This window comes from Rhodococcus sp. PvR044, from assembly GCF_040548995.1.
Classification (GTDB): domain Bacteria; phylum Actinomycetota; class Actinomycetes; order Mycobacteriales; family Mycobacteriaceae; genus Rhodococcus_G; species Rhodococcus_G oryzae.
Genome location: NZ_JBEPSX010000012.1, coordinates 57672 through 155130 on the forward strand (window position 1 = coordinate 57672; position 97459 = coordinate 155130).

At 69.8% G+C, this 97459-nt stretch carries 98 protein-coding genes, 1 tRNA gene, 1 other RNA gene, 2 pseudogenes and 2 riboswitches (1 of these 104 running past the window's edge); of the genes and pseudogenes, 50 read left to right on the plus strand and 52 right to left on the minus strand.

What is annotated here, in order from left to right; all coding sequences use genetic code 11:
• The 3 genes and pseudogenes from ABIC28_RS23000 to ABIC28_RS23010 form a co-directional block, all read left to right on the plus strand.
• Positions 1-159 (plus strand): annotated as a pseudogene (locus tag ABIC28_RS23000) (low temperature requirement protein A) (it extends 1072 nt beyond the left edge of the window).
• A 9-nt stretch (positions 160-168) separates the two neighbouring features.
• The gene (locus ABIC28_RS23005; protein WP_097212074.1) at positions 169-687 is read left to right on the plus strand and encodes a DinB family protein; all 519 of its coding nucleotides are present in this window, start codon (positions 169-171) and stop codon (positions 685-687) included.
• Positions 688-917: 230 nt separating this feature from the next.
• Positions 918-2045: an NDMA-dependent alcohol dehydrogenase gene (locus ABIC28_RS23010; protein ID WP_097212075.1), complete on the plus strand. Its 1128-nt coding sequence runs from the start codon at positions 918-920 to the stop codon at positions 2043-2045.
• 53 nt (positions 2046-2098) lie between these two features.
• On the opposite strand, the gene ABIC28_RS23015 is transcribed toward ABIC28_RS23010, so the two are convergent.
• Positions 2099-2959, minus strand: coding sequence for an alpha/beta fold hydrolase (locus ABIC28_RS23015; protein ID WP_354581052.1), 861 nt, complete (start codon positions 2957-2959; stop codon positions 2099-2101).
• 117 nt (positions 2960-3076) lie between these two features.
• Between ABIC28_RS23015 and ABIC28_RS23020 the strand changes: the two genes are divergently transcribed.
• The 3 genes from ABIC28_RS23020 (at position 3077) to ABIC28_RS23030 (ending at position 5184) form a co-directional block, all read left to right on the plus strand.
• Positions 3077-3700 (plus strand): TetR/AcrR family transcriptional regulator, encoded by a 624-nt coding sequence (locus ABIC28_RS23020; RefSeq protein ID WP_143548464.1) that lies wholly within the window; start codon positions 3077-3079, stop codon positions 3698-3700.
• 23 nt (positions 3701-3723) lie between these two features.
• The gene (locus tag ABIC28_RS23025; RefSeq protein ID WP_209926710.1) at positions 3724-4539 is read left to right on the plus strand and encodes a serine hydrolase domain-containing protein; all 816 of its coding nucleotides are present in this window, start codon (positions 3724-3726) and stop codon (positions 4537-4539) included.
• A gap of 126 nt (positions 4540-4665) precedes the next feature.
• Positions 4666-5184, plus strand: a complete 519-nt coding sequence (locus tag ABIC28_RS23030) for a DUF3145 domain-containing protein (protein WP_097212204.1) — start codon at positions 4666-4668, stop codon at positions 5182-5184.
• Here ABIC28_RS23030 and ABIC28_RS23035 read toward each other — a convergent pair.
• Positions 5181-5546 carry a winged helix-turn-helix transcriptional regulator gene (locus ABIC28_RS23035; RefSeq protein ID WP_097212079.1) on the minus strand — a complete coding sequence of 122 codons (366 nt, stop codon included), beginning with the start codon at positions 5544-5546 and terminating at the stop codon, positions 5181-5183. The two genes, ABIC28_RS23030 and ABIC28_RS23035, sit on opposite strands and share 4 nt — an antisense overlap.
• 100 nt (positions 5547-5646) lie before the next feature.
• Between ABIC28_RS23035 and ABIC28_RS23040 the strand changes: the two genes are divergently transcribed.
• From ABIC28_RS23040 to ABIC28_RS23050, 3 genes are all read left to right on the plus strand, one after another.
• The gene (locus ABIC28_RS23040; RefSeq protein ID WP_354581055.1) at positions 5647-6297 is read left to right on the plus strand and encodes an NAD(P)-dependent oxidoreductase; all 651 of its coding nucleotides are present in this window, start codon (positions 5647-5649) and stop codon (positions 6295-6297) included.
• Positions 6298-6453: 156 nt separating this feature from the next.
• A complete protein-coding gene (locus tag ABIC28_RS23045; protein WP_209926706.1) occupies positions 6454-7308 on the plus strand; it encodes a DUF559 domain-containing protein in 855 nt (284 codons plus the stop codon).
• Positions 7309-7584: 276 nt separating this feature from the next.
• Positions 7585-7785: a cold-shock protein gene (locus ABIC28_RS23050; protein ID WP_027500001.1), complete on the plus strand. Its 201-nt coding sequence runs from the start codon at positions 7585-7587 to the stop codon at positions 7783-7785.
• A gap of 65 nt (positions 7786-7850) precedes the next feature.
• On the opposite strand, the gene ABIC28_RS23055 is transcribed toward ABIC28_RS23050, so the two are convergent.
• The 6 genes from ABIC28_RS23055 to aceE form a co-directional block, all read right to left on the minus strand.
• A complete protein-coding gene (locus ABIC28_RS23055) occupies positions 7851-9284 on the minus strand; it encodes an acyl-CoA carboxylase subunit beta (protein ID WP_354581058.1) in 1434 nt (477 codons plus the stop codon).
• Positions 9285-9376: 92 nt separating this feature from the next.
• The gene (locus ABIC28_RS23060) at positions 9377-10627 is read right to left on the minus strand and encodes a KasA/KasB family beta-ketoacyl-ACP synthase (protein WP_097212082.1); all 1251 of its coding nucleotides are present in this window, start codon (positions 10625-10627) and stop codon (positions 9377-9379) included.
• Positions 10624-10929, minus strand: coding sequence for a meromycolate extension acyl carrier protein AcpM (acpM, locus tag ABIC28_RS23065; RefSeq protein WP_077041999.1), 306 nt, complete (start codon positions 10927-10929; stop codon positions 10624-10626). The genes ABIC28_RS23060 and acpM overlap by 4 nt, the downstream gene beginning before the upstream one ends.
• A 119-nt stretch (positions 10930-11048) precedes the next feature.
• Positions 11049-11966: an ACP S-malonyltransferase gene (locus ABIC28_RS23070; protein WP_077041998.1), complete on the minus strand. Its 918-nt coding sequence runs from the start codon at positions 11964-11966 to the stop codon at positions 11049-11051.
• A gap of 127 nt (positions 11967-12093) precedes the next feature.
• Complete coding sequence (locus ABIC28_RS23075) at positions 12094-13410, minus strand: PucR family transcriptional regulator (RefSeq protein ID WP_097212083.1); 1317 nt, start codon at positions 13408-13410, stop codon at positions 12094-12096.
• 111 nt (positions 13411-13521) lie between these two features.
• Complete coding sequence (aceE, locus tag ABIC28_RS23080) at positions 13522-16386, minus strand: pyruvate dehydrogenase (acetyl-transferring), homodimeric type (RefSeq protein WP_179800566.1); 2865 nt, start codon at positions 16384-16386, stop codon at positions 13522-13524.
• 238 nt (positions 16387-16624) lie between these two features.
• On the opposite strand from aceE, the gene ABIC28_RS23085 reads away from it, so the two are divergent.
• The 3 genes from ABIC28_RS23085 (at position 16625) to ABIC28_RS23095 (ending at position 17639) form a co-directional block, all read left to right on the plus strand.
• Complete coding sequence (locus ABIC28_RS23085) at positions 16625-17047, plus strand: DUF3052 domain-containing protein (protein WP_097212206.1); 423 nt, start codon at positions 16625-16627, stop codon at positions 17045-17047.
• A gap of 25 nt (positions 17048-17072) precedes the next feature.
• Positions 17073-17537, plus strand: coding sequence for a peroxiredoxin (locus tag ABIC28_RS23090; protein ID WP_097212084.1), 465 nt, complete (start codon positions 17073-17075; stop codon positions 17535-17537).
• A gap of 30 nt (positions 17538-17567) precedes the next feature.
• Positions 17568-17639: transfer RNA gene (locus ABIC28_RS23095), tRNA-Val, on the plus strand.
• Positions 17640-17754: 115 nt separating this feature from the next.
• On the opposite strand, the gene ABIC28_RS23100 is transcribed toward ABIC28_RS23095, so the two are convergent.
• On the minus strand, positions 17755-18168 hold the full coding sequence (locus ABIC28_RS23100; protein ID WP_209926700.1) for a hypothetical protein: 414 nt from the start codon (positions 18166-18168) through the stop codon (positions 17755-17757).
• Positions 18169-18270: 102 nt separating this feature from the next.
• Positions 18271-19089 (minus strand): transglycosylase domain-containing protein, encoded by an 819-nt coding sequence (locus ABIC28_RS23105; protein WP_099459052.1) that lies wholly within the window; start codon positions 19087-19089, stop codon positions 18271-18273.
• 735 nt (positions 19090-19824) lie between these two features.
• Between ABIC28_RS23105 and ABIC28_RS23110 the strand changes: the two genes are divergently transcribed.
• Positions 19825-20274 (plus strand): DUF5994 family protein, encoded by a 450-nt coding sequence (locus tag ABIC28_RS23110; protein WP_373560256.1) that lies wholly within the window; start codon positions 19825-19827, stop codon positions 20272-20274.
• Positions 20271-20729: a DUF5994 family protein gene (locus tag ABIC28_RS23115; RefSeq protein ID WP_245220970.1), complete on the plus strand. Its 459-nt coding sequence runs from the start codon at positions 20271-20273 to the stop codon at positions 20727-20729. Before ABIC28_RS23110 ends, ABIC28_RS23115 begins: the two co-directional genes overlap by 4 nt.
• A 16-nt stretch (positions 20730-20745) precedes the next feature.
• Here ABIC28_RS23115 and ABIC28_RS23120 read toward each other — a convergent pair whose 3' ends face one another.
• Positions 20746-21003: a type II toxin-antitoxin system Phd/YefM family antitoxin gene (locus ABIC28_RS23120; RefSeq protein WP_245221494.1), complete on the minus strand. Its 258-nt coding sequence runs from the start codon at positions 21001-21003 to the stop codon at positions 20746-20748.
• Positions 21004-21158: 155 nt separating this feature from the next.
• Between ABIC28_RS23120 and ABIC28_RS23125 the strand changes: the two genes are divergently transcribed.
• The gene (locus ABIC28_RS23125; protein ID WP_209926696.1) at positions 21159-21629 is read left to right on the plus strand and encodes an acyltransferase; all 471 of its coding nucleotides are present in this window, start codon (positions 21159-21161) and stop codon (positions 21627-21629) included.
• A gap of 93 nt (positions 21630-21722) precedes the next feature.
• On the opposite strand, the gene ABIC28_RS23130 is transcribed toward ABIC28_RS23125, so the two are convergent.
• Positions 21723-22427: an excalibur calcium-binding domain-containing protein gene (locus ABIC28_RS23130; protein WP_354581064.1), complete on the minus strand. Its 705-nt coding sequence runs from the start codon at positions 22425-22427 to the stop codon at positions 21723-21725.
• Positions 22428-22535: 108 nt separating this feature from the next.
• On the opposite strand from ABIC28_RS23130, the gene ABIC28_RS23135 reads away from it, so the two are divergent.
• A complete protein-coding gene (locus tag ABIC28_RS23135) occupies positions 22536-22700 on the plus strand; it encodes a hypothetical protein (protein WP_189636474.1) in 165 nt (54 codons plus the stop codon).
• Between the two features lie 4 nt (positions 22701-22704).
• On the opposite strand, the gene ABIC28_RS23140 is transcribed toward ABIC28_RS23135, so the two are convergent.
• The 4 genes from ABIC28_RS23140 to ABIC28_RS23155 all read right to left on the minus strand — a co-directional run bounded on the left by ABIC28_RS23140 (position 22705) and on the right by ABIC28_RS23155 (position 25760).
• Entirely contained in the window at positions 22705-23280 is a 576-nt protein-coding gene (locus ABIC28_RS23140; protein WP_354581066.1) for a thermonuclease family protein, read from the minus strand.
• 10 nt (positions 23281-23290) lie between these two features.
• Positions 23291-24598, minus strand: a complete 1308-nt coding sequence (locus tag ABIC28_RS23145) for an FtsX-like permease family protein (RefSeq protein ID WP_269589264.1) — start codon at positions 24596-24598, stop codon at positions 23291-23293.
• On the minus strand, positions 24595-25287 hold the full coding sequence (locus ABIC28_RS23150; protein ID WP_269589265.1) for an ABC transporter ATP-binding protein: 693 nt from the start codon (positions 25285-25287) through the stop codon (positions 24595-24597). The genes ABIC28_RS23145 and ABIC28_RS23150 overlap by 4 nt, the downstream gene beginning before the upstream one ends.
• A gap of 116 nt (positions 25288-25403) precedes the next feature.
• On the minus strand, positions 25404-25760 hold the full coding sequence (locus ABIC28_RS23155; RefSeq protein WP_097212093.1) for a DUF5655 domain-containing protein: 357 nt from the start codon (positions 25758-25760) through the stop codon (positions 25404-25406).
• 46 nt (positions 25761-25806) lie between these two features.
• Here ABIC28_RS23155 and ABIC28_RS23160 point away from each other — a divergent pair, with 46 nt between their 5' ends.
• Entirely contained in the window at positions 25807-26802 is a 996-nt protein-coding gene (locus ABIC28_RS23160; RefSeq protein WP_209926687.1) for a cobalamin biosynthesis protein, read from the plus strand.
• Here ABIC28_RS23160 and ABIC28_RS23165 read toward each other — a convergent pair.
• The 3 genes from ABIC28_RS23165 to ABIC28_RS23175 are packed head-to-tail and all read right to left on the minus strand — an operon-like array spanning position 26728 to position 28827.
• A complete protein-coding gene (locus ABIC28_RS23165) occupies positions 26728-27642 on the minus strand; it encodes an SURF1 family cytochrome oxidase biogenesis protein (protein WP_097212209.1) in 915 nt (304 codons plus the stop codon). The genes ABIC28_RS23160 and ABIC28_RS23165 overlap by 75 nt on opposite strands.
• 50 nt (positions 27643-27692) lie before the next feature.
• Entirely contained in the window at positions 27693-28169 is a 477-nt protein-coding gene (locus ABIC28_RS23170) for a low molecular weight protein-tyrosine-phosphatase (protein ID WP_354581070.1), read from the minus strand.
• Complete coding sequence (locus tag ABIC28_RS23175) at positions 28156-28827, minus strand: HAD hydrolase-like protein (protein ID WP_209926682.1); 672 nt, start codon at positions 28825-28827, stop codon at positions 28156-28158. Before ABIC28_RS23175 ends, ABIC28_RS23170 begins: the two co-directional genes overlap by 14 nt.
• Before the next feature lie 55 nt (positions 28828-28882).
• On the opposite strand from ABIC28_RS23175, the gene cobC reads away from it, so the two are divergent.
• Together cobC and ABIC28_RS23185 are read left to right on the plus strand one after the other, a co-directional pair.
• Positions 28883-29917 (plus strand): Rv2231c family histidinol phosphate aminotransferase CobC, encoded by a 1035-nt coding sequence (gene cobC, locus ABIC28_RS23180; RefSeq protein WP_354581073.1) that lies wholly within the window; start codon positions 28883-28885, stop codon positions 29915-29917.
• The gene (locus ABIC28_RS23185; protein WP_209926677.1) at positions 29914-31047 is read left to right on the plus strand and encodes a Nif3-like dinuclear metal center hexameric protein; all 1134 of its coding nucleotides are present in this window, start codon (positions 29914-29916) and stop codon (positions 31045-31047) included. The genes cobC and ABIC28_RS23185 overlap by 4 nt, the downstream gene beginning before the upstream one ends.
• A gap of 44 nt (positions 31048-31091) precedes the next feature.
• On the opposite strand, the gene ABIC28_RS23190 is transcribed toward ABIC28_RS23185, so the two are convergent.
• On the minus strand, positions 31092-32318 hold the full coding sequence (locus tag ABIC28_RS23190) for an FAD-dependent monooxygenase (RefSeq protein WP_354581075.1): 1227 nt from the start codon (positions 32316-32318) through the stop codon (positions 31092-31094).
• A 126-nt stretch (positions 32319-32444) separates the two neighbouring features.
• Here ABIC28_RS23190 and ABIC28_RS23195 point away from each other — a divergent pair, with 126 nt between their 5' ends.
• The 4 genes from ABIC28_RS23195 to ABIC28_RS23210 all read left to right on the plus strand — a co-directional run bounded on the left by ABIC28_RS23195 (position 32445) and on the right by ABIC28_RS23210 (position 36793).
• Positions 32445-33149: a TetR/AcrR family transcriptional regulator gene (locus ABIC28_RS23195; protein ID WP_354581077.1), complete on the plus strand. Its 705-nt coding sequence runs from the start codon at positions 32445-32447 to the stop codon at positions 33147-33149.
• A gap of 89 nt (positions 33150-33238) precedes the next feature.
• Positions 33239-33976 carry a zinc ribbon domain-containing protein gene (locus ABIC28_RS23200; RefSeq protein ID WP_097212099.1) on the plus strand — a complete coding sequence of 246 codons (738 nt, stop codon included), beginning with the start codon at positions 33239-33241 and terminating at the stop codon, positions 33974-33976.
• 20 nt (positions 33977-33996) lie between these two features.
• Positions 33997-35106 (plus strand): bifunctional RNase H/acid phosphatase, encoded by a 1110-nt coding sequence (locus ABIC28_RS23205; RefSeq protein ID WP_354581125.1) that lies wholly within the window; start codon positions 33997-33999, stop codon positions 35104-35106.
• Between the two features lie 292 nt (positions 35107-35398).
• The gene (locus ABIC28_RS23210; RefSeq protein WP_097212100.1) at positions 35399-36793 is read left to right on the plus strand and encodes a dicarboxylate/amino acid:cation symporter; all 1395 of its coding nucleotides are present in this window, start codon (positions 35399-35401) and stop codon (positions 36791-36793) included.
• Between the two features lie 85 nt (positions 36794-36878).
• On the opposite strand, the gene ABIC28_RS23215 is transcribed toward ABIC28_RS23210, so the two are convergent.
• Complete coding sequence (locus ABIC28_RS23215; RefSeq protein ID WP_209926669.1) at positions 36879-37349, minus strand: MarR family winged helix-turn-helix transcriptional regulator; 471 nt, start codon at positions 37347-37349, stop codon at positions 36879-36881.
• 97 nt (positions 37350-37446) lie between these two features.
• Here ABIC28_RS23215 and ABIC28_RS23220 point away from each other — a divergent pair, with 97 nt between their 5' ends.
• Positions 37447-38271: an SDR family oxidoreductase gene (locus ABIC28_RS23220; protein ID WP_097212101.1), complete on the plus strand. Its 825-nt coding sequence runs from the start codon at positions 37447-37449 to the stop codon at positions 38269-38271.
• Between the two features lie 19 nt (positions 38272-38290).
• Here the strand turns inward: ABIC28_RS23220 and ABIC28_RS23225 are convergent, their stop codons facing one another.
• Both ABIC28_RS23225 and ABIC28_RS23230 read right to left on the minus strand, forming a co-directional pair.
• A complete protein-coding gene (locus ABIC28_RS23225; RefSeq protein WP_097212102.1) occupies positions 38291-39523 on the minus strand; it encodes an SLC13 family permease in 1233 nt (410 codons plus the stop codon).
• Positions 39524-39546: 23 nt separating this feature from the next.
• A complete protein-coding gene (locus ABIC28_RS23230) occupies positions 39547-40071 on the minus strand; it encodes a DUF1697 domain-containing protein (RefSeq protein ID WP_097212103.1) in 525 nt (174 codons plus the stop codon).
• Positions 40072-40157: 86 nt separating this feature from the next.
• Here ABIC28_RS23230 and rnpB point away from each other — a divergent pair.
• The 4 genes from rnpB (at position 40158) to ABIC28_RS23250 (ending at position 43338) form a co-directional block, all read left to right on the plus strand.
• Positions 40158-40573: RNase P RNA component class A (gene rnpB, locus ABIC28_RS23235), an RNA gene on the plus strand.
• A 46-nt stretch (positions 40574-40619) separates the two neighbouring features.
• Positions 40620-41393: a potassium channel family protein gene (locus tag ABIC28_RS23240; protein WP_097212104.1), complete on the plus strand. Its 774-nt coding sequence runs from the start codon at positions 40620-40622 to the stop codon at positions 41391-41393.
• A 297-nt stretch (positions 41394-41690) separates the two neighbouring features.
• Positions 41691-41879 carry a hypothetical protein gene (locus tag ABIC28_RS23245; RefSeq protein ID WP_077041980.1) on the plus strand — a complete coding sequence of 63 codons (189 nt, stop codon included), beginning with the start codon at positions 41691-41693 and terminating at the stop codon, positions 41877-41879.
• Positions 41880-41925: 46 nt separating this feature from the next.
• On the plus strand, positions 41926-43338 hold the full coding sequence (locus ABIC28_RS23250) for an RNB domain-containing ribonuclease (RefSeq protein ID WP_354581082.1): 1413 nt from the start codon (positions 41926-41928) through the stop codon (positions 43336-43338).
• Here the strand turns inward: ABIC28_RS23250 and ABIC28_RS23255 are convergent.
• From ABIC28_RS23255 to ABIC28_RS23275, 5 genes are all read right to left on the minus strand, one after another.
• Entirely contained in the window at positions 43322-44194 is an 873-nt protein-coding gene (locus tag ABIC28_RS23255; protein WP_354581084.1) for a CHAD domain-containing protein, read from the minus strand. The genes ABIC28_RS23250 and ABIC28_RS23255 overlap by 17 nt on opposite strands.
• Positions 44195-44242: 48 nt before the next feature.
• Positions 44243-45208, minus strand: coding sequence for a prolyl aminopeptidase (gene pip, locus ABIC28_RS23260; protein WP_373560257.1), 966 nt, complete (start codon positions 45206-45208; stop codon positions 44243-44245).
• Positions 45205-45645: a hypothetical protein gene (locus ABIC28_RS23265; RefSeq protein WP_097212108.1), complete on the minus strand. Its 441-nt coding sequence runs from the start codon at positions 45643-45645 to the stop codon at positions 45205-45207. The genes pip and ABIC28_RS23265 overlap by 4 nt, the downstream gene beginning before the upstream one ends.
• 134 nt (positions 45646-45779) lie before the next feature.
• Positions 45780-46628, minus strand: coding sequence for a 3-methyl-2-oxobutanoate hydroxymethyltransferase (gene panB, locus ABIC28_RS23270; protein WP_097212109.1), 849 nt, complete (start codon positions 46626-46628; stop codon positions 45780-45782).
• 172 nt (positions 46629-46800) lie between these two features.
• Entirely contained in the window at positions 46801-47673 is an 873-nt protein-coding gene (locus ABIC28_RS23275; RefSeq protein ID WP_354581087.1) for a PDDEXK-like endonuclease domain-containing protein, read from the minus strand.
• Between the two features lie 136 nt (positions 47674-47809).
• Between ABIC28_RS23275 and ABIC28_RS23280 the strand changes: the two genes are divergently transcribed.
• From ABIC28_RS23280 to ABIC28_RS23290, 3 genes are read left to right on the plus strand one after another with little or no spacing between them, the layout of a single operon-like run.
• On the plus strand, positions 47810-49384 hold the full coding sequence (locus ABIC28_RS23280) for an alpha/beta hydrolase (RefSeq protein WP_354581089.1): 1575 nt from the start codon (positions 47810-47812) through the stop codon (positions 49382-49384).
• A 55-nt stretch (positions 49385-49439) separates the two neighbouring features.
• Positions 49440-50780, plus strand: coding sequence for a type I glutamate--ammonia ligase (gene glnA, locus ABIC28_RS23285; protein WP_097212112.1), 1341 nt, complete (start codon positions 49440-49442; stop codon positions 50778-50780).
• 6 nt (positions 50781-50786) lie between these two features.
• Entirely contained in the window at positions 50787-53801 is a 3015-nt protein-coding gene (locus tag ABIC28_RS23290) for a bifunctional [glutamine synthetase] adenylyltransferase/[glutamine synthetase]-adenylyl-L-tyrosine phosphorylase (protein WP_097212113.1), read from the plus strand.
• A gap of 6 nt (positions 53802-53807) precedes the next feature.
• Here the strand turns inward: ABIC28_RS23290 and ABIC28_RS23295 are convergent, their stop codons facing one another.
• Positions 53808-54512: a serine hydrolase domain-containing protein gene (locus ABIC28_RS23295; protein ID WP_354581127.1), complete on the minus strand. Its 705-nt coding sequence runs from the start codon at positions 54510-54512 to the stop codon at positions 53808-53810.
• A pseudogene (locus ABIC28_RS23300) lies at positions 54421-54771 on the minus strand (serine hydrolase domain-containing protein); the annotation flags it as partial. The pseudogene ABIC28_RS23300 and the gene ABIC28_RS23295, both read right to left, overlap by 92 nt.
• Before the next feature lie 298 nt (positions 54772-55069).
• Positions 55070-55243, plus strand: a riboswitch (M-box (ykoK) riboswitch).
• A 292-nt stretch (positions 55244-55535) separates the two neighbouring features.
• Between ABIC28_RS23300 and ABIC28_RS23305 the strand changes: the two are divergent.
• The 3 genes from ABIC28_RS23305 to ABIC28_RS23315 all read left to right on the plus strand — a co-directional run bounded on the left by ABIC28_RS23305 (position 55536) and on the right by ABIC28_RS23315 (position 57634).
• The gene (locus ABIC28_RS23305; protein ID WP_209926659.1) at positions 55536-56297 is read left to right on the plus strand and encodes an MgtC/SapB family protein; all 762 of its coding nucleotides are present in this window, start codon (positions 55536-55538) and stop codon (positions 56295-56297) included.
• Positions 56298-56460: 163 nt separating this feature from the next.
• Positions 56461-56859, plus strand: coding sequence for a hypothetical protein (locus ABIC28_RS23310; protein ID WP_269589275.1), 399 nt, complete (start codon positions 56461-56463; stop codon positions 56857-56859).
• 244 nt (positions 56860-57103) lie between these two features.
• Positions 57104-57634, plus strand: coding sequence for a C40 family peptidase (locus tag ABIC28_RS23315; RefSeq protein WP_354581092.1), 531 nt, complete (start codon positions 57104-57106; stop codon positions 57632-57634).
• Positions 57635-57791: 157 nt separating this feature from the next.
• Here ABIC28_RS23315 and glnA (ABIC28_RS23320) read toward each other — a convergent pair whose 3' ends face one another.
• On the minus strand, positions 57792-59228 hold the full coding sequence (gene glnA / locus ABIC28_RS23320; protein WP_097212117.1) for a type I glutamate--ammonia ligase: 1437 nt from the start codon (positions 59226-59228) through the stop codon (positions 57792-57794).
• Between the two features lie 195 nt (positions 59229-59423).
• Between glnA (ABIC28_RS23320) and ABIC28_RS23325 the strand changes: the two genes are divergently transcribed.
• Complete coding sequence (locus ABIC28_RS23325) at positions 59424-59900, plus strand: RDD family protein (RefSeq protein WP_097212118.1); 477 nt, start codon at positions 59424-59426, stop codon at positions 59898-59900.
• Between the two features lie 74 nt (positions 59901-59974).
• Here the strand turns inward: ABIC28_RS23325 and ABIC28_RS23330 are convergent, their stop codons facing one another.
• The 5 genes from ABIC28_RS23330 to sucB all read right to left on the minus strand — a co-directional run bounded on the left by ABIC28_RS23330 (position 59975) and on the right by sucB (position 65407).
• Positions 59975-60715: a DUF4191 domain-containing protein gene (locus ABIC28_RS23330; protein ID WP_097212119.1), complete on the minus strand. Its 741-nt coding sequence runs from the start codon at positions 60713-60715 to the stop codon at positions 59975-59977.
• A 56-nt stretch (positions 60716-60771) separates the two neighbouring features.
• Positions 60772-61785: a lipoyl synthase gene (gene lipA / locus ABIC28_RS23335; protein WP_077041971.1), complete on the minus strand. Its 1014-nt coding sequence runs from the start codon at positions 61783-61785 to the stop codon at positions 60772-60774.
• Positions 61786-61848: 63 nt separating this feature from the next.
• Entirely contained in the window at positions 61849-62613 is a 765-nt protein-coding gene (gene lipB, locus ABIC28_RS23340) for a lipoyl(octanoyl) transferase LipB (protein WP_097212120.1), read from the minus strand.
• A 58-nt stretch (positions 62614-62671) separates the two neighbouring features.
• Positions 62672-63562 (minus strand): TIGR01777 family oxidoreductase, encoded by an 891-nt coding sequence (locus tag ABIC28_RS23345; protein WP_354581096.1) that lies wholly within the window; start codon positions 63560-63562, stop codon positions 62672-62674.
• 90 nt (positions 63563-63652) lie between these two features.
• Positions 63653-65407, minus strand: a complete 1755-nt coding sequence (gene sucB / locus ABIC28_RS23350) for a 2-oxoglutarate dehydrogenase, E2 component, dihydrolipoamide succinyltransferase (RefSeq protein WP_354581098.1) — start codon at positions 65405-65407, stop codon at positions 63653-63655.
• Between the two features lie 255 nt (positions 65408-65662).
• Here sucB and ABIC28_RS23355 point away from each other — a divergent pair, with 255 nt between their 5' ends.
• Positions 65663-66001, plus strand: coding sequence for an oxidoreductase (locus ABIC28_RS23355; protein ID WP_097212123.1), 339 nt, complete (start codon positions 65663-65665; stop codon positions 65999-66001).
• Positions 66002-66062: 61 nt separating this feature from the next.
• On the opposite strand, the gene ABIC28_RS23360 is transcribed toward ABIC28_RS23355, so the two are convergent.
• The gene (locus tag ABIC28_RS23360; protein WP_097212124.1) at positions 66063-67577 is read right to left on the minus strand and encodes a leucyl aminopeptidase; all 1515 of its coding nucleotides are present in this window, start codon (positions 67575-67577) and stop codon (positions 66063-66065) included.
• 83 nt (positions 67578-67660) lie between these two features.
• Here ABIC28_RS23360 and gcvT point away from each other — a divergent pair, with 83 nt between their 5' ends.
• Positions 67661-68761 carry a glycine cleavage system aminomethyltransferase GcvT gene (gene gcvT, locus ABIC28_RS23365; protein WP_097212125.1) on the plus strand — a complete coding sequence of 367 codons (1101 nt, stop codon included), beginning with the start codon at positions 67661-67663 and terminating at the stop codon, positions 68759-68761.
• 32 nt (positions 68762-68793) lie between these two features.
• The gene (locus ABIC28_RS23370) at positions 68794-69897 is read left to right on the plus strand and encodes a branched-chain amino acid aminotransferase (protein WP_097212126.1); all 1104 of its coding nucleotides are present in this window, start codon (positions 68794-68796) and stop codon (positions 69895-69897) included.
• A 41-nt stretch (positions 69898-69938) separates the two neighbouring features.
• On the opposite strand, the gene ABIC28_RS23375 is transcribed toward ABIC28_RS23370, so the two are convergent.
• Positions 69939-70817, minus strand: a complete 879-nt coding sequence (locus ABIC28_RS23375) for a sigma-70 family RNA polymerase sigma factor (protein ID WP_209926653.1) — start codon at positions 70815-70817, stop codon at positions 69939-69941.
• Between the two features lie 100 nt (positions 70818-70917).
• Between ABIC28_RS23375 and ABIC28_RS23380 the strand changes: the two genes are divergently transcribed.
• On the plus strand, positions 70918-71517 hold the full coding sequence (locus ABIC28_RS23380) for a peroxiredoxin-like family protein (RefSeq protein WP_354581102.1): 600 nt from the start codon (positions 70918-70920) through the stop codon (positions 71515-71517).
• 15 nt (positions 71518-71532) lie between these two features.
• Here the strand turns inward: ABIC28_RS23380 and ABIC28_RS23385 are convergent, their stop codons facing one another.
• The 4 genes from ABIC28_RS23385 to ABIC28_RS23400 are packed head-to-tail and all read right to left on the minus strand — an operon-like array spanning position 71533 to position 75018.
• The gene (locus ABIC28_RS23385; RefSeq protein ID WP_097212129.1) at positions 71533-72303 is read right to left on the minus strand and encodes an adenosylcobinamide-GDP ribazoletransferase; all 771 of its coding nucleotides are present in this window, start codon (positions 72301-72303) and stop codon (positions 71533-71535) included.
• 2 nt (positions 72304-72305) lie between these two features.
• Positions 72306-73427, minus strand: coding sequence for a nicotinate-nucleotide--dimethylbenzimidazole phosphoribosyltransferase (gene cobT / locus ABIC28_RS23390; RefSeq protein ID WP_097212130.1), 1122 nt, complete (start codon positions 73425-73427; stop codon positions 72306-72308).
• A 55-nt stretch (positions 73428-73482) separates the two neighbouring features.
• On the minus strand, positions 73483-74040 hold the full coding sequence (locus tag ABIC28_RS23395) for a bifunctional adenosylcobinamide kinase/adenosylcobinamide-phosphate guanylyltransferase (protein ID WP_257017494.1): 558 nt from the start codon (positions 74038-74040) through the stop codon (positions 73483-73485).
• A 3-nt stretch (positions 74041-74043) separates the two neighbouring features.
• Positions 74044-75018 (minus strand): GlxA family transcriptional regulator, encoded by a 975-nt coding sequence (locus ABIC28_RS23400; protein ID WP_097212215.1) that lies wholly within the window; start codon positions 75016-75018, stop codon positions 74044-74046.
• Positions 75019-75102: 84 nt separating this feature from the next.
• Between ABIC28_RS23400 and ABIC28_RS23405 the strand changes: the two genes are divergently transcribed.
• A complete protein-coding gene (locus ABIC28_RS23405) occupies positions 75103-75327 on the plus strand; it encodes a hypothetical protein (RefSeq protein ID WP_097212132.1) in 225 nt (74 codons plus the stop codon).
• Positions 75328-75337: 10 nt separating this feature from the next.
• Here ABIC28_RS23405 and ABIC28_RS23410 read toward each other — a convergent pair whose 3' ends face one another.
• On the minus strand, positions 75338-75997 hold the full coding sequence (locus ABIC28_RS23410; protein ID WP_097212133.1) for a DUF3043 domain-containing protein: 660 nt from the start codon (positions 75995-75997) through the stop codon (positions 75338-75340).
• A gap of 115 nt (positions 75998-76112) precedes the next feature.
• Between ABIC28_RS23410 and ABIC28_RS23415 the strand changes: the two genes are divergently transcribed.
• The 3 genes from ABIC28_RS23415 to ABIC28_RS23425 all read left to right on the plus strand — a co-directional run bounded on the left by ABIC28_RS23415 (position 76113) and on the right by ABIC28_RS23425 (position 78906).
• Positions 76113-77189, plus strand: coding sequence for a glycerate kinase family protein (locus ABIC28_RS23415; protein ID WP_354581107.1), 1077 nt, complete (start codon positions 76113-76115; stop codon positions 77187-77189).
• Positions 77190-77356: 167 nt separating this feature from the next.
• Entirely contained in the window at positions 77357-77725 is a 369-nt protein-coding gene (locus ABIC28_RS23420; RefSeq protein WP_027500065.1) for a HesB/IscA family protein, read from the plus strand.
• Positions 77726-77940: 215 nt separating this feature from the next.
• Positions 77941-78906, plus strand: coding sequence for a carbohydrate kinase family protein (locus tag ABIC28_RS23425; RefSeq protein ID WP_354581109.1), 966 nt, complete (start codon positions 77941-77943; stop codon positions 78904-78906).
• Between the two features lie 71 nt (positions 78907-78977).
• Here the strand turns inward: ABIC28_RS23425 and asnB are convergent, their stop codons facing one another.
• Positions 78978-80933 carry an asparagine synthase (glutamine-hydrolyzing) gene (gene asnB, locus ABIC28_RS23430; protein WP_354581111.1) on the minus strand — a complete coding sequence of 652 codons (1956 nt, stop codon included), beginning with the start codon at positions 80931-80933 and terminating at the stop codon, positions 78978-78980.
• Positions 80934-81137: 204 nt separating this feature from the next.
• On the opposite strand from asnB, the gene ctaC reads away from it, so the two are divergent.
• The 3 genes from ctaC to ABIC28_RS23445 all read left to right on the plus strand — a co-directional run bounded on the left by ctaC (position 81138) and on the right by ABIC28_RS23445 (position 85244).
• Entirely contained in the window at positions 81138-82208 is a 1071-nt protein-coding gene (gene ctaC, locus ABIC28_RS23435; protein WP_027500068.1) for an aa3-type cytochrome oxidase subunit II, read from the plus strand.
• Positions 82209-82256: 48 nt separating this feature from the next.
• The gene (locus ABIC28_RS23440; RefSeq protein WP_097212136.1) at positions 82257-82673 is read left to right on the plus strand and encodes a cytochrome c oxidase subunit 4; all 417 of its coding nucleotides are present in this window, start codon (positions 82257-82259) and stop codon (positions 82671-82673) included.
• 204 nt (positions 82674-82877) lie between these two features.
• On the plus strand, positions 82878-85244 hold the full coding sequence (locus ABIC28_RS23445) for an arylsulfatase (RefSeq protein WP_209926645.1): 2367 nt from the start codon (positions 82878-82880) through the stop codon (positions 85242-85244).
• Here the strand turns inward: ABIC28_RS23445 and ABIC28_RS23450 are convergent.
• Together ABIC28_RS23450 and ABIC28_RS23455 are read right to left on the minus strand one after the other, a co-directional pair.
• Positions 85228-85866 (minus strand): anthrone oxygenase family protein, encoded by a 639-nt coding sequence (locus ABIC28_RS23450; RefSeq protein WP_209926643.1) that lies wholly within the window; start codon positions 85864-85866, stop codon positions 85228-85230. The genes ABIC28_RS23445 and ABIC28_RS23450 overlap by 17 nt on opposite strands.
• A 5-nt stretch (positions 85867-85871) precedes the next feature.
• Complete coding sequence (locus ABIC28_RS23455; RefSeq protein WP_097212138.1) at positions 85872-86711, minus strand: Rossmann-fold NAD(P)-binding domain-containing protein; 840 nt, start codon at positions 86709-86711, stop codon at positions 85872-85874.
• Between the two features lie 120 nt (positions 86712-86831).
• Here ABIC28_RS23455 and ABIC28_RS23460 point away from each other — a divergent pair, with 120 nt between their 5' ends.
• Positions 86832-87743 carry a LysR family transcriptional regulator gene (locus ABIC28_RS23460; RefSeq protein ID WP_097212139.1) on the plus strand — a complete coding sequence of 304 codons (912 nt, stop codon included), beginning with the start codon at positions 86832-86834 and terminating at the stop codon, positions 87741-87743.
• 114 nt (positions 87744-87857) lie between these two features.
• Here ABIC28_RS23460 and qcrB read toward each other — a convergent pair whose 3' ends face one another.
• From qcrB to ctaE, 4 genes are all read right to left on the minus strand, one after another.
• A complete protein-coding gene (gene qcrB / locus ABIC28_RS23465) occupies positions 87858-89561 on the minus strand; it encodes a cytochrome bc1 complex cytochrome b subunit (protein ID WP_097212140.1) in 1704 nt (567 codons plus the stop codon).
• Positions 89558-90694 (minus strand): cytochrome bc1 complex Rieske iron-sulfur subunit, encoded by a 1137-nt coding sequence (qcrA, locus tag ABIC28_RS23470; protein WP_354581116.1) that lies wholly within the window; start codon positions 90692-90694, stop codon positions 89558-89560. The genes qcrB and qcrA overlap by 4 nt, the downstream gene beginning before the upstream one ends.
• Positions 90691-91542 carry a cytochrome bc1 complex diheme cytochrome c subunit gene (gene qcrC, locus ABIC28_RS23475; RefSeq protein WP_097212142.1) on the minus strand — a complete coding sequence of 284 codons (852 nt, stop codon included), beginning with the start codon at positions 91540-91542 and terminating at the stop codon, positions 90691-90693. The genes qcrA and qcrC overlap by 4 nt, the downstream gene beginning before the upstream one ends.
• Before the next feature lie 64 nt (positions 91543-91606).
• Complete coding sequence (ctaE, locus tag ABIC28_RS23480; protein ID WP_097212143.1) at positions 91607-92218, minus strand: aa3-type cytochrome oxidase subunit III; 612 nt, start codon at positions 92216-92218, stop codon at positions 91607-91609.
• Positions 92219-92344: 126 nt separating this feature from the next.
• Between ctaE and ABIC28_RS23485 the strand changes: the two genes are divergently transcribed.
• Entirely contained in the window at positions 92345-92827 is a 483-nt protein-coding gene (locus tag ABIC28_RS23485) for a hypothetical protein (RefSeq protein ID WP_097212144.1), read from the plus strand.
• 46 nt (positions 92828-92873) lie between these two features.
• On the plus strand, positions 92874-93908 hold the full coding sequence (gene trpD, locus ABIC28_RS23490) for an anthranilate phosphoribosyltransferase (protein ID WP_097212145.1): 1035 nt from the start codon (positions 92874-92876) through the stop codon (positions 93906-93908).
• Positions 93909-93966: 58 nt separating this feature from the next.
• On the opposite strand, the gene ABIC28_RS23495 is transcribed toward trpD, so the two are convergent.
• Both ABIC28_RS23495 and ABIC28_RS23500 read right to left on the minus strand, forming a co-directional pair.
• Complete coding sequence (locus ABIC28_RS23495) at positions 93967-94242, minus strand: Lrp/AsnC family transcriptional regulator (protein WP_077041953.1); 276 nt, start codon at positions 94240-94242, stop codon at positions 93967-93969.
• 97 nt (positions 94243-94339) lie between these two features.
• Complete coding sequence (locus ABIC28_RS23500) at positions 94340-96052, minus strand: DEDD exonuclease domain-containing protein (RefSeq protein ID WP_179800570.1); 1713 nt, start codon at positions 96050-96052, stop codon at positions 94340-94342.
• A gap of 534 nt (positions 96053-96586) precedes the next feature.
• Positions 96587-96750, plus strand: a riboswitch (cyclic di-AMP (ydaO/yuaA leader).
• A 15-nt stretch (positions 96751-96765) separates the two neighbouring features.
• Here ABIC28_RS23500 and ABIC28_RS23510 point away from each other — a divergent pair.
• Positions 96766-97332, plus strand: a complete 567-nt coding sequence (locus tag ABIC28_RS23510) for an NlpC/P60 family protein (protein WP_077041951.1) — start codon at positions 96766-96768, stop codon at positions 97330-97332.
• Positions 97333-97459 lie beyond the last annotated feature (127 nt).

The following is a 97459-nucleotide window of genomic DNA, read 5'->3' on the forward strand; positions in this document are numbered from 1 at the left end:
GTCATTGCCGCACAGGGGGTCTCGATGGCGTGGTGCCTGATCGTGGTGATGCTGGCGCCGGTGGTGACGGTCGTCGGCTACGAGTGGGTCGGACATGCGCACGAGGCGCGCGCTCTCGACATCAGTCTCGGTCGCGCGGACCAGGGGCGCGATCACTAGCCTGAACCCATGACGATCCCGCCCGACACCAAGAACTGGACCTGGGTTCTCGAGCGACCCTGCGCCGACTGCGGATTCGATGCCGGTGCGGTCGAGTACGAGGACATACCCGGCCTGGTCCGCGCGAACGCGGCGGCCTGGCCCGCGGTGCTGGCGCGGCCCGAGGTGGCCGTGCGGCCGGACGAGCAGACCTGGTCGGCATTGGAGTACTCCGCGCACGTGCGGGACGTGTTCCGGATCTTCCTGCAACGCCTGGAGCTGATGCTCGCGCAGGACGACCCGCAGTTCGCGAACTGGGATCAGGACGAGACGGCCGTCGCCGAGCGCTACGGCGAACAGGACCCGGCGACGGTCGCGGCCGAGCTCGGTGCCGCCGCGGCCGCCGTGGCGGACGCGTTCGCCACGGTCGCGCCCGCGGACCGGGGTCGACGGGGGCTGCGCAGCGACGGATCCGCGTTCACGGTGGACTCGCTCGCGCGCTATTTCGTGCACGACCCGATCCATCACCTGCACGACGTCCGCGGCTGACGGACGCACGTCCAGTTCGGGGCTCGGATCGGCGCCAGGGGCAGAGTGGGAGTCCCCGCGGTGTCGGCGCCGGAACCCCCTTTGTGCTGGTCTTTTCTAACTTCGTTAGACCATGGCACGAAATCCTTCTAGAACGTGTTCCAATTTGCCGACTTTCAGGATATCGTGTCCGCTGTGATCACCGTCACCTCGATCACATATAGCGGACGCGGACGAAAGGCCGGAACGAAATGAAGACAAAAGGCGCGCTGTTGTGGGGTCTCAACGAGCCGTGGTCGGTCGAGGAGATCGAGCTGGGTGATCCCCGCGAGGGCGAAGTCCAGATCCGCATGGAGGCGGCCGGTATGTGCCACTCCGACTATCACATCGTCACCGGTGCCACCCCGATGCCGTCGTTCCCGGCGCTGGGTGGGCACGAGGGTGCGGGTGTCGTCACCAAGGTCGGCCCGAACGTGAAGCGGCTGAAGGAGGGCGACCATGTCGTGCTGTCCTTCATTCCGGCCTGTGGCGCCTGTGACCCCTGTACGCAGGGACACCAGAACCTCTGCGACCTGGGCATGAACCTGCTGACCGGCCAGTCCATCTCGGACGGCTCGTTCCGCATCCAGGCCCGCGGCCAGAACGTCATCCCGATGTCCCTTCTCGGCACGTTCTCGCCGTACATGACCGTGCACGAGTACTCCGCGGTCAAGATCGACGAGCACATCCCGTTCGACGTCGCCGCGCTCGTCGGCTGCGGCACGACGACGGGCTGGGGCTCGGCGACCAACGTCGCGCAGGTCCGCCCCGGTGATTCCGTCGCGATCGTCGGCGTCGGCGGCGTCGGCATGGCCGCGCTGCAGGGCGCGGTGGTCTCGGGTGCACGCCACGTGATCGCCATCGATCCGGTCCCGTTCAAGCGCGAGCAGGCCCTCAAGTTCGGTGCCACGCATGCGTTCGCGAGCCTCGAGGAGGCCATCGTCCCGGTCATGGAGCTGACCTGGGGCAAGATGTGCCAGAAGGTCATCCTGACCATGGGCGAGATGGACGGCACGCTGGTGGACCCGGCGCTGACCCTGACCGCCAAGGCCGGCACCTGCGTCGTGACCTCGATGGGCAACATGTCCGACATGGACGTGAAGATGAACCTCTTCCTCTTCGCGATGCTGCAGAAGACGCTCAAGGGCAACGTCTTCGGCGGCGCCAACCCGCGTCACGAGATCCCGATGCTGCTCGACCTGTACAAGTCGGGTCAGCTCAATCTGCAGGACATGATCTCCAACACCTACAGCCTCGAGCAGATCAACGAGGGCTACCAGGACATGCTGGACGGCAAGAACCTGCGCGGCGTCATCAAGTACACCGACGCGGACCGCTAGAGCTACACCTCAACGGCGCCGGGCAGCTCAGTCGAGCTGCCCGGCGCCGCTGTCTATCCGGTCAGCCACTCGTCGATGAGACCGGCGACCCGGTCCGGCGCGTCCAGCGGGACGAATGCGCCGCAGTCGTCGAGGATCTCGAGCCGAGCGTCCGGGATGTCGCTTGCCAGCCTGCGGCCCAGGTCAAGGCCGAAGACGCGGTCGTCGGCGCCCCAGATGAGCAGCGCGCCGCCCGTGTAGGTGCGCAGCTGCTGCGCGGCGGCCAGGGTGTGTGAGGCTTCGATGCCCGCGAAGAACTTGACGGTGTCTCGGCGCAGCATGGGGTCCCGCAACGGCCGGGTCCAGCCTGCGATCACCCCGTCACCGGGCCCCCGATGGCTGAGCGGGCGGGGAATCGCGAACCGTCGTGCCGCCCGCAGCCGCATGAGCTGCCCGCCGAGGGCGAGGACCCCGGGCGCCCTGCCGAGCGCGAAGAAGGCGCGCAGCGATCGGGGCGGAAACTGCTCGTAGGCATCGCAGGCGGTGAGGACCAGCGTCCGCACCAGATCGGGATGGCGGGCGGTCAGGATCTGGCTCAGGCCGCCGCCGGTGTCGTTGCCCACCACCGTGACCCGGCTCAGCCCGAGCTGCCCGACCACCTCGGCGGCCAGGTCGGCCAGCGCGGGCGGGTTCAGATCGGCGCCGGGGTTCATCGGCCGGGTGTGCGAGCCGAGGGGGAGCGTCGGCAGCAGGCACCGGTATCCGAGCGCCGCGGCCCGATCGGCGACGCCGTCCCAGAGGTGACTGTCGACGAGCGCGCCGTGCACGAACAGCAGCGGAGTGCCCGTCGGGGCGCCGCGCTCGCGCAAATGTACCGGGCCCGCGGTGGTCTCGATCCAGCGTTCCTTTTCCAGGTTGGTGCCGCTCTGCGTCATGTCGGACTCCTGTATTGAAAATGCATTCAATAGTGACTTCGACGGTAGCCTCTGTTGAACGTCATTTCAATAGCCTTCGAGACCCTAGAGTGAGCGCGACCGAGGGGAGGGGTGCCGATGCCCGAGCAACGCACCCGGCTGACGACCGAGCAGCGTCGTGCCGAGCTGATCGAGGCGACCCTGCGTGCGCTGTCCACCCGGGAACCGGAACGGCTGTCCGTGCAGGAGATCTCGGCCGAGGCCGGGGTGTCCGTCGGGCTGCTGTACCACTACTTCGGCGGTAAGGACGCGCTCGTCTTCGCGGCGATGGAGTCCGCGGCGGACAGGATGATCGCGGACCTGACCGCGGCCACCGGCGAGGGACCCCTGCTCGGCAGGCTGATGGCCGGGCTCGGGGCCTACCTCGATCACGTGCAGCTGCACAGCGTCGGCTGGCAGGCCTTGATGCGGGCCGGCGGGAGCTCGGGCCTCGCCGAACTCGGTCGCCGAGTGGACGCGGCCTCGTTCGAGCTGATCCTCGACGCGCTCGGCATCGATGCGCCGAGCGAGGTCGCGGTCATGGTGATCGAGGGCTGCCTGGCATTCGAGAAGGCCGCGTGCCTGCGTTGGCTGGCGAGCGCGGACGTCGAGCGGGCAGTGCTCGAGCAGGTGCTGGCCGGGACGTTCCTGTCCGCACTGCAATCCGTCTCTGGTGCGGATCCCGCGGTGGCGGCCGGGCTGGCCGGGCTGGCGGAGGGCTGAGCGCGGTCTCGTAGGCTGCACGGGTGCACAGCCTCGATGCGATCGAACACTGGCCCGTCGACCATGCCGCGGTAGCCGTGATCGGCCCGGACGGCAGGATCGGCGCGGCCGGGGACCAGGACCGGGTGTTCGCGCTCGCCTCGGTGACCAAGCCGCTCGTGGCGTACGCCGCTCTGGTGGCCGTCGAGGAGGGTGCGATCGAGCTCGACCAGCCCGCGGGGCCACCCGGCGCCACCGTGCGGCACCTGCTCGCACACACCTCAGGGCTGGCGTTCGGCGAGCCGACCGTGCAGAGCGCGCCAGGGGCCAAGCGGATCTACTCCAGCGCGGGATTCGAGGTGCTGGCCGACCTCATCGCGGCGGAGACCGACATCGCATTCCCGGACTACCTGCGCGAGGCGGTGTTCGCCCCGCTCGGCATGGCGGCATCGACGCTCGACGGTCCGGCGGGGCACGGCGCCCGGTCCAGCGCGGCCGACCTGGCCCGGTTTGCCCAGGAGCTGCTGGCTCCGACCCTGATCTCGGCGGAGACGGCGGGGGAGGCCACCAGGGTCCAGTTCCCCGGCCTGGACGGCCTGTTGCCCGGCTACGGCGTCCAACGGCCCAACGACTGGGGGCTCGGCTTCGAGATCAAGTCCCACAAGGCGCCGCACTGGACGGGTGCCACGAACTCGCCGTCGACCTACGGCCATTTCGGTCAGTCCGGGACCTTCCTGTGGGTCGACCCGGACCGCTCGATCGCGTGCGTCGCGCTGGCCGACCGGGCCTTCGGCGACTGGGCCAAGGCCGCCTGGCCGCCGCTGAGCGAGGCCGTGCTGGCCGAGCTCGCGGACATTTGATCACACCAATCCCTTCTATAACTGGCGCAACAGGGGGCGCACAGGGCACACTGGTGACGCAAATCGCGCGCCAGGCACAAATGAGGTCGTTGGGGAAGACGTCCCTCGTCTGAGCCGGAGGTGCTTGTGCGCGCGTTGAATCAGTTCGCCGATGCGACGACTGGTGTGCTCTACGTGCATTCGTCGCCCGCCGCGGTGTGCCCCCACGTCGAATGGGCGCTCACCGCCACCCTCGAGAGCCCAGCCAACCTCAAGTGGACCTCACAGTCCGCCGGAGACGGGCTGCTGCGCGCGACCAGCAACTGGGTCGGGCCGGTGGGCACCGGCGCGCGACTGGTCACCGCGCTGCGGTCCTGGCCGATGCTGCGGTTCGAGATCACCGAGGATCCCAGCGACGGCGTCGACGGCGAGCGGTTCAGTCACGTCCCCGGGCTCGGACTGTGGCGCGGCGCGATGAGCGCGAACGGCGACGTGATCCTCGGGGAGATGCGGCTGCGCGCGCTGATGCAGGCGCACGGCAGCACGGGCGAACTCGCCTCCGAGCTCGACACCGCGCTCGGCACGGCCTGGGACGAGGCGCTCGAGCCGTACCGCAGTGGCGGCGAGGGTGCCGAGGTCACCTGGCTGCGCAGGCACGTCGGCTAGGGCGCGTCCCCAACCCTGTTCCTGGCGTCGAGCAGCTCGTCCAGATGCTCGCGGGACCAAGCGCAGGCCGCCGCCATCGGCTCGAAGAGCGAGCGGCCGAGCGCGGTGAGCTCGTACTCCACCCTGGGCGGGATCTCGGCGTAGGCGGTGCGGGTGACCAGGCCGTCGCGCTCCATGGCCCGCAACGACTCGGTGAGCACCTTCGGGGTGACCGTGCGCAGTGGGACCTGGAGCTCCGAGAACCGGCGCGGGCCCTCGCGCAGGCAGGTCATGATCCGCGCCGTCCATTTGTCGCCGATCCGAATCGGCGCGGGACCGGTCGAGCAGCCCTCGAACATGTCGGGCTCCAGAGGCTTCGTCACCAGGTCAGCGTAACTATCGTTGCGGTAACCGGCACCCTGCTCGCTACCTTCGCGTCGTCGGTCGGCGATCGTGCGCCGGCCCCGTTGAACGGAGCCACCCATGAGCAGGATCATCATCTTCGGAGCCGGTGGGCGTGCCGGACGCCGCGCGGTCTCCGAGGCCCTCGCCCGCGGTCACCGGGTCACCGCGGTGGTCCGCGACCCCGCACGGTGCCCGGAACTCGCCACGCTCGGCGCGGACCTGGTGACCGGGGACGCCACCGACGCCGACAGCATCGCCGCTCTCTCGGCCGGCCACGATGTGGCGATCAGCGCCGTCGCCCGGATGGATCTGCCGTCGTCGGAGTTCTATGTCGCGGCCACCGAGGCGCTGCTCGATGGCCTCGGCCGGGCTCTGGTGGGTCGGATGCTGGTCGTCGGGATCGGCACGCTGCTCGAGACCGAGCCGGGCGTCCGCGTGCTCGATGCGCCCGGCTTCCCCTCGGAGGCAAGGGAGTTCTCGCTCGGTCACGCGGCCGAGCTCGAGGTGCTGCGCGGCGCCGACACCGATGTCGACTGGCTGATGCTGGCGCCGCCGCCGGTTGTCCTCGACGAGGTCGCCGAGCGCACGGGGGAGTACCGGATCGGCGGTAGCACCGTGATTGCCGATGCAGCCGGGGCGCGGCCGTTCTCGTACGCGGACCTCGCCGTCGCGCTGATCGACGAGGTCGAGCGTCCGAAGCACAGCCGAGAACTGGTCGCGATCGGCTGACGGTGGCCCGGCGAGGGGAGGTTCTCGGGCTCTCGGCGCGACAGACCCGAGAACCACCCCCTCGGCCGCCTGTGGATGAGCGGTTCGGTCATCCACAGATCGCGGATTCCCGGCCCGGTCGGCTTGCGACACGTCGAGGGTTGGGGAGTGCACCCGATGCCGTTCCGCGGAACCCTGGCCGTACGCCGGGGCACCGTGACGGCGCATCAGCTCAGGCGGGACTTCGTGCGGCTGCACCGAGACGTCTACGTGCGCAAGGGGACTACGCCGACCGCGATCGCCCGTGCCCGCGCGGCGCAGCTGTGGGCGGGGGACCGCGGTGTGCTCGCCGGGTTCTCCGCCGCTGCCCTGCACGGCAGCAAGTGGATCGATGCGAGCGAGCCCGCCGAGCTGATCCGCGCCGGTCACGTGCGGGCGCCGAAGGGAATCGTGGTCAGGAAGGCGGAGCTGCTCGACGGTGAGACCTGTCGGATCGACGGGATGGCCGCCACCACCCCGGCGCGAACCGCGTTCGACCTCGGGCGTGGACTCGGGTTCGACCGGGCGGTCGAGGTCCTCGACGCGCTGTGCAACGCCACAGGTCTCGACCCCGCCGAGGTGTCGGCGATCGCGGAGCGGCACCCCGGCGTACGCGGCCTGGTCCGGCTACGACGGGTGCTCGACATGGTCGACGGCGGAGCGGAATCGCCGGCCGAGACCCGAACCCGGTTGTTGATCGTGCGCGACGGGCTGCCGCGCCCGGCGACCCAGATCAGGGTCCGCGACGAGTCGGGGCGGGTCATCGCGAGGTCGGATCTCGGTTGGGAGCGCTGGCGGGTCCTGGTCGAGTACGACGGCGAGCACCACTGGCTGGACGAGCGGCAGCGTTCCCGCGACATCGACAGGGCCGCCGTCCTCGAGGCGCTGGGCTGGGCGGTGGTTCGCGTGAGCGCAGAACTGCTCCGTGATCGGCCCGGCGTGGTGCTGGAGCGGGTCCGCGCGAAGTTGCGCGTGGCCGGGGCGCCGGTGTGAGCCGGCGAGGGGGAAGTTCTCGGGCTTTTCGACGTCATGGCTGCCCGAGAACCGCCCCCTCGACGAGGGAACCACCCCCTCGGGAATGGATCCGCCGCAGTCGGCGTTGAACCAGGCGGTCGTCAGTTTTGTGTGTTTGTGTTTACCGCACGCTCGCAAGAACTCAAGTTGCGTGCGCTCTGTTTGCCTTCAGGAATCTGGAGACGCCGAGTCTCGAACCGGCCCGGGGCACCACACGGTGTGGGTCCCGTCATCCCAGCCCTGTGAGGAGCAAATATGAGTCAGGGAACAGTCAAGTGGTTCAACGCGGAGAAGGGCTTCGGCTTCATCTCGCGCACCGACGGACCGGATCTCTTCGTGCACTTCTCCGAGATCCAGGGTTCCGGTTTCCGGAGCCTCGAGGAGAACCAGCAGGTCGAGTTCGAGGTGACCGAGGGCCCGAAGGGCCCGCAGGCCACCGCGGTTCACGTGCTCTGAGCCACCCGTTCAGCAAGAATGGTCCCCGACCTCAGGTCGGGGGCCCTTCTCGTCTCTGGTGCCGATCAGAGCGGGATGTTCTTGTGCTGCCCGCGGCCGGCCGGTGCGGCCGCCAGGGCGGCGGTGACCCGGCTGCGGGTCTTGGCGGGCTCGATCATCTCGTCGACGACGCCGATCGAGATGGCGCGGCTGACGCCGCCCGCGATCGCCTCGTGTTCGGCGGCGAGGCGATCGTGCAGTGCCTCACGCTCGTCCTCCGGGGCGGCGGCGAGAGCCCGCTTGTGCAGGATGCCGACGGCTGCCTTGGCGCCCATCACGGCGACCTCGGCGTCCGGCCAGGCGTAGACGGCGGTGGCGCCGAGGGCCCGCGAGTTCATCGCGATGTACGCGCCGCCGTAGATCTTCCTGGTGACCACGGTGACGCGGGGGACGGTGGCCTCTGCGAACGCGTGCAGCAGCTTGGCGCCGCGACGGACGACACCCTCCCACTCCATGCTCACCCCGGGCAGGTAGCCGGGGACGTCGACGATCACGACCAGCGGGATGCCGAACGCGTCGCAGAGCCGGACGAAACGCGCGGCCTTCTCGGCGCTCTCCGAGTTGAGGCAGCCGCCGAGGCGCAGCGGGTTGTTGGCGATCACGCCGACGGTGCGACCGCCGAGGCGTCCGAGGCCGGTGACGATGCTGCGGGCGTAGTTGCCCTGCAGCTCCTCGAGGGTCGACTCGCCCTCGACGTTGTCGAGCAGTTCGTGCACGATCGGGCGCACGTCGTAGGCGCGCTTGGCCGACGCCGGCATCAGCGCGCGCAGGTCGGTGTCGCCGTGCTCGGCTGCGGCCTGGTCGAAGGTGCCCTGGTCGCAGAACATCGACACCAGGCGGCGCGCTCGATTGAGTGCATCCAGCTCGTCGGTGGCCGCGATGTGCGCGACGCCCGACTTCTTGGTGTGGGTGTCCGGGCCGCCGAGCGATTCCATGTCGACCTGCTCGCCGGTGACCGAGCGGACCACGTCCGGGCCGGTCACGAAGACCCGTCCCTCGGGCGCCATGATCACGACGTCGGTCAGCGCGGGTCCGTATGCGGCGCCGCCGGCGGCGAAGCCGAGGACGACGGAGATCTGGGGGACCAGGCCGGACGCGCGCACCATTGCCTCGAACACGAGGCCGACCGCGTGCAGGGCCTCCACGCCCTCCGCGAGCCGCGCACCGCCGGAATGCCAGATGCCGACGATCGGGGACTTCTCGTCGATCGCGGTGTTGATCGCGTTCACGATGTGCTTGCAGCCCTCGACGCCCATCGCGCCGCCCATGACGGTCGCGTCGGAGCAGTAGGCGATCGTGCGAACTCCGTCGATCTCGCCGGCAGCGGCGAGCACACCGGACTTGTCACGATCGTGCAGCGGGACGGTGGTCCCGGCGTCGAAGAGGTTCTCGAGTCGCGCCATCGGGTCGCGGGGATCGAGCTGGGCATCGGATCGGGTGATCGGGGCCAAGATGGTCATCGCTTGTCCTCCTTGTACTGGCCGCCTGCGGGCGGTAGTCGGGGTGGGGGCCCCTGGCTGCGAGGCCCCCACCATCGAGCTAGTCCGACCGGTCAGACTCGGCCGAAGGCGAGCGCGACATTGTGCCCACCGAATCCAAATGAATTGTTGAGCGCGAAGTCGATCTGGCCGTAACGGGGTTCACCCTTCACGACATCGAGATCGATCTCTGGATCCTGGTTATCGAGATTGAGCGTGGGCGGAATGACTCCGTCACGCACAGCCAGGACCGTGAGCACGGCTTCGAGCGCACCGACGGCGCCGATGGAGTGCCCGAGAGCTGACTTCGGTGCGTACACCGCAGCGTGGCCACCGACCGCGGACTTGATGGCCAGTGCCTCGGCCGTGTCCCCGATCGGCGTCGCCGTGGCGTGCGCGTTCACGTGGGTGATGTCGGACTTCGCCAGACCCGCGGTCTGGATCGCCCGTGCCATCGCGCGGGCCGCGCCCGTGCCCTCGGGGTGCGGCGCCACGATGTGGTAGCCGTCCGAGGTGATGCCCGCGCCCATCAGGCGTGCGTGGATGGTTGCCCCGCGCGCCTTGGCGTGCTCCTCGGTCTCGAGGACCATCAGTGCCCCGGCCTCGCCGAAGACGAAGCCGTCGCGATCCTTGTCGAAGGGACGCGAGGCGGCCTTCGGATCGTCGTTGCGTGAGCTCAATGCCCGCATCATCGCGAAGCTCGCGATCGGCACGGGATCGATCTGGCCCTCGACGCCACCGGTGACGACGATGTCGGCGTCACCCATGATGAGCATCCGGTATGCGTGCGCGATCGCTTCCGAGCCCGACGAACACGCCGAGACGGGAGTGATCACGCCTGCGCGGGCGCCGAGCTCGAGCCCGACGACCGCGGCGGGACCGTTCGGCATCACCATCTGCACAGAGAACGGCGACACCTTCCGGTATCCCTGGGTCTTGATCTTGTCGACGGCGTCGATCAATGCCTCGCCGCCCCCGAGTCCGGTACCGAGGACCACGCCGAGCCGGTCCTTGTCCACCTCGGGGCTGCCCGCGTTCTGCCACACCTGGCGTCCGAGCACGAGAGCGAGTCGCTCCACGAAGCTCATCCGCCGGATCTCGACGCGGGAGAGTGCATCGTCGGGGTTCACCTTCAGGTGCCCGCCGATGCGGACGGGAAGGTCGTACTCCGCGACGAACGGATCTTCGAGGACGTCGATCCCGCTCTCGCCTGCGAGCAGGCCCTTCCACGTGGCATCCACGTCACCAGCGATCGACGTCGAGGCCGCGAGGCTGGTGACGACGACGTTGGGGAAGTTCCTGGTGGAAGTCACGGGCGAGCTCACTCCTCGTTCGCGGAGTCGAGCTTCGCCTTGACGGCGTCAGCGGCGTCGCCGCCCTCGGCCTCGAGCTTCTGGATGTAGCTGACGGCGTCGCCGACGGTGCGCAGGCTGGCGAGATCCTCGTCGGGGATCTTCACGCCGTACTTGTCCTCGGTCTGCACGGCGATCTCCACCATGGACAGCGAGTCGATGTCGAGGTCGTCGACGAAGGACTTCTCGATGGTCACCTCGGACGGCTCGATGCCGGTGACCTCCTCGATGATCTCCGCGAGTCCGGCAATGATGTCTTCCTGGGTGGTGGCCACTTCGTGGCTCCCTTCTTGTTTGGTGTTACTTGGGTCTGGCGTTGGCCGGTCGGCAGACCGGCCATTGTGGTGTGTGGTCCTGCTGCGAGGGGCCTAGGGCCGCAGGATTGCGGCGGGCCTCATCCGAGCCCGGTGAGCTCGGACAGCGCGGGGATGTCGTCCGGCGTCTTGAGCGCCAGCGTGGGGGTCCCCTTCATCTCCCGCTTGGCGATACCGACCAGGGTGCCGGCCGGGGGGAGTTCGGCGATCGCCGTGACCTGGGCCGCGCGCAGCGACGCGGTGCACAGGTCCCAGCGCACGGGCCTGGTCACCTGGGCAGCCAGCTTGGCCAGCGCGTCGGCGCCGGAGGTGACCGGCTGACCGTCGGCATTGGACAGTAGCGTGCGCGTCGGATCCGAGGGGCTGATTCGGGAGGCCGCCTCGGTGACGGCTTCCTGGGCCGGCGCCATGAACGCGGTGTGGAACGCGCCCGCCACCGGCAGGGCCCGGACGCGGGCCTTCTCCGGCGGCGCTGCCGCGAGCTCCTCCAGGGCGCTGAGCAGGCCGGCCGCCACGATCTGGCCGGCCGCATTCCGGTTCGCCGGCTCGAGGCCGAGCTCGGCCAGCCGTGCCAGGACGACCTCTTCGTCGCCGCCGAGCACCGCGGACATGCCGGTCGGCTCCAGCGCGCAGGCCTTGGCCATCTCGGAGCCGCGGAGCGCGGCGAGCGCGACGGCGTCGTCCGAGGAGATCACGCCTGCGATGGCGGCCGCGGCCAGCTCACCGACCGAGTGTCCCGCGGCGATCAGGTCCGTGGGGACGAGTCCGCGGCGCTCGAGCTCCTCGAAGGCGAGCAGCGCGGCGGCGACCACGAGCGGCTGGGTGACCGAGGTGTCGGTGATCTCGTCGGCCGTGGCGGTGGTGCCCAGGCGTTCGAGGTCGAGGCCGGAGGCCTTCGACCAGATGGAAATGCGGTCTGCAGTGCCCGGCAGCTCCAGCCAAGGGCTGAGCATGCCGGGGGTTTGGGAGCCCTGACCCGGGGCAAGCAACGAAATCACAAGATAAGGGAACACTGTCCAGCGGCATGTGGGTGATGTTTTTGACCATCAACCTTGGACAAGTGTTTTGTAGGGTTCCCACAAAATCGCATGTGGGGAACTCGCATCGGAAGTGGACGGCGGAACGTTACAAGTCGATCGCACGGTTTGTGAAGAATGTGATTGGTGTGACTGGATGCGTTGTTTCGTGACTGGCCTGAGCCAAACGACCCACCGTTGACGCGACCCTGAGCACGTACGCGTCGCGCGGGTTCATGGGGTCTCGGCCGGTGATCTCGCTGATCCTTTTAAGTCGATACCGGACAGTGTTGGGGTGCACGAACAGTTTGCGGGCACAGGTCTCAACGGCGGCGCCACAGTCGAGATAGGTCTCGAGGGTGTCGGTCAGCGCCGACCCCGCGGCGGCCAGCGGTCGCACGAGCAGATCGATGAGCGAATCGAGGGCCGCCCGGTCACCGAGCAGGGCCCGCTCGGGCAGCAGTTCACCGGCGTGGACCGGCCGCGGGGCGCCCCGCCAGCCGGCCACCGCCTCCATGCCGGCCAGGGCCTCCACCGCGCTGAAGTGCGCGGCGCTGAGGGTGCGGGTGGTCGGCCCGATCACCACCGGGCCGTCGGAGAAGTTGGTGAGGAGGTCCGTCATGAACTGATCGTCGTACGGGTCCTGCATGTCGCCGCTGACCACCATCACCAGCCGGGAGCCCTGCACGACGGCGAGCGCGGCCCGCCCGTGCTTCTGCGCGATCGAGTGAACGGTGCTGACCACCGACACGCCCTGTTCGGGCGGCGGGGTGCCGACGAGGACGGTCGCGGGCGCGGTCGCGTCCCAGTTGAGTGTCGCTGCGCGGGAAAGCATGTCGGAGCCGGTGTCGCCGCGGACCACCGCGTCCACCACGAGGGCCTCCAGGCGGGTGTCCCACGCGCCGCGGGACTCGGCGGCGCTGGCATAGACGGAGGCGGCGGCGAACCCGAGCTCGCGGCCGTAGCGCAGCACTGCCTCGGTCAGGGCGATGAGCTGTTGCTCGTTCCTGGCCAGTGCGGGCAGCCACTGCTCGAAGAACTCCATCGCCACGCGCACCATGTCGACGGTCTGACGGAGGGTCAGCCTGCGGGCCAGGTCCTGGGGGATGACCTGGAAGGCCTCCATGCTGAAACGGATGTCGCCCTCGGGGTCCTTGAGCCACTCGAGGAAGTTGACCACCGCGGTCTGCACGAGCAGCTGCACGCTCGCGCGCTGGTCGGCGTCGAGGTCGCCGACGAACGGGAGCTGGTCCTGCATCGAGGTGATCGCCTCGGTGGAGAGCCGGCCGGAGAACTGCTTGACCCGCCGCAGCAGTGCGTCGGGCAGGGGGTCGCGGGGCTGACGCTGCCTGCCGAAAACCGGCACGGCCGCCGCCTGTGTCCCGTCGTCGGCGGAGCCGTCCAGCGGGGGTTTCTGCTCGCCCATAGTCTCGAAACTTACGCCCACCGTGACCTCAGGCGCCCGGGGGCGCGAATTGCGCGCTTCCCGGGCGCCTGATTTGTCAGGTGTCTATAAACGCTCGTGCACAGATAGTCGTCAGGCGCTGCCGGGGTCCTTCAGCGACTTCGGCGCCGCCAGGACGTCGTCGATCCGGTAGTGCCGGGCGGCCGCCGCCGGGGTGTTGTGCTCGAGCTTGCCCTCCTTGGCGAGGCCGGCCAGCGCCGCGACCACGATCGACTCGGCGTCCACGTTGAAGTAGCGCCTTGCCGCGGTCCGGGTGTCGGAGAAGCCGAACCCGTCGGTGCCGAGCGTGGTGTACGCGCCGGGCACCCACTGCCGGATCTGGTCCGGGACCGCCCGCATCCAGTCCGAGGCCGCCACGAACGGGCCCTCGGCGCCTGCCAGCGCGGTGGACACGTACGGCACGGCGGCGGTGGCCTGCGGGTTCCGCAGCGCCTGTCGCTCGCACTCGACGCCGTCGCGGCGCAGCTCGCCCCACGACGTCACCGACCACACGTCCGCCGCGACGCCCCAGTCCTCGGCGAGCAGCTGCTGGGCGCGCATGCCCTCCGGCATCGCGACGCCGGAGACCAGGATCTGCGCGCGGGGTCCGGTGCCCGTGCTCTTGCTGTACAGGTAGATGCCCTTGAGCAGGCCCTCGACGTCGAGGTCCTCCGGCTCGGCGGGCTGCACGTACGGCTCGTTGTAGATGGTCAGGTAGTAGAAGATGTTCTCGCCGCCGAACCCGTCCTCGCCGGGCGTGCCGCCGTACATCCGGCGCAGGCCGTCCTTGACGATGTGCGCGATCTCGTACGAGAACGCCGGGTCGTAGGTCACCGCGGCGGGGTTCGTCGACGCCAGCAGCAGCGAGTGCCCGTCGGCGTGCTGGAGGCCCTCGCCCGTGAGCGTGGTCCGGCCCGCCGTGGCGCCGAGCACGAAACCGCGGGCCATCTGGTCGGCGGCCGCCCAGAGTCCGTCACCGGTCCGCTGGAAGCCGAACATCGAGTAGAAGATGTACAGCGGGATCATCGGCTCGCCGTGGGTGGCGTAGGAGGTGCCGACCGCGGTGAACGAGGCGGTGGAGCCGGCCTCGTTGATGCCCTCGTGCAGGATCTGGCCGATCGAGCTCTCCTTGTAGGCGAGCATCAGGTCGGCGTCGACCGAGGTGTACAGCTGGCCGTTGCGGTTGTAGATCTTCAGCGACGGGAACCACGAGTCCATGCCGAACGTGCGGGCCTCGTCGGGGATGATCGGCACGATCCGCTTGCCGATCTCCTTGTCGCGGAGCAGCTCCTTGAGGACCCGCACGAGCGCCATGGTGGTGGCGATCTCCTGCTTGCCGGAGCCCTTCCGCAGCGAGTCGTATGTCTTGTCCTCGGGCAGTGCCAGCGGCGCGACGTCCGTGCGGCGCGAGGGCAGGAACCCGCCCAGCTGCTTGCGACGGTCGAGCATGTACTGGATCTCGGGGGCGTCCGCGCCGGGGTGGTAGTACGGCGGCAGGTACGGGTCCTTCTCCAGCTCGGCGTCGGAGATCGGGATCCGCTGCAGGTCGCGGAACGCCTTGAGGTCGTCGAGGGTCAGCTTCTTCATCTGGTGGGTCGCGTTGCGGCCCTCGAAGTGCTTGCCGAGGGTGTAGCCCTTGATGGTGTGCGCCAGGATGACCGTCGGCTGGCCCTTGTGCTGCAGCGCGGCCGCGTAGGCCGCGTGGATCTTGCGGTAGTCGTGCCCGCCGCGCTTGAGGTTCCAGATGTCCTGGTCGGACAGGTCCTTGACCAGTTCCTTGGTGCGGGGGTCGCGACCGAAGAAGTGCTCGCGGACGTATCCGCCGTCGTTGGCCTTGTAGGTCTGGTAGTCGCCGTCGGGGGTGGTGTTCATCAGGTTGACCAGCGCGCCGTCCTTGTCGGCGTGCAGCAGCGCGTCCCACTCGCGGCCCCAGACGACCTTGATGACGTTCCAGCCGGCGCCGCGGAAGAACGACTCCAGCTCCTGGATGATCTTGCCGTTGCCGCGGACCGGGCCGTCGAGGCGCTGCAGGTTGCAGTTGACCACGAACGTGAGGTTGTCGAGGCCCTCGGTGGCGGCCACGTGCGCCAGGCCACGCGACTCCGGTTCGTCCATCTCGCCGTCGCCGAGGAAGGCCCAGACGTGCTGGTCGGCGGTGTCCTTGATGCCGCGATCGTGCAGGTAGTGGTTGAACCGGGCCTGATAGATGGCGTTCATCGGGCCGAGGCCCATCGACACCGTGGGGAACTCCCAGAAGTCGGGCAGCAGCCGCGGGTGCGGGTACGACGGCAGCCCGCCGCCTGCGTCCGCGTGGCTGTGCTCCTGGCGGAAGCCATCCATCTGCTCGGCCGGGATCCGGCCCTCGAGGAAGGCGCGGGCGTAGATGCCGGGGGAGGCGTGACCCTGGATGAAGATCTGGTCGCCGCCGCCGGGGTGGTCCTTGCCGCGGAAGAAGTGGTTGAACCCGACCTCGTAGAGGGCAGCGGAGGACGCGTAGGTGGAGATGTGGCCGCCCACGCCGACGCCGGGGCGCTGCGCGCGGTGCACCATGACCGCGGCGTTCCAGCGGATCCAGGCGCGGTAGCGACGCTCGACCTCCTCGTCGCCGGGGAACCACGGCTCGTTCTCGGTCGGAATGGTGTTCACGTAATCGGTGGAGGTCAGCGCGGGGATGGACACCCGATTCTCGCCCGCACGCTCGAGCAGGCGCAGCATCAGATAGCGGGCGCGCGCCGGTCCCGAGTTCTGCAACAGGCCGTCGAAGCTGTCCAACCACTCGGTTGTCTCGTCGGGATCGATGTCGGGGAGATATGAGGCCACCCCCTCACGAATCACGCGGACGCGGCCGTCGCCGCTGGGTGCGGGCTGCTGCGCTGGCGAGAATTGGTCCTGGGTGGGCTCGGACAACGTATGACTCTCCTTCATCGGGGAGGACGCTCGGTGCGGCGCCCAATCCATGCGAATCGCCTGTGTGACGGCGGTCCGCTTTACGCGTGATGGTGATCTGGCTCAATCCTGCCGTATCGCCCGGCGAGGGTCGACGGCGAGTCACAATCTGCTACGTCACAAAATCTTTGTTCGGTTTTTCGGTGGCGTCGGCTTGCGCAAGAGCCGTTCAACCTGTTCGCTTTCACTACTGATCCACACGGACCGGGTGCTGGAGGTTCAGCCCCGACAACAAAAGGAGGACACCACCGTGGTCGCCGCGGCGGACGCCCAGAACTATGCCCAGAAACTCGGCATCACCAATGACATGGTTGTTCAGGAACTGGGTTGGGACGAGGACACCGACGATGCGCTGCGCGCATCCGTGGAGGAGACCATCGGTGGGGAGCTCCTCGACGAGGATTCGGATGAGGTGATCGACGTGGTCCTGCTGTGGTGGCGGGACGGCGACGGAGACCTCGTCGACGCACTCATGGACGCGATCGGCCCCCTGGCCGACGAGGGTTTCGTGTGGGTCCTCAGCCCCAAGACCGGACAACCTGGCCATGTCGAGCCAAGCGAGATCGCCGAATCGGCACCGACGGCGGGTCTGACCCAGACCTCGGCGGCGAACCTCGGCCTGTGGAGCGGCAGTCGGCTGGTGCAGCCGAAGGCCCGCCCGGCCAAGCGCTGATCGCACTACTGCAGAAGGAACCCCCATGCCTCTCGACGTCGGTGCGATCGCTCCCGATTTCACCCTCAAGGACCAGAACAACCAGGAAGTCTCGCTCTCGGACTACCGGGGCAAGAAGAACGTCCTGATCGTGTTCTATCCGCTCGCCTTCACCGGTACCTGTCAGGGTGAACTCTGCAAGGTCCGGGACGGTCTGCCGAAGTTCGAGAACGACGACGCCGCGGTGCTCGCGGTCTCCGTCGGTCCGCCGCCCACGCACAAGATCTGGGCGGCGGAGCAGGGGTACACCTTCCCGTTGCTGTCGGACTTCTGGCCGCACGGTGCGGTGGCTCAGGCCTACGACGTGTTCAACGACAAGGCCGGGTTCGCGAACCGCGGAACCTTCGTCGTGGACAAGGAGGGCTACATCCGGTTCGCCGAGATGAACGGCCCCGGAGAGGCCCGTGACCAGGCAGCTTGGGAGAACGCGCTCGCCGCGCTAGATTCCTGAGTGCAATTCGGCGGGAAACCGTCGGATTCCGGGCGTGTAGCTCAGTGGTAGAGCTCTGGTTTTACACACCAGCGGTCGGGGGTTCGAAACCCTCCGCGCCCACCGCAGTGCTGACAGGCGAGTCGTCAATCTCGCTGTCGGACACCGAAGAAGCCCCCCGCCTCGACGAGGCGGGGGGCTTGTTCCGTCTGGTGGAGCGTGGACCGGATCCGGTCGGTCAGGATCCCAGCGGGAGGTTGTCGAAGATGAAGTCGTCCACGCCGAGCACACTGAGGAGACCGAAGTCCGTCGACCCGGCCGAGCCGAGGGGGTTCCCCTGTCGGTGCCAGGTTGTGCAGCCGACAGAGTCGAGCCGGTCGCCGGCGTCCAGGTCGACGATCCGGTACTCGGTGCTGGCACTGATGCCTTCGAGGCTCGGCTCGGTTTCGCCGGACTGGGTGAGGGCGAATTGGCAGGCGGCACCGGTGAAGCGGGAGTAGTACGACCCCGGCTCCACGTCGACGCCCGCCACATAGGGGTGGCTGGTGGTGCCGGGAATGCTCACCGGGAGCGCGCTGGCGATGCCTGCGGTGCCGATGGTGAGGCCGACGGCGGCGATGGTGGCGCCGATGATTCCTGCGGATCTACGCACTGTGGTTCTCCTCGTGGGTTTTTGGAGTGAACCAGGACACGTTAAAGGCTTCGTGATGATCCGGTCATGAAAGCCGGCAGTTCTCCTGCTTTCGGATAGCGGTCAGCCGCCGTACTGCGGACTCCACCAGGCGTCCTCGGCCGCGAGTCGATCGGCGACGCTCTGGGGCATCACGGAGCAGCTCTTCGGGGCGCCGAGCGGCGGATGGTCGCCAGCCGAGTCGGTGATGCCCACCGTCGCGACCGCGCCCTCCCAGCCGCCCATCTCGCTGATCCGCTGCGGCACCTTGTTCCTGGCATTGGCGACGGTGCTGGCCACCAGCCACGTCCCGTCGCTCTCGACGTCGACGCCACCACCCGGCGCCCGTCGGGCGTCCTCGCCGAGCGGCAGGAGGCCGGCCAATGTTGCTGCGTCCCAAGAGTTGCTGTCCCATGGCGGGCGGTTGAAGTAGTACCAGCTGGCGGAGCAGACGCCGTACAGGTTCGGCCCGAACTGGGCGTAGTTCAGGTACAGCTCGAGCTGCCGCTGATCGCCCATCAGGTTGAAGGGCCAGGACAGCACGGCCTCCACGCCCTTGCGGAAGACCCTGGTTCCGACCCACTCGCCTCGGATGAGGAACATGTTCTTCACCAGCTGCTGGGGGATGGTCGAGCCGGAGAGATCCTCACCGGACTCGAGATAAGTCTCGGTCCGATCGATGAAGTCGCTCATGTGGAACGGGCCCATGCGCGTGCCGAGCTCGGCGTCCTCGTGGGCGAGCACGGACGCGATGTAGTGCCTGCTGATGTGGTCGAGCGAGACTTCCTGGAAGACCGTGTCGCCCGGCGCGCTGTCGGTCAGCATGAACATCGTGCGCGGCGGCGTCCACACGCGGTAGATCACGGGCGTCACCACGAGCCATACGACGAATCCGATCACCATCCACTTCGTCCACCGGCGCCAGGCGGGCTTCCTGGACGGGGGTGCCGTGCCGTCGGGGAGTTCCGGCGTAGGCGGGAGCGGAGGCGTCGGAGTCGGAGGCAGCGGAGGCGGCGGCCAGATCGGAGCCTGCGGCTTCGCTCGTTGGTACTTCCAACTCGACTGGGGAGGTGGCCCGTACGGCGCAAGGTTGTCCGGCCGCGGGGTATCACGCGGGAGTGCCGGCCACGGCCGCCGCGATGTCGCGGCACTGTACCGAGGCTGGGGTCGGGGAATCGGACGGTTCCGGCCGTCGCCGAGTCGTTTGTTCATGGTGCGTGGAGGGCGTGAACGCGCCTCAGTTCCCGTCCGTGACGGTCAACCCGTGCTGGACGAAGCTTCGGTCCGCAGGCACCCTGAGGGCCGCACGCTGCTCGCCTTCGACATGGCCCTCAGCGGCGCACCGCGCGTATCTCGTGAACACACCTAAAGGTTACCGAAACAATCAGGTTGTCAATTGTGAGCTTCTGCTGGTTCCGTGCTGAGGGGCCGAGGCGAGCGCGGGCGTAGCATCGGGTGTATCGGATGCACCTCGAACGCGGCATTTTCGATCGCGTCGTCTCCGATTGGAATGAACCTGGCCGGTTCGCGGCCAAGGCAGGAGCGTCAGTCGTGACGCTGAATCATACGAGCCCGTCCCTGGGTCATCGCGATGCCCGTCAACCCCATGCGCGGCGGATACCAACGCTGCGGCTGCGGTTGAAGCCACGGCGTGCAGCCCGGGGGTTCGTCGATGGAGCGTGGTGGCCCAGGTCACCCGACTTGGCCACCGAAGTCCCCGGGCTACTGGCGGTGCTCGCCATTCGCCTCGGCCGGATCGACCGAGTGGTCTACAACATAAACGGGTGGGCGAAGGCGCCCGCATGGATCCGCAGTGGGGGACACGAAGTTCGATTGGACGGCTACCCATTTCAGCCGGTCAACACCCTGTACGTCGTCGGCGCGAACAGGAAGAGGATGGCGCTGCTGGTGGTCCCGCCCTACACAGAGCCCGACTACGCGCACGCGACCATGATGACCGCCGCCAAGCCGAACAGTGCGACCACGGCGGACGACCTGTTGATGGTCGGGGTACGCGAGGCGTCCCAGCTTGCCGCCCAGAATCGCTGGGATTCGGAAGGTGGGGCTGGGAAGGTGCGTCGACCATGATGCGCGACGGGGTCCGAAGCGTCGGGAATCACTTCGACATGGGTTCGCGACTGCACGAGACCGATGGCCTCCAGCCCTTTGAGCCGGCAACCCGCACATCGCGCATCCTCCTTCGGGCTCGAGGCGCGCCTGCCGGCCTGGTCGACGGCGCGTGGTGGCCGCGGACGACGAACCTGACGTTGGAATTGCATGACGTGATCAGCGCTGTCGCAACACATCTCGGTCGCACAGCCCGGGTTGCCTTCGCTTGGAATCCGCGCAGTGTCACGCAACGCGGCCTCGATCGACACGATGGAGTGCTCGTCTGCGGCCCAGTCGACGGTCAGCCACAGAACGTCATGTACCTGTTCGGGACCGATGGGTCACGGCTGGCGTTGCTGGTCGTCCCGCCGGACACCGAGGCGGACGGTGCCTATGCGGCGATGCGGCTTGCCGTGGGTGCATCCGAGGTGTGACGTCGTCGCCGGCCAGTCAGGCGATCTGATCGGTGCGTTCGGCGGGCGCGCCGTAGAGGTCGTCGAGGAGCCGCTCGCGGGCACCCGCGCGGCGCAGGCTCTCGAGCAGATCCGGCGACCGCAGCAGGTACGAGGTCTCGCGGAGGGCTTCGTAGTGGGACCGTGAGATCAGGACGGCGCTGCCGTTCTTTCCGCCGATCTCGATGGCGGCGGACTCATCGTTTGCCCTCCGGATCAACTTCTTCAGTCTCTTCCTCGCGGTCTTCACCTTCATTGCGGCCACAGCGCATCTCCATTCCCGACGGATCTGACTCGTGAATCCTGCCACCACGTGGTGGGGTTGAACGCATTTCTATGCCCCGGACACTCCCAAAATTCTGGATCCGCCGTTCGAAATGCCGCGTTTATCGCGCGGACTAGGGTCACGGTGTGCGTCTGATCAACATCATCCAGTCCTGGCGGCTCGTCCCCGTGTGGCTGCGCATCCTGCTGCTGCTCGCCGGTGGCGCCAAGGTGTGGGGCGCCGGGATCTACGCGGGATGCCACTTCGGCGGCAAGGACATCCGGATGGGGGTTGGCACTTTCGTGAATCGGGGGGTGTTCTTCGACGGCACCGCGCCGATCACGCTCGGCAGGCAGGTCGCGGTGGGGCACCAGGTCGCGTTCATCACCAGTACCCACGAGATGGGCCCTGAGGATGGGCGTGGTGGTCGCGTCTACGACCTGCCGATTGTCATCGGCGACGGCTGCTGGATCGGTGCGCGGGCGACGATCCTGCCCGGCGTCAACGTCGGGCCCGGCTGCATGATCGGCGCGGGCGCGGTGGTGACCAAGGACTGCGAGCCGAACGGACTGTACGCGGGGAATCCGGCGCGGCGGGTGCGGGACCTGCCCGCCTGAACGCGGATTTCCGCGCGCGGCTGTGCGTTTCGCGCGAGTCGCAACGCTGCGAGAGCGGGGCGGCGCGCACTCACGCCGCCCCACGGTCGGGCGCTACTTGTCGCAGGCGATGCCGTCCTTGTCCCGATCCAGTTTGGTGCTGTAGCCGGGGTCGCCCTTGTACATCGGGGCCGCCCCGGCCGCGATCGCGTCATCGCACGAGTCGAACTTGCCCGACGGAGAAGGCGCCTCGACGAGCGGCTGCGGCTTCGTGATCACCGGCGGCGGAGTGGGCCTCCGTTCCGACGTATCCGGAACGTAGGCGGGCGCGGGTGCGGCGCCGGGCGGACGGGTGGTGACGGGGGCGGGCGCGACGTAGGTCGTCGGCTTCGGCATCTCGACCAGCGGCGCCGGCTTCACGGGCGCGGGCACCGCCGAAGAGCGGGCGGGCGTGGTTGCGGGCGTCGACGGGCGTGCCGTCGTCGTGGGCACGGTCCTCGAGATGGTGGGGGAGGAGGCGGGTTCGCTCGTCGCCGAGCCCATGACGCCGGCGGTGACGGCGAGCACCGCCACCGCGACGGCGCCGGCCGCAAGGAGCGGGACGGTCTTCGACTTCTTTTTCGCCGCGGGCTCCGGCTCCGGTTCGGGCTCCGGCTCGGCCGGGATGACCGGGATGAGGGTGGTGGCGGTCGAATCCGGCGGCACGGGGCGCGTTGTCAACGTCCACTCGTCGCCGTTCCAGTACCGCTGGAATTCCGCGGCTCCGCTCGGCTCGGGATCGGGGTACCAGCCGGGAGGGGGTCCGCCGGGGTTCGTCATGGGTGGTGATACTCCTTTTGGGATGTGTGCCCGCAATGAGTATCAGACGGGGTGGGCGGCATCGACATTCCCCCGGCCCGTGACCGTTCGCCGACGTACGCTTGACCGATGAAGACGGGTGCAGTGCTGACGCTGGTCGGGCTCGCGGTGCTGGCCTTCGGCCTCGGGCTGGCGGCTGCCCGGCTGGAGAGCGTGGGCTGGACCATCGCGCTCGGACTGCTGTGGCTCGTCATCGCCGCGGGCGCCCTCGCCCGGATCCGTCGCAGCGGCTGACCGGTCAATTACCTTCCAGCTGGACCGAATCCGTGCGCCCTTCGCAGGGCGGCCCCCACAGTCCCGCGCCCGAGGCACGTGCCTCGCTCTCGGCCCGCGCGATCTCCTCGGTCAGCCGACCGGTGCTGCGGCCGTAGGCATACGCCTTGGCCATCCCGGCCCGGACGGCGGCTGTCCCGTAGTCGGAGCCGTCGGGCAGTGTCAGGTGGGCGAGGGTGCGGCCGTAGTCGTCGACGGCGTCCGCACGGGGATCGATCGTGACATGCACCGCGGCGCCGTCGAGCGTGGCGCGGGCGTAAGCGGTGGACTCGGGTCCCCAGCATCCGACGGTGTATCCCGCCTTCACCGTCTCGGGGGTGTCGATGCCCAGCACCCGGACCGTCAACTCCCCGTCGCCGTCACGCACGCGCACGGTGTCGCCGTCGTACGCGTACTCGACCGTCATCGTGCGCGGATCGACGGGCCCGGCGGGCTCGGTCACCGTCCACCGGTTCGGCGCCATCAGCGCCAGCCCTACCGCGAGGACGGCCCCCGCGCACAGGGCGAGAATCCACTTCCGCCGGGGCGCAGGGGCGTTCATCGGTCCGAGCCTAATCGGCGAGCACCCGGCGCATCACCGGTCGAGCCAGGAGCGCACTGGCCAGCACCAGGGCGATGCCTGCGGCCAGTGTGACTCCGAGCTGCAGCAGCGCCATCGGGCTGGTCACGATGGCGGCGCCGGTGAGGGGGAACAGGAACAGCAGGGCGCCGCCCGCGCCCGCCAGCGCCATCACCACCACCGGGGTGCGGACCTGCCGCATCCGGGCCCGGTCCATCACCTCGGGCGGCGTTCCCGCCAGCGCGAGGCTGCGGTAGAGCTGCCGGTTGTCCAGGATCGTGGACACCTGGGTGAGCGCCGAGGAGATCGCGGCGAGCGCGAACGTCGCGCCGAGGGTGAACAGAACGCCGGTCCGCAGGTCCGCGAAGAGGAACTCCTGACCCGGCTGGAGCTCCTGGCCCTCGCCGTTGCCGATCGCGGCGAGCAGCGAGGTGCCTGCCGCCACGAAACTGGCCATCGTGACGCCGCTGACGGTGCGCCACACGGACTTCGGGTTGTCGAGCACCCGGCGTGCGGCGATCAGCGAGGCGGCGTCCCTCGAGCGGGCGAGCATGATGCGGCCCAGCAGGGAGATCACGAACGGACCGATCAGGGCGACGACGCCGAAGCAGACCGCGAGCCCGATCAGGATCGCGGCGACGCCGGGCGCGCCGCCGCCGACGGCGGTCCAGCCGAACAGCACCGTGGCGGCGAGCGCCGCGATGAGTGCCTTGGGCGCGGGCCGGGGAGTGCCCTGTGCGACGCCGAGCGGGCTGACGAACACCTGCCGCATGCCGAGCATCGAGGTGAGTGCGGCCAGCGCCGTGATCCCGAGCACGACCGCGAGCAACGGCAGGGTGCCGACCCAGAGCTCGGCGACATCGAAGGTGCGGCCCTGGAACCGCAGCTGCGCGACCAGCGGCATCGCCGCGAGGTAGCCGACCACGCCGATCAGCGCGCCGACCAGGCCCTGCGCACCGGATTCGGCCGAGCACAGGGCCACGATCTGTCGCGGGGTGGCCCCGATCAGCCGCAGCGCGGCGAGCCGCTCGTCGCGGCGCCGCGCGCCGAGTCGTGCCGCGGCGAGGCCGAGGGTCACGGCGGGCACCACCATGAGGACCGAGGCCACGCCCGCGAGGGCGAGGTACGTCTGCGCCTCCGGCTCGCCTGCGCGGCCCTCGAAGGCGCCGTACCCGCCGAGCACCGTGAGCAGCAGCGCGGTGGAGGCGGCGAAGGCGGTGACCGGAAGGGCATAGGTGCTGATCGCCTTTCGGCCCTCGCCGCGCACCGTCAGCAGGGCGACGCGGGCGGTGGCGCTCATGCCGCCACCTGCTGCGCGGCGAGGGAACCGGCCTGCATCACCAGCGTGCGATCGCACCAGCGGGCCACCTCGAGGTCGTGGGTGACCACGACCAGGGCGGATCCGATCTGCTGTGCCGACTCCCGCAGCAGGCGCATCACCTCCCAGCTGGTCTGCGCGTCCAGCGCCCCGGTCGGCTCGTCGGCGAACAGGACCGTGGGTTTGGTCGCCAGTGCCCGGGCGATCGCCACCCGCTGCGACTGTCCGCCGGACATCTGGCCCGGCCTGCGGTCCTGCAGACCGTCCAGCCCGAGCGGCGCGAAAAAGGTGTTCGCGGTGGCCTTGGCGTCACGGATGGAGGCGCCGTTGAGGATCAGCGGCAGCGCGACGTTCTCGATCGCGGGCAGTTCCGGGAGCAGTTGACCTGACTGGAAGACGAAGCCGAAGGCCTCGCGCCGGAGGCGGCTGCGGTCGTTCTCGCCGAGATTCTGGATGTGCTGCCCGGCGAGCAACACCGCGCCGGTGTCCGGCTTGACGATCCCCGACATGCAGTGCAGCAGCGTCGACTTGCCCGACCCCGACGGGCCCATGATCGCGGTCGCGGTGCCGGCCTGGATCTCCAGGCTGACGTCGCGGAGCACGGGGGTCGGCCCGAAGGACTTGCCGAGTGCGTGCACGGACAGGACGGGTGGCGGGGTCGGGAGGCTCATGCCTCCACGGTCGTCGACGAGCGGGGTCCCTGGCATCGGCCCGCGGCCCGATTCTCGGCACCGTCGGGTCATTCCCAGGTATGACCCGACCCGGAGATCACCCCGACGACGCAAGGTCAGCGGGTGCCGGGACCCACGGTGTCGAAGGCCTCTGCGAGCAACTCGCCGATCACGTCGTCGATCTGGTCGGCGGCGGTGAAGAACATGCGATGGGTCCAGACCTTCTTGGTCGTCGCGAACGACTCGCGAAGCCGCGGATGCTCGACGCGTCGCAACAGGTCGATCGCCACCTCCAGCCTCGACGAGACGATGAATGCGGCGGCGAACACCCGGGAGCGGGCCCAGGCGACCTCGCTCGGGTGCACTCGCTCGTCGACGTCACCGAGCGCGAGCACCCGGTCCCGGAACAGGTACAGCAACTCCACCGCGGCGTCGTCGAGGCCCGCGGCGTACTCGTCGACGTCACCGGTCATGGGTCGACGGTAGTCGGCGGTCGGTGCGGTTGATAGAAATACCGGCGTGAACTTCAACGGCCGCGCGACGGCGAGGGCGGCCGGGATCCTGCTCGGGTACGCGGCGGATCGGGCACTGGCCGACCCCGTGCGGTGGCACCCGGTGGCCGGCTTCGGTCAGGCCGCGGCGCTCCTCGAACGGCGCACCTACTCCGATCACCGCCCGGCGGGCGCCGTGCACACCGCGGTCCTGGTCGGCGCGGTCGCGGGCGTGACCCTGGTCGCCGTGCGGTTCGGGCGCAGGCTGGGCTGGGCGGGGGAGACCGCGATCACCGCCGCCGCGACCTGGACCGCGCTCGGCGGCACCTCCCTTGTCCGCGTCGGCTCGGACATGGCCGCGCGTGTCGAGGGCGGCGACCTCGCCGGGGCCCGCGCGCTCATCCCGTCGCTGTGCGGGCGCGATCCGGACTCCCTCGACGCCGAGGGTCTGACCAGGGCGACGGTCGAATCGGTCGCCGAGAACACCTCAGACGCCACCGTCGGGCCGCTGTTCTGGGCGGCCGTCGCGGGCGCCCCTGGCGCACTCGGCTACCGGGCGATCAACACCCTCGACGCGATGATCGGCTACCGCTCGGAGCGGTACCTGAGCTTCGGCTGGGCCGCGGCCCGGCTCGACGACCTGGTGAATCTCGCGCCTGCCCGCGTGACCGGCCTGCTGGCCGTGCTCACCGCGCCTGTCGTCGGCGGTTCGCCTGCCGCCGCGGCGGCGGCGTGGCGTCGGGACGCGGCGGCGCATCCCAGCCCGAACGCCGGTGTCGCCGAGGCGTCGATGGCGGGCGCGCTCGGGGTCCGGCTGGGCGGCCGCACCGAGTATCCGCACGGCATCGAGGAGCGGCCCACGCTCGGCGACGGTCCGCCGCCCGCGACCGCGGACCTGCGGAGGGTGGTGCGACTCTCGTCCGCGGTGCAGATCGGGGCCGCGCTCGGGTCAGCGGCGCTTGCCGTAGCGATCGGCGAGCTTCGCCTCCGTCGCGGTCATCGCCGCGGGCTCCGGCTGCGGTGAACGGCTGAATCGGCGCCGCGGCAGCGTGATGTCGTCGGTGGCCGCGGTGGGTTCGGTGGCAGGCGCCGTGGCGGCGGGGGTCGCCGCGGGCTCCGGCGCGCGGGAGCGGCGGCGTTCGCGGATCTCGGCGCGCGCGAAGTAGATCAGCCCGAGCGGGGCCATGATCCCGAACGCCAGCCACTGCAGCCCGTACGACAGGTACGGGCCGGCATCGAGCTGCGGCAGCGGGATCGGCTTCAGGCCGCCCGGCTGGTCGGGGACGAGCTGGAAGTAGGCGTCGGCGGGCTCGAGGCCGAGCACCGAACCGATCTGGCCTGCGTCGATGAAGTAGACCTGCTCGTAGCCGTTCTCACGGATCGGGTCCTTGCCCGGCACGGTGCCCTCGGAGACGCGGGCCCGCGCGGTCACCGTCACCTGGTCGGTGGGGGCGGGCGCGAACGACGGCGGCACCGCGCCCTGCTCTGGGCGGGCGTACCCGCGGTTGACCAGGACGATCCGGCCGTCGGTCAGCCGCATCGGGGTGATCACCTCGTAGGCGGGTGAATCCTCGATCGAGCGCAGCCGGATCAGGACGTCGCTGCCGGGCAGATAGCTGCCGGTCACGGTCACCTGGCGCCACTCGTCGTCCCGGGCGAGCGGTCCGGACTCGGGCAGGATCGACTCCACGGTCACCGGCTCGGCGTTGCTCGACTCCTCGATGAGCTTGTTGCGGTGCTCGGTGTCGGTGTTCTTGCCGAGCTGCCACGGGGCGAGCACGGTGAAGCACATGAAGGCGAACCCGGCGACAACGGCGGCCAGCGCCAACCAGCCCGGACGCAGCAGAAACTTCAGCCTTCGCACGGTTCCACGGTACTTGCCGCGCCGACCCGCCCGGTCGACCGGTGTCCGATTCAGCGCTGCTCGCGCACCCACTGGAGCAGTCCGGGCACTGCGGCCTCGATCTGCTCGCGCACGAGCTCGAAGTCGGCGCGGTCGCCGTAGTACGGGTCCGGCACCGAGTCGCCGTCCGCGTCCGGGTCCGGGTCGAAGCTGCGCAGTAGCCGCCGCCGTTCCGCGGGCACCCCGAGATGCGCCAGCGCGCGGTCGTGCCCGGTGTCGAGCGCGACGACCAGGTCGGCGTCGAGGTGGTCCCGGTCGACCTGCGCGGCCCGGTGTCCGGTGGGGTAGCCGTGACCGCGCAGCACCGCGTTGGTGCGGTGGTCGGCCTCGTGCCCGACGTGCCAGTCGCCGGTGCCCGCGCTCGACACCCGGACCCGCGCGTCGAGGCCCGCCTCGCGCAGGTGCCCGAGCAGGATCTTCTCGGCCATCGGGGACCGGCAGATGTTGCCGGTGCAGACGAAGGTGATGTGGAGGTCAACGGGCTGCATCGAGGACCCTCCCGAGTTCGTCGACCGTGTCCACCGACCAGCGGGCGCCCTCGGCCTCCGCGGCGGAGCCGTAGCCCCAGCCGACGAACACCGTCGGGATGCCCCAGTGCGCGGCGCCGTGCACGTCGTGTTCGCGGTCGCCGACCATCACCACATCGGGGGTGCCGCCGCGCCCCGCGTCGATCGGTTCGATGCCGAGTCCGCGCAGCGCGTGCTCGATCACGTCGACCTTCGCGCGCCGCGCGGTGCCGTCGTCGGAGGCCCCGGCGATCACCTCGAAGTGCCCGGCGAGCGCGAAGTGCTCGAGGATGCGGCGCGCGAACCGTTCCGACTTCGACGTCGCGACCGCCAGCCGGGACCCGCGGCTCGCGGCGGCGGTGAGCAGGTCGCCGATGCCGTCGAACACCGCGTTCTCCGCCCAGCCGATCTCGTCGTAGCACTCGAAGTAGCTGGCCAGGGCGCGCTGGGTGGTCGCCTCGTCGAGCCCGAGCGAGCGCAGGGTGTCCACCATCGGCGGCCCGACGATGCGGTCGAGGACGTCGCCGTCGGGTTCGGGGGCACCGACCGCGGCCAGCGCGTGCCGGAAGCCGGCCACGATGCCGGGCGCCGAATCGGTGAGGGTGCCGTCGAGGTCGAAGAGTGTCACGCTGGGGCTCACGGCTCCATCCTGCCCGTTGTCCGGCACGGCGATGCGACCGCCATAAACTCCCTTCGTGGACACCCGCTCCCCGCAGTGGACCGACCTGCGGCATCACGGCGACATCGACGCCGAACCCGGACTGCTCGACTTCGCCGTCAACGTGCGCGGCGACGGGCCGCCCGACTGGCTGCGGCAACGACTGGTCGACGCGCTGGGAACGCTGGGTCGATACCCGGAGGTCGCGACGGAGGAGGCCGCGCGGGACCAGGTCGCGTCGCGGCACGGCCGCTGCCGCGACGAGGTACTGCTGCTCTCGGGCGGCGCCGAGGGGTTCGCCATGCTGCCGCGCCTCGCGCCCGCGCGGGCGGCGCTGATCCACCCCTCGTTCACCGAGCCCGAGTGGGCGCTGCGGGAGGCGGGCGTCGCGGTCGAGACGGTGATGCTCGACGAGCCGTACCGGCTCGACCCGGCCGCCGTCCCCGAGGGTGCGGACCTGGTGGTGATCGGCAACCCGACCAACCCGACGTCGGTGCTGCACCCCGCCGCGGACATCCTGGCGCTGCGCAGGCCCGGCCGGATCGTGGTCGTCGACGAGGCGTTCGCGGACGCCGTGCCCGGCGAGCCGGAGTCGCTGGCAGACATGTCCCTGCCCGACGTGCTGGTCCTGCGCAGCCTGACCAAGACGTTCGCGCTGGCGGGGCTGCGGTGCGGCTACGTGCTCGGCCCGCCGGAGTTGCTGGCCCGCCTGCAGGTCGGGCGGGCGCACTGGCCGCTGGGCAGCCTGCAGGTGGAGGCGATCCGGGCGTGCAGCGAGCCGGACGCCGTCGCGTGGGCGCGCCGCGAGGCCGACGTGATCGAAGCCGAGCGCGCGGAGATGGTGGCGATGCTGACCGAGGCGGGCGTCGCCGTGCACGGGCCTGCGCGGGGGCCGTTCCTGCTGCTGCGGGTCCCGGACGGCGAGGCGGTGCGGACGCGCCTGCGGGACAAGGGGATCGCGGTCCGCCGCTGCGACACGTTCCCCGGCCTCGGCCCCGACCACCTGCGGGTCGCGGTCCGGGAGGCCGCCCAGGCGAGGGTGTTGGTCGACGCGATGAGAGAGGTGCTGTGATGGCTGTTCGGCTGGCCGAGGTGATCGAGGCGCTGGAGCGGGCCTATCCGCCCGCGCTTGCCGCAAGCTGGGACTCCGTCGGCCTGGTGTGCGGCGACCCCGCCGATGAGGTGAACCGGGTGCTGATCGCCGTCGACGCCACCGAGTCGGTGGTCGAGGAGGCGCTGGCCTGGGGCGCGCAGCTGCTGCTGGTGCACCATCCGCTGCTGCTGCGCGGGGTGGACACCGTCGGCGCGCACACCCCGAAGGGCGCGCTGGTGCACCGGCTGATCCGGTCCGGCTGCGCGCTGTACACCGCGCACACCAACGCCGATTCCGCCGACCCCGGGGTGTCCGACGCGCTGGCGCGGGCACTGGGGCTGACGGTGACCGGCCCGCTGGACCCGGCGCCGTCAGAGCCGCTCGACAAGTGGGTGGTGATGGTCCCCACCACGGAGACCGACGCCGTGCGCAGGGCGCTGTTCGATGCCGGGGCCGGCGAGGTCGGCGACTATCGCGACTGCAGCTGGACGGTCACCGGCACCGGGCAGTTCCTGCCGGGTGCGGCCGCGAAGCCGGCGCTCGGCGAGGTCGGCCGGCTCGAGCGGGTGGCCGAGGATCGGGTGGAGGTGGTGGCCAGGCGGTCGCTGCGACGCCGGGTGCTCGGCGCGCTGCGCGGTGCCCACCCCTACGAGGAGCCTGCCTTCGACATCCTGGAGCTGGCGGACACCGGGTCGCCGCGGGGCATCGGCCGGATCGGTGAGCTGGCGGCGCCGGAGACGTTGCGCCAGTTCACCGCCCGGGTGCGGGCCGCGCTTCCCGAGACCACCTGGGGGGTGCGCGCGGCGGGGGACCCCGAGGCGCCGGTGCGGACGGTGGCGGTGTGCGGCGGATCCGGCGACTCGCTGCTCGGTGTCGCCGCGGCCCGCGGGGTAGACGCCTACGTGACGGCCGATCTGCGTCATCACCCCGCGGACGAGCACCTGCGCGCGGGCGGCCCGGCGCTGGTCGACGTCGCGCACTGGGCCAGCGAGTTCCCCTGGTGCGACCAGGCAAGGGGAGTGCTCGACGCCCGGTTCGCCGGGACCCCCGGATGGGCCAGCGCCGTGTCCGCGGTCCGCACCGACCCGTGGACGCTGGGTTCCTGCTAGCGGCCCGCCGCTGGGTTCCTGCTAGCGGTCGCCGTGATCCGGCGCTAGCTCGTCGCCGGCACCCGCTCGGGCACGCTCTCGTAGCGGCCGACGTCGATGGCGTTCGCGGCCCTGGTGGACATCCAGGCCAGCAGCCTGCTCAGCGGGCCGAAGGTCAGCACCCTGAACATCCGGTTGCGCTGGCCGAGCTTCTTCGCGGTCGGCGGGGCGAGGGTGGGGCCGGCGCCCTTGGCGACCTTCTGGCAGGCCGTCGCGTAGCCGCGGATCTGCTCCTCGTATCGCGCGAACGCGGCGCGATGGTCGCCGTCGGCGGCGGCCAGCTCGGCGGCCAGCACGTAGGCGCTGATCAGGGACATGCCCGCGCCCATCCCGCCGCAGGTGGCGCCGTAGCCGGCGTCCCCGATCAGGGCGATCCGGCCCTCGCTGTAGCGGTCCATCTCGACGACACTGATCGAGTCGAAGTAGAAGCTCGTCGCGGACTCGAGCTCGCGCATCAGGGTCGGCGTCTGCCAGCCGACGCCCGCCATGACGTCGGCGAGGATCCGCTTCTGCTGGTCGATGTCGCGGTGGTCGTAGTCGATCGGTGCCGACTCGAACAGGCACATGACCTCGCACTCGTCGCCGCCCCTGGTGCCGTACGCCATCACACCCACGCCCGGCTCGTTGTAGAGGACGCTGTCGTCGCCGAGCCCGATGCTGTTGGGCGCGTTGAAGATCGCGACGTAGTAGCCGGACTGGGTGAGGAACCGGGACTCGTCCCCGAAGGTCAGCTTGCGGACGTTCGAGTGCAGACCGTCGGCGCCGATCACCAGGTCGAAGGTGCGCGGGGCGCCGCGCTCGAAGGTGACGTGCACGCCCTCGGCGGTGTCGGTGAGTCCGGTGATCGAGTCGCCGAAGACGTACTCGGTGTGGTCTTCGGTCTTGTCGAACAGCAGCTGGGAGAGGTCGCCGCGCTGGATCTCGACGTCGCCTCCGGTGAACTCGGGCGGCAGGCTGGCCAATGTCCGGCCGTCGCCGTCGATGACGTTCAGTCGGCCCTCCGGCGTCCGGAGCTCGCGGATCTCGTCGAGGAGGCCCATTCGGGTGAGCATCTGCAGGTGCGCCGCACCGCGGAAGTCGACCGCCTGACCGCCCTCGCGCAGCCGCGGCGCGCGCTCGACGACGGTGGCGGAGAACCCGAAGCGGTGCAGCCAGAAGGCCAGCGCCGGGCCGGCCAGGCTGGCCCCGGAGATGAGGACGTTGCCGCGGCGTGCCGTTGTCGACTCGATCATGGGTGCCTCCATATAGTTTGTTGTGAATCGCATTCACTGTGAATGCCGTTCACGATTGAGTGTAGGTTATACACAGTTTTGGTTCGCGGTCAATCGCGGACCGTTGCGGCAACGGAGGAGAAGCGCATGACGTCGGCATTCGAGCTGTTGTGGCGGGACGAGGAACCCGCGCGCCGGGGGCGGCGCCCGAGCCTGAGCGTCCGCGAGGTGGTCGCGGCCGCCGTCGGTATCGCCGACGCGAATGGGCTCGAGGCGGTGTCGCTGCAGCGCGTGGCCGCCGAGTTCGGGTTCACCACCACCTCGCTGTACCGCTACGTCCCCGACAAGGCGACGCTGCTCACGCTGATGCTGGACGAGGCGATCGGCGCCCCGCCCGATCTGAGCGGCGTCGAGGGTGGGTGGCGGCCGCGGCTGGAGGCCTGGGCGCGCGAGCTGCATCGCCTGTTCGTGCGGCGCCCCTGGCTGCTCGCGTCGACCGGCGATCAGGGGGTGATGGGTCCGAATCAGCTCGGCTGGATGGACTCCGCGCTGCGGGCATTCGCCGACACGGGGCTCGAGCACCGCGATGTCCACCAACTGTTCCTGCTGCTCCTCGGGCACGTGCGCGGCGTCGCCGGTCAGGCGGCGATGCCCGACGCGGTGTCCGAGCAGTGGCGCGCCGAGTGGCTCGGTTCGGTCTCCGCGATCGTCGATCGCCGCCGGGGTGACTATCCGGCGCTGATCGAGTCCATCGACGGCGGCGGATTCGAGCCGGGGGACCGGGTCGGGCTCGAACTCGGACTGCGGTGCGTCCTCGACGGAATCGAGGCATTCGTCGGGCGGGCGCGGTGACCGCTGCGTAGCGGTACTGGCAGTGCCCCGCAGAGCGGTACGGTAGCGGGGCCAATATCCCCACTCAGCACAAGCAGGAGCCCGCCCGCGTGAACGTCGAACCCCGGATTCAGGCCAAGCTGCTCGACCTCGCCGCGGTGGATACCGAGCTGGCGAGGATCGCGCACCGCCGCCGGACGCTGCCCGAGCAGGAAGAGGTGCAGCGCCTCGAGTCCGACCGCGTGGCGCGCAAGGACGCCGCGGTCGCGGTGGAGATCGTCCTCGACGACCTGGATCGGGACATCAAGAAGCTCGAGGGCGAGGTGGACGCCGTCCGCCAGCGCGAGGAGCGCGATCGGAAGCTGCTGCAGAGCGGCACCGTCGGCGCCAAGCAGCTCACCGAGCTGGAGCACGAACTCGGCAGCCTCGAGCGCAGGCAGTCGATCCTCGAGGACGAACTGCTCGAAGTGATGGAGCGTCGCGAGGCCTCGCAGTCGGACTACGAGCACGCGGGCGCGCAGCTGAGCCAGATCGACGACGCCCTCATCGACGCCAGTCGTCGCCGCGACGACGCCGCCGCCGACCTCGACGCGGCCGAGCAGCGGTGTGTGAGCGACCGGGCCGCGCTCGAGCCGGAGTTCCCGGCCGACCTGCTGGCCATCTACGACCGTCAGCGGTCCGCCGGTGGCGCCGGGGCCGCGTTGCTGCAGGCCCGCCGGTGCGGCGCGTGCCGGATCGAGATCGACCGCGGCGAGATCTCCCGCATCGCCAAGGCCGATCCGGAGACGCTGATCCGCTGCCCCGAGTGCAACGCGATCATGGTGCGTACCAAGGAATCCGGTCTGTGACTGACCCCGGGGGTCGCTCCGTGGGTCACGTCTTCGTGGAGGCGGACGGCGGCTCGCGGGGGAACCCGGGACCGGCTGGCTACGGCGCGGTCGTCTTCGCCTCCGACCACGACCGGGTGCTGGCCGAGCGTGGCGAGTCCATCGGCATCGCGACCAACAACGTCGCCGAGTACCGCGGGCTGATCGCGGGGCTGACGGCCGCCGCGGAGCTCGGCGCCCGGTCGGTGTCGGTGCGGATGGACTCGAAGCTGGTCGTCGAGCAGATGTCCGGGCGCTGGCAGGTCAAGCATCCGGACATGAAGCCGCTCGCCCGGCAGGCGGGCGAACTGGCCGCCGGTTTCGACCGGGTGGACTACACGTGGATCCCGCGTGCCGAGAACTCGCACGCCGACAAGCTCGCGAACGAGGCCATGGACGGGCAGCCGACGAACCTGACGGCCCCCGCCCCGGCGGTGGTCGCCGCGACGACCGAGAAGCAGGAGTCCGCCCCGGTGTCACCGGGATGGACCGGCGCGCTCGGGAAGCCGACCAGGATGCTGCTGCTGCGGCACGGGCAGACCGCGCTGTCGGTCGAGCGCCGTTACTCGGGCCGTGGCAACCCGGAGCTGACCGACCTCGGCCTGTCGCAGGCCCGCGCGGCCGCGAAGCGGATCGGCGAACGCGGCGGCATCACCGCCGTCCTGTCGTCGCCGCTGGGTCGGGCGCGGCAGACGGCCGAGGCGGTGGCCGCCGAGCTGTCGCTGCCGGTCCGGGTCCACGAGGGTCTGATCGAGACGGATTTCGGTGACTGGGAGGGGCTGACCTTCGGGGAGGCGTCCGCGCGCGACCCCGAGCTGCACCGCCGGTGGATCTCCGACACCTCCGTTCGGCCGCCCGGCGGCGAGAGTTTCGACGAGGTGCGAGCGCGCATCGAGCGGGCGCGCGACGACCTCGTGGCCGAGTTCCCCGGCGCGAACCTGCTGCTCGTCTCGCACGTCACGCCCATCAAGACCCTGCTGCAGATGGCGCTCGATGTCGGGCCGTCGCTGCTCTACCGGCTGCACCTGGACCTGGCATCGCTGTCCATCGCCGAGTTCTACCCCGACGGCGGCGCCTCGGTGCGCCTCGTCAACGACACCTCGCACCTCTAGTGCGGCCGCGCCGCCCGTGAGTGATCTGTGCCCCGACCGGGGTGCAAATCACTCACCGGCGCGAAGCGCGTTTCTTAGCGGGAGTAACATGCTCCGGGTGAACTCGCTGCTGACCAGTCGACGGTATGTCGACAACTGTCTGCAGGCGAGCGCTGTCTGTATGCGCTGACCCATCCATTCCCGCCACCCGGTCGACCTCTGTCCCGGGCCCGGCGTCTGTCAGCACTCCCCGCGCACCCACGCTCGCACGAGCGTGCCTGCTGCTGCGCACCCATCACGAAAGGTCCGTCACATGTCGGCCCCCACCCTCGCCCGCACCAGGCGCCTGCCCGGCTGGGCAACCTCCTTCGGTCCCCAGATCGTCGTCGGCCTGATCGCGGGCGTCCTCATCGGTCTGCTGGCCCGCTCGATGCCCCTCGCCGACGACGGCAGTCCCAACTGGCTGACCAGCACCGTCACGACCATCGGTTCGAGCTACGTCGCGCTGCTGACCGTCGCGGTGATTCCGCTGGTCTTCACGGCGATCGTCAGCTCCATCGCCAATCTCCGCCAGGTGGCCAATGCCGCCCGCCTCGCCGTCCAGACGCTGCTGTGGTTCGCGATCACCGCGTTCATCGCGGTGCTGATCGGCATCGCGGTCGGGCTGATCACCCAGCCCGGCGCGAACACGTCCGTCAATCCCGACGACGCAGGGGTCCCGAAGGGGTCCGGCTCCTGGTGGGCGTTCCTGACCGGCCTGGTGCCGCAGAACTTCCTCGCCCTCGGCGCGAAGACGACGGTCACGGACGCCGGTGTCGCGACCACGTCCCTGAGCTTCAACGTCCTGCAGCTGCTGGTCATCGCGATCGCGGTCGGGATCGCGGCGCTCAAGGTGGGCAAGAAGGCCGAGCCGTTCCTGGAACTGAACGCCTCGCTGCTCGCGATCGTGCAGAAGGTGCTCTGGTGGATCATCCGCCTCGCCCCGATCGGCACCGCCGCGCTGATCGCGAAGGCCGTGGCCACCTACGGGTGGGACGCGATCGGTCAGCTGGGCGTGTTCACGTTGGCCGTCTACATCGGCCTGGCGATCGTGTTCTTCGTCGTGTACCCGATTATCGTTCGCGCGCACGGGCTCTCGGTCAAGCAGTTCTTCTCCGGGGTGTGGCCGGCCACTCAGCTCGGCTTCGTGTCGCGCTCCTCGATCGGGACCCTGCCGCTGACCGAGCGGGTCACCGAGCGCAACCTGGGCGTGCCGCGTGAGTACGCGTCGTTCGCGGTGCCGCTCGGCGCGACCACCAAGATGGACGGCTGCGCCGCGATCTACCCGGCCATCGCCGCGATCTTCGTGGCCCAGTTCTACGGCATCGACCTGAGCCTGACGGACTACCTGCTGATCGTCGTGGTCTCGGTGATCGGTTCGGCCGCCACCGCGGGCACCACCGGCGCCACCGTGATGCTCACGCTGACCCTGTCCACCCTGGGGCTCCCGCTCGCGGGTGTCGGGCTGTTGCTGGCCGTCGAGCCGATCGTCGACATGGGTCGGACCGCGCTCAACGTCACCGGGCAGGCGCTGGTTCCGACCATCGTCGCCAAGCGGGAGGGGATCCTCGACGAGGAGCTCTACAACGCGCCCCGCAACGGCGACCCGTTCGCCGACGAGGACCCCGAGCTGCCGCCTGCCGTGGAAAAGGCAAGCGTGACCGTCTGACCGGACCCCGGGAGCTGTCCCCGATCCGAAGCGCCCCGTCTCCCTTGTGTGGAGGCGGGGCGCTTCGTGTTCTCGGGGGACCGCGTCAGGACGCGTCCTGCCCGGTGAGGCGTTCCGCCTGTGCCCGCCCGACGGCCCCAGCGCGGTTCAGGTAGTCGGCGATGACCGCCAGCTCGTCGTCGCGGTAGGTCTCCAGGACTGCGCCGAAGGCCTTCCCCGGCACGTCCCACGCCGCGCCGATCCGCGCCCTGGCCTCGGGGGCAAGCGTGACCAGGGACTTGCGGCGGTCCTGCGGGTCGGCGTGACGTTCCACGAGTCCGGCCTTGGCCATGCGGTCGACCAGGCGGGTCGCCGATCCCGAGGTCAGCCCGGTCAGCCTGGCGATCTCGCCGGTGCTCACCGGTCCCGGCTCGACGTCGAGCAGTGCGACGCACTGCAGGTCGGTGGGATGCAGGCCGAGATGATCCGCCATCGCCTGGTTGAACCGCATGTAGTCGGCGTAGTGCCGCTGGCTGTCGACGGCGATCTTTTCCAACAATTCCGTACGGGTTGACACCGGGGACCTCCCTGCCTAAATTTATCTGCGTGACGCAGAGAATGCGTCACGCAGAATCTGTGTAGTGCACACAGAATACTCCAGTGAAGGGAACCTCATGACGATCCTCGTCACCGGCAGCCGAGGCGCCGTCGCCCAGCGCCTCATCGCCCTCCTCGACGCCAGGGGGCTGCCGTATCGCGCGGCCTCCAGCAACCCGCAGGACCCGTCCACGATCCGCTGCGACCTGACCGATCCGGCCGACTTCGCCGCCGCGCTGGACGGGGTGACCTCGGTCTTCCTCTACGCCGCGGCCGCGCAGATCGAGGCCTTCATCGCCGCGGCGACGGCGGCGGGCGTCGAGCACATCGTGCTGCTGTCCTCGTCGTCCGTTCTCGCGCCGGACGCCGCCACCGACGTCATGGCCAGGTCCCACCTCGACGTGGAGACCGCCCTGCTGGCGTCGCCGATCCGCACGACGCTGCTCCGGCCCGGCGCGTTCGCAGGCAACGCGCAGGCCTGGGCGTGGCCAATCAGGTCCGGCAGTCCGGTGAGCCTGCCGTATCCCGGCGCCCACAACGACCCGATCCACGAGGAGGACGTCGCCGAAGCCGCGCTGGCCGTGCTCACCGATCCCGGCCTCGCCGGTCGCGCGTATACCCTCTCCGGTGCCGAATCCGTCACGTTCGCCGACCAGATCGAGGTCCTCGCCCGAGTCATCGGCACGCCCATCGCCGTCAACCACGTGACCGGTGACGCCTGGAAGGCCGAGATGGCCGAGCACGTCCCCGCGGACTACGCCGATGCGCTCCTGAAGTGGTGGCGGTCCAGCGACGGCACGCCCGTCGAGCTCACGGACCACGTCCGGGTCCTCACCGGCCACGGACCTCGCAGCTTCACGACGTGGGCGCAGGACCACGCGGCCGAGTTCGCCGCAGGCTGATCCGGCCGGACCTGCCATGTCAGAGCGCCAGCCAGAGCGCGGCGACGGCGCCGACAATGGTCAGGGGTGTGCTGATCACGCCGAGCGCGGTGAAGGTGCCCAGCGTCGGCGGCTGCCCACAGCGCGTCGCGACCCGGCGCCACAACAGCGTTGCCAGGGAACCGGTGTAGGTCAGGTTCGGCCCGAGGTTCACCCCGATCAGCATCGCCAAGAGCAGCCCGGTCGGTGCGCCGGGCCCGAGGGCGCCGATCATCAGGAGGGTGGCCGGCAGGTTGTTGACCAGGTTGGCGGCGAGCGCGGCCACCGACGCCGTCAGGAGCAGGGCGGTGAACGACTCCGAATGCGGCAGTAGGTCTCCGACCCGGTCGCCGACCGCCCCGTCGGTCAGGGGGGCGACGAGGATCCCCAGCGCGAGGACGAAAACCGCAAAGTAGGGATCGGCCGCGGCGAGCATCGACCGCGGCCTGGTGCGCCCCTCCTTCAGTGCGGGCACGCCGAGCAGGACAGCCCCGGCGACCGCGATCCACGCCGGGGCCACCCCGACGAGGCCGGACAGCGCGAAGCCCAAGAGGGTAAGACCAAGGACCGTCAGGGCCCAGCGCGGCGGCGGCACGATCCGCGCCGGCGTCGGGGCCGGTTCTGGCGGCGCGGCGAGGTCGCGCGCGAAGAAGAGCCGGAACACGGCGAGCTCCACCGCGATCGCGACGACCCACGGCAGTGCCATCAGGGAGGCGAAGTGGAGGAACCCGAGGCCGGTCGCCGAGAAGGCCAGCAGGTTCGTCAGGTTCGAGACCGGCAACAACGTCGATGCCGAGTTGGCCAGGTGCGCCGCGGCATAGTTCACCGGGCGCGCCGAGATGCCCATCCTCGTCGCGGTCGCCAGGATCGCGGGCGTCAGCAGCACCACCGTGGCGTCCAGGCTCAACACAGCGGTGGTGATCGCGCAGGCGGCGAATGCCAGCCCCAGCAGCCGCTTCGGGCGACCCCGGGAACCTCGCCGCAGGACCGACGCGGTCCAGGTGAACACGCCGCTCGCGTCCGCGAGGTGGGCGAGCACGAGGATCGCGGCGAGGAACGCCACGGTCGGACCGAGCGTGCGCACCTCCGCCAGCGCCTGTGCCGGGGTGACCGCCCCGACGGCCACCACGATCACGGCGGCGGGCGCGGCGACGGCCACCTCGGGCAGTCCGTGCGGACGGAGGATCGCGGCGGCCAGCACCAGGGCGACGAGGGCGCCGACAAGCCAGACCATTCGGCGGGTGCCTCAGCCGACCGTCACAACAGCTTGCGCAGCGTGCGCAGGTTCCGGTTGGTGGTCGTCGACTTGTACTTGGCCTTGGCGCTGAGCTTTCCGAACGGGCTCTGCAGCGTCTCGCCTCGTTCGACGTGCCAGTACAGGACGCCGTCGCCGAGCGCGACCGCCTCGTCGCCGAGCGCGAGAGACTGTGCGGCGGCGAACATGTCGTCCAGCGACGCCGGGTCCGAGGACAGCAGCACGTACGGGTGCCACCCGTCCCGGTCGGCCTCGAACGGGAAGCCCTCGACGATCGCGGCCAGGCTCTGGTGGTCCACCAGGACGATCCAGGCGTCGTAGCCGAACCTCTCCCGCAGGCAGGCCTCGATATCGGACTTGATCGCCCCGCGGTCCGCGCGGTCGGAGTCGAAAAGCACATTGCCCGAGGCCAATACGGTCTTGACGTTGTCGAAACCGAGGCTCGAGATCGCGTCCTTGAGGTCCGCCATCTTGATGTTGATCCCGCCGACATTGATGCCCCGCAGCAACGCGATGTATCTGGCCATGGCTAGACCGTAGACAGTCGACGCCGGTCAAACAAGCGTTCGAGTGTCGGAGGTGTGCGCGGCAGGCAGTAGTCTGTAGCGGCGGACGAGTTGGTCGGGCGACCGCGGCTCGGGGAACCGTGCGCTCGCGCGCGCAGGCCCAGAGCCGAGGAAAGTCCGGACTCCACAGAGCAGGGCGGTTGCTAACGGCAACCCGGGGTGACCCGCGGGACAGTGCCACAGAAAACAGACCGCCGGCGCGTGAGCGTCGGTGAGGGTGAAACGGTGCGGTAAGAGCGCACCAGCACCCCAGGTGACTGGGGTGGCTAGGTAAACCCCGCCCGGAGCAAGGTCGAAGGCCGCACCTTCTCGAAGGTGCGGCTGCGCAGGTGTTCGAGGGCTGCTCGCCCGAGCCTGCGGGTGGACCGCTCGAGGTACCCGGCAACGGTGTGCCCAGATGGATGGTCGCCACCCGGCGCCTCGGCGCCGGGGACAGGATCCGGCTTACAGACCAACTCGTCCGCCCGCTTATCGAGAATGTGTAAGCCGGCAGTCGCTACTCTCTGCCGATGACATTGCTCAAGTCATCCAGGGACACCCTTCTCACGGTCGCATCGCTCGCCTTCCTGGCGGCCTATGCCCTCCCGATCCTGGTGGTGGACCTGGCGCCGGGAATCCGGCTCCTCTGCGACGTCGCGATGATCGTCACCTGGGCGGCCTTCGCGCTCGACTACGGGGACCGACTCGTGCGGGCTCGCGAGAAGTGGCCCTTCGTCCGGGCCAACCTCTTCGAACTGGTGGCGCTGCTGCTCCCGCTGTTGCGTCCGCTTCGGCTGGTGGTGGTGCTCGCAGCGCTCAGCCGCAGCATGGCCGGATCGTTCCGGGGCAGGGTCGGGGCGTACGTGGTTGGCGGCACTGCGCTGTTGGTGTTCTGCGCCGCCCTCGCGGTCCTCGACGCCGAACGAGCCAATCCCGACGCGAACATCACCGGGTTCGGGGACGCGCTCTGGTGGGGGGTGACAACGGTGACCACCGTCGGCTACGGAGACCGGTACCCGACGACGGCGGAGGGCCGACTGATCGCGTTCGGGCTGATGCTCGGCGGCGTCGCGCTGCTCGGTGTCGTCACCGCGTCGCTGGCCTCGTGGTTCGTCGAACGGGTCGCCGCGGCCCAGGAGGACGGGGCGAAGCACACCAGCGACGAGATCCACCGGCTCACCGCGCAAATCGCGGACCTCAATCGGAGGCTGGCGGAGCAGGCCGGGGCGGCGAGCGCACAAAAAGATGCCCCCGCCGAATCGGCGAGGGCATCTTTGTCGACGTCCGACCTTAGATCGGGTTGACGACCAGGGTCGTCGCCCAGTGCTCGGCGGCGTCGGCTCCGAGATGCGGGAGGAGGGCATCGTAGAGCAGGTAAGACATGGGGGCCATGCGGGTGATTCTCCATTTCATACGGGTTGAGGCGGTGCAGCGCGGAAACTCTCGAATCCTGGGATACGGGTGCGGTGGATGTGACACGCCGTACCCTGCCGCGCGTAAGAGTCTCATGCTTGCGTGCAGTCCTCAAGCGAACGGGCCGAAAAGATTTCGAGGCGGCGGTTCGGATGGTGAGGGTGCCGGGAACCGGGCACACTGAAGACATGAGCGAGGACGAAGAGCACCTCTGGTACTACTGCGTGTCGGACGGTTCGGTGCGTCAGGGCAAGGACGCCCGCGGGCTCGACCGGATGGGTCCCTATCCCGATCGCGAGACCGCCGCGCGGGCGTTGGAGATCGCCGCGGAGCGCAACAAGGCCGCCGACAAGGCCGAGGACGACTGGAACAACTGACGGTCGGCTGCGCGGACGAGCCGAGCCACTACGCTCGGCAATTGTGATGACGCGTATCTCTGCCCGCGGGATCGACTTCGGTGCCATCCGGACCGACTTCTCGCTGACCGCCGACTTCCCCCCGAGGGCCATCGCCGAGGCGGAGTCCGCGGTCGACCGATACGCGGCCGAGCGCGCGGACCGCACCGACCTGGCGCTGGTCACCATCGACCCGCCGACGTCCATGGATCTCGACCAGGCCGTGCACCTCGAGCGCACGCCCACCGGGTTCGTCCTGCACTACGCGATAGCCGACGTCGCGGCCGTCGTGGTCCCCGGCGGCGACCTGGACGCGGAGGTCCGGCGGCGCGGCCAGACCTTCTATCTGCCGGACGGGTCGTTGCCGCTGCACCCGCGGGTGATGTCCGAGGGCGCGGCCAGCCTGCTGCCCGATCTGGTGCGGCCTGCCGCGCTGTGGCGGATCGAGCTCGACGAGCGGGCGGAGCCGGTCTCGGTAGCGGTCTCCCGTGCCCTGGTGCGTTCGGTCGCGCGGTTCGACTACACAGGGGTGCAGTCGGATTCGGAGTCCGGCTCGTTGCATCCCTCGATCGCGGCGCTGCCCGAGTTCGGCAAGCTGCGGCTCGCCTCCGCGATCGACCGCGGCGCGATCGAGCTCAAGCTGCCCGAGCAGGAGGTGGTCGGCGACGGCGACGGCTGGCGGCTCGAGCTGCAGCCGCGCACCGAGGCCGACGACTGGAACGCGGAGGTGTCGCTGCTGACCGGGATGTGTGCGGCGAAGCTGATGATCGACGCAGGCATCGGACTGCTGCGCACCCTGCCCGCCCCGGCGCCCGGCGCGGTCGCGGCACTGCGCAGGGCCGCGACCGCCCTCGGCATGGACTGGCCGTCGGAGGTCCCGGTCGGTGAGTTCCTCGCGGGCCTGGAAGCGAACACGCCCGCGACGCTGGTGATGATGACCGAGGCGACCTCGCTGCTGCGCGGAGCGGGCTACGCCGCGTTCGACGGCGAGGTCCCGGAGCTGGTCACGCATTCCGGGATCGGCGCCCCGTACGCGCACGTGACGGCGCCGCTGCGGCGCCTCTCGGACCGGTTCAGCACCGAGGTGTGCCTGGCGATCTGCGCGGGAACGCCGGTGCCGCAATGGGTTCGCGACGCCCTACCCTCCCTGTCGGATCTGATGCGGGGATCGGACACGTTGGCCAACAAGGTCGATCGGGCCTGCGTGGACCTCACGGAGGCCACCCTGCTCGCCGGCCGCGAGGGCGAGGTGTTCGACGCGGTGGTGCTGCGCGGGGTGGACGGCAAGCGGGAGGCCGAGGTATTCGCGCCGCAGGCGACGGTGATCGGCAAGTGCCTCGGCGATCCGCCGGAGGGCGAGGCGGTGTCCGTGCGGCTGGTTCAGGCCGACGTCACCGCGCGGACGGTGAAGTTCGGCTACCCGGCTACAGCTTCCGGCTAGCAGACCTGATCTTGCGCAACAGCTTTCGCGACCGCGGCACGGCGCGTCGGACCTGGTCGGCCTCGATGGCGGTCAGCACGCCGTAGGTGAAGGTGTCCTCGCCCGCGCCGCGGGCCAGGTCGGCCGCGGCCAGGAGCCGGGCCCGCGCGACCACGGAGTCGTGGTGGTCGCCGAGCACGGTCTGCAGCTTCTTGGCCGCCTTACCCGCCCGCACGGGCGAGGGACGGGTGGATGCGGCCGCCTCGGCCGCGTACCGGAGCGCCTTGGCGCGCTTGCGGACCGTGTGCAGGCGCTCCGGTGTCGGTTCGCCGGTGTCCCGTGCGGTGAGTCCCGCCTTCCGCGCGGCCTTGCGTAACTTGCGACGGGCGCGGTGTAGCCCGAATCGGACCGCGTCGGTTCGGTACGGGGGCGCCGCGAGCAGGGCGTCCAGCGAGGCCAGCAGCGCCTCGTAGCGAGTGTCGTCGAGCGCGGCAACCGCCTCGATGTGCGCGTCGCGGTAGGCGAGCTCGTTCGTCGCCACCAGGCGATGGCGGACCGGCCCGCGCACCAGTTCGGGCGGCTGCGAGTCGAGGAGGTCGCGAAACTGCTCGGCCATCACCTCGGCGTCCCTGGCATTGCCGAGAACCGTACCCAGCCATCGGAGTTCGGCCCGCACGCCGTCGGTGGCGCCGTCCGGGAACAGCGACTGGTAGCTGCCGAGCACGCTCCGAAGGCGCCGCGTCGACACCCGCATCTGGTGCACCGAGTCGAATTCGTCGCGGCGCACCTCGTCGGCGCGAGTGTCCAGTTCGTCGGCGTGATCGCGTAACGCCGCCAGCACGGCAGCGGTCCCGTCCGGTGTGCGCCCCTTGCCCATACCTCAGGTTTACCCGCCCTCGTCCGTCGCTGTCGAGAGATTCGGGCGTCAGCCGCGAAAGGCGTCGGTCGCCTCGACCAAGTGGTGGGCGATCCCCGGCTCGTTCGCGGCGTGCCCTGCGTCGTCGACGATCACCAGTCGGGCCGACGGCCAGGCCCGGTGCAGGGCCCACGCGCTGGTCGCCGGGCAGACCACGTCGTACCGGCCCTGCACGATCACCGCCGGGATGGTCTCGATCGCGGCGATGTCGCGGAGCAGCTGGCCCTCCGCGAGGAATCCGTGGTTGCGGAAGTAGTGGTTCTCGATCCGCGCGAACGCCAGCGCGAAGCGCGGCTCCGCGCTCTCCTCGACCCGTGCGGGCCGGGGCAGCAGCGAACTGGTGGCACCCTCCCAGGTGGACCAGGCGACGGCGGCCGCCAGCGCGACGTCGTCGTCGGGGGAGTGCAGCAGGCGGTGGTAGGCCTCGACGAGGTCGCCGCCCCGCTCGGCCTCGGGCACCGGAGCGAGGAAGCCTTCCCACAGGTCGGGGTAGATCGCGCTCGCGCCGCCGTTGTAGTACCAGTCGATCTCGCTGCGGCGCAGCAGGAACACCCCGCGCAGCACCAGCTCGGTGACCCGATCCGGTTTGGCCTGCGCGTAGGCCAACGCCAGCGTCGAACCCCAGGAACCACCGAAGACCTGCCAGCGCTGCACCCCGAGATAGGTGCGCAGCGCCTCGATGTCGGCGATGAGGTGCTCCGTGGTGTTCACCGACAGGTCCGCCCCGTCGGCGACGTGTGGGGTCGAACGCCCACAGCCGCGCTGATCGAACAGCACGATCTGGTAGGCGTCGGGGTCGAAGAACCGGCGGTGGTCGGCGGTGGTGCCGCCGCCGGGCCCGCCGTGCAGGAACACGACGGGCTTGCCGGCGGGGTTGCCGCTGACCTCCCAGTAGATGCGCTGCCCGTCGCCGACGTCGAGGTGCCCGGCGCGGTGCGGCTCGATCTCGGGGTACAGGTCCCGCATCGGTGTCAGAACCCGATCAGTCCCGATGCCAGGTCCGGGATCCGCAACGATTCGATGGCGTCGGCGCGCACATCCGGGCACTGCGCCTGGGTGATCGCGTCGATCCGGGCCTTGTTGCCCATCAGCTCGATGACATTGATGCCGTTCTGGGCGGCCCAGGTGCCGACGACCGTGTTCAGCCCGCCCTTGCCGATGGTCGGGGTGTAAGTGCGCCAGCTCTGCAGCTGCGCCTGCATGTCCGAGCACAGCTGGGCGGCCTGCGCCTGGGTGACGCCGCCCGCGACCGGGCCACCGGGCGCCGGGGCGACCGAGGTGTTGGGCAGGGCGCCCGTGCCGCCGCTCGGTGCGGGGGCCGGTGCAGGGGCGTTCTCGGTGGCGCAGCCGCCCGCGAGTGCGACGACCGCGGCGGCTCCGGCGACGGCGGCCGCGAAACGACGATGGAACATGTAGGCACCCTGTCTTTCGGTGAAGTGTGTGACGGCGCACGGGATACCCGCGCGCCGTTGTCATCGAGTGTGCCATCGCGCGACGACAACCCGCCCCGCGAGAGGGCGGATCGTCGTCGCGCGTGAAACCGGCGTCAGAAGCTGTGTTCCTCGGCGGGGAAGGTGCCGGACCGGACCTCGGCGGCGTAGGCGGCCGCCGCGCCGCGCAGATCGTCGCCGACGGCGGCGAACTTCTTGACGAACTTGGCGGTCTTGCCGCTGGTGTACCCGGCCATGTCCTGCCAGACCAGCACCTGCGCATCGCATTCGGCGCCAGCGCCGATGCCGACGGTCGGGATCGTCAGCTTCCGGGTGACCTGCCCTGCGATCTCGGCGGGCACCATCTCCATGACCACGGAGAACGCGCCTGCCTCCTGCACGGCGATGGCGTCGGCGACGAGCTGCTCGGCGCCGTCGCCGCGGCCCTGCACGCGGAAGCCGCCGAGGCTGTTCACGGACTGCGGGGTGAACCCGATGTGCGCCATCACCGGGATGCCGGCGGCGGTGATCGCGGCGATCTGCGGGGCGACGCGCTCGCCGCCCTCGAGCTTGACCGCGTGCGCCTGGCCCTCCTTCATGAACCGGGTGGCGGTGGCCAGTGCCTGCTCGGGGGAGGACTCGTAGCTGCCGAACGGCAGGTCGGCGACGACGAGGGCGTTCGGGGCGCCGCGGACCACGCCGCGAACCAGCGGGATCAGCTCGTCGATGGTGATCGGCACCGTCGTGTCGTAGCCGTAGACGACATTCGCGGCGGAGTCGCCGACCAGGAGTACCGGGATGCCGGCCTCCTCGAAGAGCCGCGCGGTCGAGTAGTCGTAGGCGGTGAGCATCGCCCAGCGCTCGCCCTCGGCCTTCATGGTCTGCAGGTGGTGGGTGCGGATCTTGGTTCGTTTGGCGGCCGGCTGAGCGGGCGCGGAACCGTAGGGCGCAGTGTTATCGGACATCAGTGTCCCTTTCGTGCCTCGAGGCCCAGTGCGGGTCCCCGGGTTGTGGGTGATGACGTAGCTCAGTCTGCCACCGGCCGACCCCCCCGAGAACAGGCGGTGACGTGCAATTGGTCACATCGGATCCGGCAGGGATTCGCCCGGATGGCGGGCGGAACTCAGCCGGATCGCGTCAGTGACGGGCGAGGGCGGTCCGGATCTCGGCCAGCACGCCCTCCTGGTCGAGGGTGAGCCGGTGCCAGGTGAAGCGCAGCACGTGCCAGCCGGCATTGACCAGGATGTTCTGGCGCTCGGCGTCTCGATTGAACCTCGCGGGATCGCGGTGCCAGGCCCACCCGTCCACCTCGATCGCGACGCGTCTGCGCACGAACGCCACGTCGATCTCGAACCCGTGGTCCCACACATGCGCGGCCCACCCGGTGAACCCCGCCGAACGGAGGAGGCGGTGCAGGATCCGCTCCGCCTCGGAGTGGCCGCCCTCCCCGGCCGACCGGAGCAGTCGGTCCGCCTCCGAGGTGCCGGCCCGACCGCGGTTTCGCTCGTGCACAGCGATCAGGATGGGCAGCGACGTGTGCCGCTGTAGGACGCGATCGAGAAGGGTTGATCCGTTCCGGAGTTCGACCGCCGCCTCCAACGCAGTCAATGGCAGCTCGGTCGCACCGAGGCCCCGAAAGGTCCCGATGTCCTCCCACCCCAGGTCGCGGCGGCGCATCCGGATGGCAGGGTCGGGCGACGCGGGGCGCCCACGCGGGACGGTCACCCAGTGCCTGGTCGGCGGTACCTCGGTGAGGCCGTGCCACCACGCGACGCTCGGACCGTATGCGACGGCGTCGGGGCCCGACCCGTAGACCGCCGCGCGCAGCGCCGCTGCATGGGTCAACGGGTTGTCCGCGCGGAGGAACACGCCGCGACGGAGTCGACGCCACTGACCTGTCGTTACACGACGGCTCACCGCGGACTCGCTCATCCCGGTCGCACGGGCCTGGCCGAGGGTGATCACACCATCCTGGCGGGCCATGATCGCGTTCAGTCGAGTCGACGTCATGCAGTGTTCGACGCGCGCCGAGTCGATCGGTTCCGTCGAATGTCGGATCCGGCAGTGATTCGCCCGCGCAGCGGGCAAAACCCTGCCGGATCAGGGCCGGGCCGGCGGTCCGCCGGCCCGTGGCACCATCGATGGCATGCCGATATTGCGCCGAGTCCCTGTCGTACTGGCCGTGGGAGCGCTCGTCGTAGCCATGGCCGCCGGATGCGGGAGCGTGGTCGACGGGGCCGCCAAGGGCGAGGCGGCAGGCCGGACCGCGGGCGACTTCTCCCCTGGGGCGGGCGCGGTCCCGGCGGGCCTGGAGGAGTTCTACACGCAGACCCCGCAGTGGGAGTCCTGCGAGGGCTACAGCACCGACGGGATGCCGCTGGCCAGCAGCCTCGAGTGCGCCGAGATCACCGTGCCGGTGGACTACGCGGACCCGACAGGGGACACCGCGAAGATCGCGATCTCCCGGAGCCAGGCGACCGGCCCGAAGATCGGGTCCGTCCTGGTCAACCCTGGCGGGCCCGGCGCCTCCGGCCTGGCGATGGCGACCGACGGCGGGGGCACCGCGTTGGGCGACCGGTTCGACGTGATCGGGTTCGACCCGCGCGGGATCGGCGCGTCGACGCCGCAGGTCCGCTGCCTGACGCCGCCGGAGACCGACGCGCAGCGCGCGGATCCCGGCGTGGACATGAGCCCGGAGGGGATCGCCCGGACCGAGGCGAAGAACGCCGACTATGCGCGCAAGTGCGCCGAGCGGACCGGCGCCGAGTTCCTCGAGCACGTCGGCACCCGCGAGGTGGTCCGGGACATGGACGTGATCCGGTCGGTGCTCGGCGACGAGAAGCTGAGCTATCTCGGGTACTCCTACGGCACCCGGCTCGGCTCGAGCTACGCCGAGACATTCCCCGCGAACGTGCGCGCGATGGTGCTCGACGGCGCGCTTGACCCGAACCAGGACCAGGTCCAGGAGGTGGTGCTGCAGGCGGCGGGCTTCCAGAAGGCGTTCGACGCGTTCGCGGCGGACTGCGCGCAGTCGGACGACTGCCCGCTCGGCACCGACCCGGCCCGGTTCAGCGCGCGGTTCAAGGAGCTGGTCGATCCGCTGGTCGACAAGCCCGCGGACACCACAGACCCCAGGGGCCTCGGCTACCGGGACGCAATCACCGGGGTTCAGCAGGCGCTGTACTCGCAGAACCTGTGGGGGATGCTCCGCGGCGGGCTCAGCTCCCTGGCCGATGGCCACGGCGACACCCTCCTGCAGCTGGCCGACACGTACGAGGGTCGCCAGGAGGACGGCAGCTACAGCAACATCGAGGACGTGTTCAACGCGGTGCGGTGCGTCGACGACCCGCCGGTCACCGACCGGGCCGAGGCAGGCGCGGCGGACACCGAGTTCCGACGGGCAGCGCCGTTCCTCGACGACGGCCGGGGCACGGGCAATGCCCCGCTCGACACCTGCGCCTTCTGGCCGGTGCCCAGCTCCGGGAGCCCGCACACGATCGATGCCCCCGGTCTGCCGCACCTCGTCGTGATCTCGACGACCGAGGATCCCGCCACGCCATACCAGGCGGGAGTGGAGCTGGCCAAGCAGCTCGGGGCCTCCCTGATCACGTACAGGGGGACCCAGCACACGGTCGCGATGAGTGGCGTCTCCTGCGTCGACGACCCCGTCGTCGAGTACCTCACGGAGCTGACAGAACCCCAGCCCGACCTCACGTGTTAGTAACCGATTTCACGATGTAACACAGATTTAACGGACTTTGCCTACTCTCGCGGACATGGATCGCCAAAAGGAATTCGTGCTCCGCACCCTCGAAGAGCGCGACATCCGTTTTGTCCGACTGTGGTTCACCGATGTGCTCGGCTACCTGAAGTCGGTGGCGATCGCCCCGGCCGAACTCGAGGGTGCCTTCAGCGAGGGCATCGGGTTCGACGGCTCGGCCATCGAGGGTTTCTCCCGGGTCTCGGAGGCGGACACCGTCGCCAAGCCGGACCCGTCGACCTTCCAGATCCTGCCGTGGGCGCACAAGGACGGCGCGCAGCACTCCGCGCGCATGTTCTGCGACATCGCGATGCCGGACGGGACGCCGTCCTGGGCCGACCCGCGGCACGTGCTGCGCAGGCAGCTCAGCAAGGCGAGCGACCTCGGGTTCAGCTGCTACGTGCACCCCGAGATCGAGTTCTTCCTGCTCGAGAACGGCCCCGCCGACGGCACCCCGCCGGTGCCCGCCGACAGCGGCGGCTACTTCGACCAGGCCGTGCACGACTCCGCGCCGAACTTCCGCAGGCACGCCATCGACGCGCTCGAGTCGATGGGCATCTCCGTCGAGTTCAGCCACCACGAGGCCGCGCCCGGGCAGCAGGAGATCGACCTGCGCTACGCCGACGCGCTGTCGATGGCCGACAACGTGATGACCTTCCGCTACATCGTGAAGGAGGTCGCGATCAACGAGGGTGTGCGCGCGACCTTCATGCCCAAGCCGTTCAGCGATCAGGCCGGCTCGGCCATGCACACCCACATGAGCCTGTTCGAGGGCGAGAACAACGCCTTCCACAACCCGGACGACCCGATGCAGCTCTCGGACACCGGCAAGGCGTTCATCGCGGGCATCCTCGAACACGCCAACGAGATCAGTGCGGTGACCAACCAGTGGGTGAACTCCTACAAGCGGCTGATCCACGGCGGCGAGGCACCGACCGCCGCGTCCTGGGGTCCGTCGAACCGCTCGGCCCTGATCCGGGTGCCGATGTACACGCCGAACAAGGCGTCCTCGCGCCGCGTCGAGATCCGCAGCCCAGACTCGGCCTGCAACCCGTATCTCACCTTCGCGGTGCTGCTCGCCGCCGGACTCCGTGGCATCGAGAAGGGCTACGAGTTGCCGCCCGAGGCCGAGGACGACGTCTGGTCGCTGACCTCCGCGGAGCGCCGGGCGATGGGTTACAAGGAGCTGCCCAGCAGCCTCGACACCGCGCTGCGCGAGATGGAGCGCTCGGAGCTGGTGGCCGAGGCACTCGGCGAGCACGTGTTCGATTTCTTCCTGCGCAACAAGAGGCGTGAGTGGGAGGAATATCGCAGCCAGGTGACCCCGTTCGAGATCAAGACCTACCTGGGTCTGTAAGCACCGATGGTCAAGCCGCCTACCGCCCGTTCCACCATCCCCAGCGTCGGCCGTCTCGGCCTCGTCGAGCCGACCGCCGGGGAGGAGCTCGCCCATCTCGACTGGGCCAACCCGGAGAGCCTGGAGCTGCTCTGGGCGCTCTCGCGCGCCGCGAATGCCGACCTGGCCTTGCGCACCCTGGTTCGCGTCAAGGACGGTCTCGGGGACGGTTGGGCGGAGCTCGACGCCGAACTCCGCACCGATACGGCCCTGCGGGGCAGGCTGTTCGGACTGATCGGCGCGTCGAGCGCGTTCGGTGACCACCTCGTGGCCGACCCGTCCGGGTGGAAGCTGCTGGCGGGGGAGGCCCGGCTGCCGAGCCGGGACGAGCTCACCGACGAGCTGCTGGCCGGCGTCAAGGCCACCCCGGACGACAGCGCGTCCGAGACCAACCTGGTGTACCGGGCGGGGATCACAGGCCCGGCCGCGATCGCCGCGCTGCGCAAGACCTACCGCGACCAGCTGATGGTGCTGGCGGCCTCCGACCTGGCGGCCACCGTGGAGAACGAGCCGGTGTTGCCGTATCAGACGGTCGGGCGCCAGCTCTCCGACATGGCCGACGCCGCGCTCACCGGGGCGCTCGCGGTCGCGGTCGCCGAGATCTACCCCGACGGGCCGTGCCCGGCCCGTCTCGCCGTGATCGCGATGGGCAAATGCGGTGCGCGCGAACTGAACTACGTCAGCGACGTCGACGTGGTGTTCGTCGCGGAGCCCTCGGACGCGTCCACCAGCCGGCTCGCGGGCGAGCTGATGCGGGTGGGCTCGGCCGCCTTCTTCGAGGTGGATGCGGCGCTGCGGCCGGAGGGCAAGCGCGGCGAGCTGGTGCGCACCCTCGACTCGCACATCGCGTACTACAAGCGCTGGGCCAAGACCTGGGAGTTCCAGGCGCTGCTCAAGGCACGACCGGCGACCGGCGACCTCGAGCTGGGCGAACGCTATGTCGACGCGCTGAGCCCGATGGTGTGGATGGCCTCCGAGCGGGAGGACTTCGTCGTCGACCTGCAGGCCATGCGCCGCCGGGTCGAGGAGATGGTGCCGCCGGAGCTGCGTGAGCGGGAGATCAAGCTCGGCCGCGGCAGTCTGCGCGACGTCGAGTTCGCCGTGCAGTTGTTGCAGCTGGTGCACGGGCGTGCGGACGAGTCGCTGCACGTGAAGAGCACCGTCGACGCGCTGACCGCGCTCGCGGCCGGCGGCTACGTCGGGCGCGACGACGCCGCGAATCTCGCTGCGTCGTACGAATTCCTGCGGTTGATCGAGCACCGGCTGCAGCTGCAGAAGCTCAAGCGCACGCACACGCTGCCGCCCGCGCACGACGAGGAGGCGCTGCGCTGGCTCGCCCGCGCCGCGCACATGCGTCCGGACGGCCAGCGGGACGCGCTCGGCGTGCTCAACGCCGAGGTCAAGCGCAATGCGCATCGGATCCGTCGCCTGCACGCCAAGCTCTTCTACCGCCCGCTGCTGGAATCGGTTGCCCGGCTGGACAAGGACGCGATCCGGTTGAGTCCGGACGCGGCGACGCGTCAGCTCGCCGCCCTCGGCTACACCGCGCCCGAGAACGCCCTCGGTCACCTGAAGGCGCTGACCGGCGGCGCATCCCGGAAGGGGCGGATCCAGGCCCTGCTGCTGCCGACCTTGCTCGAATGGCTCAGCGACACACCGGATCCCGACGCCGGATTGCTCGCCTACCGCAGGCTTTCCGAGGCCATGGTCGAACAGGACTGGTTCCTGCGGGTCCTGCGCGACGAGGGCGCGGTGGCCCAGCGCCTGATGATCGTGCTCGGGTCGTCCGCGTACATCCCGGACCTGCTGATCAAGGCGCCGGACGTGCTGCGGCTGTTCGCCGACGGGCCGACCGGACCCCGACTGCTCGACATCGACCCGGACGAGGTCGCCCGCGGGATCCTGTCCTCCTCTGCGCGTTACGACGATCCCGTGCGCGCGGTCAATGCCGCCCGCTCGCTGCGCAGGCACGAGCTGGCGCGGGTGGCGTCGGCCGACGTGCTGGGAATGCTCGATGTCCCGCAGGTGTGCCGCGCCCTGTCCTCGGTGTGGGCGGCCGTGCTCGGTGCCGCGCTGGACTCGGTGATCCGGGCCAGCGAGGCCGAGCTGGGTGGGCCTGTGCCCGCGTCGTTCGCGGTGATCGGGATGGGCAGGCTCGGCGGTGGGGAGCTCGGCTACGGCTCGGATGCGGACGTGCTGTTCGTCTGCGAACCCAGGCCAGGCGAGGACGAGGTCCGGGCGGTCAAGTGGGCCAACAGCATCGCCGATCGGGTGCAGAAGCTGCTCGGCGCGCCGAGCACGGACCCGCCACTCGAGGTGGACACCGGCCTGCGCCCCGAGGGCCGCAACGGTCCGCTGGTGCGGACGTTGGCGTCGTACGAGGCATACTACCGACAGTGGGCGCAGGCCTGGGAGATCCAGGCGCTGCTGCGCGCACACACCGCCGCGGGGGACCCGGACCTGGCTGTGCGGTTCCTGCACATGATCGACGAGACCCGGTACCCGGAGGGCGGGGTCTCCGAGCAGGCGGTCCGCGAGATCCGGCGGATCAAGGCCAGGGTCGACTCCGAGCGATTGCCGCGCGGCGCCGACCCGGCCACCCACACCAAGCTCGGACGCGGCGGCCTGGCCGATGTGGAGTGGACGGTGCAGCTGATCCAGCTCCGGCACGCCCACGACGTGCCCGCCCTGCACAACACCTCGACGCTCCAGACGCTGGATGCGATCGGCGCGGCGGAACTGATGAGCGAGACGGACATCGAGCTGCTGCGCGAGGCCTGGCTCACGGCGACCAAGGCCCGCAACGCCCTGGTCCTGGTGCGCGGCAAGCCAACCGATCAGCTGCCGGGACCGGGCCGGGTGCTGTCCGCGGTCGCGCAGGTCGCCGGCTGGAACTCCGGCGACGCCGGGGAGTTCCTGGACAACTACCTGCGCGTCACGCGCCGGGCGAAGGCCGTGGTGGAGCACACCTTCGGCGCCTGACCGGGCTCACGGGCAGAGCGCGTGCGAGAGCAGGGCCTCGCTGTCGGTCTGCTGGGTCGGGATCTGGGTGAGGGTGATGGTCACCGCACGGCCCTCGGTGCTCGCGCCGGACAGGGTGTAGTAGCCGGGGATTCCGCCGGTGTGGCCGACGTACCTGACCCCGCACGGCAGGTCGGTGGATCCGACGCCGAGGCCGTAACCCATGCCCTCGGCCTCGGAGGCGGCGGGTAGTGCCTTCGTCATCTCGTCGAGTTGCGCACGGGGAACCACCTTCCCGTCCAGCAGGGCGAGCCAGAACCTGTTGAGGTCGCGGCCGGTGGAGACCAGGGCACCCGCCGACCACGGGACCGAGGGCTCGATCATCGAGACGTCGGTCACGACGCCGTCGACGTCCTGGTATCCGGACGGGTGCGGGCCCCGGATCGCGCGCTCGCCGGGCCCGGGAAGGTAGGTGTCCTCGAGGCCCTGGGGGCCGAGGATGCGCGTGGTGAGCTCGTCGGTGTAACTGTGCCGGGACACCGCCTCGATCAGCATGCCCAGAACGATGTAGTTGGTGTTGGTTGTAGAGGAATCGGGATCCCGGCGGGAACTGCGCGGGTTTGGCCATCGCGATCGCCACCGCCTGGGCCGGGCTGATCGTGCGGTTCTCGTTCGCGGCGACCAGTTCGTCCGCCCCCGGCTCGCCCGCGAACTCGGGCAGCCCGCTTCGATGCTGCATGAGCTGCCGGACCGTGATCGCCGTGCCGTCCACGCCCGCGCCCGCGATCACACCGGGCAGGTAGCCGTCGATGGCGCGGTCGAGATCGACCTTTCCCTCCGCCACGAGTTGCATGATGATCGCGGACGTGAAGGTCTTGGTGATGCTGCCCACTCGGACCCGACTGTCGTCGGCGATCTCGGCGCCGGTCGTGCGGTCGCCGACACCGCTCGTCAGGACCGTGGTGGTGCGGTTGGCGCTCACGGTCGTCACGGCGCCGACGACCCCCGCGCCCGTCAACCCGTCGAGGTCGTTTGCAGGGTGCGGGTGCGCTCGAAATCCACACAGCCGCTGAGGAGTAGGGCGATCGCGGCGATGGCGGTGGCGAGCGCCGGCTTCTGGTGTCGCATGTCGATGACCGTACGGACGGGGCCGATCGGTGTCATCGGGGTTGCCCCTGATCTGTGCCCTGATCTTCGGTCGGGGGAGTGGCCGCGGTGACCGGATCGGCGTCGGAGTTGGCGTCGTGGGCGGGTTGCCGCGCCCGGACATCGCGCCTACGGTGGAAATCGCAGCACCTCGTTAGGCGAGGCTCCTGCACGAACACAGGCCACTGATCTGACGACGTCGAGAGACGCCCAAGGTTAGGACAGATCTCCCCGGATTAAGGGGTGATCCGAAGTGGCTTCCCGGCGTGATCCGGGATACGTCGTGCAGTGTCAAAGCCCTTACGTGGAGGTGTCAGATCGACGGAATCCATGTCGGATGATGGTGGATTCGACCTCGTGTGCTCGCAGGTTCCACCGCGGCGGTGCCCATCCGTTCGCGGCAGCCAGACGCAGGAGGAGGTGACCACCGTGGACGACCCGCCCAGTGGAGTTTTGACGCAACATGTTTCGGCCGACGGTGGTCGCTGAGGCGACTGGTCTCGCCCACCTCGGTCCTTCCCCTCGCGACCTCGGCGTCGCGTTCGAACCCGCGGCATTCGATGTCGCGGGGTAACCCTGCGCTGCGCGCAAGGGAACTAGGAGTTGGCGATGGATACGACGGTGATCATCCTGCGCGTGGTGCTCGGCCTCGCACTGGGCGCTGCGGTCGGGATCGAGCGACAGTGGCGGTCCCGCCTGGCAGGGCTCCGGACCAACGCATTGGTCAGTCTGGGGGCGACGCTCTTCGTGATCCTGGGCGCCTACAGCTTCGACGGTCCGGGAGCGGACCCGACCCGCGTTGCCGCACAGATCGTTTCGGGCATCGGCTTCCTCGGGGCGGGCGTGATCATGAAGCAGGGCGCCTCGATCACCGGGCTGAACACGGCGGCGACGCTGTGGGCGACGGCGGCGATCGGTGCGCTGGCAGGCGGCGGGATGTACTGGGCCGCGGTGATCGGCACGGTGGCGATCATGACGGCGAACACGCTGCTGCGCCCGCTCGGCAGGTTGATGGATCATCAGCCGGCCACCAAGGGGCGTGAGATGCCTGCGGCGGAATACGTCTTCGAGGTGACGTGCCGCGACGACGCCGAGGCCCACGTCCGCGGGCTCGCCGTGCAGTCGGTCTCGCGCCCGGAGTTCCGGCTGCGATCCGTGCGCTCGTTCGATCTGCCCGAGACCGGCGAGGTGACGGTGCTGGCGGAGCTGACGGCCGACGAACGGGACGACCGGCTGCTCGAGAGCGCGGTCAGCCGGCTCAGCATGGAGCCGCTGGTGACCCACGTGCGCTGGTCGGTGGAGACCGACTCTCGCTGCGCTCGGCCCGCCGCCGAGTGTGCAGCTGCCGTCGCCCGCTCTCGGCCGACGTGACGGTAGGTGCACACTCGGCGAAACGCCGCTGGAACTCGGACGATTGTCCACATATCGGCGCCGGTCGGAGCCGGGGGAATTGCGGCGTTTCGCTCACCCACCGCCGCGACCGGAAGTTACAGTCAGTCCTGGCTCGTCCTTCGTCTGCAAGGTGAGGATCGACATGAAACTGATGACCCGAACGTCAGTATCGGCCCTGTTCGCCGTGGCGGTGATTGCCGGAGCGGGAACCGCACACGCCAGCCCGATCGCCCCTGACGAGGGCCCGCCGCGACCGGTGGTCCCGGGGGTGCACCTGGTCGACCAGGCCCAGAAACAGGCGGCGCTGGAGAACATGCTCAACGAGCTCAATCTCGGCTGGGCCAACGGCGGCGCGGCAGGAACGGCGATCGGCGCGGCCATCGGGCTCGGGGTTGGATGCCTCTCGATGTTCCCCGGCAGCCTCGCCGGCTGCATGATCGGGCTGCCGACCGGTGCCGTCACCGGCGCGCTCATCGGCATCGCCAATGGCAACCCCAAGGCGCAGAAGGCGATCGAGGACTACATCAACACCCCTTCATAGCGTGGGTGTCGCGCTCGCACCGGGACCCGGTGCGAGCGCTGCCGCGCGTACGGACCGGGGAGTCGGTACGGATTCCGGCCCGGGTAACCGACGCATCACACCAGGTACCCAAACATCACAAAACGGGTACCCATGCGGGTAGTTCTCCCGATGTCTCGATTAGATAACGAAGGGACTCTGGGTTCCGCCAGTAGATCGAGCCACACGAGGTATCGGTCAGCGGAACTCCCGGAGGACCCCTCGCATGAGCAAGCACCGCCTGCAGAAGAACAACCGAATCGCCCGTGGTCTGTTGCTGGGGGCGATCACCGCGGGAGCGGTGATGATCCCGGTCGCCCCCGCGGTGGCACAGCCGCTGAGTATCCCGGGGCTGGGAAACATCGAGATCCCCGGCTTGCCGCCGGTGGGCGCGATCACCCCGGACGCCGTGGTCACGCACGGACAGCGCGCCCTCGACGCCGCGCAGACCAAGATCGGCGCGCCCTACGTGTGGGGCGCGACCGGCCCAGACACCTTCGACTGCTCGGGCCTGGTCCAGTGGGCGTACCGGCAGGCGGGCGTGTCCGTGCCGCGGACCACCTATGACCAGATCAACGGCGGAAGGCCGGTCGGCAAGGGTGACCTGCAGCCGGGCGACGTCGTGCTGTTCTACGGCACCGAGCACGTCGGCCTGTACGCGGGCGGCGGCATGGTCGTGCACGCGCCGACCCCCGGCCAGTCGGTCAAGCGGGCACCGCTCGACTCGATGCCCTTCACCGCCGCCCGGCGGTACTGACCCCCTCAGGACAACGGCGCCCCGACCAGGAATGGTCGGGGCGCCGTTGTGTGTTCAGTTGTTCAGCAGTTCGAACGACTCAGACGTCGCGTCGGCAGTGCCGACTTGCACGTCGCGTCGGCGGAGCCGACTTGCGCGTCGCGTCGGCGGAGCCGACTTACACGTCGTAGTACAGCTGGAACTCGTACGGGTGCGGCCGCAGGTTCACCGGGGCGATCTCCTGCTCGCGCTTGATCGAGATCCAGCTCTCGATCAGGTCGGTCGTGAACACGCCACCCTCGGTGAGGTACTCGTGATCGGCCTCGAGGCGGTCGATGACCGTCGCCAGGCTGGTGGGGGCCTGCGGGATGTTGCGGGCCTCCTCCGGCGGGAGCTCGTAGAGGTCCTTGTCGACCGGCGCCATCGGCTCGATCTTGTTCTTGATGCCGTCCAGGCCGGCCATCATCTGCGCGGCGAAGTTCAGGTACGGGTTACCCGAGGAGTCCGGCGCGCGGAACTCGATGCGCTTGGCCTTCGGGTTGTTGCCGGTGATCGGGATACGCACCGCCGCGGAGCGGTTGCGCTGGCTGTACACCAGGTTGATGGGGGCTTCGTAGCCCGGCACCAGGCGGTGGTACGAGTTGACCGTCGGGTTGGTGAAGGCCAGCAGCGACGGTGCGTGGTGCAGGATGCCGCCGATGTAGTGGCGGGCCATGTCGGACAGGCCCGCGTAGCCGGACTCGTCGTGGAAGAGCGGCTTGCCGTCCTTCCACAGCGACTGGTGCACGTGCATGCCCGAGCCGTTGTCACCGAAGAGCGGCTTCGGCATGAAGGTCGCGGACTTGCCGTTCTGCCAGCAGGTGTTCTTCACGATGTACTTGAACAGCTGCAGGTCGTCGGCCGCCGCGAGCAGGGTGTTGAACTTGTAGTTGATCTCCTGCTGGCCGCCGGTGCCCACCTCGTGGTGGCCGCGCTCGAGCTCGAAGCCCGCGTTCTGCAGGTTGGTGGAGATCTCGTCGCGCAGGTCGACGTAGTGGTCGTACGGGGCGACCGGGAAGTAGCCACCCTTCGGGCGGACCTTGTAGCCGAGGTTCGGGCTGCCGTCGGCGTTGACCTCGTTGCCGGTGTTCCAGGAGCCGGAGATCGAGTCCAGCTCGTAGAAGGCGCCGTTCATGCCGGAGTCGTAGCGGACCGAGTCGAAGATGTAGAACTCGGCCTCGGCGCCGAAGAAGGCGGTGTCGGCGATGCCGGTGCTGACCAGGTACTCCTCGGCCTTGCGCGCGACGTTGCGGGGGTCGCGGCTGTAGGACTCACGGGTGAACGGGTCGTGCACGAAGAAGTCCATGTTCAGCGTCTTGGCGGCGCGGAACGGGTCGACTCGGGCGGTGCTGACGTCGGGCAGGAGCATCATGTCCGACTCGTGGATCGACTGGAAGCCGCGGACGGACGAACCGTCGAACGCGAGGCCGTCCTCGAAGACGTCCTTGTTGAACGCGGACGCCGGGATCGAGAAGTGCTGCTGAACGCCCGGCAGGTCGCTGAACCGGATGTCGACGTACTCGATCTTTTCGTCGGCTATGTAGTTGATGACCTCTTCGGCCGTGGTGAACGCCACGCGTGTGCTCCTTCAGTTGGTGCCTGCCGATTGTGCATTCCGGCGGCTTGCGTCGAGACAGACGGTATGGACCTGGTGTTGCCCAGCAATCAAGGTTGTGTTTCGCCAGTGTTACACGTCTCGGAAAACGGTGTATCTCACACCCTCCCCGGGCCATCGTGATCCACCCGCCACGCTGGGCCTATCCTGGGGAGCATGGCGCGAAGCACTGGATCCTGGCTCTCCGGCCCCTCGGCGGCCCTTCCCAAGGGGGAGGACGGCACCGAGAACCTCTACAAGGGCGAGCGGCTCGGATTGCCGGAGTCGGGCCGCGGATCGTTGGTCGGGTCCGGCCGACGTCTCGCGGCCTTCATGATCGATTGGCTGATGGGCGGCGGCGTCGCGCTCCTGATCCTCGGCGGGGATGCGCTCGACGGCCGGCTCGGCAGCATCATCCTGATGGTCTGGTTCGTCGTCGGCGTGCTCACGGTCTCGCTGTTCTCCTTCACCCCCGGCCAGTACTGCGTGGGACTGCAGGTGGCCCGGGTCGACGCGCCGGTGCCCGTCGGCATCGTGCGTGCGCTGGCCCGCCAGGTGCTGCTGGTGTTCGTCATCCCCGCGCTGATCACCGATCTCGACGGCCGCGGCATGCACGACCGCGCCACCGGCACTGCGCTGGTTCGCTCGCGCTAGTAGCCCCGCACCCGAACGCGAAGTGCCCTCGACGTGATTCACGTCGAGGGCACTTCGGTTGTGAGGGGGGAGGGTCAGCGCCTGCGCATCGTGCGCTGGACGCCCTTCATCTTGGCTCCGCCGGGCAGCGGGCCCTTCGGCATGGCCGGGCCGCCGCGGGCGCCGAGCGCAGCCAGCCGCGCCTCGATCGAGTCCATCCGCTTGGTGTCGATGTTCTTCGGCAGCTTCGCGAGGTACTTCTGCAGCTGCGACAGCGGCACCTGGCCCTCGTCGTTGCCGATGATGATGTCGTAGATCGGGGTGTCGCCGACGAGCCGCGCGGTCTTCTTCTTCTCCTGCGCGAGAAGGGACTTCACCCGCTGAGGCGAACCCTCGGCGACCAGGATGACGCCCGGCCTGCCGATCACCCGGTGCACGGCGTCGAGCTGGGTTGTGCCGGCGATCGCGTTGGACACCCGCCAGCCGCCCTGCAGGTTGTCCAGTGCCCAGGCACCGGCGCCTGCCTGGCCCTCGGCCTTGCCGTACACGGTCTTCTGCACGCGCCTGCCGAAGATGATGAACGCGGCGAGCACGCCGAGCAGGATGCCGATCGGCAGCAGGAACCACTCGATTCCGAAGATGAGGCCGACAAGGAAGAACACCACGGCGAGCCCGACGACGGCACCGATCATCAGCGGCAGCAGCAGCTTGTCTTCTTTGCGCTGCATCTGGAACGCCTGCCAGAGCTGGCTCCTGCGCTCCTTCGATGCCTGCTTACGGGCCGCTTTCGCCGCAGCCTTCGCCTCTTTGGTGGGCTTGCCCTTGCCGTTCGCCATACGTCACAGGATACGTCCCTGGCCGGAGGCCGATCGCACCCGAGTGGTGGTCGGGCTCAGGCGCGGGCGAGCCGCTCCATCAGGGAGCTGGCTTCCTGCGAGGCGCTGCCCCCGTCGGCGAGATGTGCCTGGCCTTCGGGCAGCTCGCGGCCGTGGTGCGCCATCGCCTGCGCGTAGAGGCGACCGGCCCGGTAGGAGGAGCGGACCAGCGGTCCGGCCATCACGCCCGCGAAGCCGAGTTCGGTGGCGAACTGGGAGTGCTCGACGAACTCCTCCGGCTTGACCCACCGCTCGACGGGATGATGCCGCGGCGACGGACGCAGGTACTGGGTGATGGTGATGATGTCGCAGCCGGCCTCGTGCAGGTCGACGAGCGCCTGACGGATCTCCTCTGGCGTCTCGCCCATGCCGAGGATCAGGTTCGACTTGGTGACCAGTCCGAAGTCGCGGGCGGCGGTGATGACGCCGAGCGAGCGCTCGTACCGGAACGCGGGACGGATGCGCTTGAAGATCCGCGGCACGGTCTCGACGTTGTGCGCGAGGACCTCCGGCCGCGACTCGAACACCTCGGCCAGCAGATCCGGCTTGCCGTTGAAGTCGGGGATCAGGTTCTCGACGCCGGTGCCGGGGTTGAGGGCGTGGATCTGGCGGACCGTCTCGGCGTACAGCCAGGAGCCGCCGTCCTCGAGGTCGTCGCGGGCGACGCCGGTGATCGTGGAGTACCGCAGACCCATCGCCTGCACCGACTCGGCGACGCGGCGCGGCTCGTCGCGGTCGAGCGCGTCCGGCTTGCCGGTGTCGATCTGGCAGAAATCGCATCGGCGGGTGCACTGTTCACCGCCGATGAGGAAGGTGGCCTCGCGGTCCTCCCAGCACTCGTAGATGTTGGGGCAGCCCGCTTCCTCGCAGACCGTGTGCAGACCCTCCCGCTTGACCAGACCCTTGAGCTCGGAGTACTCCGGGCCCATCTTCGCTCGGGTCTTGATCCAGTTGGGTTTGCGTTCGATGGGGGTCTCCGCGTTTCGGATCTCGATACGGAGCAGCTTGCGTCCTTCTGGGGCCACAGTCACGGCTCCGATGCTACGCCCGGCGCGAGGACGCCGATCGACCGGGAGAGGCGCAGGCGATGGGCGTCAGGCGAACCGGTGCGTGGTGAAGCGGGTAGGCGCGGCCGCGGCCGCCTCGTCGAAGGTGATGCGCTCGATGTCGTGCTCGGTGACCTGGAGTTCGCCGTCGAGCGCGGCCGCGACCGCGGCGACGACAACAGGGGTGATCTCGGCGACGGTGACCGTCCGCCCGAGTTCACGCGAGAGCGAGGTGACGCCTGCGTCGGCGATGCCGCACGGGATGATCTCGTCGAAGGCCCCGAGGTCCGCGTCGCAGTTGATCGCGAAGCCGTGCATGGCGACCCCGCGCTGCATCCGGACGCCGATCGCGGCGATCTTGCGCTCGGGCAGCCAGGACCCGCCGGTCAGCGAGGCGGGCAGCCACACTCCTGAGCGGCCCTCGACGCGTCCGCATCCGATGCCGAGGTCGGTGCAGACGGAGATCAGTGCCTCCTCGATCCGCCGGACGTAGTTCACGACGTCGACCGGCACGGCGAGCTTGACGATCGGGTAGCCGACCAACTGTCCGGGCCCGTGCCAGGTGATCTTGCCGCCGCGGTCCACGTCGATCACCGGGATGCCGTCGGTGGGCCGGTCCTCAGGGGCGGTGCGACGCCCGGCGGTGTAGACGGACGGGTGCTCCAGCAGCAGCAGGGTGTCACGCCCGCTGTCCGCGGCCCGCTCGGCGACCAGTTCGCGCTGCAGATCCCATGCCGCCAGGTAGTCGAGAGTGCCGAGACTCCGCACCTCGAGGGGATCCGTGCTGAACCGAACCGAGGAAGTGGTGCCCATGGGGCACACGTTACGCCGGGCCCACCGGTCGGCTGGGCGCGGTCCGGGCCGAGGGCAGTCAGTCCGACAGCGCGGCGTCGATGGCTTCGCCGATCGTGTTGTGGTGGAAGGTGAATCCGGCGCTCTCCAGCGCCGTGGGTAGGACCCGCTGCCCGGTCAGTGCGACCTCGTCCGCGATCTCGCCGACCAGCGCGCGCACCGCGAATCGGGGCACCACCCATGGCGTCGGGCGGTGCAGGGCGCGGCCCAGCTCGGCTGTGAAGCACGCGTTGGTCGCGGGCGAGGGCCCGGCGAGGTTCACCGGGCCGCTCAACGTCTCGGTTCGCAGCGCGAACGCGATGGCGTCGAGCTCGTCCTCGAGGGAGATCCAGGACAGGTACTGCCGCCCGGTGCCGAGTCGGCCGCCGAGCCCCAACCGGAACAGCGGACGCAGGCGGCCGAGCAGCCCGCCCCGCGGCGAGATCACCGCCGCGCTCCGCAGCAGCACGGTGCGCACCCCGGCCTCCCTGGCGGGCATGGTCGCCGCCTCCCAGTCCCGACACAGGTCGGCCAGGAAGCCGGTTCCCGGCGCCGCGGTCTCGTCGACGACCCGCTCGCCGGTGTCGCCGTAGTAGCCGACCGCGCTGGCATTGAGCAGCGTCGTTACCCCGGCATCGGCGACCGCCCGCGCGATCACGTCGGTGGAGGTGATCCGGCTGTCCCGCAGCGTCTGCTTGAACGCACCGTTCCACCGGGTATCGCCGAAGTTGGCGCCGCACAGATTCACCACCGCGTCCGCGTCGGTGAAGGCGCGCTCGTCCAGCTCGCCGCGCTCGGGGACCCACCGGTACTCGTCCGGACCCGCGGCAGGCCGCCGCACCAGCCGCCGGATCTCGTGGCCGTCCGCCCGCAGCGAAGCCACAAGGGATGACCCGATCAAGCCGGACGAGCCGGCGATTGTCACTCGCATCGTGCTGCCTCCTGACGCCGTCGGGGGCACCACCGGTGATCCGGTGGTGCCCCCGACGGGCGTGTCCGTGCTGCCGATCTACAGGTCGAGCTAGAGCCCCAGGTCCGCCTCGAACGAGGCTTCCTCGAGCCGCTGCTTGATCGTGGTGAGGAACCGACCCGCGTCGGCGCCGTCGATCAGGCGGTGATCGTAGGTGAGCGGCAGGTAGCACATCGATCGGACGCCGATGGACTCGTTGCCGTTCTCGTCGGTGATCACCATCGGTCGCTTGACGATCGCGCCCGTGCCGAGCATGGCGGCCTGCGGCGGCAACAGGATCGGGGTGTCGAACAGGGCGCCCTGGCTGCCGATGTTGGTGACCGTGAAGGTGCCACCGGCGAGCTCGTCCGGCTTGAGGCCGCCGGAGCGGGCCCGCTTGGCGATGTCCGCGATCGCGCGGGCCAGGCCGGCCAGCGACAGGTCGCCCGCGTTGTGGATCACCGGGGAGAGCAGGCCCTGCTCGGTGTCCACGGCGATGCCCAGGTGCTCGGCCGCGTGGTAGGTGATCTCCTTGGCGTCCTCGTTGTAGCTGGCGTTGACGTTCGGGTGTGCCCCGAGCGCCTCGACGACGGCCTTCGCGAAGAACGGCAGGAAGGTCAGGTTCACGCCCTCACGCTCGGCGAACCCGGCCTTGGCCTGGGCCCGCAGGGCGACGATCTTGGTGACGTCGACCTCGAAGGTCTGGGTCAGCTGCGCGGTGGTCTGCAGCGACTCCCGGGTCTTGACCGCGGTGATCTGGCGGATCCGGTTGACCTTCTGGGTGGTGCCGCGCAGGTGCGCGAGCTCGGGCCGGACACCCGCGGCCGGTGCGGCCGGGGCCGCGGCGGCGGGAGCAGCGGTTGCCGGGGCTGCGGCCGGGGCCTTCTTCGCCTCGGCTGCGGCCAGCACGTCCTGCTTGCGGATCCGTCCACCGACGCCGGTGCCGGTGACCGTCGACAGGTCGACGTTGTTGTCCGTGGCCAGCTTTCGGACCAGGGGGGTCACGTACGGGCTGCCGTCACCGGAGGGTGCGGCCGCCGGAGCGGGCGCGGCCGGAGCTGCGGGAGCCGGAGCTGCGGGAGCGGGTGCCGGTGCCGGGGGAGCTGGAGGTGCGACCGGGGGAGCCGGCGGTGCCGGGGGAGCCGGCGGCGCGGCGGCCGGTGCCGGAGGAGCCGGCGGCGCGGCGGGCGCGGCGGCGGGGGCGCCCGAACCGATGACGGCGAGCTGGCCGCCGACCGGGACGGTGTCGTCCTCCTGGGCGCTGATCTCGAGCAGCGTGCCCGCGACGGGCGAGGGGATCTCGGTGTCCACCTTGTCGGTCGAGACCTCGAGCAGAGGCTCGTCGACGGCGACCGAATCGCCGACCGCCTTGAGCCAGCGGGTGACGGTGCCCTCGGTCACGGACTCGCCGAGTTCCGGCATGGTGATCGGGGTTCCGGACGCCGCCTCGGCGGGCGCGGGTGCGGCGGGTGCCTCTGCGGCCGGGGCGGGTGCGGCGGGTGCCTCTGCTGCGGGCGCAGGCGGTGCGGCCGGTGCGGGTGCGGCGGCGGGCTCCGGGGCGGCTGCGGGCGCGGGTGCGGCGGCTTCTCCAGCCGCGCCGATCACGGCGAGCTCTCCGCCGATCTCGACGGTCTCATCCTCGTGCGCGACGATCTTGGTCAGCACGCCTGCCACCGGGGAAGGGATCTCGGTGTCGACCTTGTCAGTGGAGACCTCGAGCAAGGGCTCGTCGACTTCGACCGTATCTCCTTCCTGCTTGAGCCACCTCGTGACAGTCCCCTCGGTAACGCTCTCACCAAGAGCTGGCATCTGGACGGAGAAGGCCATGCTTTTGACTCCTCGACAGTTGTGTTCGGGTTGTTGAGTTTTGCCGACTTGTGGTCGAAATCCATTGTGCGTGTCGTACTGGGTCCACGGGGCGTGTTGCGAACCGTGGACCTCGCGGACCCATCCTGTCATTGATCGGATTCGCCCGTCCTATGAGGGCCTGGTCACATGTTCCACATTCAGTTCTCAGCAAGCGCTGGCAAACTTGAAACTGGTCAGAACGGGCGGTCGCGCCACGGTGGGAGGAGGTAGGACGTGGGTCTTTTCAGCAGGCTCTCGAGGGGACGGGCGGGTTCCGGCCGACACGGCACGCGCGGACCCGACGCCAAGTACCTGGCGAACTGGGTGCACACGCACACCGGGGTCGAGGCCTTCGTCGAGCCGCAGACCACCGTCACGCCGGTCACGGTCGTGCTGGTCGCGAACGACGGGGAATGGACGCGACGCCCGGTGGGCGGGGTGCACGGAGCCCGCCGCCTCGGCGAGGATCTGCACATCCCCGTGTACGACGTCCACAAGACCGGGTACCCGCAGCGGATGCGCGACTACGACGCCCGGCAGAAGATCCTGCGCAACCGCGCCCGCGAGGCGTAGGCGGCCGCGCCGCCCGTGAGTCCTTCCGGCCCGCGGCGGGGCCGGAAGGACTCACAGGGTGTCAGCCCTGCTGGTCGATGTCCTCGAGGACGCTGATCATGGTTCGCACCGGGACCCCGGTGCCGCCCTTGCCGGTGAAGCCGAACGGCCCGCCGGTGTTGTAGGCCGGACCTGCCACGTCGATGTGCGCCCACTGCACGCCCTCGGCGACGAACTCCTTGAGGTAGATCGCGGCGGCGAGCATGCCGCCCCAGCGATGGTTGGTGACGTTGGCCAGGTCGGCGACCTTCGAGTTGAGGTCCGCGCGCAGCTCGCCGGGCAGCGGCATCGCCCACGCGTTCTCGCCGATCTGCTGCGAGATGCGGGCGACGCGGTCGCGGAACTCGTCGGTGCCCATCACGCCGGGCGTGCGGTTGCCAAGCGCCACCATCTGCGCCCCGGTCAGGGTGGCGGTGTCGATCAGGTAGTCGGGCTTCTCCTCGCAGGCCCGCACGATCGCGTCGGCCAGGATCAGCCGTCCCTCGGCGTCGGTGTTGATGACCTCGACCGTGGTGCCGCCGTACTGGGTGAGCACGTCGCCGGGGCGCTGCGCGGTGCTGGACGGCATGTTCTCGGCCATCGGCACCCAGGCGTCGACGCCGACCCTCAGGCCGAGCTTCGCGGCCAGCACCACCGTCGCGACGACCGCCGCGGCGCCGCCCATGTCGGAGGTCATGTTCTCCATGCCCGCGGCAGGCTTGATCGAGATGCCGCCGGTGTCGAAGGTGATGCCCTTCCCGACCAGGGCCACGGACCTGCCGCCGGACCCCTTGTGGGTGAGCCGGACCAGTCGCGGCTGACGCGAGGAGCCCTTGCCGACGCCGAGGATGCCGCCGAAGCCGCCCTTCTCGAGCGCCTTCTCGTCGAGGATCTCGACCTCGAGTCCGGCCGCGGTGCCGAGCGCCTCGGCGCGGGCGGCGAACTCCTCCGGGAAGAGGTGGCTCGGCGGGGTGTTCACGAATTCACGCGCGGTGGCGACGGCCTCGGCGATCGCGGCGGACCGGGCGAGGGTGCTCGCGGACTCCTGGTCGCCGGGCTCCTCGACGAGCAGCTCCACGCGGGCGAGCGGCTTCCCGTTGTCCTTCGGCGCCGACTTGGCCGACTTGAACCGGGTGAAGGTGTAGGCGCCGAGGTAGAAGCCCTCCGCGGCCGCGCCGAGGTCGAGCGAGGACAGCGTGGTCGCCGCGACGGTGGTCCCGGCCAGTGCGCGGGCCGCGACGCCCGCGCCCTCGCGGATCCGCTGGGCGTCCACGTCGTCGGGGTCGCCGAGCCCAACCGCGAGGATGCTGGCGACGCCCGAGCCCGCGGGCGCCGGGATCCGGGTCAGTTCCTCCGCCTTGCCGGTGGCCCCGACCGCGACCAGCCCGGCCAGCACCGCCTCGGCGGTCGCGTCGTCGAGCGCATCGCCGACCGAGGCCTCCGGGCCTTCGGCGCCCTTGGTGAGGCCGATGACGAGGACCTCCACCGACTCGGCGACGGATCCGGCCAGCGCGAGCTCGGGGCCGAGGGGCGCGGTGGGGGTCTTGGCGGCACTCACTTCGATCTCCTGATCTGTTGGTGAACAACTGCGGGCCAACTCTAGTGCGGGGGCGATGCCCCGGTCGGCTAGCGTGTTCGCCCATGAGCGACGCTGAACTCTTGCAGGGCCCCCTCCGCGCGGTGCACGCCGAACTGGGTGCCACCTTCGCCCCGTTCGGCGGCTGGGAGATGCCGGTTTCCTACGCGGGTGTGGTGGCCGAGCACACCGCGGTCCGCGAGACCGTCGGCGTCTTCGACGTCAGCCACCTGGGCAAGGCGCTGGTCGCGGGACCGGGTGCGGCCGAGTTCGTGAACGCCTCTCTGACCAACGATCTGGGCAAGATCGGGCCCGGCCAGGCGCAGTACACCCTGTGCGCCACCGAGACCGGCGGCGTCACCGACGACCTGATCGTCTACTACGTCAGCGACGAGGAGGTCTTCCTCGTCCCGAACGCGGCCAACACCGCGGCCGTCGTCGCCGAGCTGGCCGCCAAGGCTCCCGCCGGGATCACGGTGACCGACCAGCATCGCGAGTTCGGCGTGCTCGCCGTGCAGGGCCCGAAGTCCGCGGAAATCCTTGCCGCGCTTGGGCTTCCGTCCGACATGGAGTACATGTCCTTCGCCGACGCCACCTTCGGGGGAGTCACCGTCCGGGTGTGCCGCACCGGGTACACCGGTGAGCACGGCTACGAGCTGCTCCCCGCGTGGGACGACTGCGAGAAGGTGTTCCGCGCGCTCGTCGCCGAGGTCCGTGCCGCCGGCGGTGAGGTCGCCGGGCTCGGTGCCCGCGACACCCTGCGCACCGAGGCGGGCTACCCGCTGCACGGTCACGAGCTGTCGACGGAGATCTCGCCGCTGCAGGCGCGCTGCGGCTGGGCGATCGGGTGGAAGAAGCCGGAGTTCTGGGGCCGCGCCGCGCTGGTTGCCGAGAAGGAGGCCGGACCGGCCCGCAAGATGTGGGGCATCAAGGCGCTCGACCGTGGCGTGCTGCGTCAGGGCCAGACCGTCATGCGTGACGGCGCCCCGATCGGGGAGACCACGTCGGGCACCTTCTCGCCGACCCTGAAGGTCGGGATCGCGCTGGCGCTCATCGATACCGATTCGGGTGTCGGGGCGGGGGATCAGATCGAGGTCGACGTGCGCGGCAGGGCGTTGCGCTGCGAGGTCGTCAACCCGCCGTTCGTCCCCGTCCACACCAAGTAAACGTCCTCACCCGGTTCGATAGGATTCCCGCCATGACTGGTGTTCTCGACTTCACGCGCATCCCGCACCCCTCGCCCGCCACAGCCGCGGAGCGCGATCGGGTGCTGGCTGCTCCCGGGTTCGGGAAGTACTTCACCGATCACATGGTGACGATCGACTACACCGAGGGACGCGGGTGGCACAGCCCGACCGTGCAGCCGTACGCCCCGCTCCAGCTCGACCCGGCGGCCATGGTGCTGCACTACGGCCAGGCGATCTTCGAGGGGCTCAAGGCCTACCGCCAGCAGGACGGGTCCATCGCCTCGTTCCGGGTGACCGCGAACGCGGACCGTTTGCGTGCCTCGGCCCGCCGCATCGCGATGCCCGAGCTGCCCGACGACCTGTTCCTCGCCTCGATCACGGAGCTGCTCGCGGTGGACCGGGACTGGGTGCCCGCCGCGGGCGGCGAGGACTCGCTGTACATGCGCCCGTTCATGATCTCGACCGAGGTCGGGCTCGGGGTGCGTCCGTCCACCGAGTACCGGTACCTGCTGATCGCCTCGCCCGCCAGTGCCTACTTCCCGCGCGGGGTGAAGCCGGTGAGCGTGTGGCTGTCCACCGAGTACGTGCGTGCGGCTCCCGGCGGCACCGGAGCGGCCAAGTTCGCAGGCAACTACGCGGCCTCGCTGGTCGCGCAGGCGCAGGCGGCCGACGAGGGCTGCGACCAGGTGGTGTGGCTCGACGCGAAGGAGCGCTGCTACGTCGAGGAGATGGGCGGGATGAACCTGTTCTTCGTCTTCGGGTCCGGCTCGTCCGCCCGACTGGTGACCCCGGAGCTGTCCGGTGCGCTGCTGCCCGGCATCACCCGCGACTCGCTGCTGACGCTGGCCGCCGATGCGGGGTTCGCGGTCGAGGAGCGCAAGATCAGCACCGACGAGTGGCGCGAGAAGGCCGCCTCCGGCGAGATCACCGAGGTGTTCGCCTGTGGCACGGCCGCGGTGATCACCCCGGTCGGCACGGTGAAGTCGGCCGCGGGTGAGTTCACCATCGGCGACGGCGGATCGGGCGAGGTGACGATGGCCCTGCGCGACACCCTCACCGGGATCCAGCGCGGCACCTTCGCGGACACCCACGGCTGGATGTCCACGCTGGCCTGAGTCCGGCAGCGGGGGCGCCGCAGGCGCACCTACCGGGTGCGTCAGTCGACGTCCTCGACGGCGATCCGGCCGAGCCGCCGACGGTCGGAGAGGATGTCGATCTCGGCGATCCGCCCGCGCCTGATCGTCACACCGACGACCGCGAGCACCCGGCCCCGCGCGATGGTGACCACCCCCGCGGTCCCGTTGACCAGCACCGGACGGGCGAACCGGGCCAGTCGCGAGAAGGTGATCGTTCGAGCCGCCACCGCAGGCGCCCCGGTGACCACAGCGGGTACTCCCGCCTGGGCCGCTCCTGCGTCGGTCCGCAGGACCACGTCCGGATCGAGCAGCGCCACCAGCCGGTCGAGGTCGCCGCCGCGCGCGGCGGCCAGGAAGGCGTCCACGACCTCGCGTTGGCGTGGCCGATCGGTGTCGGGAACCGGGGCGCTCCGCACGCGTCGTCGCGCGCGACTGGCGAGCTGCCGGGCGGCCTCGGGCGACCGATCCACTATGGGGGCGATGTCGTCGAACGGCACGGCGAACATGTCGTGCAACACGAACGCTAGCCGCTCCGCCGGCGGCAGCGTATCGAGCACCACGAGCAACGCCAGCCCCACCGAATCTGCAAGGAGTGCTTCGTGTTCGGGCCCCGTGTCGTCGGGCCCGGCGACGATCGGGTCGGGTAGATGAACGCCGAGGAGGGTCTCGCGGCGCGCACCGCGGGCCCGCAGCAGATTGAGGCATACGCGGGCGAGCACGGTGGTGAGCCACCCGCCCAGATTCCGCACGTCGTCCGTATCGGCGCGGCTGAACCGCAACCACGTCTCCTGGACGGCGTCCTCGGCCTCGCCGACAGACCCGAGCATGCGGTAGGCCACCGCCCGCAGGTGTGCGCTGTGCGCCTCGAACTCTTCCGCCAAGAAGTCGTCGCCGTCCATCGGTCACATTCCTTCGTCGCCGTCTGTCAATTAGATGACGGACAGAACCCGGCCGGTGTGACAACCGCGAGCCGGGTGATCAGACAGGAGACCCGACATCATGAACGCAGTCACGAACACCTCCCCGATCACCGCGCGGCGATTGCGCCCCGGCGACCCGATCGAGCACCGGACCCTGACCACCATCGGAGGGGACCGGATCGCCCTGCCCGATCCCTCCGGGCTGACCCATCTGCAGTTCCGACGCTTTGCGGGGTGTCCGATCTGCAACGTGCACCTGGCGCCGATCGCCCGGCGGCACGACGAGATCCGCGCCGCCGGGATCCGCGAGGTCGTGGTGTTCCATTCCCCGGCCGAGCACATGCGGCCGCACCAGGGCCGGCTGCCGTTCGCGGCGATCGCGGACCCCGACAAGGTCCTGTACGCCGCCTTCGGCGTCGGATCCGCGGCCAGGGCGGTGCTGCACCCGAGTGCCTGGAGCGCCCCGCTGCGCCCGCGGACCTGGGCCGTCGTCGCGAAGGGTGTTCGGGCGGGCGGGCTGCCGACCCCACACGGACAGAGCGTCCTCGGGTTGCCTGCCGATTTCCTGATCGGCCAGGAGGGCACGGTGCGGGCCGTCAGGTACGGCAGGCACGCGGCCGATCACTGGTCGGTCGACGAGATCCTGAGCGAGGCCGCTGCCGCGTCGTCCCGGAGGTGATGCCCGCCCGCGGCCTCACCCGGCCAAAAGCGCACCGACGGCGACGACGGTGACCGTCACCTCGACCGCCGCGCCGAGCACGTCCCCGGTGACGCCGCCGAACCGGCGGACGCAGTGCCGGGTCAGCAGCGCGGTCGCGGCCAGCGCCGCGAGCACCACGACCGGTCCCTGCCACCAGCGACCGGGTACCGCGAACAGGGCAGCCGCGGTCAGCGCCAGCGACCACAGCGCGCACGACCACCGGCCCTGGCTGTCGGCGACCAGCGCGCCGAACCCGGTCGGGCCCGCTGCGGGAACACCGCGCCTGCAGGCGAGCACGACCGCCACCCGGCCCGCCGCCACGGCGACACCGATCGCGATCCACTGCCCGGACTGGGCCAGCGAGCCGAACGAGAGGGCCTGCGCGCCGATGCAGACGATGAGGGCGACCACGCCGAAGGGGCCGATACCCCCGCCGCGCATCACCTCGAGGGCGCGCGCGGGCGGGCCGTAGCAGCCGAGCCCGTCGACGGTGTCCGCCAGCCCGTCGACGTGCATGCCGCGGGTGAGCAACGCCAGTGCCGTCACCGCGATCAGCCCGGCCAGGGCCGGATCGAGCGAGGCCGCGAGCAGCAACCAGAGTAGGCAGGCACAGGCGGCGCCGAGCAGCATCCCGACCACCGGGGTCGCGGCGATCGCCCGACGGCCGGCCGTCCGGTCGATCGCCGGGGCGTCGGGATCGTGGCGTGCGGGCAGCACCGTCAGCCAGGACAGTGCGAGCCGGATCCCGCCGAGCGCGTCGGTCACCGTCAGCGCGCCTCGGCCTCGGTCTCGTCGTCGGCCTCGGAATCGGTTGCCTGCTCATCGGATTCGGTGCTCACACCCGCGTCGGCGAAGGTTGCCATGTCGGCCAGGGTGGCGACCGCGGACTGCAGCACGGGCAGCGCCACCAGCGCACCGGACCCCTCGCCGAGTCGCATGCCCAGTTCGAGGATCGGGTCGAGCCGCAGGTGCTTGAGCGCGATCGTGTGCGCCGGCTCGGTGGAACGGTGGCCTGCGACCCACCACTCGCGGGCGCCGGGCGCCAGGTCCTCCGCGACCATGGCGGCGGCCGTCACCACGACGCCGTCGAGGATGACGGGGGTGCGGCGCAGCGCGGCCTGGGCCAGGAACCCGGCCATCGCCGCCAGGTCCGCTCCCGCGCCCACCCGCAGTAGCGCCACCGGGTCGGCGGTGACGGGCCGGACCCGGCGCATCGCGTCGCGGATGGCCGCGGTCTTGCGGCTCCAACCGGCGTCGTCGACGCCGGTGCCACGCCCGACCGCGGCGACCGGCTCGGTGTTGGTCAGCGCGGCGATCAGCACCGTCGCGGGCGTGGTGTTGCCGATGCCCATCTCGCCCGCGATGAGCAGATCGGCGCCGCTGTCGATCTCCTCATCGGCGATGGCGCGCCCCGCCGCGATGGCCTGCAGCGTCTCCGACTCGCTGAGCGCGTCCTCGCGGTCGATGGATCCGCTCGAGCGCCGGACCTTGTGCGTGGAGACGGAGGGCTCGGTGTCGGTCGCGACGGCGATGTCGACCACCCGTACCCCCGCCCCCGTGGTGGCGGCGAGCGCGTTCACGGCCGCGCCGCCCGCCTGGAAGTTGGCGACCATCTGCGCGGTCACCTCGGCGGGGTACGCGGACACGCCGTGCGCGGTCACGCCGTGGTCGCCCGCGAAGACGACGACCCGGGGGCGCGCGAACACCCGTGGCGGGCACTGGCCCTGGCAGGCCGCCGCCCATCCGCCGAGCGCCTCGAGCCGGCCGAGCGAGCCCGCGGGCTTGGTCAGCTGCTGCTGGCGGGCGTCGGCCTCGGCCGCGACGGCCGGGTCCGGGGGCGTGACGGCCTCGAAGGCCGCCTCGGAGGGGATGCCCGATTCGGTTGTCACAGTTGACCTCTCACTTCAGCGTGGTACCGCTTGAACGTGTCACTTGAAATAGGCGTCACTTGAGTCTGGTCGCCAGCCCGGCAACGACGAGGAGCACCTCGTCGCAGACCTGGGCCATCCTCGCGTTGAGGGAGCCGATCTCGTCTCGGAAGAGTCGACCGGACCGGGTCTCGGGGATCACGCCGAGGCCCACCTCCGGGCTGACCAGGACGAGTCTGCCGCGATGGTCGGCGACGGCGTCGACCAGGTCGTCGATCCGGGGGGCGAGGGTGCCTCGTGGGAGTTCCCAGGCCTGCGCCGCGTCCATCTCCGCGGTCAGCCAGGTGCCGAGATCGTCGACCATGGTCGGGGCGGCGTCGGTGCGCAGCAGCTCGGCGAGCCCGGCGCCGGTCGCGCTCTCGACGGTGGTCCACTCCCGCGGTCGGCGGCTGCGGTGCGCCTCGATCCGCTGCTCCCAGTCGGCGTCGTCGGCGTCGAGGCGGGCCGTGGCGATGTAGCGGACGGCGGTCGGCGCGGATCCGTCCATCAGTGCCTCGGCGTGGCCGGACTTGCCGGATCGTGCCCCGCCGAGCACGAGGGTGCGTAGCGGCGGCTGCGGGGCGGGGGACGGCACGGGCTAGACGGTACCAACGGCAGGGGCGCGGTCGCCGAACCGTCGGCGGTAGTCGGCGGGAGCCAGCCCGACCTGCCGGTGGAAGTGGTGGCGCAGGAGCGCGCCGGACCCGAACCCGCAGCGGCCCGCGATCTCCTCGAGCCCGTAGCCGGTCTCCTCGAGGAGCTGCTGGGCCAGCAACACCCGTTGCGTCGTCAGCCATTTGACCGGCGTGGTCCCGGTCTCGGCCGCGAACTTCCGCGCGAAGGTGCGGGTCGACATCGTCGACCGCGCCGCCAGGCTCTCGATGCTGTGGGCGGCGTCGAGGTGCTCGCTCATCCATCGCAGGGTGTCGGTGATGCTGTCGTCGGCGCAGTCGACCACGGCCCGCTCGATGAACTGGCGCTGGCCGCCGTCCCGTTGCGGCGGCACCACCATGCGACGCGCGATGGTGTTCGCGACGGCGCTGCCGAGTTCGCGCCGGACCAGGTGCAGGCAGGCGTCGATCCCGGCGGCGGTGCCCGCGCTGGTGATGAGGTTGCCCTCGTCGACGAAGAGGACGTCCGGATCGACGGTGGTGGTGGGAAAGGCGCGGGCCAGCTCGTCCGCGTGAACCCAGTGGGTGGTGCACTTGCGTCCGTCGAGCAGCCCCGCGGCGCCTGCCAGGAACGCGCCCGAGCAGACCGTGAGCACGGTGGCGCCCGCGTCGGCGGCCTCCCGCAGCGCCGCGACGACGGCGGGCGGGAAGTCGGTGCGGGTCGCGGAGGCCGGGATCGCGACCAGGTCCGCCCCGCGCAGTCCGTCGAGTCCGCGCTCGGGGGTGATGGAGATGCCGGGGGTGACGGACGTCAGGGGTACGCCCGCCTCCGGGCCGCAGACCCGGAAGTCGAAGGCGGGCAGGCCCGCCGCGGTGCGGTCGACGCCGAACACCTCGCAGACCACGCCGAACTCGAACATGGCGGCGTGGTCGACGAGCAGTACCGCGACCGAGGACAGCATGAGCACAGTATATGGCGCGATATTGACGAACTATGTCATTGCTGCCACTGTTGGCGGCAAATCCATGGCCGCAAAATTACAGCCATGACCACATTCATTGCGCTCGTCCTGCTGATGATCGCCCTACAGGGAGTCTTCCTGGCGGTCGCCCGCCGCGACCGGGACCGGGAACCCGCCGGCATCCGGCGATACCGGTTCAACCACTTTCGGTCCGATGACGCCTCGGGTTCGGTGAACGTCGTCGATCGGGACGCCGAACGGATGTTCGCCGACCTCCAGGCCGTGCGGCACCGGGCGCCGCACAGCTGAGGGGTACCGACTAGACGGCGTCGCCAGGGGAGACCCGGGGCTGCGGCGCCCGCATCTTCCGGATCTGCGAGGCCCGGACGAACGCGTACCAGCCCAGCTTCAGGCCGCCGTCCATGGTGTCGGGGAACCTCTCGCGGACCTGCCGATTGATGGTGCGGCCCATGATGTACCCCTCGGCCAGCATGAACAACATCAGCACCAACATGCCCAGCGTCACGATCGACTGGATCGCGGGGCTCAGGAACATCGCCATGATCAGCAGCAGCGCCAGCGGCATGAACAGCCCCACCAGGTGCCTGCGGGAGTCCACGAGGTCGCGGACGTAGGCGCGCACGGGGCCCTTGTCGCGCGGCAGCAGGTACTTGTCCTCACCCGCGAGCATTCGGGCGCGTCGATCGGCGGCGGTCGCCCGGCGCTCCGCGGAGGCCTGCTTGCGCTCCTCCTTGCTGCCCTGGGTCTGCTTGCGTCGAGCCCGCGCTTCCTTTGCGGTCAGCGGTGCGGGTGCGACCGGGCCGCGTCGCTTGCTCTCGGCCTCGCGGCGCTTCGGGGTCGGCCTGCCCTTGCCCTCGGTCTCAGACGTGGGGGAGGTCAGTTCGACCGCGGTCGACTCGACGACCTCATGGTCGCCGTTGTCGGGGGTGTCGGAGTTTCCTCGGCGCAGCAGCTTCACCCCTTCAGGTTACTTGCCGTGCGCGTGCATCGATTCGCACCCGTCCCGTCGGGATGGACACGGGGTCACCCCGCGCCGCGCTGCCGGGCGGCGCCGCCGGTCCTACACTCGGCCGATGCGAGTGCTGATCGCGCCGGATTCGTTCGGGGACACCCTCACCGCGGTCCAGGCCGCCGCGGCGATGGCGGCCGGCTGGTCCGCGGGTAGGCCCGACGACGAGCCGATCGAGGCGCCGCAGTCGGACGGCGGACCCGGTTTCGTCGACGTGCTGGCGGCCCGGATCGGTGAGCCGATCGCCGTGACCGTCGACGGCCCGCTCGACGCGCCCGTGCGGGCCCACTGGCTGGCCGCCGGAGACACCGCCTACCTCGAATCGGCACAGGCCTGCGGCCTGGCGTTGCTCGGCGGGCCGCCGGATCCGCGCACCGCGGTCGCCGCGCACAGCCGCGGCGTCGGGCAGCTGATCGCCGCGGCTGTGGACGCGGGCGCCACCACGGTGGTGGTCGGGCTCGGCGGCAGCGGCTGCACCGACGGCGGCAGGGGACTGGTCGAGGCTCTCGGCGGCGGGACCGACCGCGCGGCCGTCGCCTCCGCGCGGGAGCGGCTGGCGGGGATCCGGCTGATCGCCGCCACCGACGTGCGGAACCCGCTGCTCGGCGAGCACGGCGCCGCCGTGGTGTTCGGGCCGCAGAAGGGTGCGGACGCCGCGGCCGTGGAGGTGCTGGAGCGACGCAACGCCGAGTGGGCGCGGGTGCTGGAGTCGGCCGCTGGTAAACGGGTGGCCGACGTCGAGGGGGCGGGCGCGGCGGGCGGGATCGGCGCGGCGCTGCTGGCGCTCGGCGCGACGAGGGAATCGGGTGCCGCGGTGGTCGCGACCCACACCGGGCAGGAGTCGCTGTTGGCGTCCGCCGACCTGGTGCTGACCGGGGAGGGGCGGTTCGACCACCAGTCGCTGCGCGGCAAGGTGGTGATCGCCCTCGCCGAGGCGGCGGCCGGGCACGGGGTGCCGACCGTGGTGATCGCGGGTCAGGTGCAGCTCGGAGCGAGCGAGGTCGAGGCCGCGGGCCTGCGCGCGTTGTACTCGGTGACCGATCACGCCGGCTCGGTGCGCCTGGCGATGTCCGATGCGGCTGGTCAGCTGCGCGCGCTCACCGAGAAGGTGGCCCGGCAGTGGCCGCAGGAGGGGCGATGACACGGCCGCTGGTGGCGCGGTAGGGGCGCGGCGCGGCACACTGGAGGCAGTCCGACCCGGAACATTGTCGACGGCGCCGTCATCGTCGTCGGCCCCGTCAGGAATACTGCACGGCAGAGTACCGTTGAAGCGTTCACGGGTTTGGTACGAGCGAACAGGGAGAGCCCATGACTGTGCAGAACGAGACGACAGCTCCGGTCGAGACGGAGGCGCACAAGGTCACCATGACCGACGCCGCCGCGTCGAAGGCCAAGGCGCTGCTCGACCAGGAAGGTCGCGACGACCTCGCGCTGCGCATCGCCGTGCAGCCGGGCGGCTGCGCCGGACTGCGTTACCAGCTCTTCTTCGACGACCGGAACCTCGACGGTGACCTGGTCGTCGACTTCGGTGGCGTCAGCCTCGCGGTCGATCGGATGAGCGCGCCGTACGTCGAGGGCGCCTCGATCGACTTCGTAGACACCATCGAGAAGCAGGGCTTCACGATCGACAACCCGAACGCCACCGGCTCCTGCGCCTGTGGAGACTCGTTCAACTGATCCGACCCCGCGACGTCCGCGTCGCGTGAGTCCGTCGACACCTCTGACGCGGTGCCCCACGTGGGCCCGCGTCAGAGGTGTATCAGGGGTACCGCCAGGGTGCTCTGGTCGCCGCGGCGCCGACGTGCCGGTACCGTGGCAGTTTTGCGGCACATCAGCGCCGCGGCCGACGGACATGGCCGCGGTATCGACGAACTACTGAGAGGTCTCTGCGCGTGACAATTGCGGTCACCGGCTCCATCGCCACCGATCATCTGATGCGGTTCCCCGGGCGCTTCGCCGACCAGCTCCTCGCCGACCAGCTCAGCCACATCTCGCTGAGCTTCCTGGTCGACGACCTGGTGGTGCGTCGCGGCGGCGTCGGCGGCAACATCGCGTACGCCATGGGCGTGCTCGGTGGCACCCCGCTGCTCGTCGGCGCGGTCGGTGCCGACTTCGCCGAGTACCGCGCCTGGCTCGAGTCCGCCGGTGTCGACTGCGACTCCGTGCACGTCTCCGAGACCGCCCACACCGCGCGCTTCGTGTGCACCACCGACGAGGACATGGCGCAGATCGCGTCGTTCTACCCCGGCGCCATGAGCGAGGCGAGGGAGATCTCTCTCGAGGGCCTGGCCGAGGGCGTCGATCTGGTCCTGATCGGTGCGAACGACCCCGCGGCGATGATCCGGCACACCGAGCAGTGCCGCGAGCTGGGGCTGCCGTTCGCGGCCGACCCCTCGCAGCAGCTCGCCCGGCTGTCCGGCGCGGAGGCGAAGGAACTGATCGGCGGCGCGAAGTACCTGTTCACGAACGAGTACGAGTGGGGCCTGCTGCTGCAGAAGACCGAGCTCACCGAGTCCGAGGTCGCGGAGCAGGTGGGACTGCGGGTCACCACGCTCGGCGCCAAGGGAGTCGAGATGGTGGACCGCGAGGGCAACTTCGTCCGCGTCGGCGTCGTGCCAGAGAAGGCGAAGGTGGATCCCACCGGCGTCGGCGACGCCTTCCGCGCCGGATTCCTGGTCGGACAGAGCGCAGGCCTCGGCCTGGAGCGGTCCGCTCAGCTCGGCTCGCTGGTGGCGGTGCTGGTGCTCGAGACCACCGGCACCCAGGAATGGACCCTGGACCGGGACGACGCCGTCAAGCGCCTGGCCGAGGCCTACGGCACCGACGCCGCGGACGAGATCGGCGCACTGCTGGAGTAACTGGCGGCTACGCCGCCCGTGCGCGGTTGACGAGTCCTGAGACTCGTCAACCGCGCACAGGCGCGAAGCGCCTAGACGTGGACCGGGTAGACCGGTTCCTGGATCTGCGGCACGATCCGCTTCTCCACGAAGATGCCGTGCCACACCATGAAGCACAGCACCGTCCACAGTCGGCGGCTGTGATCCGACGCGCCGTCGCGATGCTCGTTCAGCATCGCCGTGACCGCCGCCTTGTCGAAGATGTGGTCGGTCTGCGAGTCCGCGATCTGCTGGTGTGCCCAGTCGAACAGCTCGGTGCCGCGCAGCCAGTGCCGCAGCGGAACGGGGAACCCGAGCTTGGCGCGGTGCAGCACGTGCGGCGGGACGATGCCCTCCAGTGCCTGGCGCAGCGCGTACTTGGTGGTGTGCGGCGCAGATGCGGCTCTCTTCGTTCGCCTGGTGGTGATCTTCTGCTCCAGCGGCACCCGCGAGGCCACCTCGAAGACCTCGGTGTCGAGGAAGGGCACCCGCAGCTCGAGCGAGTTCGCCATCGTCATCTTGTCGGCCTTGACCAGGATGTCGCCGCGCATCCAGGTGAACAGGTCCAGGTGCTGCATCCGGGCCACCGGGTCCCAGTCCCGCGACTGCGCGTAGATCGGCGCCGTCACGTCCTGGTGCGTCCACTCCGGTCGGAAGTCGCGCAGCACGGCGCGCAGCTGGGCGTCGCTGAAGCTGCGCGCGTTGCCGTAGTAGCGATCCTCCAGCGTCATCGAGCCGCGGTGCAGCAGGCTCTTGCCGCGGGTGCCCTCCGGGATCCGGTCGGAGAGCTTGCCCGCGGCCCGGCGCAGCGGGGCGGGCAGGTATTCGAACGGCTTGAGCGAGAGCGGCTCGCGGTAGATGGTGTAGCCGCCGAACAGCTCGTCCGCGCCCTCGCCCGAGAGCACCACCTTGACGTGCTTGCGGGCCTCCTTCGCGACGAACCACAGCGGCACAAGGGCCGGGTCGGCGACCGGGTCGTCGAGGTACCAGATGATCTCCGGGATCGAGGCCGCGAACTCGGCCGGGCTGACGACCTTGACCACGTGCTTCGCACCGATCGCGGCGGCCGACTCGGCGGCGACGTCGACCTCGGAGTAGCCCTCGCGCTCGAACCCGGTGGTGAAGGTGATCAGGTTCGGGTTGTGCCGGATGGCCAGGGCCGCGATCGCGGTGGAGTCGATGCCGCCCGACAGGAACGACCCGACGGTCACGTCCGCCCGCATGTGCTTGGCGACGGAGTCCTCGAGGGCCTCGGCGATCTCCTGGTAGCGGGCCTGCTCGGAACCAGGGGTGAACGGCTTGGCCGGGAACTTCGGGGTGAAGTAGCGGGTGATCCGCGGCGCCTCGCCTGCCCGCACCCAGGCATAGGAGCCGGACTCGAGGCGGCGGATGTCGGCGTGCAGCGTCTCCGGTTCGGGCACGTACTGCAGCACCGTGTAGTGCTCGGTGGCGCGGGGATCGAGGTCCGTGCCGACGCCGATCAGCTCGGTCAGCTCCAGCAGGCTCTTCTTCTCGCTGCCGAAGGCGGTGCCCCTGGTGCCCGTCGCCAGGAACAGCGGCTTGATCCCGAACGGGTCCCTGGCCAGGAACAGGTCCTTGGTCTCGGTGTCCCAGATCGCGAACGCGAACATGCCGCGCAACCGGCGCACCGCGTCGGCTCCCCAGTGGTGGTACGCCGCGACGATGGCCTCGCTGTCGCCCTCGGTGCTGAACTCGGCACCGTGATCCCGGGCCAGCTCGGCCCGCAGTTCGAGGTAGTTGTAGATCTCACCGTTGAAGGTCAGCGCGTATCGGGTCGGGTTCTCCGGCGGGCCCCAGCGCAGCGGCTGATGCGAGTGTTCGATGTCGATGATCGAGAGCCGGTTGAAGCCGAAGATCAGGTCGTCGTCGTTCCAGGTTCCGTGCTCGTCCGGCCCGCGGTGCCGCAGGCAGTGCATCGCCGAGTCGACGCGCGAAACCGCGTCTTCGGTGGTGCCGGAGGAGGTCAGTAGCCCGAGCAGTCCGCACACGGCGTCCAATACCTCTATTCGCTCTTGGGGAAGGCTCCACACTGGTATGCAGCGGATTGCCGAATAACTCTGCCGAGTATGCCGCAGACTCGCGGAACTGATGTTGTGACCCGACGGTGGAGAGGCGCCAGCTTTGGTCTACGCTGCGTAGTATTCGGGCGTCCGGCTGGGGCTGCCCTTATTCATTGCGGCGATCAGGAAGGCGTGAACGTGGCGCAGAGTCGGATCCTTCGACGAGCAGGGCTCGCAGCATCTTTGGGCCTTGCTGCCATGCTGCTGTCGGGATGTTCGATCGACAATTCGGTGCTTCGGTTCGGATGGCCGTCGGGCATTACCCCGCAGGCTGAGCGGATGCGTGAACTGTGGACCTGGTCGGTCATCGCCGCCCTGTTCATGGGCGTGATTGTGTGGGGCCTGACCTTCTGGGTGGTCATCTTCCACCGGAAGAAGAAGGACTCTCCGGAGTTCCCCAGGCAGACGGCCTACAACGTCCCGCTGGAGCTCTTTTACACCGCGGTGCCGTTCGTCATCATCGCCGTGCTGTTCTACTTCACCGTGGTCGTGCAGAACTACGTCCACGAGAAGAAGGACGACCCGAACGTGGTGGTCGACGTGACCGCGTACCAGTGGAACTGGAAGTTCGGTTACCGCAGCATCGACCTGCGTGAGGGCGGTGCCAAGTACGACGGCGTCGACGTCGCAGCGCAGGCGTACGCCGAGGAGCCGGCAGGCGAGCAGGTGCTCCGCGGCGAAGAGGTTCCGCCGCCGAACGCGGGCAAGTCCGCGAACGACATCTCCTACCTGCGATTCGACAAGATCGAGACCGTCGGATCCAGCCAGGAGATCCCGATCCTCGTGCTGCCCACCGGCAAGCGCATCGAGTTCGTGCTCAACGCCGCGGACGTCATCCACGCGTTCTGGGTGCCGGAGTTCCTGTTCAAGCGCGACGTCATGCCGAACCCGGAGCAGAACCACTCCGACAACGTCTTCCAGATCAGCGAGATCACCAAGGAAGGCGCGTTCGTCGGCCGCTGCGCCGAGATGTGCGGCACGTACCACGCGATGATGAACTTCGAGGTCCGCGCGGTCAGCCCGGAGAAGTTCGCCGAGTACATCGAGCTGCGCAAGCCGCTCGACGAGGGTGGGCAGGCGCTGACCACCGCCGAGGCGCTCGCGAAGATCGGCGAGTCTCCGGTCGCCACGTCCACGCAGCCGTTCAACACGGAGCGGACGTACCGGCAGGCCACCACCGTCCTCGAGGGCGAATACCAGTAGCAGTGCCGACGGCACCCAGACCCATCAACCGCTGAAGGACTTGCTGAAATGAAGATCGAAGCCAAGCTCTTTGAGATCTTGACGGTGTTTTTCATCCTCGTCGCGATCGTCTACGGCGTCTTCACCGCCGCATCGCGTACCGGAGTCGAGTGGGCCGGCCTGACCGCGATCGTGCTGTCCGCCGGACTTACCCTGATCGTGGGCACGTACTTCCGGTTCGTGGCACGGCGACTCGACACCCGCCCCGAGGACTACGACGACGCCGAGATCTCGGACGGCGCGGGCGACCTGGGCTTCTTCAGCCCGGGAAGCTACTGGCCCGTCCTGCTCGCCTTCGCGGCGGCATTCACCGCGGTCGCGCTGGCCTTCTTCCAGCCGTGGCTGATCGCGGTCGGCGTGGCGCTGATCCTGGCCACCGCCGTGGGTCTGGTCTTCGAGTACCACGTCGGACCCGAGAAGCACTGAGCCGCATCACACCTGAGCACGGCGAGGGCGCCGAATCCCACACGGGGTTCGGCGCCCTCGCCGTTTAGGCTCGGCGATCCGCCCATTCGATTCGTCGTCGGGTTCCGTGTTGCCCGGGCTATGGTCGGACGGCAAGGCGCTGTCGGCGGTTCCGACGTGGGGCCGGCGGGCGTTCCGATGGGTGACGACGGAATGTGAGTGGCCATGGTGGATCGAGCGGGCGAGTACCGAGGGGTTCTTCCGATTCCGGACCGGCAGCACATCGGTCTGACGACCTACGACGCGAAGGATCCGGACACCGCGTTCCCGCCGATCGAGCCGCTGCTTCCGCCGGAGGGCGCACCGAACGTTCTCGTGATCCTGCTCGACGACGTGGGATACGGTGCCAGCAGCGCCTTCGGGGGACCGGCGCACACGCCGACCGCCGAACGCCTGCAGCGCGGCGGACTCACCTACACCCGGTTCCACACGACCGCGCTGTGCGCGCCGACCCGCGCCGCGCTGCTCAGCGGCCGTAACCACCATTCGGTCGGGATGGGCATGATCACCGAGACCGCGACCTCGGCGCCCGGCTCGTCCGGGCTCCGCCCCAACACCAAGGCCGCACTGCCGATGACCTTGAAACTCAACGGCTATTCCACCGCACAGTTCGGCAAGTGCCACGAGGTACCACCGTGGCAGACCTCGCCCGTCGGCCCGTTCGACGCCTGGCCGACCGGCGGTGGCGGATTCGAGCACTTCTACGGGTTCATCGGCGGCGAGAACAACCAGTACTACCCGGCGCTGTACGAGGGCGTCGCCCCTGTCGAGCCGGACAAGTCGCCCGAGGAGGGCTACCACCTCACCGAGGACCTGGCCGACCGGGCCATCGACTGGGTGCGCACCCAGAAGGCGCTCGCGCCCGACAAGCCGTTCTTCGTCTACTTCGCCCCCGGCGCCACTCACGCCCCGCATCACGTGCCCGCCGAGTGGGCCGACAAGTACGCGGGCCGGTTCGCGGGCGGCTGGGACGCCCAGCGTGAATCGATCCTCGATCGGCAGAAACAGCGCCAGGTCGTGCCCGATGACGCCGAACTGACCGCCCGTCCCGACGCGATCCCGGCATGGGACGACATGGACGAGGCACTCAAGCCGGTGCTGGAACGCCAGATGGAGGTGTATGCGGGCTTCCTCGAGCACACCGACTTCCACGTCGGCCGCGTCGTCGACGCGATCGACGCGATGGGGGCGCTCGAGAACACCCTGATCTACTACATCGTCGGCGACAACGGGGCCTCCGCCGAGGGAACGCTGAACGGGGCCTTCAACGAGATGGCGAACTTCAACGGCCTCGCCGCGATCGAGACCCCGGAGTTCATGGCGGAGGTCAAGGACAAGCTCGGCACAGTGGAGGCCTACAACCACTATTCGGTTGGCTGGGCCTGGGCGATGTGCTCACCCTTCCAGTGGACCAAGCAGGTCGCCTCGCACTGGGGCGGTACCCGCAACGGGACGATCGTGCACTGGCCGAACGGCATCACCGCCAAGGGCGAGATCCGTTCGCAGTTCACCCACGTCATCGACGTCGCGGCCACCGTGCTCGAGGCCGCCGGGCTGCCCGAGCCCACATTCGTCAACGGAGTGCAGCAGGCGCCGATCGAGGGCACCAGCATGCTGTACAGCTTCGACGACGCTTCCGCGCCGGAGCGGCACGACCTGCAGTACTTCGAGATGGCAGGCAATCGGGGCATCTACCACAAGGGCTGGAGCGCGGTCACCCGGCACAGCACCCCCTGGCTGCCGAACGAGGTACTGCCGGCGCTCGACGACGACGTGTGGGAACTCTACGACGGCACCACCGACTGGACCCAGGCCCACGACCTGGCCGCCGAGATGCCCGAGAAGCTCGCCGAGTTGCAGCGCCTGTGGCTGATCGAGGCCGTGAAGTACAACGTGCTGCCGATCGACGATCGCCGGTTCGAACGAATCAACCCGACCATCGCCGGTCGCCCCCAACTGATCTCGGGCAACACGCAGGTGCTGTTCCCGGGGATGAAGCGGCTCAGCGAGCACAGCGTCATCGACATCAAGAACCGATCCTTCTCGGTGACCGCCGCGGTCGAGACGCCGACGAACGTCGCCACCAACGGCGTGGTCATCGCGCAGGGCGGTCGCTTCGGCGGATGGGCGCTCTACGTGAAGAAGGGGCGAACCGCGTTCGTCTACAACCTGCTCGGCATGAGGGAGTTCACGATCGAGGCGACCGAGGACATCCCCGCGGGCAGTCACCAGATCCGCGCCGAGTTCGCATACGACGGGGGCGGCCTCGCGAAGGGCGGCGATGTCACCCTGTTTCACGATGGCCGCCCCGTCGGTACCGGGCGGGTGGAGCAGACGCAGCCGATGATCTTCTCCGCGGACGAGACGACGGACATCGGCGACGACTACGGGATGCCGGTCAGCGTCGGGTATCTGGGAGAGACCAGGTTCAACGGCCGCATCGACGTCGTGCAGATCGAGGTCGGCGACGACGACCACTCCCATCTCATCGACCCGGAGGAGGCCATCCGGGTCGCTACCTCCCGTCAGTGACGGAGGGCAGGCTCCGGTTTCCGCCGTTGCCGTTGCCGATCTGTTCGGCCGGGTACATCCACGTGGGACGAACCTCGGGGGCGGCAGCTGCGGTGGCCGCAGCCGCGGCGGTCGGTTGCGCCTGCGGTGCCGTCTCCCGCCCGTGCACCACCAGGGCGTAGGCGAGTGCCGCGAAGGCGGCGGTACTGACGACCGCCCGCACGATGTTCCAGGTGACCCAACGGGATTCGAACTGTTCGCGTACCACGTCGGGGTTCGCGATGACGTCGCCCGCCCGTGCGAGTTCGTCGTTGAGTGGCACGTTGACGGCGGCGGTGATGACGAGCATCGCGACATAGAAGACCAGCGCGGCGATGATCCAGGGGAGCGTGCCGCGTGCCGAACGCAGGTGCAGGAGCAGCGCCGCGACGGTGAGGACGAGCCCACCGAGGAAGCAGATCATGAACCAGCCGTTGAGGATTGCGACGTTGATCTTCTGCATCGCCGAGATGAAGGTCTGGTCGTCGGTGCGGCCCAGACCCGGCATCACCGCGTAGGCGAACGCGGCGAACAGTCCCGCCATCAGTCCGGCGGTGACACCGGCGCCGAGCAACGTGATCGTCTGGAGGAGTTTGGTGTTCATCACGGTCACCCCACGTTCCAGATGCCGGTGGCGGCAGCGGCGGAGGCGTACTCGGCGAAGTCGCGCGGCGCGCGGCCCAGTGCTCGCCGGACCCCGTCGCCCGGCTCCGCGTTCCGTCCGTCGAGGACGGTGGTGAACAGATACATCAGCAACTCGACGACGTCGGCCGGTACCTGCTCGGCGGCGAGTCCCTCGGCGAAGTCCTCGGCGGGCACCTGCACGTAGTCGATGGTCCGACCGGCGGCGGTGGCGATCGTGCCGACGGCCTCCGCGAAGGTGATCGCGCGGGGCCCGGTGAGCTCGTAGATCTCTCCGGTGTGCCCGTGCTGGGTGAGCGCGGCGAGGGCGACGTCCGCGATGTCCTCGACGTCGACGAACGGTTCGGGGATGTCCCCGGCCGGCAGGTACACCTGGCCGGCGAGGATCGGATCGAGCAGGTAGCCCTCGCTGAAGTTCTGGGCGAACCAGCTCGCCCGCAGGATCGTGGTGTCCGCGCCCGAATCCGTCAGTGCCTTCTCGCAGGCCTGCGCCTCGACCTCGCCCCGGCCCGACAGCAACACCAGGCGCTGCACACCGCGGTCCACCGCCAACTCGGAGAACGAGGCGATGGCCTCCACCGCGCCGGGGGCCGCCAGGTCCGGGTAGTAGGAGATGTACGCCGCCGTCATGCCCTCCAGTGCCGGCTCCCAGGTCGCGGTGTCCTCCCAGTCGAACGGGACCCCACCCGAGCGGGTGCCGATACGTACCGGCAGGTCGAGACCGGTCAACCGCTGCGCGACGCGGCGGCCGGTCTTGCCGGTGCCGCCGAGGACGAGGGTTGCGGGGTTCGGTGTGTGGCCGTTCATGGGGATCTCCTTGCCGCTCGAATGTTGTTGTCCCCATTACGATCGCTCAGGGGAAGGTCGCCAACAACGGCAGTTTGCGCAAGAATCGTTAACCTGTGGCTAAACAAAGGGGGTTGCCGCATGGAGCGGCGCGACATCGAGATCTTCCTGACCCTGGCCGAGGAGCTGCACTTCGGCCGCACGGCGGAGCGACTGCACGTCTCCACCGCCCGGGTCAGTCAGACCATCAAGGCGCTCGAGCGCCGCGTCGGCGCCCCGCTGTTCGAGCGGACCAGCCGCCGGGTGACACCCACCCCGATCGGCCGACGGCTCGAGGAGGACCTCAGGCCCGCGGACGAGCAGATCCGGGCGGCCATCGCCAGGGCGATCGCCGCCGGGCGGGGGCTCGACGGTGTGCTGCGGGTGGGATTCGTCGGGACCGCGCTCGGACAGTTCGTACTCGAGGTCGCGACCACCTTCCAGGAGCGGCACCCCGGGTGTCGGGTCCAGATCCGGGAGAGTCACTACAGCGACGGGGTCGGGCTGCTGTTGAGCGACGAGATCGACGGCCTGGTCGCGGCGGCCGATGTCGGGCACGTCCGGGAGCTCGAACAGAGCCCGGTGCTGCTGCGCGAGCAGACGTCACTCGCGGTCTCGGCCCGGCACCCGTTCGCGCGCCTGGAATCGGTGACGATCGAGGACCTCGCCCGGGCGAAGGTGTTGCGGCCCCGCGGAATTCCGGACGATCTCGACGAGGCCACGGTGCCGCGGAGCACGCCGAGCGGCAGGGTCATCGAACGCGGACCCGACTTCGGGACGGTTCAGGAGATGCTGGCGCTGGTCGGGGCCGGGCAGGGGGTGTTCCCGGTGCCCACCCACGCCAGTCGATACGACGCGCGCCCGGACGTGACGTACGTGCCGGTGGTCGACGGCACCGCCCTCGAGTGGCGACTGATCTGGCGGGCGGCGGGTCAGACGAGCCGGATCCGCGCCTTCGCGGAGGCGGCACAGGATTTCGTGGCGGCCAGGGGAAACCCACTGCTGGAGGGGTGAGCGGCGGCGTCGACCGTGCCTTGGGGGAGGGGAGCGGTGCGAGCGCCGGGCCACCGGAACGACGAAGGCCCCGAACCCAATGGGTTCGGGGCCTTCGCCTGGTTCTGACCGGGGTCAGTGGCCGCCGTCCGTGGACGGCTTCTCGCCGTCCGTGAGCGGCTTCTGGCCGTCGGCGTACGCGCCGTGACCGTGGGCCTTGTCCTGGTAATCCTTGAGGATCGCCATCTGGTCGTGCTCGTTCTTGTGCTCGGCCGCGAGCAGTGCCGCGGCCTCGTCGGCCGGATCCGCGACGAGCAGCGATCCGGAGCCGGGCTTGCCGGCCGAACCGAGCTTGTTCATCTTCTTCGGGATCGCGGCGCCCTGGTACTCCAGCGGGATCGGGTGGCCGTGGTCGTCCACGGGTCCGAGCGGCTGGTGGACCTCGACGTACTCACCGTGCGGCAGACGCTTGATCACGCCCGTCTCGATGCCGTGCTCGAGCACCTGGCGGTCGCTGCGCTGGAGGCCGAGGCAGAACCGGTAGGTGAAGAAGTACGCCAGCGGCGGCAGCACGATGATGCCGATGCGGCCCATCCACGTCGTCGCGTTGATCGAGATGTCGAACTTGTACGCGATGATGTCGTTGATGCACATGATCGTCAGGATGGCGTAGAACATCAGGGCCATCGCGCCGAGCGAGGTGCGCACCGGAACGTCACGCGGACGCTGCAGCAGGTTGTGGTGAGCGTCGTCCTTGGTGAACTTCTTCTCGATCCACGGGTATGCGATCAGCACCGTGAACACCAGGCCCATGATGAGCGCGACCGCGAACACCGCCGGGATCGTGTAGGTGCCCCACAGGTAGATCTCCCACGCCGGCCACAGACGCGCCATGCCGTCGGTCCACATCATGTAGATGTCGGGCTGGACGCCCGCGGACACCTGGGACGGGTTGTACGGGCCGAGGTTCCAGATCGGGTTGATCTGCAGCAGGCCACCCATCAGCGCGAGGATGCCGAAGGTGAAGGCGAAGAACGCGCCGCCCTTCATCGCGAAGACGGGGAGGATGCGGACGCCGACGACGTTCTGCTCCGTGCGGCCGGGGCCGGGGAACTGCGTGTGCTTCTGGTACCAGACCAGCGCCAGGTGCGCGCCGATCAGCGCCAGGATGATGCCCGGCAGCAGCAGCACGTGTGCCACGTACAGACGCGGGATGATCAGCTGACCGGGGAAGTCGCCGTCGAAGATCAGCCACTGCAGCCAGGTACCGACGACCGGGACACTCAGCGTGATGCCGGACAGGGCGGCGCGGAGGCCGGTGCCGGACAGCAGGTCATCGGGGAGCGAGTAGCCGAAGAAGCCCTCGAACATCGCCAGGATCAGCAGCAGGCAGCCGATGACCCAGTTCGCCTCACGCGGGCGACGGAACGCGCCGGTGAAGAAGATGCGCAGCAGGTGCACGATGATCGACGCGGCGAACATCAGCGCGGCCCAGTGGTGGATCTGCCGGACGAACAGGCCGCCGCGAACCTCGAACGAGATGTCGAGTGTCGTGGCGTACGCCCGCGACATCTCGACGCCGCGCAGCGGCTGGTAGGCGCCGTCGTAGACGACCTCCGCCATCGACGGATCGAAGAACAGCGTCAGGTAGACACCCGAGATCAGCAGGATCACGAAGCTGTAGAGCGCGATTTCGCCGAGCATGAAGGACCAATGGGTCGGGAAGACCTTGTTGATCTGCCTGCGCATGCCCGCGGCCAGGTGGTACCGAGAGTCCATGCCCTCGGCCGCCTTGGCGGCGTGAGCGGAGACCTTGGACTGGTTGTCTGTCACTGTCATGAAGGACGCTCCCAAAATCCCGGGCCGAGAGCTTCGACGAAGTCGCCGTTGGCGACCAGGAAGCCCTCTTCATTCACTGTAATCGGCAGCTGCGGCAGTGCGCGAGCAGCGGGACCGAAAATCGGCTTTCCGTACTGGAGAGCGTCGAACTGCGACTGGTGGCACGGGCACAGGATCCGGTTGGTCTGCTGCTCGTAGAGCGACGTCGGGCAGCCGAGGTGCGTGCACAGCTTGGAGTACGCGAAGTAGTCGCCGAAGTTGAAGCTCTCCTGGCCCTTGCGCTTGACGGCCTTGTTGGCATCCTCGGTCCGCAGGCGGATGAGCATGACCGGGTTGTCGGCGCGCTTGAGGGCGTGTGCCAGGGCGCGCTCGCTGCCGCGCTCGGACTCACGGAACGGGAAGACCGTCTCCATGGCGCCCGCGTCGAGATCCTCCGGGCGGACCAGGACGACGTCGTCGGTGCGACCGGTGTAGCGACGCAGGTAGATGGTCTCGCCGGGGAACGTCGGGGTCCAGCCCGAGGTCCACAGGTCGGACTTGTCGCCCTTTGCCCACGGGTTCTTGATCAGACCGCCGAGCGGCATGATCGCCATGATGCCGAGGGCGCCCGCACCGAAGCCGAGGCTGCGGGTGATCAGCTTGCGACGACCGATGGTCGAGGTGTCGAGCGTGTCGCTCAGTTCCGCGACGATCGTCTTGCGGTCCTGCTCCGGCGAGCCGCCGTCGTGGCGGTCCTGGATGGAGACCTCTTCGGGGATGAACTTCTTCGTGAACTGCACCGCGCCGATACCGACACCGAGGATCGCAAGACCCATGGTGAGGCCGATCAGCGGCGTGTACAGGTTGTACGCGTTGTAGCCCTCCTCGCCCATGCCCTTGTACTCCCAGGGCCAGAAGAGGTAGATCCCGATGAACGCGAGGGCAGAGATGCCGGCGATCGTGAACCAGATGGCCACGCTCCGCTCGGCACGCTTCTCCGCCTTGGTGTCCTTGACGGGCCACCGCTCGCGGCGGAATGCGATGTCGACGCCATCGAGGTTGGTACCGAGTTCGACGAGCTCGTCGCGACTCATCGCGGCGAGTTCTTCCTCGGTGTGCTTCTTAGGCGTATCGCCATGACCGGCGTCGCTCATGACTTTGCTCCGATCCAGAGTGCTGCGCCAACAACCGCAACGATTCCGATGGCCCACATGGCCATGCCCTCGGGGCCGGTGCCGAACCCGCCGAGGCCGTAGCCGCCGGGGTTCTTGGACTCGGTCGCGGACTTGACGTAGGCGATGATGTCCCGCTTCTCGTCCGGGCTCAGCTGCCGGTCGGAGAACTTGGGCATGTTCTGCGGACCGGTGGCCATCGCCTGCCAGATCTGCTGCTCGCTCGCCGGCTCCAGCGGCGGGGCGAACTTGCCGGAGGACAGCGCGCCGCCCTTACCGGTGAAGTTGTGGCACGAGGCGCAGTTCAGGCGGAACAGCTCGCTGCCGCGGGCCACATCGTCGCCGCGCAGCGACGACTGGGCGATCTCGCCGTTCTCGTCCCGGACCACGGTCGGACCGCCGCCGTTGGCCTGGATGTAGGCGCCGAGGGCGTCGGTCTGCTTGGTGTCGAACTTCGGCGGCTTGCGAAGGGCCTGGGCCTCGTTGCGCACCGCAGGCATGCGGCCGGAGGACACCTGGAAGTAGACGGCGGCCTCGCCGACGCCGATGAGGCTCGGTCCACGGTCCTGGACACCCTGCAGGTTCGCACCATGGCAGGTGATGCAGGACGTGTCGTAGAGCTGCTTACCCTCGCGGATCAGCGCTGCCGAATCGTCGGACGCGGTGGCCACCTGCGGAGTCGGCGTCAGCGCCGCGGCGAGGAAACCGGCACCGACAAGGCCCATCATCAGGACCATGGCGCCGGTGACGCGCCGCCGGAACTTTCGCTGCCGACGGGCTTTCGTGGCAGACGCGCTACCGGCGGCTGCTGAAGGGGGGGATGAACTCATCTGTATCCCTTTGGTCTCGCGGGACGGACTGAACGGGCTTGGGCTGTGAACTGCGTTCAGCTTCTTAACGGATGAAATAGATGGTGGCGAACAGGCCGATCCACACGATGTCGACGAAGTGCCAGTAGTACGAGACAACGATCGCAGCCGTTGCCTGTGCCGGGGTGAACTTGCTGACCTTGGTACGCGCGATCAGGAAGACGAAGGCGACCAGACCACCGATCACGTGCAGGCCGTGGAAGCCGGTCGTCATGTAGAAGACCGAGCCGTACGCGCTGCTCGAGAGCGTGGTGCCCTCGTGAACCAGGTGGTAGTACTCGTACGCCTGGCCGAGCACGAAGATCGTGCCCATGATGAGGGTGATCGTGTACCAGCGGCGCAGCCCGAAGACGTCACCACGCTCAGCGGCGAAGACGCCCATCTGGCAGGTGAAGGAAGAAGCCACCAGCACCGCGGTGACGGGCACCGCGAGGCCGAGGTTCAGCTCGGTGGGCTCCGGCGGCCAGTGTCCGTCCGCCTGCGCGCGCGCGACAAAGTACATCGCGAACAGGCCGGCGAAGAACATCAGCTCGCTGGACAGCCAGACAATGGTGCCGACGCTGACCATGTTCGGCCGGTTCAGCGAGTGCACGCGCTGGGTGATTGCGGATCCTTGGGTCCCTACTGCGCTCGTCACAGACAGAAGTATGACGCTTCGTCGTAAGCGAGTACTACCCGGGTCCGTTCTTGGCGCGTCGCGGCCTACGACCAGTATGCCGTGGTCTGTGATTGTGCAGGTAGTCGGGCATGCGAGGCTGGCGTCATGGAACGAGTGCGGTGGTGGCGCAAGCGGTTCGGGCGGCGTAAGGCGGTGCCGCTCGACGCGACGCGGACCGATCTTGTGGTGGTGGCGTCGAGCTTCGACGACGCGGAGGCATGCAGCCGGGCGCTGGAGCGGGCTGCGGGGTCGGAGCCTGGGTGGATCGAGGAGGCGGACGCCGTCCTGCGGCACCACCTGTGGGTGCCTGCGGATCAGGTGCACGGGGCGGTCGAGCTCGCGGGTCAGGACCGCTACACCGTCGCGGCGCCGGACGCGCCCGCGCCGCAGGAGGTCGACCCGGCGGGGGCGGAACCGGGGGCCGAGGAACTGGTGGCGTTGGTGCTGCAGCGGGTGCAGGTCCTCGACGCGCTGCACTGTTCGCAGGAGCGCTCCCGGATGGCGGGGTTGGCGCAGCGCGCGGGTGGTCGTGTCCTCGGATGGGATGCGCTGCAGCCGCCGCGGAATCCGGTTGCCCGTACTGACTAAGCTTCGTCTTCGATTGTGCTGACGGCGACGGGAAGAGGCGGTTGCGATGGGGAGTTGGCCAGAGGTGCTCGGTGCGCTGACGGACGGACGCGATCTCGATCCGGGGACCGCATCGTGGGCGATGGACGAGATCATGTCGGACAACGCCACCTCCGCGCAGATCGCGGCGTTCGGCATCGCACTGAAGATGAAGGGCCCGACCCCGTCCGAGGTGAGCGGCATCGCCGACGCGATGCTCGCGCATGCGCGCACGATCGATGTCGACGGTGACGCGGTGGATGTCGTCGGCACCGGCGGTGACCGGCAGCAGACCGTCAACATCTCCACGATGGCCTCGGTCGTGGTCGCCGCCGCGGGCATCCGGGTGGTCAAGCACGGAAACCGGGCCGCGTCCTCGAAGAGCGGCGGCGCCGACGTGCTCGAGGCGCTCGGAGTCCGGATCAACCTGAGCCCGGACGCCGTCGCGCGGTGCGTGCGCGAGGTGGGGATCGGGTTCTGCTTCGCGCCGACCTTTCATCCCGCGTTCCGGTTCACCGCTGGTCCGCGCAAGGAGATCGGCATCCCGACGGTGTTCAACGTGCTTGGGCCGCTGACCAACCCCGCGCGGCCGCGAGCCGGCCTGATCGGTTGTGCCTTCGCGGACCTGCAGCCCGTGGTGGCGGGGGTCCTGGCGCGCAGGGGCAGCAGCGCACTGGTGGTGCGTGGCGACGACGGACTCGACGAGATCACCACGTCGACCACGAGCACGGCGTATGTCGTGTCCGGTGGGCAGGTGCGCGAGGACAGCATCGACCCGACGGCGCTGGGGATCGAGCGGGTGCCGCTGTCGGCCCTGCGTGGCGGGGACGCCGAGGCGAACGCGGTGATCGCGCGGGCGGTGCTCGGCGGCGAGCGGGGTGCCGTGCACGACGCGGTGGTCCTGAACGCGGCGGGCGCGATCGCCGCCCACAGCGGTCTCTCGGGCGATCTCGACAGCGCCCTGCGTGCGGGCCTCGAGCGGGCCGTACGCGCGATCGACAGTGGCGACGCGGCTGCGCTGCTCGACCGCTGGGTCGCGGTCTCCACCGAACTGGCGGACTGACGCCCACCGGGTGCGGGAACCGCCGTCGGTCGAACCGAACGGCGGTGCCCGCCCCGGATCACTCGCCGATGGAGAAGGCGGCCTCGACGTCTGCGCTGGCGTAGGAGCGGAAGGCGATGTGGGTCGTCGTCTGCTCGACGCCGTCCACCTTGTTGATCGCGCCGGTGACCACCTCGGCGATCTGGGCGTGGTCTCGGACCTTCACGATGGCGATCAGGTCGACGTCGCCCGCGCACGAATAGACCTCGGACACCCCGGCGATGTCGGCCACCGCTTGCGCGGTCTCCGGGATCCGGTTCGCTTTGGCGTGAATGAGGACGATGGCGTTGATCATCTCGCTCCTTGGCTGCGGTGGCGTCCTATCTATAGGAAGGGCCGTGTGGGTCCTTGTCCATAGACGGGCGTCCGACTCTGTTCTTTCCCCTGTCACCCTAGGCGGTGCCTGCCGCCGCGGCGGCTCCCCGCGCCACCGCGCACCATTGCAGCCAGCCGCCACCGCCGCGCGCGGGTTCGGCGTATCCGTGGCTCGCGCGCACGATCCGGACCCCCGGCGTCTCGAGCCAGCCGGCGATGAGCCCGGCCTCGCCCGCCATCGCGCCCCGCAGCGGTGACGGCTCCTCGATCACGGTCTCGGCCGACAGGGTCAGTGCTTCGACGACCGGCATCGGAGGCACGCCGCGTTCGGCCACCCCTGCGGAGGCGAGCCTGCCTGCCCGGATCACCGCCAGCTCCCAGCCGCCGGAGGGCGAGGGGCGCGCGGCGACCAGTTCGTCGACGGCGGCGAGGCTCGCGAGGCGCTGAGCCCGGCGGAGCGCGAGCGCCAGGGCCGTGGTGCGGTCACGGAGCCGCGCGGCACTCTCGAACAGCTCGGCCGCGGCGAGTTCTTCGATCCGGGCACGGAGCCCGTGCAGCGGCGCATCGTCGGTTCCCCGGAAGAGCGCGTGCGCGGTGTCCGGTGCACGGCTGTACTCGGCCGCGCTCTGTGGCGTGCCCCCGGCGGGGCAACCGCCGACCGCACTGTCCGGACAGTCGGGCCCATGGGGCTGGTCATCGCGAATTCTCTTGGTGCACGTCCTGATTCGGCAGATGTCGGCGATCGTCGCGGCGACCTCCGCCGCGTCCGTGCGGGAACCGAACGGGCCGAGGGCGTCGGAGGTCGCGCTACGCGAGATCGCGAGCCGGGGGAACGGCTCGGCGGTCCGGGTGATCCACCACGCCCGGCGGGGGAACTTCGAGCGCCGGTTATAGGGAGGGGCGTGCGCGCCCAGCAGCCGGAGTTCGCGCACCGACGCCTCGAGGGCGTGCGCGCACTCGACGTGGTCCACCCTGGTGGCCAGCGCCACCATCTCCTTCATCCGTGCGCGGGTCTCTGATCCCGTGAAGTAGCCGCGCACCCGGCGCTGCAGGTTGACCGCGGTGCCGACGTAGAGCACTTCGTCGGACGGGCCGCGGAACAGGTAGACGCCCGGGGTGCGGGGGAGGTGCGCGGCGAGCCCGCGCTTGCCCCGCTGCGCGGCGGAGACGTTGGGGAGGTAGTCGACCAGTTCCGGGTAACTGTGTACGCCCAGGTTGCCGACCCGTTCGATGAGCCCGTGCAGCACCTCCACCGTCGCCCTGGCGTCGTCGAGGGCCCGGTGGGTGGGCTTGGTGCTGACGTCGAAGAGGGCGGCGAGGGCCGAGAGCTTCACCGAGGGCGCCTCGTCCCGACCGAGCACCCGGCGGGCCAGCTTGACGGTGCACAGCACCTGGAACGGTGGCCAGGGCAGCTCGCAGCGGGCAGTGGCGGCCTTGAGGAAGCCGATGTCGAAGGGCGCGTTGTGGGCCACCAGGACGGCGCCGCGTGCGAACTCGAGGAAGCTCGGGAGCACCCGCTCGATTCGCGGCGCCCCGATCAGCATGGCGGAGGTGATACCGGTCAGCTCGACGATGTACGGGGGCATCGAGCGGCCGGGATCGACGAGGGTGGACAGCTCGCCGATGATCTCGCCGCCACGGATCTTGACCGCACCGATCTCGGTGATCGCGTCCTCGCCGGGCGCGCTGCCGGTGGTCTCGAGGTCAACGACGACGAAGGTGGTGTCCCGCAGTGGGGTGTCGAGCTCGTCGAAGCTCAGCTGGGCGTTGGGCGGACTCTGCGGGCTCACCCGGCTGAGGCTAGGGGCGGCCACCGACAGGGCCCACCTGGCGCGGCCGTCGCGTGGTCCGTGTCGGACCGCGCCGCTAGTTTCCGTCTCAGAGGCCTGCGAAACGCCGCGAGGCCCCCGGCAGAGACGAGGATCACAGTGATTGTCGATTGCAACGACTGCGAGGTTCGCAATACCGCGTGCGGCGACTGTGTGGTGACGGTGCTGCTCGGTCCGCCCGGTGTCCGGCAGGGGGTGCGGGCCGTGGACTCTGCGGGGTCGGCCCGTATCAGTATTGAGCAGGACGAACGGGTCGCTCTTGACGTGCTCGCCGATGTCGGGCTGGTGCCGAGGCTTCGGTTGGTGCGTGCCGCGGACGCCACGCAGACCGGTCGGTCGTTATCTGTCCGTGACCCGGGAGTGGCCTAGCGCCCATTTATGGGCGATATGTCCGAATCGGCCGATTGGTCGGGCGTGTTGGGTCGACAGGGGCTCAACGCTTTCGTAATCTTCCTGAGACCTAGCGGAGTCTTGCCACACCATCCGGTGCGGCATCGCCAGGTACCGCCTAATCGATCACTCGTGAGAGCGATCGTGCCGGGAACCCAAGTTTCTCTGGGGTGAATCCCGTCGGAGCGCGAATGCGTGCCGCCGGGTAGGGCTGATCTTCCCAGCCCGAACCCGTCAGCTAACTCGGTCGGCGGATGAACGGAAGAAACGGAGTACCCCTTCTCGTGGCTTCATCCACTACCCAGCGTTCGGTGCGACGCATTGCTGTTGCCAGCGCGCTGACCTTCGGTGCCATCGCAGTCTCTGCCGGCCCGGCCCTCGCCGAGCCCGTCACGATCTCTGGCATCGGAACCTTCGACATCCCGGGTGTGCCTGCCCAGACCATTCAGGTCCCCGGCCTCCCGGCCCTGCCCGGTGCTCCCGGCGCGCCTGCCCCCGCGCCGCTGGTCTCCGCAGGTGACAAGGCCGTTCAGGCCGCCGCGAGCAAGATCGGTTCGCCCTACGTGTACGGCGCCTCGGGCCCGGACTCCTTCGACTGCTCGGGCCTCGTGCAGTGGGCCTTCAAGCAGGCGGGCATCAACCTGCCGCGCACCAGCTACGACCAGGCTTCGGCCGGTACGCCGGTCTCCACCTCCGCCCTCAAGCCGGGCGACGTGGTCTCCTTCTACGGTGGCTCGCACTCGGGCATCTACGCGGGCAACGGCGAGGTCATCCACGCCGCGACCTCCGGTACCCCCGTCAAGCGCGCACCGCTGTCGTCCATGCCGATGGACGGCGCCCGCCGCTACTGAGCGCCGCGCACGAACTCTCGTGGTGGGGGGGCCGGGGGGGAGGCTGGGGTCGGCGCCCCCACCGTGGAACTAGGGGGTGCTGTGGTTGTCCGGGGGCCCCGGGGGCGGGGGCAAAAATATCGGCGGT

Excerpts from the sequence above, each read along its gene's own strand:
- ABIC28_RS23275 (WP_354581087.1), bottom strand. The coding sequence starts at position 47,673 with ATGACGTCGACTCGACTGAACGCGATCATGGCCCGCCAGGATGGTGTG.
- ABIC28_RS23455 (WP_097212138.1), bottom strand. The coding sequence starts at position 86,711 with ATGAACGGCCACACACCGAACCCCGCAACCCTCGTCCTCGGCGGCACC.
- ABIC28_RS23345 (WP_354581096.1), bottom strand. The coding sequence starts at position 63,562 with ATGCGAGTGACAATCGCCGGCTCGTCCGGCTTGATCGGGTCATCCCTT.
- ABIC28_RS23240 (WP_097212104.1), top strand. The coding sequence starts at position 40,620 with ATGACATTGCTCAAGTCATCCAGGGACACCCTTCTCACGGTCGCATCG.
- qcrC (WP_097212142.1), bottom strand. The coding sequence starts at position 91,542 with ATGAGTTCATCCCCCCCTTCAGCAGCCGCCGGTAGCGCGTCTGCCACG.
- ABIC28_RS23245 (WP_077041980.1), top strand. The coding sequence starts at position 41,691 with ATGAGCGAGGACGAAGAGCACCTCTGGTACTACTGCGTGTCGGACGGT.
- ABIC28_RS23135 (WP_189636474.1), top strand. The coding sequence starts at position 22,536 with ATGAAGACGGGTGCAGTGCTGACGCTGGTCGGGCTCGCGGTGCTGGCC.
- ABIC28_RS23250 (WP_354581082.1), top strand. The coding sequence starts at position 41,926 with ATGACGCGTATCTCTGCCCGCGGGATCGACTTCGGTGCCATCCGGACC.
- ABIC28_RS23420 (WP_027500065.1), top strand. The coding sequence starts at position 77,357 with ATGACTGTGCAGAACGAGACGACAGCTCCGGTCGAGACGGAGGCGCAC.
- ABIC28_RS23145 (WP_269589264.1), bottom strand. The coding sequence starts at position 24,598 with ATGAGCGCCACCGCCCGCGTCGCCCTGCTGACGGTGCGCGGCGAGGGC.
- gcvT (WP_097212125.1), top strand. The coding sequence starts at position 67,661 with ATGAGCGACGCTGAACTCTTGCAGGGCCCCCTCCGCGCGGTGCACGCC.
- ABIC28_RS23415 (WP_354581107.1), top strand. The coding sequence starts at position 76,113 with ATGCGAGTGCTGATCGCGCCGGATTCGTTCGGGGACACCCTCACCGCG.
- ABIC28_RS23040 (WP_354581055.1), top strand. The coding sequence starts at position 5,647 with ATGAGCAGGATCATCATCTTCGGAGCCGGTGGGCGTGCCGGACGCCGC.
- ABIC28_RS23310 (WP_269589275.1), top strand. The coding sequence starts at position 56,461 with ATGAAACTGATGACCCGAACGTCAGTATCGGCCCTGTTCGCCGTGGCG.
- lipB (WP_097212120.1), bottom strand. The coding sequence starts at position 62,613 with ATGGGCACCACTTCCTCGGTTCGGTTCAGCACGGATCCCCTCGAGGTG.
- ABIC28_RS23325 (WP_097212118.1), top strand. The coding sequence starts at position 59,424 with ATGGCGCGAAGCACTGGATCCTGGCTCTCCGGCCCCTCGGCGGCCCTT.
- ABIC28_RS23230 (WP_097212103.1), bottom strand. The coding sequence starts at position 40,071 with ATGGCCAGATACATCGCGTTGCTGCGGGGCATCAATGTCGGCGGGATC.
- qcrA (WP_354581116.1), bottom strand. The coding sequence starts at position 90,694 with ATGAGCGACGCCGGTCATGGCGATACGCCTAAGAAGCACACCGAGGAA.
- ABIC28_RS23290 (WP_097212113.1), top strand. The coding sequence starts at position 50,787 with ATGGTCAAGCCGCCTACCGCCCGTTCCACCATCCCCAGCGTCGGCCGT.
- ABIC28_RS23255 (WP_354581084.1), bottom strand. The coding sequence starts at position 44,194 with ATGGGCAAGGGGCGCACACCGGACGGGACCGCTGCCGTGCTGGCGGCG.
- ABIC28_RS23170 (WP_354581070.1), bottom strand. The coding sequence starts at position 28,169 with ATGCAGCCCGTTGACCTCCACATCACCTTCGTCTGCACCGGCAACATC.
- ABIC28_RS23330 (WP_097212119.1), bottom strand. The coding sequence starts at position 60,715 with ATGGCGAACGGCAAGGGCAAGCCCACCAAAGAGGCGAAGGCTGCGGCG.
- ABIC28_RS23485 (WP_097212144.1), top strand. The coding sequence starts at position 92,345 with ATGGAACGAGTGCGGTGGTGGCGCAAGCGGTTCGGGCGGCGTAAGGCG.
- ABIC28_RS23045 (WP_209926706.1), top strand. The coding sequence starts at position 6,454 with ATGCCGTTCCGCGGAACCCTGGCCGTACGCCGGGGCACCGTGACGGCG.
- ABIC28_RS23220 (WP_097212101.1), top strand. The coding sequence starts at position 37,447 with ATGACGATCCTCGTCACCGGCAGCCGAGGCGCCGTCGCCCAGCGCCTC.
- ABIC28_RS23445 (WP_209926645.1), top strand. The coding sequence starts at position 82,878 with ATGGTGGATCGAGCGGGCGAGTACCGAGGGGTTCTTCCGATTCCGGAC.
- ABIC28_RS23460 (WP_097212139.1), top strand. The coding sequence starts at position 86,832 with ATGGAGCGGCGCGACATCGAGATCTTCCTGACCCTGGCCGAGGAGCTG.
- ABIC28_RS23050 (WP_027500001.1), top strand. The coding sequence starts at position 7,585 with ATGAGTCAGGGAACAGTCAAGTGGTTCAACGCGGAGAAGGGCTTCGGC.
- sucB (WP_354581098.1), bottom strand. The coding sequence starts at position 65,407 with ATGGCCTTCTCCGTCCAGATGCCAGCTCTTGGTGAGAGCGTTACCGAG.
- ABIC28_RS23020 (WP_143548464.1), top strand. The coding sequence starts at position 3,077 with ATGCCCGAGCAACGCACCCGGCTGACGACCGAGCAGCGTCGTGCCGAG.
- ABIC28_RS23405 (WP_097212132.1), top strand. The coding sequence starts at position 75,103 with ATGACCACATTCATTGCGCTCGTCCTGCTGATGATCGCCCTACAGGGA.
- ABIC28_RS23090 (WP_097212084.1), top strand. The coding sequence starts at position 17,073 with ATGCCTCTCGACGTCGGTGCGATCGCTCCCGATTTCACCCTCAAGGAC.
- ABIC28_RS23155 (WP_097212093.1), bottom strand. The coding sequence starts at position 25,760 with ATGACCGGTGACGTCGACGAGTACGCCGCGGGCCTCGACGACGCCGCG.
- ABIC28_RS23140 (WP_354581066.1), bottom strand. The coding sequence starts at position 23,280 with ATGAACGCCCCTGCGCCCCGGCGGAAGTGGATTCTCGCCCTGTGCGCG.
- ABIC28_RS23400 (WP_097212215.1), bottom strand. The coding sequence starts at position 75,018 with ATGCTGTCCTCGGTCGCGGTACTGCTCGTCGACCACGCCGCCATGTTC.
- ABIC28_RS23380 (WP_354581102.1), top strand. The coding sequence starts at position 70,918 with ATGAACGCAGTCACGAACACCTCCCCGATCACCGCGCGGCGATTGCGC.
- aceE (WP_179800566.1), bottom strand. The coding sequence starts at position 16,386 with ATGGATTGGGCGCCGCACCGAGCGTCCTCCCCGATGAAGGAGAGTCAT.
- ABIC28_RS23280 (WP_354581089.1), top strand. The coding sequence starts at position 47,810 with ATGCCGATATTGCGCCGAGTCCCTGTCGTACTGGCCGTGGGAGCGCTC.
- ABIC28_RS23440 (WP_097212136.1), top strand. The coding sequence starts at position 82,257 with ATGAAGATCGAAGCCAAGCTCTTTGAGATCTTGACGGTGTTTTTCATC.
- ABIC28_RS23225 (WP_097212102.1), bottom strand. The coding sequence starts at position 39,523 with ATGGTCTGGCTTGTCGGCGCCCTCGTCGCCCTGGTGCTGGCCGCCGCG.
- ABIC28_RS23450 (WP_209926643.1), bottom strand. The coding sequence starts at position 85,866 with ATGAACACCAAACTCCTCCAGACGATCACGTTGCTCGGCGCCGGTGTC.
- ABIC28_RS23370 (WP_097212126.1), top strand. The coding sequence starts at position 68,794 with ATGACTGGTGTTCTCGACTTCACGCGCATCCCGCACCCCTCGCCCGCC.
- ABIC28_RS23265 (WP_097212108.1), bottom strand. The coding sequence starts at position 45,645 with ATGTTCCATCGTCGTTTCGCGGCCGCCGTCGCCGGAGCCGCCGCGGTC.
- ABIC28_RS23210 (WP_097212100.1), top strand. The coding sequence starts at position 35,399 with ATGTCGGCCCCCACCCTCGCCCGCACCAGGCGCCTGCCCGGCTGGGCA.
- ABIC28_RS23120 (WP_245221494.1), bottom strand. The coding sequence starts at position 21,003 with ATGAAGGTGAAGACCGCGAGGAAGAGACTGAAGAAGTTGATCCGGAGG.
- ABIC28_RS23150 (WP_269589265.1), bottom strand. The coding sequence starts at position 25,287 with ATGAGCCTCCCGACCCCGCCACCCGTCCTGTCCGTGCACGCACTCGGC.
- ABIC28_RS23375 (WP_209926653.1), bottom strand. The coding sequence starts at position 70,817 with ATGGACGGCGACGACTTCTTGGCGGAAGAGTTCGAGGCGCACAGCGCA.
- ABIC28_RS23115 (WP_245220970.1), top strand. The coding sequence starts at position 20,271 with ATGATGCGCGACGGGGTCCGAAGCGTCGGGAATCACTTCGACATGGGT.
- ABIC28_RS23190 (WP_354581075.1), bottom strand. The coding sequence starts at position 32,318 with ATGATCGAGTCGACAACGGCACGCCGCGGCAACGTCCTCATCTCCGGG.
- panB (WP_097212109.1), bottom strand. The coding sequence starts at position 46,628 with ATGTCCGATAACACTGCGCCCTACGGTTCCGCGCCCGCTCAGCCGGCC.
- qcrB (WP_097212140.1), bottom strand. The coding sequence starts at position 89,561 with ATGACAGTGACAGACAACCAGTCCAAGGTCTCCGCTCACGCCGCCAAG.
- ABIC28_RS23305 (WP_209926659.1), top strand. The coding sequence starts at position 55,536 with ATGGATACGACGGTGATCATCCTGCGCGTGGTGCTCGGCCTCGCACTG.
- ABIC28_RS23005 (WP_097212074.1), top strand. The coding sequence starts at position 169 with ATGACGATCCCGCCCGACACCAAGAACTGGACCTGGGTTCTCGAGCGA.
- ABIC28_RS23105 (WP_099459052.1), bottom strand. The coding sequence starts at position 19,089 with ATGGTGATCGGATTCGTCGTATGGCTCGTGGTGACGCCCGTGATCTAC.
- ABIC28_RS23495 (WP_077041953.1), bottom strand. The coding sequence starts at position 94,242 with ATGATCAACGCCATCGTCCTCATTCACGCCAAAGCGAACCGGATCCCG.
- ABIC28_RS23015 (WP_354581052.1), bottom strand. The coding sequence starts at position 2,959 with ATGACGCAGAGCGGCACCAACCTGGAAAAGGAACGCTGGATCGAGACC.
- ABIC28_RS23195 (WP_354581077.1), top strand. The coding sequence starts at position 32,445 with ATGACGTCGGCATTCGAGCTGTTGTGGCGGGACGAGGAACCCGCGCGC.
- ABIC28_RS23315 (WP_354581092.1), top strand. The coding sequence starts at position 57,104 with ATGAGCAAGCACCGCCTGCAGAAGAACAACCGAATCGCCCGTGGTCTG.
- trpD (WP_097212145.1), top strand. The coding sequence starts at position 92,874 with ATGGGGAGTTGGCCAGAGGTGCTCGGTGCGCTGACGGACGGACGCGAT.
- ABIC28_RS23010 (WP_097212075.1), top strand. The coding sequence starts at position 918 with ATGAAGACAAAAGGCGCGCTGTTGTGGGGTCTCAACGAGCCGTGGTCG.
- ABIC28_RS23130 (WP_354581064.1), bottom strand. The coding sequence starts at position 22,427 with ATGACGAACCCCGGCGGACCCCCTCCCGGCTGGTACCCCGATCCCGAG.
- glnA (WP_097212112.1), top strand. The coding sequence starts at position 49,440 with ATGGATCGCCAAAAGGAATTCGTGCTCCGCACCCTCGAAGAGCGCGAC.
- ABIC28_RS23075 (WP_097212083.1), bottom strand. The coding sequence starts at position 13,410 with ATGGGCGAGCAGAAACCCCCGCTGGACGGCTCCGCCGACGACGGGACA.
- ABIC28_RS23055 (WP_354581058.1), bottom strand. The coding sequence starts at position 9,284 with ATGACCATCTTGGCCCCGATCACCCGATCCGATGCCCAGCTCGATCCC.